Below are 113,312 nucleotides of genomic sequence, written 5' to 3' on the forward strand. Positions count from 1 at the left end.
CGTGGAGGTCCTGCGCGCTGCGGAACTCGTCCACCTCGTCGAGAGCCGCCGCCACCGCGGCTCTTTGCCGTGTGGCCCGGCCTCGCACGGGGGGTCCCGCCGTCGTCACAGATGCCTCCTCAAGCCTCGTCCGCACAGCTGTCACAAGTCGATTCCCGCCCCGCCATTGTGCCAGGTCGGTACTCCACCGTGACCAGAGTGCTCTCGGTCAGTGATCCGGCGCGGTCTGGACCATGCCTCTTCGATCACTGCCCCGACGGAAGCCTCCTCAGACCTTGACCCCGTCCGCCGTGCCTCGCGCGCCCGGCACGTCCGCCGTGCACGCCGCGTCCCCCCTGGCCAGGGACCGCGCCCTGCGGCGGGCGAGCGGCGCGGCCAGGACCGTCAGGGCGATGAACACCCCGATCGTCAGGAGCACGATCGTCGCGCCGGGCGGCACGTCCTGGTAGTACGAGGTGACCGTGCCGCCGATCGTCACGGTGACGCCGATCGCCACCGCGATCGCGAACGTCGCCGCGAAACTGCGGGTGAGCTGCTGCGCCGCCGCCACCGGGACCACCATCAGGGCCGACACGAGCAGCAGGCCCACCACGCGCATGGCGACGGTGACGGTGACCGCCGCGGTGACCGCGGTGAGGAGGTTGAGCGCGCGCACCGGCAGGCCCGTGACCCGCGCGAACTCCTCGTCCTGGCTCACCGCGAACAGCTGGCGGCGCAGCCCGACGGTCACCAGGACCACGAACGCGGCGAGCAGACAGATCGCCGTCACGTCGTCCTGCGAGACGGTGGAGAGCGAGCCGAACAGATACGAGCTGAGGTTCGCGTTCGAACCGCCCGGCGCGAGGTTGATGAACATCACGCCGCCCGCCATGCCGCCGTAGAACAGCATCGCGAGGGCGATGTCGCCGCGCGTGCGGCCGTACCAGCGGATCAGCTCCATGATCACGGCGCCGACGACGGCGACGGCCGTCGCCATCCACACGGGAGACGTGGAGAGCAGGAAGCCCAGGCCGACGCCCGTCATCGCCACATGGCCGATTCCGTCCCCCATCAGGGCCTGGCGGCGCTGCACCAGATAGATGCCGACGGCCGGGGCCGTGATGCCGACGAGGACGGCCGCGAGCAGCGCCCGCTGCATGAACGCGTAGTTCAGGATTTCCATCGCCGGGTCCTCAGGTCAACAGGCCGGTGCGGACGGGGGCCGCGTCGGCTTCGTGCGGATGTACGTGGTCGTGGCCGGGCAGCGCGTGCTGGCCCACGGCCTTCGGGGGCGGCCCGTCGTGCAGCACGCAGCCGTCGCGCAGCACCACCGCGCGGTCGATCAGCGGCTCCAGGGGGCCCAGCTCGTGCAGCACGAGCAGGACCGAGGTGCCGCGCTCCACCTGGCGGCGCAGGGTGGCCGCGAGGACCTCCTGGCTGGCGAGGTCCACGCCCGCCATCGGCTCGTCCATGATCAGCAGGTCGGGCTCGGAGACCAGGGCGCGGGCGATGAGCACCCGCTGGTGCTGCCCGCCCGACAGGGCGTTCACGGAGTCCTTGGCCCGGTCCGCCATGCCGACCTGCTCCAGGGCGTCCCGCACGGCCTCCCGGTCGGCCTTGCGCAGCACGCCGAAGCGGGTGCGCGAGAGGCGGCCGGAGGCCACGACCTCCGTGACGGTCGCGGGCACGCCGCCCGCGGCCGTGGTGCGCTGCGGGACGTAGCCCACGCGCGACCAGGCGCGGAAGCGGCGGCGCGGCGTGCCGAAGAGCTCGATCGTGCCGCCCGTCACCGGCACCTGGCCGATGACCGCGCGCACCGCGGTGGACTTGCCCGAGCCGTTCGCGCCGAGCAGCGCGACGACCTCGCCCGCGCCGACCGTCAGGTCGATGCCGCGCAGGACCGGGCGCGCGCCGAGCTCGGCGGTCACCCGGCGCAGGGATATGACGGGCTCACCCGCGCCGCTCGTGGCACGTGTCGCGTCGCCCATGTCGGGCCCCTTTCCGGAGGGGGTCGGCCCTCGGCCGGTGGTCACTCGGCGCCCAGCGCCGTGCGCAGGGACTTCAGGTTCGACCGCATCACCTGGACGTAGTCGTCACCCCGGGACTTCTCCGTGATGCCCTCGATCGGGTCGAGTACGTCCGTCTTGAGCTCGGTGTCGTCCGCGAGGGTCCGCGCGGTCTTGTCGCTGACGAGCGTCTCGTAGAAGACCGTCGTCACGCCGTCGGCCTTCGCCATCTTCTGGAGCTCCCGCACGCGGTTCGCGCTCGGCTCGCCCTCGGGGTCGAGGCCCGAGATGGCCTCCTCGGTGAGGCCGTAGCGCTCGGCGAGGTAGCCGAAGGCCGCGTGCGTGGTGATGAAGACCTTGGACTTGGTGTCCTTCAGGCCGTTCCTGAACTCCGTGTCGAGGCCCTTGAGCTTCTTCACCAGGGCCTCGGTGTTCTTCTCGTACGTGGCCCTGTGCTTGGGGTCGGCCTTCGCGAAGGCCTTGCCGACGCCCTCGGCGACCTCGCCGAACCTGACCGGATCCAGCCAGATGTGGGGGTCCTTGCCGCCGTGGTCGTGGCCGTGGTCGTGACCCTCGTGGCCGTCTTCGCCTTCCGCGCCTTCGTCGGCGTGTTCCTCGGCGTGGCCGCCCACCTCGGTGCCGTGCTCCTCCAGGCTGGTGAGGGTCGTCGCGTCGATCTTCGTCTTGATGCCGGACTGGCTGATCGCCTCGTCCACGTTCGGCTGGAGGCCCTTCAGATAGAGGGCCGCGTCGGACTCCTCCAGCTGGGCGCGCTGCTTGGCGCTGATCTCCAGGTCGTGCGGCTCCTGGCCGGGCTCGGTGAGGGTGGTGACCTCGACGTGCTTCCCGCCGATCTGCTCCGCGAGGTACTGCATGGGGTAGAACGACGCCACCACGTCGAGCTTGCCCTTGTTGTTCGTGGCCGCGGCGTCGTCGGAGGCGCACGCCGAGAGCGTGGCGAGGCCGAGGGCCGCGGCGGCGGCGAGGGCGGTGCGGGGTATGAGGTGGCGTCGTACGTTCATGACAGTCATTTTCAACAATTATGGAAACGATTGTCAACAAAGGGGCGGCGCCTGTGCGCGGGCTCACGCCCCGCGCCCCGGTACCCGTGCCGCCGCCGGGCCCGGCCGGGCGGCCGCGGGGAATGGGGCGAAGGCGGAGGAGAAGGGCGGGCGGGCGGGAGGGAATCGGCCGGGGGGAGAACCGATTTGATCCGGGGGGTGCGGGCGCCGGTAACCTGAAGCATTCGCTCCTGGAGCCGCCGCCCCGCAGGGCGGCCGCTTCGTCGTCGTCGTAATGAAGAGAGCACCGTGGCCGCCGACAAGATCGACACCATCGTCAGCCTGAGCAAGCGCCGAGGCTTCGTCTTCCCCTGCAGCGAGATCTACGGCGGCCAGCGCGCCGCCTGGGACTACGGACCGCTGGGCGTCGAGCTGAAGGAGAACCTCAAGCGCCAGTGGTGGCGCTACATGGTCACCTCGCGGGAAGACGTCGTCGGCATCGACTCGTCCGTGATCCTGGCCACCGAGGTCTGGCAGGCCTCCGGCCACGTCGCCACCTTCACGGACCCGCTGACCGAGTGCACCTCCTGCCACAAGCGCTACCGCGCCGACCACCTGGAGGAGGCGTACGAGGAGAAGAAGGGCCGCGCCCCCGAGAACGGCCTCGCGGACATCAACTGCCCCAACTGCGGCACCAAGGGCCAGTTCACCGAGCCCAAGCAGTTCTCGGGCCTGCTCTCCACGCACCTCGGCCCGACCCAGGACTCCGGCTCGGTCGCCTATCTGCGCCCCGAGACCGCGCAGGGCATCTTCACCAACTTCTCCCAGGTGCAGACGACGTCGCGGCGCAAGCCGCCGTTCGGCATCGCCCAGATGGGCAAGTCCTTCCGCAACGAGATCACGCCCGGCAACTTCATCTTCCGCACCCGCGAGTTCGAGCAGATGGAGATGGAGTTCTTCGTCAAGCCGGGCGAGGACGAGAAGTGGCAGGAGTACTGGATGGAGCAGCGCTGGAACTGGTACACCGGTCTCGGCCTGAGCGAGGAGAACATGCGGTGGTACGAGCACCCGAAGGAGAAGCTCTCCCACTACTCCAAGCGCACCGCTGACATCGAGTACCGCTTCCAGTTCGGCGGCAACGAGTGGGGCGAGCTGGAAGGCGTCGCCAACCGCACCGACTACGACCTGTCCGCCCACGCCAAGGCCTCCGGCCAGGACCTGTCGTACTTCGACCAGGAAGCCGGCGAGCGCTACACGCCGTACGTCATCGAGCCCGCGGCCGGCGTCGGCCGCACCATGCTCGCCTTCCTGCTCGACTCGTACTTCGAGGACGAGGCGCCCAACGCCAAGGGCAAGCTGGAGAAGCGCACGGTCATGCGCTTCGACCACCGCATCGCCCCGGTGAAGGCCGCGGTCCTGCCGCTGTCCCGCAACCCGGAGCTGTCGCCGAAGGCCAAGGGCCTGGCCGCCGCGCTCCGGCAGAACTGGAACATCGAGTTCGACGACGCGGGCGCCATCGGCCGCCGCTACCGCCGCCAGGACGAGATCGGCACGCCGTACTGCGTCACCGTCGACTTCGACACCCTTGAGGACAACGCGGTGACCGTGCGCGAGCGCGACACCATGAAGCAGGAGCGGGTCTCCCTCGACCAGATCGAGGGCTATCTCGCCACGCGCCTGGTCGGCTGCTGACGCGACCGCACCACTGCGCCACCGAGCCCCCGGTTCCCGGAACGGAACCGGGGGCTCCGGTGCACACTGAGGGCCATGCGGACGACGGCCACGAGCAAGGTCAGCAGATGGGACCAGCACGGGCGCGGACACGTCGTGCGCCTGCACCGCGCGGGCCTGCGGCGGCAGCTGGTCTGTGACACGTGCGGCTGGCGCGCGAGGGCGCGGTTCCTGCCGTGGCTCCAGGCCGAGGAGCATCTGGAGCGCATCCACCAGGCGACGGTGAATCCGGCGGCCCGGCCCTAGGGGCCCGCCTCCGGGCCGGGCCTCAGACCCCGGACCGCACCAGGTCCGCCGCCTTCTCGCCGATCACCAGCGCCGCCGCGTGCGTGTTCACGGACACGATCGACGGCATCACCGACGCGTCCGCCACGCGCAGGCCGCGCAGGCCCCGCACCCGCAGCTGTGGGTCGACCACGGCCTCCGCCCCCGTGCCCATCGCGCAGCTGCCCGCCAGATGGAAGTACGGCCCCGTCGCCGCCGTCAGGAACGCGCGGGCACGCGCCTGGCCGGGCAGCACCTCCCGCGCTCCCCAGCGGGCGAGCGGCCCGGCGGCCGCGATCTCCCGCGCCACCTCGATGCCGTGCAGCATGCGCCGCACGTCGTCCTCGTCGGTCAGATAGCCCGGGTCGATCAGCGGCGGCGTGTCCGGGTCCGCGTCGGCGATCCGCACCGCGCCCCGGGAGCGCGGCACCGTGGCCACGCCGAGCGTGAAGCAGTTCTCCGGCGCCGCGAGCGTCGGCGGGTGGTACGGGACGTGGACGCACAGCAGCTGCATGTCGGGCCCCGGAAGGGACGCCTCGCTGCGCCAGTGCAACGACGCCTCCGACAGGTTCGCCCGGCCCGCGGGGATCGGCGGGTCCGCCTCGAAGACCACCCCGCACAGCGGATGGTCCTGGAGCGCGCGGCCCACGCCCGGCAGCTCGTGGCGCGGGTCGACGCCCGCCGCGCGCAGCTCGTCGGCGGGGCCGACGCCCGAGAGCAGCAGCAGCCGGGGCGAGTCGACGGCCCCCGCGCACACGATCACCTCGGCGCGCGCGTGCGCCGTGACCGGGGCGCCGCCGCGGACGAACTCCACCCCCGTGCACCGGTCGCCGTCGAGGAGGAGCCTGCGCGCGCGGGAGTCGGCGGACACCGTCAGGTTCGGCCGGGCGCCGTCGAGGGGGCGCAGATACGCGTCGGCGGCGCTCTGCCGCGCCCCGTCGGCGATCGTCAGGTCGGGCCAGCCGACGCCCTCCTGGTCCGCGCCGTTGAAGTCGTCGGTGCGCGCGTGGCCCGCCGCGACGGCGGCCTCGACGAAGGCCGCGGACAGCGGGTTGGCGTCCTCGGGCCGCACGGGCGCGACCCGCAGCGGGCCCGCGTCCCCGCGGTATGCCCGGTCGCCGCCGGGCACCGACTCGATCCGCTTGAAGTGGGGGAGCAGGTCGTCGAAGCCCCAGCCCGCGCAGCCCGCCGCCGCCCAGCGGTCGTAGTCCGCGCGGTGCCCGCGCAGGAACACCAGGCCGTTGATGGCGCTCGACCCGCCGAGCGTCCGGCCCCTCGGGCACGGCAGCGAGATCCCGCCGACGCCCGGCTGCGGCACCGTCCGGTAGCCGTGGTCGGCGTCGCCGCCCATCAGCGACGGCCACGCGTACGGCGTCGCGAGGTCCGCCTTGGGGCGCTCGGGGCCCGCTTCGAGGAGCAGTACGGTGCGGTCCCGCTGCTCGCTGAGCCGGGCCGCGACGACACATCCGGCGGACCCGGCCCCCACGACGACGTAGTCGTACTCCGCCGCCAACTCCCTTGCCCCTAAAGCCACTTGGCCTCTCCTGTCTGCCTGGGTGATGGGTGGGGCCAGGCAATCAGGAGGGGCGGCCGGGGCGCAGCGAAACGCCGAAACCGCGGGGAACTCAGGGGCGGAGGGCGGCGAGGGTCAGCTCGACGACCGCCGCGAAGGCCTCGTCGATGCCGGGCGTGAACCACTCGCGGGAGTAGCCCGGGTCGTGGAACCGGCCGGTGGCGTCGAAGACCGCGCGGGCCGTGAGCCCCGCGTCCGCGACGGGGGAGGCCAGCTCGCCCCGGGCGACGCCCTCCTCGACGATCAGGCGCAGCTGGGAGACCAGGTCGGCGATGTGCGCCTCCACCACGCCGCTGTTCTCGCCGAGCAGGACCTCGTAGGTCGCGAACAGCTCCGGGTCGCCGCCCGCCTTCTTGCGCTTGGCCGCGAACAGCACCGTGAACCAGCGGCGCAGCCGCTCGTCCGCGCCCACCGAGCGGTCCTCCACCACGCGCTGGAGCTCGGCCGTCGTCCGGTCCAGCCAGCGCTCGGTGACCGCCTCCCGCAGCGCCGCCTTCGTGCGGAAGTGGCGGTACACGGCGGCGTGGCTGACGCCGAGCGCGCGGGCCACGTCCACCACCGTGGCCTTGGCGGCCCCGTGGCGGCGCAGCACGTCCTCGGTCGTGGCGAGGATGCGCTCGGCGGTCAGGGTCTCGGTCGTAGCCATGGTCAAGACGGTACCCGGCGCCGTCGGCGCCCCCGTCAGCGCTCGCTGTCGAGGTGTGCCATCTGCGCCTCGGGGTAGCGCTCGCCCGCCGCCGCGCCCGCGGGCACGGCCTCCTCGACGGCGGCGAGGTCGGCGGCGTCGAACTGGACGTCCAGGGCGCCGAGGGCCTCGGCGAGGCGGTCCCTGCGGCGGGCACCGACCAGCGGCACGATGCTCGCGCCGAACCGCGGGCCCTGGGCGAGCACCCAGGCGATCGCGGTCTGCGCGACGCTCACGCCCTTCGCCTCCGCGATCTTCCGCAGGGCGTCGACCAGGTCGAGGTTGCGCTGGAGGTTCTCGCCCTGGAAGCGGGGGCTGACCCCGCGGAAGTCGTTCGCGGCGAGCTTGCGGTCGCGCGTGAAGTGCCCGGAGATCAGGCCGCGCGAGAGCACGCCGTACGCGGTGACGCCGATGCCGAGCTCGGCGGCGGTGGGCAGGATCTCGTCCTCGATGCCGCGCGAGATCAGGGAGTACTCGATCTGGAGGTCCGAGATCGGCGCGACGGCGGCGGCCCGGCGCAGCGTGTCCGCGCCCACCTCGGAAAGGCCGATGTGCCGTACGTGGCCCTTCTCGACCAGCTCGGCGATGGCGCCGACGGTCTCCTCGATCGGCACGGTCTCGTCGACGCGGGCGATGCGGTACACGTCGATGTGGTCGACGCCGAGGCGCTGGAGCGAGTACGCGGCGAAGTTCTTCACCGCGGCCGGGCGCCCGTCGTAGCCGGCCCAGCCGCCGTCCGGGTCGCGGAGGGCGCCGAACTTCACGCTGGTGAGCGCCCTCTCGCGGTGCGCGGCGGGCGCGGTGCGCAGGGCTTCGCCGATGAGCAGCTCGTTGTGGCCCATGGCGTAGAAGTCGCCGGTGTCCAGCAGGGTGACGCCCGCGTCGAGCGCGGCGTGCAGGGTGGCGATCGACTCGCCCCGGTCCGCCTCGCCGTACAGCGCGGACATCCCCATGCAGCCGAGGCCGAGAGCGGAGGAGACGGGACCGGTGCTGCCGAGCTTCAGGGTGCGCATGAGGGCTCCTGGGGGTGTGCTGGGTAGGGGACGGCGCCCCGGCCCCCGGGGAGGCCCGGACGAGCGCCGTGCCTCCAGCATGCACCTCGCGGTTACAGATTTCAAGTTCTGTAATTTGTAACTTCGGCTCGGCCGGGCCGCCCGGCGTCAGTCGAGCGCGGTGTCGCCCTGGGCGGTCAGGACCTTGCGCAGGCCGGAAGAGATCTGGTCGCGCTCCTGGGGGGTGAGGGGGGCGAGGATCTCCTCGTAGTCGCGCAGGTGGGCGGTGAGGGCCTCGACGGCGAGGGCGGCGCCGCGCCCGGTGAGGCGGATCTGCACCGAGCGGCGGTCGCTGCTTTCGCGGACGCGTTCGACCAGGCCCTTGTCCTCCAGGCGGTCGATGCGGTTGGTGACGGCGCCGGGGCTCACCAGGGCGGCCTTGGCGAAGGCTCCGGCGGTGAGGGTGTAGGGCGGTCCGGAGCGGCGCAGCGTGAAGATCATGTCCAGTTCGCCCAGGTTCAGGCCGAACGCGTCGGTCAGCTTCTTGAAGTGCAGGTCGTAGACGCGCTGCATCCGCTGGATGCGCCCGAAGACCTCCACCGTGCCCAGGGCGTCGGCCAGTTCGGGGCGCTCCGTGCGCCACTGCTCGGTGATCAGGTCCACCGCGTCGGCCATGCCGGGCTCCTTGCCGTGTCATTTGTTTCAACCTTAAGAGGCTTGCCATCGAAGGATACGGCATGGTTTTATTTCGACATCGAAACATTCGGCGTCGAAGGAGGTGTTCGCCGCCGCCCGCCCGACCACACGACCGCACGACCGCACGAAACCTGACGAAAGGCACCGCCATGTCCTACCCCGCACCCCGCTACCACGGCGACAAGGGCGAAGTGAACGCCTCCTTCCGCACCGCCGACACCCCGCCGGAGTTCGTCTCGCCGCGCGGCGACGCCTACCGCTACCTCGCCACGCAGGAGTCCACCGGCGGCGAGTACGGCCTCTACCAGGTGGATCTCGCGGCCGGTGCCGCCGGTGCCAAGACCCACTTCCACCGGGCGATGTCGGAGGCCTTCTACGTCCTCTCCGGTGAGCTGGAGCTCTTCAACGGCGACAAGTGGGTGACCGGCCGCAGCGGCGACTTCCTGTACGTGCCGCCCGGCGGCCTGCACGCCTTCAAGAACGCGACCGACGAGCCCATGTCGATGCTGATGCTCTTCACCCCGGGCGCCCCGCGCGAGGAGTTCTTCGAAAGGGTCGCGGAGGTGTCCCAGCGCGAGCGCGAGGAACTCAAGGAGTTCCGCGTGCGCCACGACAGCTACTTCGAGGAGGACCTCGGCTGACCCCGTCAGGTGGGCCTGGACACCTCGGGCACCCCGTCCGGCTCCGGTGTCAGGCGGGCCGCCGTGCGGCGGGCCGTGGTGCGGGCCCAGGGGCCGCTGGTCAGGGCGCCCACGACGAGCACCGCGGCGCCGCAGGCCGTGATGATCCACCAGGCCGGGCGGCTCGCCGCCGTGAAGTCCCGGGCGTACGACGACGTGACGCCGGAGGCCAGGACCGCGCCGATCACCGCGACGCCGAGGGTCTGGCCGATCTGGCGGCTGGTGGAGGCCACGGCGGCGGCCACACCGGCCTGGGCGCGGGGCATCCCGGCCACGGCGGTGTTGGTGATGGGCGCGTTCACGACGCCGAAGCCGATGCCGAAGAGGACGTAGGCGACCAGGCGGGTGGCGGGCTCGGCCGCCGCGTCGAAGGCGGCGAAGAGGACACCGGAGGCCGTCATCGCCACCCCCGCGATCAGCAGGGAGAGCCGTGGGCCCCGGCTGCCGACCAGGCGGCCGGAGAGCGGGGCGCACACCAAGGTCATCGCCGCCATGGGCAGCATCCACAGGCCCGCGTGCAGCGCGTCCAGGCCGCGTACGTCCTGGAGGTAGAGGGTGGACAGGAACAGGAAGCCGCCCAGGGCGGCGAACGCGCTGATCGCGATGACCGTGGCCCCGCTGAACGGCGCCGAGCGGAAGAACCGCAGGTCGATGAGGGGCTCCGCGCGGCGCGGCTCGTACAGGAGCAGCCCCGCGAGCGCCGCCGCCGCGGTGCCCGCGCACAGCATGATCAGCGGCGAGGTCCAGCCCGCCGTGGGCGCCTCGATGATCGCGTACGTGAGGGCGCCGAGCAGCAGCATCACCAGGACCTGCCCGACCGGGTCGGCGCGGCGCGGCTTCGGCGCGCGGGACTCCGGGACGTACCGGCTGGTCAGGAACAGCGCGACGAGGCCCACCGGCAGGTTCACCCAGAAGATCGCGCGCCAGCCCACCGCGTCCACGAGCAGGCCGCCCACCAGCGGGCCCGCCGCCATGGAGATGCCGACCACCCCGCCCCACACCCCGATGGCGCGGGCCCGCTCGCGCGGCTCGGTGAAGGTGTTCGTGATGATCGACATGGCCACGGGGTTGAGCATGGAGCCGCCCACCGCCTGGATCATGCGGAAGGCGACGAGCGACTCCAGGTTCGGGGCGAGGGAGCACAGGACCGAGCCGAGGGTGAAGACGGCGAGGCCCGCCTGGAACACCCGGCGGCGCCCGACGCGGTCCCCCGTCGAGCCCGCCAGCATCAGGAGCGAGGCGAGGACGAGGGTGTACGCGTCGACCGTCCACTGCATGCCCGAGATGCTGGTGTCGAACTCCCTGGCCATGGTGGGCAGGGCGACGTTCAGGATGGTGTTGTCCAGGCTCACGATCAGCAGGCTCATGCAGCAGATCGCGAGCACCAGGTGGCGCCGCCGGGGGCTCAGCTCGGACTCGGGCATACAGCCGACGGTATCCCCGGGGCGGGTGCCGCGCCCCGGGCGGCCCGGGGCTCAGCCCCGGTCGCGCGGCAGCCCGAGGCTCAGCGCGGCCAGGCCGAGCAGGCCCGCGAGCTGGGCGCCGAGCACGATCGCGAACGCGGCGCGCAGGCCGAGGCCCGGCTCCAGGGCCAGGAACAGCGAGCCCAGCGTGGCGACGCCGACGGCCAGGCCCGACTGCTGGGCGGTCGCCGCGAGGCCGCTGCCCGCGCCCGCCCGCGCCGCGGGCACGGCGGCCAGCAGCACGCGGTAGTACAGCGGCAGCTGGATGCCCTGGCCGAGGCCGCACAGGAGCAGGCCGGGGGCGAGCGTCAGCGGGCCGAGCGCGGACCACGGGGCCCACAGGAAGGTGGCGGCGAGCACGGCGAGGCCCGCGCCGTGCACCAGGGCGCACAGCGGCAGGGTGCGGCTGCCGAACCGGTCCACCACGCGCGGCAGCAGCAGGGACGCGCCGAACTGCGCGAGCCCCATGGGGATCAGCGTCAGGCCCGCCTTGAGGGCGCCGTAGCCCAGCCCCTTCTGGAGCGTCACGGCGCTGACGAACATGAAGCCGCTGAAGCCGATGAAGATCGGGGCGCCGATCAGCAGCCCCCGGACGACCCCGGGCTCGCGCAGCAGCGACGGCGGCAGGAGCGGGCTGCCACCGGTGCGCTCCGCGCGCCGCTCCACGATGGCGAACGCCCGGATCAGCAGGGGTGCGGCAAGGAGCGTGAGCACCGACCACAGCGGCCAGCCCGCCGCGCGGCCCTCGGTCAGCGGCAGCAGCAGCGCGAGCAGCGCGGCGGCAAGGAGCACGGTGCCGCCGACGTCACTGCGCCCCGGCCGCCCGGCCCGGCTGTCCGGCACCGCACGCAGCGCGAGCGGCCACGCGAGCGCGACGACCGGCACGTTGATCAGGAACGCCATGCGCCAGCCGGTCCCCGCGAGGTCGGCCGACACCAGGACCCCGCCGAGCACCTGCCCGAGCACCATCGCGAGCCCGCTCACCGCCCCGTACAGGGCGACGGCCCGCGCGCGCCGCTCGCCGCGCGTCGTCGCGTGGAGGGTGGCGAGCACCTGCGGAAGCAACAGCGCGGACGCGGCGCCCTGCGCGGCCCTGAACGCCACGAGCGACCAGGCGTCGGGGGCGACACCGCAGGCCAGCGAGGTGATCCCGAACCCGGCGACACCCCACAGGAACAGCCTGCGCCGCCCGTACGCGTCCCCGAGCCTGCCGCCGAGGACCAGCAGCGCGGCGTACGCGACGGCGTATCCGGCGGCGACCATCTCCAGGGCGGAGGGGGAGGCGCCCAGGTCGCGCTCGATGTCGGGCAGGGCCACGTTGACGACGAAGAAGTCGGTGCTCGGCAGGGAGGTGCCGAGCAGGAGGGCGAACAGGCCCAGGGCGCCGAGCGCGGGAGCCGCGGCCGCGGCGGCGGTGCCGGTCGCGGGGGCAGCCGTCGTCGGGGGCGCTGCGGGAGTCGTCGCCTGAGTCGTCGTAGGAGTCGATGTGCGAGTCACGGGTACGACGATGCGCGGCCGCCAAGACGGGTACCAGAGTGTCTTTATCCTGGTAGTAGACGCACCTGGAAACGGGGCGCGGGCTGCGCGAGGCTGGGAGCGTGAGCATGGCCATGACCGCAGAGCCGTCGGCGCCCACGGGGCCCGTCGCGGACGACGCCACCCGCAGGCGGGAGCTCGCCGCCTTCCTGCGCAGCCGCCGCGAGCGGATCACGCCCGAGCAGGCGGGCCTGCCACGCGGCCCCCGGCGGCGCACGCCCGGTCTGCGCCGCGAGGAGGTCGCGCAGCTCTCCGCGGTGGGCGTCACCTGGTACACGTGGCTGGAGCAGGGGCGGCCCATCCGGGTCTCCGCGCAGGTCCTCGACGCCATCGCCCGCGCGCTGCTCATGGACCAGACCGAGCGCGGCCACCTCTTCGCGCTCGCCGGCGTGGTCGACCCGCGCCCCGAGACCGAGTGCCCCCTCGTGACCGGCACCGCCCTGCGCCTGATGCACCGCATGGCGCCCTACCCGGCGACCCTGCAGAACGCCCGCTACGACGTCCTCGCCCACAACGGCCCCTTCGCGCAGGTCTTCGGCGAGCTGACTGAGCTGCCGCCCCGGGAGCGCAACTGCCTGTGGCTGCTCGTCACCAGCAGGCGCTGGCGCGAGACCTTCCTCGACCGGGACGAGATGCTGCGCGACCTGATCGCGAAGTTCCGCGCGGGCATGGCCGAGCACGTGGCCGAGCCCGCCTGGAAGGAGCGGCTCGACGGGCTGCTCCAGGAGTCGGCGGAGTTCCGCGAGCTGTGGCGGCGGCACGAGCTGGGCGCGATGTCGCCGCACGTCAAACGCTATGAGCACCCCGAGGTGGGGCTGCTCAGCCTGGAGCACCGCACCATGTGGCTCGCGCCGGAGTCGCAGGCCTACCGCCTCGTCGCGTACGTGCCCGCCGACGACGCCACCGAGGAGCGCCTGGAGCGGCTCGCGGAGCTGGCGGGCGGCCCGTCCGCCGAGCCCGCCGGGGCCTGAGGCGGGGGCTCGGCGGGCTCGGGGGACGGGCCGGTCGCGGGCTGAGGGACAATGGATGCTTGCCCGCTCCTCATCGTGAGTCCCGTACGTTTCCGGAGAGCCGCCCGATGTCCCAGCAGCAGACCGCACCGTCGACGCTGTCGATCGGTCCCCACCTGGTGCAGCCGCCCGTCGTGCTCGCGCCCATGGCGGGGATCACGAACGCGCCGTTCCGGACCCTGTGCCGGGAGTTCAGCGGCGGCAAGGGCCTCTTCGTCAGCGAGATGATCACGACGCGTGCGCTCGTCGAGCGCAACGAGAAGACCATGCAGCTGATCCACTTCGACGCGAGCGAGAAGCCGCGCTCGATCCAGCTGTACGGCGTCGACCCGGCCACCGTCGGCAAGGCCGTCCGCATGATCGCGGAAGAGGACCTCGCCGACCACATCGACCTGAACTTCGGCTGCCCGGTCCCCAAGGTCACGCGCAAGGGCGGCGGCTCCGCGCTGCCGTACAAGCGCCACCTGCTGCGCGCGATCCTGAAGGAGGCCGTGAGCGGGGCGGGCGACCTGCCGGTCACGATGAAGATGCGCAAGGGCATCGACGACGACCACATCACGTATCTGGACGCCGGGCGCATCGCCGTGGAGGAGGGCGTCACCGCGATCGCCCTGCACGGGCGCACGGCCGCGCAGCACTACGGCGGCACCGCGGACTGGTCCGCGATCGCCCGCCTCAAGGAGCACGTCCCGGAGATCCCCGTCCTCGGCAACGGCGACATCTGGTCGGCGGCGGACGCCGTGCGCATGATGCGCGAGACCGGGTGCGACGGCGTGGTCGTCGGGCGCGGCTGCCTGGGGCGGCCGTGGCTGTTCGGCGACCTGGTGGCCGCCTTCGAAGGTCGTACGCAGGACCTGGCGCGGCCCACGCTGCGGACCGTCGCCGACGTCATGGTCCGGCACGCCGGGCTCCTCGGCGAGTGGATCGGGGACGAGGCGCGGGGCGTCATCGACTTCCGCAAGCACGTGGCCTGGTACCTGAAGGGGTTCTCGGTCGGCTCCGAGATGCGCAAGCGCCTGGCCATCACGTCGTCCCTCGCGGAGCTCCGGGGCGGGCTCGACGAGCTGGACCTGGACCAGGCGTGGCCCGACGGGGCGGACGGGCCGCGCGGGCGGACCTCCGGCAACAACCGGGTGGTCCTGCCGGACGGGTGGCTCCGCGACCCCTACGACTGCGCGGGCGTCTCCGAGGACGCGGAACTCGACACCTCGGGCGGCTGACCGCCTTTCAGCCCCCCCTGTGGGCGGCTGGTCCGCCCAGGGGGCGGAACGGGCGGGCACAGGGCGGACCCCGCGCCGCCGGGTTGCGTGCCTCGTCTGAACACCAGCCCAAGCGGGACGGCCCGGGGCGCCTCGGCGCTGTGCCCACCCGTCCCGCCCAGCGGGACGACTGCCCACAGCGGAGGCGGTTGGTACGGGTCAGCCGCCCGTCACCGCGGTGAGCAGGGCCAAGGGGGCCGCTGCCGAGCGGGAGTCCTGGGTGCAGGCGTGGGGGTAGGGGACCGGCTCGGGGTAGGCGGTGCGTTCGTAGCCCGCCAGGACTTCGGGGAGCCGGCCGCAGGCCGTGGCCGCGGCGTCCACCAGGGCATGGGCCACCACCCGGGCCTCGTCGTGCAGCCCGTACCGCGAGAGCCCCAGCGCGATGAGCGCGTTGTCGTGGGGCCACACCGAGCCGCGGTGGTAGGACAGCGGGTGGTACGCCCCCTGCCCGGCGGCCAGCGTGCGCACGCCCCAGCCGGAGAAGAAGTCGGGTTCGAGGAGGCGGCGCCCCACCGCCTCGCCGTACTCCTTGTCGAGGAGCCCGGACCACAGCAGGTGCCCCGCGTCGGAGGCGAGCGCGTCGACCTGCCGCCCCTCCCCGTCGAGGGCCAGCGCGGGAAAGCCGCGACCGGCCATCCAGAAGTCCCGCTGGAAGCGGTCCCGCAGGTCGGCGGCGGCCTGGGTGAGCAGGTCCGCGTAGACGGGGTCGTCCCAGACGGCCCGGGCGAGCCAGGCCGTGCGCCGCAGCGCGTCGTACGCGTAGCCCTGGGCGCCCGCGGCCATGACGGGGCCGGTCGGCCGGTCCCCGTCGGCGCCGCAGATCGCGCCGGGGGAGTCCTTCCAGTTCTGGTTGGCGAGCCCGCCCTCGTCGGCGCGGTAGACGAGGTAGCCGCGCGCGGTGAGCCCGCCGTGGTCGAGCATCCAGCCGACGGCGGCGCGCGCGTGCGCCTGCAACCGGCGGGCGAGCGCCGTGTCACCGGTCTGCTCGGTGTACGCGCCGAGCAGGACTAGGAAGAGCGGGGTGGCGTCCACGGAGCCGTAGTAGCGCCCGTACGGGACCTGGTCGAAGTGGGCGAGCTCGCCGTGCCGCACCTCGTGCACGATCTTGCCGGGCTGCGCGGCCCGCCCCCGGGTGGCCTCGGTGGCCTGGGTCGCGGCGAGCGCGGGCAGCGTCGCCGCGGCCAGGCGCGGCAGATACGGCAGCGCGAAGAGCGAGGTCAACAGCGCGTCACGGCCGAGCAGGGTGAGGAACCAGGGGACCCCGGCCCCGGGCACCCGCAGCTCCTCGCCGTCGGGCCCGCGCGCGGGCACCTGGAGCGCGGCGAGGTCGAGGAGCCCGCGCGTACACGCCGTGGCCAGCTCGGGCCAGGCCGCGGGCAGCGGCACGTCGGCGGTGAACTCCCGCTGGACGGAGGCAAGTTGGGAGATGGCGGCGCCCGGCGACGCGGGCGCGGGCGGCAGCGGCGGCGCGCCGTGCGGCGCCGCGGCGACGGTCAGGGCGAGCTCGGCGGAGGCGTGCGCGGCCAGTTCGAGCGCCCAGACGAGCCGCCGGGCCCCGGTGCCCGTCTCCTCGACGGCGTCCGGCGCGGGCTCGGCGGTGACCGTGGTGCGGGCCAGCCAGTCCCCGCGGCGGTAGGCGAACTCGATGCCGCCGGGCCCCCGCTCGTCCGCGTCGCCCGGGGCTTCGAGGACCCGCCGGGACCGGACCGCGCCCGGCTTCGCGTACGTACGGTGGTCCGCGCGCAGCTCGAACTGGTCGGTGAAGTCGGCGTCGGCGGTCAGCGCGAGCCGCAGCGTCGTCGGCACCGGGCGGTTGCTGGTGATCCGCACGGCCTCGACCAGCGTGCCGTCGGTGACGGCCTGCTCGCGGAAGAGCGTGTAGGCGGGCGGCTCCTGACGGCCGCCGCGCGGCACGAGCACGCAGCGCGCCACGTCCGCGCCCACGCCCCCGCCGCCGGGCCCGGGGGCGGGCCCGCCGGTCCTGGCGCGGGTGTCCCCGGCGGGGCTCAGGACCTCGGGGACGGCGCCGTCCACGGTCAGCTGCCAGCGGCTCAGGTGCCGCGCGTCGCGCACGAAGAGGCCGTCGGGGGAGCCGCCGCCCGGAACGCCGCGGATGTCGCCGCCCGGGCCGACGGCCGCGAACGTCGTACCGCGTACGAGCAGGTGATGGTGGTGCCGGTCAGTCATGTCGGGCCCTCTCGCTCCTGCCAGCCCCCGCTGTGTGGTGTGCGGACGCGTGGTCCGCGTCCAGATGCAGATCCAGTGCCAGTGCCGCGCTCCAGCTGAAGCCGCGGGTGCCGCAGCCGCGCCCCGTGTACGGATCGACGTACTCGGAGAAGCCGGAGGCCACGGCCACGTCGAGCAGCGCCGCGCGCAGGGCGTCGGCCCGCGCCCGCTCGCCGTGCAGCCTGAGGCCGCGCTCGACCAGCCAGTTGGTGTTGATCCAGGCGGGCCCGCGCCAGTACCTGCGGGCGTCGAAGGCCGGGCTCAGCAGGTCGTGGCTGGGGACGAGCCGGGCCCGGCCGCCGAGGCTGAAGTGCGGGCCGCACACCGTGTCCACCAGGGCGGTGACGACCTCGCCCGGCAGACCCGGCAGCAGCAGCGGGACGAGCCCGGTGACCCCCCGCTCCGCCACCAGCGCGCCCCCGCCGGGCCCGGCGCGCAGGTCGCGGCACCGGAAGATCCCGGAGGCCGGGTCCCACAGACGCTCCACCAGGACCCGGGTGAGCCGCTCCGCGCGCTCGTGCCGGGCCGTCGCGGCGACGCCGAGCTCGCCGGTGATGCGGGCGAGGGCGTGCTCGGAGGCGATCAGAAGGGCGTTGAAGGCCGGGTCCTCGACGGCGAAGTCGCCCTGCCGCTCGGCGGGCCGGGGGTCGGCGGCGCCGTACCCGCGGTCGCGGTAGTCCGCCGCGAGCCGTACGTACCGCCCGTAGTCGAGGTCCGTCGGCCGGTCGCGCGGGCAGCCGTGGTCCAGGTCGGCGCGGCGGAAGGTGCGCGGCCGGGCGGGGGACACGCGGCTCAGCGGGCCGTCCCAGCAGGGGCTGTTGTCCATGCCCTGCTCCCAGGGGTGGACGACGGCGGCGAGCCCCGCGCCGCCGAGGTCGCGCCGGTGCAGCAGGAAGCGGTGCCAGGCCGCGAGGCGGGGGTGGAGGCGCGCGAGGAAGGAGCGGGCCCGGGACAGACCGGGGTCCGCGAGGTGCACCAGCCAGGCGGCGAGGGCGTGCACCGGCGGCTGCACGATGCCGGAGGTCTGCACGCCGCCCGGCGCGCCCGCCGCGCGCCCCGCGGTGGCGGAGCGCCAGAAGTCGGGGCTGGGGAAGTACGCGTCCAGCGGCACGGCGGGGTTGAACACGATGTGCGGGACGCGGCCGTCGCCCCACTGCGCGCCAAGCAGCGTCTCCAGCTCCAGCTGGGCGCGCAGCGGCGACAGATGGCGCAGACCGATCGCGATGAACGCGGAGTCCCAGGACCACTGGTGGGGGTACAGCTCGCGGGACGGGACGGTGGAGGCGCCGGTCCAGTTGCCGTGCAGCACCCGGGCGGCGGCCGCCCGTAAGGGGTCGGGGTCGCCCCGCGCGCCCGCCTCGGCCGTGCTCTTCGGCGCGCTCGCGCCGCTCGTCGCCCCGGCGGCCCGCCCTGCGGCCGCCGGGGAGGACGGCGCCGTCACCGCGGCGCCCGTGGTGGTGCGGTCCACGCGTCTCTCCCTCAGCCCGGCAGCGCGCTTCCCGTGCCGACAGGCTGTCAGTTCGGCTGGTTCCACCCTAGGGTTACGTCTACTTAACACGCAAAACCCAATATGTAACGTCGAGTTGACGCGCGCAAGGGGAGACGTGGGTAGGCAAGGAAGCAGGGGACGAGGAGTGGCCATGAGGAACGGGACCTCGGTGCGCGGGACCGCCCAGGCGAGCGCGGGCGACCTGCTGCACCTCGTGCGCAGCGGCCGCGCCACCACGCGCGGCGCCCTCCAGCAGGTCACGGGCCTCTCCAGGGCCACCGTCGGCCAGCGCCTCGACCGCCTCTTCCGCGCGGGCTGGCTGCGCGAGGGCTCCGGAACGGTGGCGGGTTCCCCGCTCGGCGGGCGCCCCGCGGCGCGTCTGGAGTTCGACGACGGGCACGCCGTGGTCCTCGCCGCGGGCCTGGAGACCCGGCACGCCCGCACGGCTCTGCTCACCCTCACCGGGGACGTCCTCGCCGAGCACACCGGGCCCCTGCGGGTGGACGAGGGCCCGGAGCGGGCCCTGGACGAGCTGGGGGTCCGGTTCGCCGCGCTGCTGCGCGAGGGCGGCAGGACCGCGCGCGCGGTGTGTGGCATCGGGCTCGCCGTGCCGGGCCCGGTCGACAGCGAGACGGGCCGCGTGGTGCAGCCGCCGATCATGCCGGGCTGGGACGGCTACGACATAAGAGCACGGCTGCGCCGCTCCTTCGCCGCGCGGGCGGGCGGCTCCGCCCGGGTGCCGGTCCTCGTCGACAACGACGCCAACCTCATGGCGTACGGCGAACAGCGCGCCGCCTATCCCGACTGCTCGGCCTTCGCCCTGGTCAAGGTCTCCACCGGCATCGGCGCGGGCGTCGTCGTGGACGGCTCCGTGTACCGGGGCGCGGACGGCGGCGCGGGCGACATCGGGCACATACGGGTGCCGTGGGTGCCGGGGAGCGAGTCCGCCCTGTGCCGCTGCGGCTCGTACGGCTGTCTGGCGGCGGTGGCCAGCGGGCGGGCGCTCGCCGGGCGGCTCGCGGCGGCGGGCGTGCCCGCGCCCTCCGGCGCGGAGGTGACCTCCGGCTCCGACGTGGCGGAGCTGCTCGCGGCCGGGCACCCGCAGGCGGTGCGCCTCGCGCGCGAGGCGGGGCAGCGGGTCGGCGAGGTGCTCGCCACGGTCGTGACGCTCCTCAACCCGGGCGTTCTGATGATCGCGGGAGATCTGGCCGGAACGCCCTTCCTGACAGGGGTGCGGGAGCTGCTCTACCAGCGGGCGCTGCCGCGCTCCACCGCTCATCTGGAGATCGTCACCTCGCGGCTCGGCGAGCGGGCGGCCGTGGCCGGGGCGGGGGCCCTGGTGGTCGAGCATCTGTACGCGCCGCAGCGTGCGGAGGAACGGCTCGCCGCCCTCGGCTTCTGAGCCGGGCACCGGGTGCCCCCGGCTTCGCTCCCTCCCCTCGGCCGCCTCTCGGGTGAGCCGAGGGGCGCTCAGATGCCAAAACTTTGGCAAGTCGGGGCGTGATTCTCGCCACCCCTGATAGCCCACACGCTCAGATGAGCGGATCTTGCCCCGCTGCACCTTTCCAAGGGGTGGCACTGAGTGCCACGCGTTGACACTTCAAATGATCGATCACATGGCCACGTTCTGTGGCTGCCCGCAGGTATCAGGTCACGGTGCGCATCCATGTCTTCAAGAGGTGAACTCACTCTCGTCAAGATCATTACTCGCGCGTTACTTTCGATCTGCTGGCACACGGGTGGTTGCGACCGCATGACCCACAAGTGGACGTACCCAGAAGCCTTCGATCTGGGTATGTTCCTCGCCGTCAGGGCAGCCGCGTCCTCGAGGAGTCGAGACCCGTGTCGGAAAACAAAGATCCCCACGTAGCTCAGGGCGTGAAGTTCGTTTACGACTTCACCGAGGGCAACAAGGACCTCAAGGACCTCCTCGGTGGCAAGGGTGCGAACCTCGCCGAGATGACCAACCTGGGCCTTCCCGTCCCTCCGGGCTTCACCATCACCACCGAGGCCTGCAAGGTCTACCTCGACAGCGGCGAGGAGCCCGTGGCGCTGCGCGACGAGGTGAGCGCGCACCTCGACGCCCTCGAACAGAAGATGGGCAAGAAGCTCGGCCAGGCCGACGACCCGCTGCTCGTCTCGGTCCGCTCGGGCGCCAAGTTCTCCATGCCCGGCATGATGGACACCGTCCTGAACATCGGACTCTCCGACAAGTCCGTCCAGGGCCTCGCCAAGCAGGCGGGCGACGAGCGGTTCGCCTGGGACTCCTACCGGCGGCTCATCCAGATGTTCGGCAAGACCGTCCTCGGCGTCGAGGGCGACCTCTTCGAGGACGCCCTGGAGGCGGCCAAGGACGCCAAGAAGGTCTCGGTCGACACCGACCTGGAGGCGGCCGACCTCAAGAAGCTCGTCACCAAGTTCAAGAAGATCGTCAAGGCCGAGGCGGGCCGCGACTTCCCGCAGGACCCGCGCGAGCAGATGGACCTCGCCATCAAGGCGGTCTTCGACTCCTGGAACGGCGACCGGGCCAAGCTCTACCGCCGCCAGGAGCGCATCCCGCACGACCTGGGCACCGCCGTCAACGTCTGCTCGATGGTCTTCGGCAACCTCGGCCCCGACTCGGGCACGGGTGTGGCGTTCACCCGCGACCCCGCGAGCGGCCACCAGGGCGTCTACGGCGACTACCTCCAGAACGCGCAGGGCGAGGACGTCGTCGCGGGCATCCGCAACACCGTCCCGCTCGCCGATCTGGAGCAGATCGACAAGAAGTCGTACGACCAGCTCATGCAGATCATGGAGACCTTGGAGACCCACTACAAGGACCTCTGCGACATCGAGTTCACCATCGAGCGCGGGCAGCTGTGGATGCTCCAGACCCGCGTCGGCAAGCGCACCGCGGGCGCGGCCTTCCGCATCGCGACCCAGCTCGTCGACCAGGGCCTGATCAGCGAGGCCGAGGCGCTCCAGCGCGTCACCGGCGCCCAGCTCGCGCAGCTGATGTTCCCGCGCTTCGACGACGAGGCCAAGGTCGAGCAGCTCGGCCGGGGCATCGCCGCCTCGCCCGGCGCCGCCGTCGGCAAGGCCGTCTTCGACTCCTACACCGCCATCAAGTGGTCGCGCTCCGGCGAGAAGGTCATCCTGATCCGCCGCGAGACCAACCCCGACGACCTGGACGGCATGATCGCCGCCGAGGGCATCCTGACCTCGCGCGGCGGCAAGACCTCGCACGCCGCCGTCGTCGCGCGCGGCATGGGCAAGACCTGTGTCTGCGGCGCCGAGGAGCTGGAGGTCGACACCAAGCGCCGCCGCCTCACGGTCGGCGACACCGTCGTCGAGGAGGGCGACGTCGTCTCCATCGACGGCTCCACGGGCAAGGTCTACCTGGGCGAGGTCCCGGTCGTGCCGTCCCCGGTCGTCGAGTACTTCGAGGGCCGCATGCACGCCGGCGCCGACGACGCCGACGAGCTCGTCCAGGCCGTGCACCGCATCATGGCCTTCGCCGACGGCAAGCGCCGGCTGCGGGTGCGCGCCAACGCCGACAACGCCGAGGACGCGCTGCGCGCCCGCCGCTTCGGCGCGCAGGGCATCGGCCTGTGCCGCACCGAGCACATGTTCCTCGGCGAGCGCCGCGAGATGGTCGAGAAGCTGATCCTCGCCGACACCGACGGGGAGCGCGAGGAGGCCCTGAAGGCCCTGCTCCCGCAGCAGAAGCAGGACTTCGTCGAGCTCTTCGAGGCGATGGACGGGCTGCCGGTCACCGTCCGCCTGCTCGACCCGCCGCTGCACGAGTTCCTGCCCGACATCACCGAGCTGTCGGTCCGCGTCGCGCTCGCCGAGTCCCGCAAGGACGCCAACGAGAACGACCTCCGCCTGCTCCAGGCCGTGCACCGGCTGCACGAGCAGAACCCGATGCTGGGCCTGCGCGGCGTCCGCCTCGGCCTGGTCATCCCCGGCCTGTTCACCATGCAGGTCCGCGCGATCGCGGAGGCCGCCGCCGAGCGCAAGAACGCCAAGGGCGACCCGCGCGCCGAGATCATGATCCCACTGGTCGGCACCGTCCAGGAGCTGGAGATCGTCCGCGAGGAGGCCGACCGGGTCATCGCCGAGGTCCAGGCCGCCACCGGAACCGATCTGAAGCTCTCCATCGGCACCATGATCGAGCTGCCCCGCGCCGCCGTGACGGCCGGTCAGATCGCCGAGGCCGCCGAGTTCTTCTCCTTCGGCACGAACGACCTCACCCAGACGGTGTGGGGCTTCAGCCGCGACGACGTGGAGGCCTCGTTCTTCACGGCGTACCTGGAGAAGGGCATCTTCGGCGTCAGCCCCTTCGAGACCATCGACAAGGACGGCGTCGGCTCCCTGGTGCGCAGCGCCGTCGAGGCGGGCCGCGCCACGCGCCCCGACATCAAGCTCGGCGTCTGCGGCGAGCACGGCGGAGACCCGGAGTCGGTGCACTTCTTCCACGAGGTGGGCCTCGACTACGTGTCCTGTTCGCCCTTCCGCATCCCGGTCGCCCGCCTCGAAGCGGGGCGCGCCGCCTCCCAGGCCCAGGGCAGCGACCACCGGTAGAGACGCGGGCGGCGGCCACCGCCCGAAGAGACCCCGGGTCCGTCGCCGTGTCCCCGACCCTCAACCGATGCGGCGACGGTCCCGGTCCACGAGGAAGGGGCGGCACCTTGTGCGGGGTGCCGCCCCTTCGCTTCCACGTGGGGTGGAAGTGCGAGCGGGGGCTAGCGCGTGCCCGGCGCCGGGCAGGTGCGGGCGTGAAGATAGCTGAACACGAGACCGTTCAGGCCCTGCCAGAGGTGCGGACGCGCAGGTGCGCCGGGCGTGATGGCGGACCGGCAGTTCACACACGGCAGCTCCGGCTTCCCTGCCCGCGCCTGCGCGGATCGATGCGCGGTGGCCAGCGCGCTCGCCTGCTCGCAGGGGCCGAGCGGACACCGCAGGCATCCGATGCCGTGGTCGTACCAGTCGAGGTACGTCGCCAGCGCCCGGTTCTGGTCCGCGCAGCACGGGGCGCAGCCGTGCGGGCGCCCGGGGCCGGGCCCGCCGAGGTCAATCCCCTCGCCCGGGTAGAGCTCGTACTCGCACCACACGCACACGGCTCCGGACCACCGCTGCTCGGTGAGGTCGCCGCCGACGGGCACGGCGAACAGGCGCAGTGCCTCGGTCGCATCAGGCACGGGCGCTGCCCTTCCCCCGGAGGGCGGGTTCGTAGCCCCGTTCCTCACTGGTCCACGAGTGCCGGAGCCGGGCGCCGTCGGGGCAGTCGGCCAGGAGACCGAGGTGTCGGCGCGGGCAGCTGTCGAGATGTTCGCGGTAGGCGGCACAACGGTCCGGGGACGCGTGGCCGTCGAAACCGGGGGCGGTCGTGCTGTACCGGCGCTGCCCGGTCATCGTGCCGCACCGGGGGCCCGGTCGACGGCGAGGATACGCGAGATGCGATCGGCACACGTCCGCTCCGCCCCCTGCGCGCCCACCTCGTGATCGAAGCCGGTGACGTACCGGTCCCCGATGACGAGAATCTCTTCGGACAGGCGGCTGTTCAGGGGATTGGTCACGGTGAGCCGCATCGCGGATTCGTCCACGGTGGTCAGCAGGCCGAGATTCTCCAGGTGGCCGGAGAGCTGCTTCAGATTGTTGGTGTCCACACTCAGACGATCCCAACGAGCAGGGCAGGGGCGGGATATGACAAGCTGCGACACGGAGTTGATCACGCGCGGAGTGGCCGTGACCGGCACCAGGAACACTGACCACCGCGGCCTCGCCGAGTACGCCGACCTGTTCCGCGACTACCTCGGACCGTTCGCCTCCCCCGGCTCGCGCTTCTACATCGGAGGCGCCAAGGGCATTGACTCCATGTCCTTGACCTGGCTGGCGGGCAACACGTCGGCGACGATCACCATCGTCGTTCCCGGCCGCGTCGACCAGCAGCCCGTTGAGGCCCAACAGGCCATCGCCCGCACCCGCGACCGGATCGAAGAGATCGTCGAACTGCGGGCATCGGAACTGAAGGCGCCCGCCTATCACGCACGCAACCGGTGGATGGTCGACCGCGCGAGCATGACGATCGGCTACCCCCACCACGCCGAAGAGTCCTCGGGCACGTGGCAGACCCTCAACTACACACGCGATCAGGGGAAACCACACCTGATCGTGCCCGTGTAGGCCCCACCCGCGCCACCATGAGGACATGGAGGACCGAGCCGCCGGGGCGGCACGACTGAAAGCGCTCCGGTACCGCCGTGGCCTGTCCCTCGCCGATGTCGCCCGGGCGCTTGCCGCCCTCGCCGGGGAGCTGCATCAGCCGGCTCTGCCCTCCGTGGCCAGCGTGCAGCGATCCGTCGCCCGCTGGGAGGCCCCCCGGCCGACCATGCCCGACGAGCGGTACCAACTCCTGCTCGCCCACCTCTACGCCCGCACTCCTGCGGGCGAGGCCTCGCTCGGAAGGGGGTCCGACTTCGCCGAGTTCATGGATGTGCTCGGCCTGTTCGGAGAGAGCGAGCGCCGCACAACCGAACTCCGCAGGCTGGTCCTGCACGCAGTCACCGATTCCGGGGGCGGGCTGCTCGCCCTGCTCGCGCCGGGCACACAGGCCGGGCTGAACGCCGCCCTGGTCGACCCGTCGCGGGTGGACGAGGCGACCGTGGCGGGGCTGGCCGCTGTCGTGGCCGACGTGAACGCCGAAGTGGGCTCGCTGCCCATGGTGCGGCTTCAGCTCCTCCTCGCCCCCGCCGTCGAGGCCGCGAGGCTCCTTCTCGCGGGCCCGGTGCCCGCCCCGCTCGTGCCTCACCTGCGAGACGTCGTGGTCACCGCCCTGGTCTTGGGCGGCCATCTGCGCGGCTTCGAGGGCGTGTGCGAGCTGTACGTCGGTGATCCGGCTGCGGCGCACGACCGGTTCGCCCGGTCCGCGGAGACGCTGTCGGCCCCACGGGAGCAGGTGCAAAGGGCCATCGTGACGACGGACCAGGCACTCGCCCGGATCCGGCTCGGTGAACCGCGGGACGCCGTACGGCTGCTGCACCGCTGTGTTGCCGCGGTGTCGGCCACGGGAGGCCGGGTACCGGCGCTTCGCCTGAGACAGGCCCGCCGGGAACTGCGACCGTGGCGTCGGGAAGGCTGGGTGGCCGAACTCGACGACCACCTGATGGACGTCCTCGGCGCGTGACGGCCCCGCCGCGCCCGGGGCAAACACACGGCCGCAATACGCCTGTCGTAATCCCCCTGCATGGTTGATCGTTGGGCCCGACACGTACCCGTCGATCCACACAGGGGGACACGTCATGACGATCAACCGCAGGACACTGCTCGGCTCGGCCGCCGCGCTCGGGCTGCTCACCGCGTGCGGATCCAACACCGGCCGCGACGGCGGCGGTTCGGGCGGCAAGGGGCCGCGGCTCTCGCACTGGTACCACCAGTACGGCGAGGCGGGCACCGAGCAGGCCGTCAAACGGTACGCGGCCGCGTACCGCGAGGCGGACGTCGCGGTCCAGTGGCGTCCCGGCAACTACGACGAGCAGACCGCCGCGGCCCTGCTCACGAAGTCCGGCCCCGACGTCTTCGAGGTCAACGGCCCCAGCCTGGACCAGATCAGGGGCGGCCAGGTCGTGGACGTCACCGACCTGCTCGACGGGGTGAAGGACGACTTCAACCCGGTGGTGCTCGCGCCCAAGACGTACGACGGCCGGATCTGGGCGATCCCGCAGGTCGTCGACATGCAGCTGCTGTACTACCGCAAGAGCCTCCTGGCCGACGCGGGCGTCGAGCCGCCGCGCACCCTCGACGCGCTCGTCGACGCGGCGAGGAAGCTGACCACCAAGAAGACCAAGGGGCTCTTCCTCGGCAACGACGGCGGCGCGGGCGTCCTCGGCGGCACCCCCCTGTACGCGGCGGGCCTCACCCTCGTCACCGACGACGGCAAGGTCGGCTTCGACGACCCGGCCGCCGCCCGCGCGCTCGCCAAGGTGCGCGAACTGTACCGGGCGAAGGCGCTGCTGCTCGGCGCGCCCTCCGACTGGTCGGACCCGTCGGCGTTCGTGCAGGGCCTCACCGCCATGCAGTGGTCGGGCCTGTGGGCGCTGCCCGCCGTGCAGAAGGCGCTCGGGGACGACTTCGGGGTGCTCGCGTTCCCCGCGGACGGCCCCGACGGCAAACCCGCCGTGCCGGTCGGGGCGTACGGTGCGGCCGTCAGCGCCCGTACGCGGCACAAGGACGCGGCCAAGGACTATCTGAAGTGGCTGTGGGTCGACAAGACCGCCTACCAGCGGGACTTCGCGCTCAGCTACGGCTTCCACATCCCCGCCCGGCTCTCCCTCGCGAAGAAGGCCGACGCGCTCGCCAAGGGCCCCGCGGCCGACGCCGTGCGCTTCTCCACCGAGAACGGCCACGCCGAGCCGCTCCTGTGGACACCCGCGAGCCGCGTCGCCTACCAGGACGCGCTCAGCCGCGTCATCAAGTCCGGCGCGAATCCGGAGAGCGAACTGAGGTCTGTGGTGCGCAAGGTGTCGGCGGAGCTCACCCGCGTGCGGAAGAAGTCCGCGTGAGCGGCGGCCGCCCCGGCCTCGCGCGGCGGCTCGCCGGGCCGCAGAACCGCAACCTGTGGTTCTGGGTGTTCGTCGGCCCCTTCGTGCTCGGCCTGTTCGTCTTCACGTACGTCCCGCTCGGCTGGAGCGTCTACCTCAGCTTCTTCGACGCCCACAACACCGTCTCGCCCACGGAGTTCGTCGGCCTCGACAACTACACGGCGATGCTGAGGAACGACGCGTTCACCGACAGCCTGTGGACGTTCGCCGTGTTCACGGCCTTCATCGTGCCGACGACGTTCGTGCTGTCCCTGTCGCTCGCCCTGATGGTGAACCGGCTGCGCCGCGCGCAGGCGTTCTTCCGGTCGGTGTTCTTCCTTCCGGCGGCGTGCAGCTATGTCGTGGCCGCCCTGATCTGGAAGATGTCGATCTTCAACGGGGTGCGGTTCGGGCTCGCGAACACCGTGCTCGGCTGGTTCGGCGCCGACCAGACCGCCTGGCTTTCGACCACGGACCCGCCCTGGTACTGGCTGGTGATCGTCACCGTACGCCTGTGGCTCCAGGCCGGCTTCTACATGGTCCTCTTCCTCGCGGGGCTCCAGCGGATCCCACCCACCCTGTACGAGGCGGCCGCCGTGGACGGCGCCCGGCCCGGCTGGCAGGTCCTTCGCCACATCACGCTGCCGCAGCTGCGCGCCACGTCCGTCGCCGTGGCGCTGCTCCTGGTCATCAACGCCTTCCAGGCCTTCGACGAGTTCTACAACCTGCTCTCCGACGCCCGCGGCTACCCGCCGTACGCCCGGCCGCCGCTGGTCTACCTCTACTACACGGCGCTCGGCCAGGGGCAGAACCTCGGCCTCGGCAGCGCGGGCGCGGTGCTCCTCGCCCTGATCATCGCGGTGGTGACGGTCGGGCAGGCGCGCTGGTTCGGGCTCGGCCGGAGCGACGAGAAGGGAGCCTGAGCCATGCACGACGCGTGGGTGCGCGTGGGCCGGGCGCTGCGGCTCGCCCTGCTGATCGCCCTTGCCCTGCTCTTCCTGGTCCCGTTCTACCTCCTGGTGCGCAACGGGCTCGCCTCGGAGGAGGACATCACCTCGCCCGACTGGACGTTCTTCCCGTCCACGCTGCACTTCTCGAACGTCACCGAGCTGTTCCGGGACTCGACGGTGCCCATGGCCCGCTCCCTGCTCAACTCGGCGCTCATCGCGGTCCTGACGACCCTCGGCACGCTGCTGCTCGCCTCGCTCGCGGGCTACGGCCTGGCCCGCATCCCCTACCGCTACGCCAACCACGTCTTCTACGCGATCCTCGCCACGCTGATGGTCCCGGCCGCCGTCACCTTCGTGCCGAGCTTCGTGCTCGTGTCCTCGCTCGGCTGGGTCTCCACCCTGCGCGGCCTGATCGTGCCGACGCTGTTCTCGGCCTTCGCCTGCTTCGTCTTCCGCCAGTACTTCCTGGGCTTTCCCCGGGAGCTGGAGGACGCGGCGCGCGTGGACGGGCTCGGCTACTGGCGCACGTACTGGCGCGTGGTCGTGCCGAACACGCGGCCGGTCTTCGCGGCCGTCGGGACCATCGTGTTCATCGGCGCCTGGAACTCCTTCCTGTGGCCGCTGGTGATCGGCCAGGACCGGGAGGCGTGGACGGTCCAGGTGGCGCTCGCCTCGTTCACGACCTCGCAGGTGATCCGGCTGCACGAGCTGTTCGTCGCGGCGGCGGTGTCCATCCTGCCGCTGCTCGTGGTGTTCCTGTTCTTCCAGCGGTGGATCGTGGCGGGGGTGGAGCGGTCGGGCATAGACGACTGACCGTCCCACCCCCGCGGGGCCGCTAGAAGGCGTTCGGCGCGGCTTGGGCGCGGCGCTGGCCGGGCGTGACGCGACACGTCACGTCCTTGGCGGGGAGCTTGCCGGTGGCCAGGTAGCGCATGGACGGGTCCTCCACGCACGGGTAGCGGTGCTCGCCGTTGAAGAGGACGCCGTGGCCCTCACCCCCCTCGACGGTGATCATCCGCGAGCCCTTGAGGGCGCGGTGCATGTTCCGCGCGCCCGGGAGCGGGGTCTGCGAGTCCCACTCGTTCTGCACGAGGAGCAGCGGGACGCCGTTGTCCACCGCGGTGACCGGCTCGGCGCCCTCGGGCCAGTACGCGCACGGCGTGATGCCGGACGTGAAGTCCCCGTACAGCGGGTAGCGCACGGTGTCGCGCACCACGTCGCGGTAGTACGTCTCCGGGTCGCGGGGCCAGGCCGCGTCGGCGCAGACCACGGCGAACTGGGCGGCGAGTTCGTTGTCCTCGACCGGCGCCGCCGAAGGCCCGGACACCGTGGCGCCCGCCGCGGCGCGCTTCAGCTTGCGCACCAGCTCGGCCCCGCTGCGGACGGTGAAGAACTCGGGCCGGACGAGGTCGCGCACCGCGGCGCCGTCGAGCTTCTCGCCGTCGACCACGATGGGCTCGCGGTCGGCCCGCTGAACGAGCTTCCAGAAGGTCCGCTGGACCTTCGCCGGGGAGGTGCCGAGGTGGTAGGTCGCGTCGCGCTCGGCGGTCCACTTCGACCAGCGCTCGAAGGCCGGGCCGACCTCCTGCGCCCAGATGCGGAACATGCCCCGCCACATCAGCCCGGGGTCAACGGCACTGTCGAGGACGACCCGGTCCGCGCGCTTCGGGAACAGCTGCGTGTACACCGAGCCGAGCGCGGTGCCGTAGGAGACGCCGTAGTACGACAGCTTCTTCTCGCCGAGGGCCGCCCGCATGACGTCCATGTCGCGCGCGGTGTTGCGGGTGTTGATGTACGGCAGCACGCCGGGGTTCTTCGTGCGGCACCTGTCCGCGACGGACTTGGACCACTTCGCGTTCCGGTCGAACTCGGCCCGGGACCGGGTCGGCCGCGGGAAGTACTGGTCGGCCTCCGTGAGCCCGCAGCTCAGCGGCGAGCTCCTGCCGATGCCGCGCGGGTCGAAGCCGATCAGGTCGTACCGTTCGAGGACGGCCTTGGGCAGGCCCCGGGACGCGGCCAGGGGCAGGTCGAGCCCGGACGCGCCGGGCCCGCCCGGGTTGAAGGTCAGGATGCCGTGGCGCTTGCCGGACTTGCTGGTCCTCACCCGGGAGATCTCGACCTTGAGGGTCCTGCCCCGCGGCGCGCTGTAGTCGAGCGGCACCTTGAGCGTCGCGCACTGGAACTTCGCGGGCATGTCGGCCGCGCACCGCTTCCAGGTGAGCTGCTGCTGGGTGTACCGCGTGAGGTCGCGCGCCCCGGCGTCGTCGGGCGCGGCCGCCGCCGGGCCCGCGGCCAGGGAAGGCGCGAGGGTCGCCGTCAGGCCGAGCGCGAGCAGTGGCACGACGAGGCGTCTCGCTGCGGAGTGGGCCACGTGGAGCTCCCTTCGGTTGGTATGGACGTACCGCACTGGGGGACGCGAACGCGGGCGCCTCACCTCCGCCCATCGCGCCCGGAACGAGCCAAAGGTGGCGTGAACGCGGCCAACCGGTGCAGAAGGGCGGCCAGCCGGTGCGGAAAGGCGGCCAACCGACGCAGAAAAGCGGCGGCGGGCCCTCCGATAAACTGACCGCTTTCCCCCTGGAAGGTTGCGCACGTGGAGTTCCGGCTGCTCGGAGCGGTGTCCGTCGGCACCGAGGCCGGTGAGCTGCACCTCGGCCCCGCCAAGCGGCGCAGCCTCCTCGCCGCCCTGCTGCTGCGGCCCAACCGCCCCGTTCCGGTGGAGCAGCTCACCGCCACCCTGTGGGAGGACGAGCCGCCGCCGCGCGCCCGCAGCGTCATCCAGGGCCATGTGTCGCGGCTGCGGAGCCTGCTGGCCGACGCGGGCGCCGAGGTGTTCGGGGTCGAGCTGGTCACGCGGGGCACGGCGTACCTCCTGCGGATGCCCGAGTCGCTGCTCGACGCCCACCGCTTCGAGGAGCTGGTGACGCTGGCCCGCGAGCAGCGCGCGCCCGGCGACGCCGTGGCCATGTACGAGGAGGCCCTGTCCCTGTGGCAGGGGCCAGCGCTGACCGGCGCCTATCCGAGCCCGCCGCTGCTCGCCGCCGCGCACGCCCTGGAGGAGCTGCGGCTCGCCTCCGTGGAACTGCTCGCCGCGGCCTACGCGCGCCAGGGCGAACACCACCGGGCGGCGGCCGTCCTTCGCGCGGAGGCCGAGGCCCACCCGCTGCGCGAGTCCCTCGCGGCCGCGCTGATGCGGGCGCTCCAGCGCGCGGGGCGCCGCTCGGAGGCGCTCGACTGGTTCCACCGCACCCGGCGGCTGCTCGCGGACGAGCTGGGCGTGGACCCGGGCCGGGAGCTCGCGGACGCCTACGCGGCGGCGCTGCGCGGCGCCGACGACGAAGCGGACGCCCCGGCACCGGCCCCGGCCGCTCCGGCGGTGCCCGCCCCGGCCCCGCCCGCCGCCCCGCTTCCCTCCCCGCCCGCCGCCCCGCTTCCCTCCCCGCTCGCGCCCCCGCCGCCCCGGCCCCCCGCCACCGTCGACCTGCTGCCCCGGATGCCCCGCGGCTTCCACGGGCGCGCCGCCGAGCTCACCGCGCTGTCCCGCGCCGCCGCGGGCGAGGCGCCCGTGTGCCTGGTGACCGGGCCCGCGGGCGTGGGCAAGACGGCGCTCGCCGTGCACTGGGCGCACCGCGAGCGCGCCGCCTTCCCCGGCGGCCTGCTCTACGCCGATCTGCGCGGCTTCAGCGACACGGGCGAGCCGGACCACCTCGAAGTGCTGCGTGAGTTCCTGCTCGCGCTCGGGGTCGGGCCGCGCCGGATACCGGAGTCGGCGGGCGGCGCCTCCGCCCTGTACCGCTCGCTCGCCGCCGACCGGCAGCTCCTCGTCGTCCTCGACAACGCGCGCGACTCCGCGCAGGTCAGGGAGTTGCTTCCGGGCGGCGCCCGGTGCGTCACGGTGGTCACGAGCCGGTACCGCCTGCGCGGCCTGATCGCCTCGGACGCGGCCCGGCCCGTGCCGGTGGACGTCCTCGAACCGGACGACGGCACGGCCCTGCTCTGCGCGGTCCTCGGCGAGGAGCGGGTGCGCGCGGAGGCGGTGGCCGCCCGGCGCCTCGCCGAGCTGTGCGGCGGGCTCCCGCTCGCGCTGCGGGTGGCCGCGGCGCGGCTCGCGGACCAGCCGGACTGGTCCCTCGGCGCGATGAGCGCCGAACTGTCCGACGAGTCGCGCCGGCTGGGCCTGCTCGACGTGGAGGACACGGGCGTACGGGCGGCGCTGCGGCTCACCGTGCGCCGCCTGCCCGCGGACGTCGCGCACCACTTCGCCCATCTGGGCCGCCACCCGGGCACGCACGTCGACCGGTTCACGGCCGCCGCCCTCGCGGGCACCGACCCGGCGGCGGCCGAGGCCGCCCTGGAGCGGCTCGCCGCGGCCCACCTCGTCACCCGCTCCGCGCCGGGGCGCTGGTCGCTGCACGACCTCGTACGCCTCTACGCGCGCGGCCTGGACGCCGGGCCCGAGGCCGTGCCCCGGGTGCTCGACCACCAGATCGCCACCGCCCTCGCCGCGATCGCCGCGGCCGAGCCGGGCGAGGAGGCCTGCTTCGACCTGCCGGAGGACTTCCACCGGCCGCCCGCCGTACGGGAGTTCGGCGGCCGCGAGGAGGCCATGGCCTGGTACGCGGCCGAGCGCGACGATCTGACCCTGGCGGTCGGCGCGGCCCGCGCCGCCGCCCTGCACGGCAGGACCTGGCGGCTCGTGCTCGCGCTGTGGCCGCACATCGTGTGGCGGCACCGGGACGGCTGGGCCCCGCTGCTTCAGACCGCGCTGGACGCCGCCCGGGCCGACGCGGACGTGCGGGCCGAGGCGCGGGTGCGGGCCCTGCTCGGCTGGGTCCTCGCCGAGGAGGGCCGCACCGGCGAGGCCCTGGCCCATCTGGAGGCCGCGACGGGGCTCGCCGCGCGCGCCGGTGACGTGCCCGGGGAGGCGACGGCGCTGATCAACCTGTCGCTCGTCCAGGCCGCCCTCGGCGACCCCGAGGAGGCCGCGGAGGGCTGTCTGCGGGCCGCCGCCCTCGCGCGCGAGGCGGGCGACCGGCACACCGAGCGGCTCGCCCTGCACCACCTGGCCCGGCACCGCCTCGTCCTCCAGGAGTGGCGGGCGGCCCTCGACACGGCCACCGCCGCGCTCGCCGTCGCCCTTCCCCCGCAGACGTCGGCGGCGTCCCGGGTGCTGCTCCTCACCACGGCCGGGGAGGCCCTGATCGGCCTCGGCGACGAGGCCGAGGGCGTGCGCCGCCTGGAGACGGCGGCCCACGAAGCGGAAGCGTCCGGTTTCGACGAAGGAGCCGTCGGGGCGCTCGGCGCGCTGCTGCGCGTCTCGGCGGACGTGGGCCTGCGGGCCCGCTACGACACGGCGGTGATGCGGCTCAGGGCACAGCCCTGAGAGCCGCCCACGGGGGCGGGGCGGCACGTCAGCGGGACATCAGCCGGGCGTAAGCGGAACGCCAGCGGGGGCGACGAAAGTAGTGCTCACAGCGGGGGCGACCCCGCGGACCGCACCGACCAGCACCACCGCACAGGGGGACCTTCCATGCGTACGTCGCGTATCCACGCCACCGCTCTCGCCGCCGCGGCCACCGCCGCCCTGGCCCTGTCCCTGACCGCCTGCGGCAGCTCGGACGACAACGGCGCCGCGAAGACCCGGGTGAGCACGGTCGGCAAGACCACGGAGTCGTCCGGCAAGTCCGAGGGCACGGACGCGGCGGGCTCGGCGGGCACGGCGGACACGGCCGCGAAGACCGGCGGCGCGGCCGCGGCGGGCGGCGGGCAGGCCGGGCCGTCCCGCTCCGCGTCGGCCTCGGTCGCCAAGGGCTCCGGCGCCGCCGTCGACGCCGCGCGCTCCGCCTCCGTGCGCCAGTGCGACGGCACCGAGATGTCGTACTCCGTCCTCCACCGCTTCGCGAAGCAGCGCGGCGAGCACCTGCTGATCACCGCGGTGAACGCCGACAGCAAGCCGTGCTGGGTCACCTCGTACCCGTCGGTGATGCTCGGGAACACCGTGAACGTCCTCGGCCACTCCGCCAAGGACGCCCCCGGCGGCACCGCCCGCATCACGGTCAAGCCCGGCGGCAAGGTCTACTCCGCCGTGAGCCTCTTCGCCGACGGCCCGCGGTCGCACACCTCGTCGAGCCTGTCCCTGGCGCTGCGCGACCGCACCGGTGACACCGGCCCCGGCACCGACCAGGAGGCCTTCGACGCCAAGGGCGCGCCGTCGAAGTTCACCTGGTCCAGCGCGGACGTCACCAACTGGAACACCACCAAGCCGTACGGCTTCTGAGACCTGCCCGGACACCCCCCAGTCCCGGGCAGCCAGGGGACGGCACCCGCACAGGGTGCCGTCCCCTTCGCGCATGGGCTACTTGCGGGCCGCCAGCCGGAAGCGGAGGCGGCAGATGACCGCGTCCGTGTCGCGGCGCACCGCGTGGGCGAGGACGGCGCCGCGCTGGTTCTGCAGCAGCCGCTGCCACAGGTGCGCGGGCTCGACCTCGGGGATGAGGACGGTGACCCGGGTGCCGGGGTGGTACTGGTACACCCGGCGGACGTACGCGGCGACGGGCCGCCCGACCGTGCGCGCGGCCGAGGGGAGTTCGACCAGGTCGACGCCGGGGTTCCACAGCTCCCAGTCGCGCCGCAGCGCCGCCGTGGCCGCGCGGTCCTCGGGGTCGTCGTGCGTGACGGTGACGGCGCGGACCTCGTCGCCCAGGGACACGGCGGCGTTGAGCGCCTCGCAGGTGAGCCGGGACAGGCCGGACACCGGCACGATCACCAGGGAGTGGTCGCGGTGCGGCGGCTCGGGGACGCGGCCGAGGCCGAGGTCCTCGCCGATGCGCCCGTACGCCCGGTGCACGACCTCGAAGCCGCACACGATCGCGGGCAGCGCGAGCACGATCAGCCAGGCGCCCTCGGTGAACTTGGTGGCGGTCACGACGACCGCGGAGACGCCGGTGAGGACCGCGCCGAAGCCGTTCAGGAACGCCTTCGCGGGCCGGCCCGCCGCGCGCCAGTGGAGCACCATGCCGGTCTGGCAGAGCGTGAAGCCGACGAAGACGCCGATGGCGAAGAGCGGCACGAGGGTGTTGGTGTCGCCGCCGGAGAAGACCAGGAGGGCCGCGCCCGCGACGGCGAGCGCGAGCACGCCGTGGCGGTGGACCTGCCGGTCGGCCTTGAGGGCGAACACGTGCGGCAGGTAGTTGTCCCGGGCCAGCAGGCTCATCAGGACGGGCAGACCGCCGAAGGAGGTGTTCGCGGACAGGGCGAGCAGGATCATGGTGGCGAACTGCACCACGTAGAAGGCCCAGTTGTGCCCGAGGGACGCGTCCGTGAGCTGCGCGAGCACGGTGACGCCCTCGACGGGCTGGAGCCCGAAGCGGGAGATGAGGACGGACAGGCCGATCAGCATCACGCCGAGGAGCGCGCCGAGTGCGACCTCCGCGTGCTGGGCCCGCTTGACGCGCGGGGAGCGGAAGGACGGCACCGCGTTGGCTATCGCCTCGACGCCGGTGAGGGCGGAGCAGCCGGACGCGAAGGCCTTGAGGAGGAGCAGCGCGCCGACCGTGGTGGCGTTGTCGGCGAGGGCGGAGGCGTGGCCTGCGGCGGCCTCGGTGGAGACCGGTCCGTCACGGAACAGGCCGACGGCGACCATGGTGAGGATCGCGCCCACGAACACGGCGGTCGGCACGATGAACACCCGCGCCGAGTCGACGATGCCGCGCAGGTTCACCGCGGTGATCAGGACGAGGACGCCCAGGCACAGCCACAGCCGTTCGCCGTACAGCTCGGGGAAGGCGGAGGTCAGGGCGGCCACACCGGCGGTCACGGCCACGGCCACGTTCAGCACGTAGTCGAGGACGAGGGACGCGGCGGCGACCAGGCCCGCGCGGCGGCCCAGATGCGTCTTCGCGGCCGCGTAGGAGCCGCCGCCGTCGGGGAAGGCGGCGATGACCTGCCGGTAGGAGGCGACGAGGACGGCGAGCAGAGCGGCGATCGCGAGCGTCACGGGCAGCGTGAAGCCGAGGCCGTAGCCGCCGGCGGCGGCGAGGACGAGCACGATGGCCTCGGGCCCGTAGGCCACGGATGCCATGGCGTCCAGGGAGAGGGCGGCGAGGCCCTGCAGCGCGGTGAGGCGGTGACGGTCGCCCGGGTCCGGGACGCCGGAACCGGTATCGGGGGGCTCCTCGATGGCCGGGGCGCCGGGGCGCTCGGAGACGGTCGTCATGGTGGGTGCCTTTCGAACGGGATGGCCAAAAACGCGGCTGACCTCAGCGTCAGCGCGCGGAGCGGGCCCGGCGCCTCTTCTTGGCGGCTCCTTGGCGGGGGTGAGCGGCTTCTTGACGGCTTGTTGAGGAGGGCTGTCAGCTTCGCGTCAAGGTGTGGCATGAATGTGTATGCGGTCCGTCAACAGCGCGTCCGGGCCCGTGGGGCCGCTCTACGGTGCGGCTCATGGGACGTGACTGGAGGACGCGGGCCGCTGCGCACCGCGGCGCCGTCCGCGGGGGGACGCGCGAGCACCGGATGCCGACGCGGGACGAGGTGGTGACCGACCGGCGCTGGGGGGCCGACCTGCGGGCCGCCGTCTTCTGTTCGCTGGCCCTGCTCGTCCTGATCGTCCTCGTCGACCTGGGCGCGGGCACGCTGAGCGCGCTCCGCGTCGCCCTGTGGGCGGTGCTCGCGGTGCTCCTGTACGTGATCCTGCACCCGGCGCGGGTCACGGCGGGCCCCGGCTGGCTCGCGGTGCGCGGCCCGCTGCGGCAGCGGCACGTGTGCACGAACCTGCTGACCAGCGTGCACGTCAGCCGGACCGTCGCCGCGCGGCTCGTCCTGTGCGACTCGCTCGGCCACCGGGTCGAGTTCGACCCGAGGGTCCTGGCCGAGAACCCGCTGCTGCTGCACCGCCTGGACGCGGGGGCCCGCGCCGCCCGGGCCTCGGGCCTGCTGCGCTGCGGGGTGACCGACCTCGCCCGGCTCACGGCACGCCTGGACGGCACCCGCGCGAAGGCCGTCTTCGAGGCGTCGGGCCTGCGCTGACGCGGCGGCGCGGTCAGGCCTTGAGCGCCTCGTACCGCACGCCCGTCAGCTCCTGCGAGGCCGCCCACAGCCGTGCGGCGGCCCGGTCGTCGCGGGTCCAGCTCGCGCGCGGCGACGGCGCGGGGGCGCCGCGCCAGGCGAGCAGGCGCGGCCCGGTGAAGGAGTCGGGGCGCACGCCGGGCGCGGTGGCCGCGTACAGGACGGGGAGCGCGCCCGCCTCCGCGGACTGGGCGACCAGGCGGTTGCCGAGCGTCTGGACGGCCTCCGCGGCCTTGCGGCCCTCCATCCTCGGCGCGGCCGTCTGGAGGTTCGTCGAGGCGTAGCCGGGGTGGGCGGCGGCCGCGACGACGTCCGCGCCCGTGGCCGCGATGCGGCGCGCCAGCTCGTGCGTGAACAGCAGGTTCGCGGTCTTGGAGCGCCCGTACGCGAGCCAGCGGTGGTAGCGGCGCTCGCTGTTGAGGTCGCGCAGGTCCACGTTCGTCAGCAGGTGGAGCATGCTGGACACGGTGACGACCCGGGCGCCCGGGGTGCGCAGCAGCGCCGGCATGAGCAGCCCGGTCAGCGCGAAGTGCCCCAGGTGGTTGACGCCGAACTGGGTCTCGAAGCCGTCGGCGGTGCGGCGGTGGGGCAGGGCCATCACGCCCGCGTTGTTGACGAGCAGGTCGAGCCGCCCGCCGCGCTCGCGTTCGTGGCGCCGCGCGAACTCCCGTACGGAGCCGAGGTCTCCGAGGTCGAGCCGCCACACCCGCGCGTCGGCGGACGGCACCTCGGCGGCGAGCCGGTCAAGCGCGGCGGCGCCGCGCGCCTCGCTGCGGCAGGCGAGCACCACCCGGGCGCCGCGCCGCGCCAGCTCCCGCGCCGTGCAGTAGCCGAGTCCGCTGTTGGCCCCGGTGACCACGGCGTCGCGTCCGCTCAGATCGGGCATGTCGGCGGCGGTCCATCCCATGCGGGCGAGCGTACGCCGGAACGGAAGGCCGGACGAGCGGCAGGTGTGAACGGACGAGCGATTTCAAGCCCGTCCGGCGTTTGAGGACGAGGCCGAAGGCCGATAACCCGCGCAGGACGCCCACGTCAGGAAGAGGCCCACGTCAGGAAGAGGCCCCGCCGTCCACGACGAGATCCGTGCCCACCACCGACGCCGCGTCGTCCGACGCGAGGTACAGCACGGCGGCAGCGATCTCCGCGGTGTCCACGACGCGCCCGAGCGGCGACTCGTTCAGCATGCGCGCAGCGCGCCCCGCCTCGGTCTCGCCGGGCCGCAGCGACATCGTGGTGGCGGACGCGCCGGGGGACACGGCGTTGATGCGCACGCCGTCCTGGATGTGGTCCAGGGCGGCCGCGCGCGTCAGCGCGGACACCGCGGCCTTGGAGGCGACGTACCCGGCGATGCCCGGGCGGCGCTTGTGGGCGCCCAGGTTGGAGGCGATGTTCACGATGGCTCCGCCGCCCGCCTGGGAGCGCATCTGGCGCACCTGGGCCTGGAGGGCGAACAGCACGCCGCTGACGTTGACGTCGAGCAGCGTGCGCCAGTCGTCCTCGGAGAGCTCGGCGACGGGCGCGCCGCCCTTGAAGACGCCCGCGTTGTTCACCGCCACGTCGAGCGAGCCGAAGCGGTCGACGGCGGCCCGCACCAGGGCCTGGACCTCGGCGGCGCGCGTGACGTCGGCGACGTGCGCGAGCCCCGTGCCGCCCGCCTCCTCGATCAGCGCGACCGTCTCCTTGAGCGGGGCCGAGGAGCGCCCGGCGACGACGACGTTCGCGCCCTCGGCGGCGAGGGCGAGGGCGACGGCGCGGCCGAGGCCGGAGCCGCCGCCGGTGACGAGGGCGGTGCGGCCGGTGAAGCGGTTGCGGGGGGAGACGGTCATGGCGGACTCCTACGGCGGGACGCGGACGGGCCCGGCCCAATTCTGGACCGAGCGATCCAATACTAGGTCCCGAGCCGCGCCGCGTACACCCCCACCCGGACGTCGTCGTCGTCCAGGCACTGCCCCGTCGCCAGGTCGAAGCGCTGCTTCAGCAGGGGCGAGGCCACGAACACGCGGCCGTCCGCCGAGCCGAGCAGGCCGCGCGAGAGCACGGCCGCGCCGGAGAACGGGTCGCGGTTGTCGATGGCGTACACGCGCCGGGACCGGTCGAGGAACACCGCCGCCTGCCGCCGCCCGTCGGGCAGCAGGACGGCCACCCCGCGCCCCGGCGTGAGCCGGGACGCGGCGCACAGGGTCAGCCAGCCGCCGTCGAGCCGCAGCTGCACGCTCGCACCGGTCGTCGTCACGCGGAGGTTCCTTCCAGGTCGGCGGCCCGGCGGGGGCCGATGGCCAGCAGGGGCAGGTCCGGCTTGAGCTGCTCGCGCTCCGGGACGAAGGCCACCGTCGGGTCGGGGGTCCCGGGCGCGTTCACGAACGACACGAAGCGCGCGAGGCGTTCGGGGTCGTCGAGGGTCGCCGCCCACTCGTCGCGGTAGTGGCGCACGTGCCCGGCCATCAGCGCCTCCAGGTCCGCGCCGAGGCCCAGCGAGTCGTGCACGACGACGTCCCGTACGTGCTCGACGCCGCCCTCGATCCGCTCCAGCCACGTCGAGGTGCGCTCCAGACGGTCCGCCGTACGGATGTAGAACATCAGGAACCGGTCGATCAGGCGCACCAGTTCACCGTCGTCCAGGTCCTGGGCGAGCAGATCGCCGTGGCGCGGGGTCGCGCCGCCGTTCCCGCCGACGTACAGGTTCCAGCCGCCCGAGGTGGCGATCACGCCGAAGTCCTTCGAGCGGGCCTCCGCGCACTCGCGCGCACAGCCCGACACGGCCGACTTCAGCTTGTGCGGCGCGCGCAGGCCCCGGTAGCGCAGCTCCAGGTCGACGGCCATGCGCACCGAGTCCTGCACGCCGTAGCGGCACCAGGTCCGGCCGACGCAGGACTTCACCGTGCGCAGCGCCTTGCCGTACGCGTGCCCGGACTCGAAGCCCGCGTCCACGAGCCGCGCCCAGATCAGCGGGAGCTGCTCGACGCGCGCCCCGAACAGGTCGATGCGCTGCCCGCCCGTGATCTTCGTGTAGAGGCCGAAGTCCCGGGCCACCTCGCCGATCACGATGAGCTTCTCCGGGCTGATCTCGCCGCCGGGCACGCGCGGCACGACCGAGTAGGAGCCGTTCTTCTGGAGGTTGGCGAGGAAGTGGTCATTGGTGTCCTGGAGCGCCGCCTGCTCGCCGTCCAGGACGTAGCCGTCCGCGCCGATCGCGGGCGCGAGCGAGGCGATGATCGAGCCGACGGCGGGCTTGCACGTCTCGCAGCCCTCGCCACCGCGCGCCCCGTCCCGGCCGTGAGTGTCGAGCAGCTCCGCGTACGAGGTCACGCGGCGGACCCGGACGATCTCGTACAGCTCGGCGCGGGTGTGCGGGAAGCAGCCGCACAGTCCCGCGTCGCCAGGCTCCGGCAGGAGCTGCCCGACGATCTTCACGCAACTGCCGCAGCCCGTACCGGCCTTGGTGCACCTCTTCACCTCGGGCAGCGTCGCGCAGGCCTGGATCGCGGCCTTCGTGACGTTGTGGCAGGTGCAGATCACCGCGTCGCCGGGCAGCGCCTCGGGGCCGAGCGCCTTCGCCACGCCCGCGCCCGCGGGGAGCACCAGCTGCTCGGCGGGGACCGGCGGCACCTGCCCGGTCAGCGCCCGCAGCGTGCCGTACGCCGCCGCGTCGCCGACGAGGACGCCGCCGAGCAGCTCCCCGCCCGCGCCGACGACCAGCTTCTTGTACGTGCCCGAGCGCGAGTCGGAGTAGACGACGTCGAGGCAGCCGTCGGCGCTGCCGTGCGCGTCGCCGAACGACGCGACGTCCACGCCGAGCAGCTTCAGCTTCGTGGACAGGTCGGCGCCGGTGAACGCCTGCCCCGTACCGCAGGCGATGGCCTGCGCGGCCGTGCGCGCCATCTCGTAGCCGGGCGCGACCAGGCCGTACACGCGCCCGTCCGCGGCCTGCGCGCACTCGCCGATCGCGTACACCGCCGGGTCGCCGGTGCGGCACTGGCCGTCGACGGTGATCCCGCCGCGCTCGCCCACCGGCAGGCCGCAGTCGCGGGCCAGCCGGTCGCGGGGGCGGACGCCGGCGGAGAACACCACCATCTCGGTGGCCAGCTCCGAGCCGTCGGACAGGCGCATCGCCGTCACGGCGCCCTCGTCCGACGCGACGATCTCCTGCGTGCCGACGCCCGTGTGCACGCTCAGGCCGCGCCCGGTCAGGGTGCGCAGGAGCGCGGCGCCGCCGCCCTCGTCCACCTGGGCGGGCATGAGGCGGGGCGCGAACTCCACGATGTGCGTGGCGAGTCCGAGGCCCTGGAGCGCGCCCGCCGCCTCCAGGCCGAGCAGGCCGCCGCCGACCACCGCGCCCGTCGTGGCGTGCTTCGTCGCGTACTCCTCGATGGCGAGGACGTCCTCGACGGTGCGGTAGACAAAACAGCCCGTGGCGTCCCTTCCCGGCACCGGCGGCACGAACGGGTACGAGCCGGTGGCCAGCACGAGCGTGTCGTACGCGACCGTGAACCCGGAGCGCGCGGTGACCGTGCGCGCCTGCCGGTCGATGCGCTCCGCCGGATCGGCCACGCGCAGCTCCACGCGGTGCCGGGCGAGGAACTCCGGGTCGGTGAGGGAGAGTTCGTCCGGCGTGCGGCCCTCGAAGTACGAGGTGAGCCGGACGCGGTCGTAGGCGGGGCGCGGCTCCTCGCACAGGACGACCACGCGGTGCGTGGCGGTGACCCCGCGCTCGGCCAGCTCCTCCAGGAAGCGCTGGCCGACCATGCCGTGGCCGACGAGGACAAGGGTGGGCGGCATGTCAGTGACCTCCGTCGTGGGTGAGCAGATGCAGCGGCGGGACGCCGTCGTCCGGCAGGGGCTCGTCCGCCTCCCAGGCGCGGGCGAGCGCGCCGACCGCCGCGAGATCGCCGAGCAGGACGCCGCCGACGAGCCGGTCGCCGCGCACCACGACCTTGCGGTACGTGCCGCGGGTGGCGTCCGCGAGGCGCAGGACGTCGTCGTCGGGGCGGGCCTCGGGCTCCCCGAACGCGGCGACGTCCAGGGGACGTTCGGCGTGCGGGAGCGTGAGGCGGGTCAGCGAGCGGGTGCCCGCGTACGGCCGCGCCGACTCCGGCGCGGTCAGGGCCGCGGCGACCGCGTCGGCCTGGTCGAGCGCGGGCGCGGCCAGGCAGGGGACGCGGCCCGCGTGCTCGGCGCAGTCGCCGATGGCGCGGACGCGGGGGTCGTCGGTGCGCAGCGCGTCGTCGACGACTACGCCCCGGCGCACGGCGAGGCCCGCGGCGCGGGCCAGCCCGACGCGGGGGCGGACGCCGCAGGCGAGGACGGTCAGCTCGGTGTCGAGCACGAACCCGTCCGCGAGCTCGACGGCCGTCACGGCGTCCCCGTCGCGGCGCACGCCCCGCACCCGGCACTGTGTGTGCACCTCCACGCCGAGCCGCGTCAGGTGCTCGCGCACCAGGTCCGAGGCGGCCGGGTCGAGCTGGCGCTCCAGCAGCCGGTCGCCCTGCTGGGCGAGGACGACCCGGGCGCCCCGGCCGGCGAGTGCGCGGGCCGCGCAGACGCCGAGGAGGCCGCCGCCGATGACCACGGCGCGGCAGCCGGGCGTCACGGCGGCCGAGAGCGCCAGGCAGTCGTCGAGGGTGCGGAACGCGTGCACTCCGCCGGGCAGGTCCGTGGCGCCCGGCGGGAACAGGCCGCGCAGCGGGGGCAGGACCGGGTTCGCGCCGGTGGCGAGCACGAGGGTCTCGTACGGCACCCGGGAGCCGTCCGCGCACCGGACCACCCGCTCCGCGCGGTCGATCCGCACCGCCCGGGCGCGCAGGTGCCGGGCCGGGGCGGGCAGCGCGATCACCTCGGGGGCGAGGCGTCCCGCGAGCACGTCCGTGAGCAGGACGCGGTTGTACGGGGCGTACGGTTCCTCCCCGATCAGCAGGGCGTCCGGGCCCAGCCGCGCGGCGAGCCGGGCTCCGGCGAGCCCGGCCCCCACCACGACGGTCCGCGCGCGGTCACTGGTCATGCCCCGCAGCCTGCGGGGCGGGTGTTACCCGACGGCCACCACGGTGTTTCCCCGGGGGAACGGTGACCTCAGGCCCCGGCCCGGGGAGCTGTGAGGTGCGGGGCGGCGGTCGGCTGTGCCCACCCGTTCCGCCCCTGGGCGGACCAGCTGCCCACAGCGGGAGGGGTCGGGGGAGGGCAGGGGCCGACGGCCGTGAACCGCGGGGCGGTCCCACCCACCCGCCCCCACCCGGGCCCGCGAAGCCGGGCAGTTCCGGGCGGGCGGGAGGAACCGCCGCGGAGCGGCAGCGGCAGCGGCAGCGGACGGCGGGGAGGCGCTCTGCGTCGGGGCCGGCCGGGGCGAAGCCGGGAGTCACGGGTGGGCGGGTGGGAGGAACCGCCGCGGAGCGGCGGGGGAGGGCCGCCGGGCGGCGGGGGAGGGCCGCGCGGCTCAGGGCGGGAGGGTCCGCGCGGCTCAGGGCGCCCGCTACTGGCGGGAGCCCGTCAGGTGGGCGAAGACCACCACGTTGCCCTGGTAGCCCGTGCGCTTGGAGTACGCCCCGCCGCAGGTGATCACCCGCAGCTCGGCCCGCGCGGCGGCCCCGTACACCTTCTCGTCCGGGAAGGACTTCGCGTCGTACACCTCCACCGCGTCCACCGCGAAGAGCGCGACCGTGCCGTCGCGCCGCTCCACCTCGATCGCCTGCCCCTTCTTGAGGGCCCCGAGGCGGTAGAAGACCGCGGGCCCGTCGGCGTTGTCGACGTGCCCGGCGACGATCGCCGTGCCGCGTTCGCCGGGCGTGGTGCCCGCCTCGTACCACCCGGCGAGGTTCGTGTGCCGCGGCGGCGGCACGTCGAGGCTGCCCTGGCGGGTCAGGCCGAGCCCCATCAGCGGCGCGTCCACGCCGATGGCGGGGACGCGGACGCGGTCGGGCGGCGAGGGCGGCAGCGGCGCGGCGGCGGGCACGGCGCGCACCTCCGGCGACGCGGCCTGCGCGGCCGAGGGCTGCGGCGGCGGATGCCCGGCCGTACCGCTGTGCAGCAGCCACGCGCCGGAGCACAGGGCGAGCGCGGTGACGGTCCCTATGAGCGCGGTCCCGGCCCTGCCGCGGCCCGCGCGCGAGCGGTCTGCCATGGCGTCCCCTCGGGGGTCGGGGCCCCTCCCCGCCGCCGCGGCCGCGAGGGACTCGGCGGCCCGGCGGGGGGAGGGGACGGTGGTACCTGCGGACTGCGGAGGGTGTCCGTCAGATCCTGTCGCCTCTCGCCCGGCGATGCAGGAGCCAGGTACCGCCCGCGGCGGCGACGGCGAGAGCAGCCACGCCCGCCGCGGTCTGCGCGGGGTCGGGACCGAGCGCGCCGCCGACCCCCGTCCTCACGTGCCCCCTGGGCTGCGCGGGCGCCTGCTCGCGCGCGGCCGCCGTGGAGGTGAGCGTCACCGTCAGATCGCCGGTGACCGTCCGGCCGCGGGCGGCGGACCCGGAGCAGCGGGCCACGATCTCGTACGTGCCGGGCTGCGCGGACGGCGGCACCCGGAACCGCCCGGTCGCCTCGGCCGCGCCCGTGGCGGAGGCCAGGGCGAAGGTGCCCGCCCCCACCGCGCTCGCGTCCCCCGCGGCGGTGCCGTCCGCGCCGCACGCCGCCGTGCGCACGGTGACGGTGGTGCCGGGCGTCACCGGTGACGGCGCGATGCCGAGACCGCCCGTGCCCGCCGCCGACGCGGGGCCTGCCAGCAGGCCCGCCGAGGCGACGGCGAGCGCGGCGGTGGTCGTCAGGTGGCGGGCGGTGCGCATGGGGCGTGCTCCTGTCGGGCCGCGTACGGGACACACCTCCGAGGTAACGTGCCCTCCGCCCCGCACGCCTGCTGAAGCCCCATCAGAAATGCCGCGCCGGTCCGCGCCGCGGCGCTTGTGCGGCCGCGTTCCAGCAGGTCACCGGCGTATGGACGGAAAGACTCCGAAGGCGCGGCGCGGCACCTGTGAATGGGTGACCCGGCCTCAGATCACGTCCCCGGGCACGCCCTCGTACAGGTCGGCGACCGTCGCCATGAGCTTCTCGTCGACGGGGAAGTCCTGGTCGTCGACGCGCCGGACGGGGGAGACGCCCCAGGAGTTGGTGACGAAGGCGGCCCGGTAGGACGGCAGGTCCTGCAGGAACACCGGACCCCGCCGGGTGGGCAGCCCGGCGTCCGCGAGCCGGGGTTCGAGCAGCCCCATGGTGATGCCGCGCAGGTGGGGTGCCTCGGGCCAGACGACCTCGCGCCCGTCGAAGAAGGCCACGTTCGTCACCGCGCCCTCGCTGACCGCGCCGTCCGGGCCGGTGAGCAGCGCCTCGTCGTAGCCGAGCCGCTCCGCCTCGCGCCGGTGGTACGTCTGCCCGAAGCCGCCCAGATGCTTGAGGTGCGCGGCGGGCCGTACGTACGGGACGGACTTCAGGGACTGCGCCCGCTCGGCCATGGTCGCGGGCAGCTCGACGGGCGGGCGGACGGTGACCATCAGGGAGGGCTCGCCGTCCGGGGCGTGCACGTAGACGCGCACGGCCGCGTTCTGGAGCACCCCGGTGCCCGTCCCGCCGCCCGCTCCGCCGTTCGCGGAGCCGTCCCCGGCGAGCGCGTGCCGGATCGCCGCGCGGACCCGGTCGCCGTCCAGGCCCTGGCCGAAGAGCTCGCGGCTCGCCGCGTCGAGCCGCTCGAGGTGGAGGGAGAGGCCGCGCACCGTGCCGCCCCTGACCTGCATCGCGGTGAAGTGCCCGAAGCCGTCGAGGGCACGGGCGCGCAGCTGCTCGGCGGTGGCCGGGGCCCCGTCGATCTCCAGGCGGTCGGGGGCGGCGGGGTTCGATGTCGTCATGGGGACCACCGTACGGACGCGAGCACCGGCGCGGACGGGCGGGCGGCGCCCCGGTGTGGAGGGGCGGACGGCGCCCCGGCCCCCGCGCCCGGCGCGGCCCCCGGTCAGTCCTCGAGCAGACGGCGCGGCCCCGGCCCGTGCGCGGCCAGCTCGTCCCACGGGTTCGACAGGGCGCACTTGTCGAGCGAGAGACAGCCGCAGCCGATGCAGTCCGTGAGGTTGTCGCGCAGCCGCCGCAGGGTGCGGATGCGCCGGTCGAGGTCGTCCCGCCAGCACTCGGATATCCGGGCCCAGTCCTCGCGGGTCGGCGTGCGGTCCTCCGGCAGCAGGGCGAGCACCTCGCGGATCGTGGCCAGCGGGATGCCGAGCCGCTGCGAGGTGCGGATGAAGGCGACGCGGCGCAGCGTGTCCCGGCTGTAGCGGCGCTGGTTGCCGGGGGTGCGGCGGCTGGTGATGAGCCCCTCCCGCTCGTAGAAGCGCAAGGCGGAAGGCGCCACTCCGCTGCGCTCGGCGAGCTCGCCGACGGTGGCTTCCTTGGCGTCCGGTGCGAGGTGCGAGGTCATGCCGACAGATTAGCCACGGAAGCCGCTTGACCTGAACCAAGGTTTAACTAAGAGGCTTGCCGCATGAACACCACCACCGACGTCTCCCCGTCCCCCGCCGCCGCCCTGTCCGCCACGGCCGCGAAGCCCGTGAAGGTCGCCGTCGTCGTCGGCAGCAACCGCGAGGGCCGCTTCGGCCCCGTCGTCGCCGAGTGGCTGCTGCGCCACGTGCGCGCGCACCAGGGCTTCGAGGTCGACGTCGTCGACCTCGCCGAGGTCGACCTGCCGACCTCCCTCTCGCACCGGCCGGACGCCGCGACCCGCGCCGAACTCGCCAAGGTCTCCCCGAAGCTGGCCGCCGCCGACGCCTTCGTCGTCCTCACCCCCGAGTACAACCACTCCTACCCCGCGTCCCTGAAGAGCCTGATCGACTGGCACCACCCCGAGTGGCAGGCCAAGCCCATCGCGTTCGTCTCCTACGGCGGGCTCTCCGGCGGCCTGCGCTCGGTCGAGCACCTGCGCCCGGTCTTCGCCGAGCTGCACGCCGTCACCATCCGCGACACCGTCTCCTTCCACAACGCGGGCGCCCTCTTCGACGACGAGGGCAACCACAAGGAGCCCGCGGCCGCCGACGCCGCCGCGAAGGCGATGCTGGACCAGCTCGCGTGGTGGGCGTGGGCGCTGCGCGCGGCCAAGGAGGTCCGGCCGTACGGGAGCTGACCCCGTGCGCCGCTCACGCCTGAGGCAGCCGGACGACCGCGACCGCGCCGCCGTCCGGCGCGTTGGCCAGCTCCACCGTGGCGCCGACGACCGCGGCCTGGCCGAGCGCGATGGTCAGGCCGAGCCCGGTGCCCTGGCCGCGCTCGCGGGCGCCGGTCTCGAACCGCTGCGGGCCCTCGCGCAGCAGGTGCTCGGGGAAGCCGGGCCCGTGGTCGCGCACGGTCACCACGGCCCCGTCGACGCTGAGGTCGACGGGGTCGCCGCCGTGCCGCCGTGCGTTGCCGACGAGGTTCGCCAGGATCCGCTCCAGGCGGCGCGCGTCGGTCCGCACCAGCTGCTCCCCGGTGCTGGCGAACCGTACGCCGCGGTCCGTGGACTGCCCCGCGAAGAGCCCCCGTTGGGCCATGCCCTCGACGAGCGTGCCGAGCGGGTGCACGTCCAGGTCGGGCCGCTCCACGTCCGCGTCGAGCCGCGCCACCTCCAGGAGGTCCTCCGTCAGCGCGCGCAGCGCGCACACCCGGTCGCGCACCAGCTCCGTGGGGCGGCTCGGCGGAAGCAGCTCGGCGGCGGTGTGCAGCCCGGTCAGCGGGGTGCGCAGCTCGTGCGCCACGTCCGCGGTGAACCGCTGCTCGGCCTCCAGGCGCCGCTGGAGCGTCGCGGCCATGGTGTCGACGGCCGTCGCCAGGTCGGCGACCTCGTTCCTGCCGTGCCGGAAGCCGGGCGGCAGCGGATGGCCGATGCGGGCGTCCAGGTCGCCCTGGCTGATGCGGCGGGCGATGGCGGCCGCGGCCCGCAGATCACGGCTGAGCCTGCTGGCGAGCGCGGCGCCCCCGAGCGCGGCGAGCGCGACGACCACCGCGCCGGACACCAGGAGCTGCTGGTCGAACTCGGCCATCTCGTCCGCCTGTTCGCGCAGCGGCAGCCGCACGGACAGGACCCGGTCGCCGACCGGGCGCGCCGCCCACACCGCCGGGTCGCCCGACTCCATGTCGAGGTACGTGCCGCGCCGCCCGGCGAGCGCCGCCGCGCGCAGCGGCTCCGGCAGGCCCGGCGCGTCGAGGGCGGCGCGCGTGCCGTCCCGGGTGCCGTCCTGGTCGACCTGGCCCGTCAGCTCGTACAGCTGCCGCACCCGCACCAGCTGCGCGGTCGCCCCGGAGCGCGCGCTCGCGCCGACCTGGTCGAGCCGCGCCTGGTGGATGAGGAGCCCGATCGCCACGGCCACGACCGCGCAGCCCGCGGCGAGCAGCGCGGCGATCTTCCACCGCAGGCCGAGCGTGTTGAGCGGAGCGAGCACGCGCCGCGGGGCCCGCACGAGCCACCGCGCGCGAGCACGGCCCTTCGCGGGGGCGCCCCCCTGCTCGGGGACGCCGCCCTGCTCGGCGGCGCGGCTCTCGGCAGCGGCGCCGCCCTTGTCGAAGGCGCGACCGTCCATGCCGTCGACCTGTCCGGGCGTCACGGGCGGGTTCCCGGGCGGGCGGAGGGCGTGGACGACGGCGTGGACGACGGCTCGGACGACGGCCTGGTCGACGGGGAGTCGTCCCCGCCGCGGCCGGGGGAGCGGTCCGGCTTCCGGTAGCTCTTGGTGTCGCTGACCGTCGACATCCGCTTGCCGTCCCAGTGGTAGCGCACGGCCTGCTCGCCGCCGTCGGCGCACGGGCTGCGCACCAGCAGATCGGTGCCGAGCACCTCCACGGCGATCCGCTTGCCCGCGGTGAACAGCACCGGGTAGACCTTGCCGCCGCGCTCGGCGTAGACGACGACCGCGCTGCGCCCGCTCTCCAGGTCGATCGCGAGCAGCAGCTCGGGCCTGCCGTCCCCCGACAGGTCGACGAGCACCGGCGGCCGGATCCCGGAGCGCCCCGGCTTGTCGATCATCGGCCGGTCCGCGAGCGGCCTGAGGCGCGGGTCCGCGCGCAGCAGCTCGTGCACGTCGAGCTTGGCGAGCCCGCCGGGCCCGAGCTCGCCGAGGCCGTCGAGCGGCTCGGGCGGGGGCAGCTTCGTCGCGGTCTCGGCGCCCGGCGCCGACGGCGTCGCACCGGACCAGCCGGGCCACAGCGGCTTCGGGCTCGGCTGCACCGACACCGGCGGCGCGGGCTCGGACGCGTCGAGGCCGCCCGTCGACCCGCAGGCGCAGAGCACGACGACGGCCAGGACGGCCAGGGGCACGCCCAGGAGGAGGCGGAGACGCAGAGTCATGACGGGACCGATGGACGAGGGAGGCTGGGCGGCGGCCGGCCCGGGGAAGCACCGGGAGTGCGGCACGGGACCGGCCACCCGGGGTCGACGCTAGGAAGGACGCATCACAGAAACCGGGAGGTTGTGTAACAGCCATCGCCAAAGCTGGGAAAAACCCCAGCTCGGGACCTTCGGCCAGGCCGGTAGCCTCCCCAGCGCACAGGCCTTCGCCCGCGCCCGGGGCCTTCCCGTACGACGCGCGGGGCCTTCCCGTACGAAAGGAGCACACGCCGTGACGGAACCGAGCACGCCCGCCTTCCTGCTGGTCCTGACCACCACGGACACCGCCGACAAGGCGGACACCCTGGCGCGCGCCGCGGTCGAGGCCCGCCTCGCCGCCTGCGCCCAGATCAACGGCCCCGTCACCTCCGTCTACCGCTGGGACGGCGCCGTGGAGACGGCCCGCGAGTGGCAGGTGTTCCTGAAGACGACGCAGGAGCGGTACGCCGCCCTGGAGTCCTGGCTGCTCCAGGCCCACGACTACGAGACGCCGGAGATCATCGCCACCCCCGTGACCCGGGGCAGCGCGGCCTATCTGGGCTGGGTCGCGGAGGAGACCGCCGAGTGACCGAGCGCCTGCCGTTCTTCGTGTACGGGACGCTGCGCCCGGGCGAGCGCAACCACGCCTTCCTCTCCGGACGCGTCCTGACCCGCGCGCCCGCCCTGCTCCCCGACGCCGTCCTCTACGCCGGACCCGGCTACCCGTACGCGGTCCGGACCCCCGGCGCGGGCCCCGTCCACGGCGACCTCGTGACCGCGCGCCCCGAGACGTACGGGCGGCTGCTCGCCGACCTCGACCACCTGGAGGAGTACGTCCCCGGCGACCCCCGCAGCCTCTACCTCCGCGAGGCGCTCGCCGTCGTCCGTGAGGACGGCAGCACGGCGCGGGCCTGGGTGTACGTGGCGGCCCCGCCCCTGGCCGCACGCCTGCGGGCCACGGCGGAGCCGCTGCGCGGCGGCACCTGGGTCACCCCGGCCCCGCCGGCGCCTCCACCGCCTCCAGGCGGACCGCGCACACCTTGAACTCCGGCATCCGCGACACCGGGTCGAGCGCGGGGTGGGTCAGGACGTTGGCCCGCCCCTCGCCGGGCCAGTGGAACGGCATGAACACCGTGTCGGGCCGGATGCCCGGCGTGACCCGCGCGGGCGCGGTGGCCCGGCCGCGCCGCGACACCACGGCGACCGGCTCCCCGTCGGCCACCCCGACCCGCGCCGCGAGCCGCGGATGGAGCTCCACGAAGGGCCCCGGCGCGGCGGCGTTCAGCTCGGCCACGCGCCGCGTCTGCGCCCCCGACTGGTACTGGGCGAGCACCCGGCCCGTGGTGAGGACCACGGGGTACTCCGCGTCCGGCTCCTCGGCGGCCTCCCGGTGCGACACCGCCACGAACCGGGCCCGCCCGTCCGCGGTGGCGAACCGCTCCAGGAACAGCCGGGGCGTCCCGGGGTGCGCGGCCCCCGCGTCCGCGGTCTCCGGGCAGGGCCAGAACACCCCCTCGCCGTCGCCCTCCGCGAGGCGTGCGTACGTGATGCCCGCGTAGTCCGCGACGCCGCCCGCGCCGGCTCGCCGCAGCTCGTCGAAGACCTCCTCCGGATCGGTGGGGAACCCCTTCCCGTGGCCGAGCAGGGCAGCGAGTCCGTGCAGGACGTCGAGGTCCGTCCGCACCCCGGGCGGGGGGTCCACCGCCTTGCGGCGCAGCAGCACCCGGCCCTCCAGGTTCGTCACCGTGCCCGTCTCCTCGGCCCACTGCGTCACCGGCAGCACGACGTCGGCGAGCGCGGCGGTCTCCGAGAGCACCACGTCCGCGACCGCCAGGAAGTCGAGCGACCTGATCCGCTCCTCCACGTGCGCGGCCCGGGGCGCCGACACCACCGGGTTGGAGCCCATGAGCAGCAGCGCCCGCACGTCCCCGCCGAGCGCGTCGAGCAGTTCGTACGCCGAACGTCCGGGCCCCGGCAGGGAGTCCGGGTCCACGCCCCACACCGCCGCCACGTGCGCCCGCGCCGCGGGGTCCGTCAGCTTGCGGTAGCCCGGCAGCTGGTCGGCCTTCTGACCGTGCTCACGGCCGCCCTGCCCGTTGCCCTGCCCGGTCAGACAGCCGTACCCGGACAGCGGCCGCCCGGGCCTGCCCGTCGCCAGGCACAGATTGATCCACGCGGACACCGTGTCCGTGCCCTTCGCCTGCTGTTCGGGGCCGCGCGCGGTGAGCACCATGGCGTGCTCGGCCCCGCAGAACCGCCGTACGACCTCACGCAGCCGGGGCACCGGCACCCCCGTGATCCGCTCCACGTGCTCCGGCCAGTGCGCCATCGCCGCCGCCCGCGCCCCGGCCCAGCCGCTGGTGCGCGCGGCCACGTACTCCTCGTCGACGTGCCCCTCGGTCACCACCAGGTGCAGCAGACCGAGGGCGAGCGCCAGATCCGTGCCGGGGCGCGGCGCCAGATGCAGATCGGCCTGCTCGGCGGTGCGGGTGCGGCGCGGATCGACGACGACCAGCGTGCCGCCGTTGTTCCTCATCTCCGTCAGGTGGCGCAGCGCGGGCGGCATCGTCTCCGCCAGGTTCGAGCCGACGAGCAGCACGCACCCGGTGCGGGCCACGTCCGCCAGCGGGAACGGCAGCCCCCGGTCGAGGCCGAACGCCCGCTGCCCCGCCGCCGCGGCGGACGACATGCAGAACCGCCCGTTGTAGTCGATCTGCGAGGTCCCGAGCACCACCCGCGCGAACTTGCCGAGCGCGTACGCCTTCTCGTTGGTGAGCCCGCCCCCGCCGAACACCCCGCACGCGTCCGCGCCGTGCGCCGCGCGCGCCCGGGCGAGCCCCTCGGCCACGCGGCCCAGGGCCTCCTCCCAGGTGGCCGGTACGAGCCCGCCCGTGACGCGGGACCGGACGAGGGGCTCGGTCAGACGCACCCGGGAGGAGAGCACCTCGGGCGCCGTACGGCCCTTGCCGCACAGCGCACCCCCGTTGACGGGGAACGCGGGCCGCTCCACCACCTGCACGCCACCGCCTCCGCCGTCCCGCGCGAGCCCCATGCCGCACTGGAGCGCGCAGTACGGACAGTGGGTGGGCGTGACGACACCGGACACGGCGCCCTGAACGGGAGGGGAGGGCTGCATGCCCGCCACCTTCCCCCGCCCGTGTTTCCCGCCCGCCCACGGCGGGTTACGCCTCCGGTACGGGGACCTCCACGAGACGCTGGGGCGTTTGTGAGGAACGCGGAGGGAAAGCGCGGAGCGCCGGGGCCGGGCGGGCGAGGCTGGGGGTGGGCGGGCACGGCGGGGCACCAGCGGCAGCGCGGAGCGTCGGGGCCGGGCGGGCGAAGCTGGGGCGTGACGGGTGGGCGGGTGGGGAGATTCCCGTCGCGGCAGCGGCGGGCACGGCGGGGCACCAGCGGCAGCGCGGAGCGCCGGGGCCGGGCGACCGAAGCCGGGGAGCCACGGGTGGGCGGGTGGGAAGGCCCCGCCCAGGGCGCCCTCGCCCAGGGCGCCCCCGCCAGAAACCGTTCCGCAACAGCAAGGCAACCCGCCCCCGCCACCCTCACCCCATGACACCGCCCCGCCCCACCGAGAGCCAGGCCCCGGCCCTGATAGCCGTGGCGCACGGCAGCCGCGACCCCCGCGCCCTGGCGACCGCCACCGCGCTGCTCGCGGCGGTCCGCGCCCACCGCCCCGGCCTGGACGTCCGCCTCGCCCACATCGAGCTCACCCGCCCCCTGCTGAGCGACACCCTCCGCTCCCCGGGGGCCGGGCCCGCCGTCCTCGTACCGCTCCTCCTCAGTAACGGCCACCACGCCCGGCACGACCTCCCCGCCGCGGCCGCCGCGCACCCGCGCTCGCGCGTGGCCGCCCCGCTGGGCCCGCACCCGCTGCTCACGGCGGTCCTGCACGCCCGGCTCCTGGAGGCGGGCTGGCCCCCGGCCACCGCGGCCACCGCGGCCACCGAGGGTCACGGCGTCGTCCTCGCCGCCGCGGGCTCCCGCGACCCCGCGTACGCCGCCGACACGCGCCGCGCCGCCGCCCTGCTCGCCCGCCGCCTCGGCGTGCCCGTCGTCCCCGGCTACGCCGCGCCCACCTCCGCGACCCCCACCGGCGTGCCCGCCGCCGTGCGCGCCCTCACCGCCGCCGGGGCCGGCCGCGTCGCCGTCGCCTCGTACTTCACCGCGCCCGGCCGCTTCGCCACCGAGGCCGCCGCCGCCACGCCGTGGCTCGCCGCCGCCCCGCTCGGCGCGCACCCGGCCCTCGCCGCGCTCCTGCTGCACCGCTACGACCAGGCGCGTTCCGCCGACCGCGCCCCGGCGCCGCCGCTGTGCCCGGCGCCCGCCTGACGGGGCCGCGGCGCGCCCCGTCGGCGCCTGCGTCTACTGTCGGGGCATGGCAGGCACCGCACCGCACGCCCGGACCGAGCACACGGCGGACCCCTCCGCCTACGACGAAGCCGCCGCCGAGCGCTGGGCCCCCGAGCCCGACAAACGGCCGGGGCGCACCGCCTTCCAGCGGGACCGCGCGCGCGTCCTGCACTCCGCGGCGCTGCGCCGCCTCGCCGGCAAGACCCAGGTCGTCACGCCCGGCACCCTTCCCCAGGTCCGCGGCCTCGCCCGCACGGGGGAGACCCCGTCCCAGGCCTGGGACGCCAGCGCCCGCACCCGCCTGACCCACTCCCTGGAGTGCGCCCAGGTCGGCCGCGAGCTGGGCGCCGCCCTCGGCTGCGACCCGGACCTGGTGGAGACCGCCTGCCTCTCCCACGACCTCGGCCACCCGCCCTTCGGGCACAACGGCGAACAGGCCCTGAACGACCTGGCCCAGGACTGCGGCGGCTTCGAGGGCAACGCCCAGTCCCTGCGCCTGCTCACCCGCATCGAGCCCAAGCGCTTCGTGCTCAGCGCGGACACCGGCGACCTGGTCAGCGTCGGGCTCAACCTGACCCGTGCCGCCCTCGACGCCGCCACCAAGTACCCCTGGCCGCGCGGCGCCCACCCCACCGAGCCGGACTCCGTGAAGTTCGGCGTCTACGAGGACGACCGGCCCGTCTTCGACTGGGTCCGCGCGGACGCCCCCGGCCACCGCACCTGCTTCGAGGCGCAGATCATGGACTGGTCGGACGACGTCGCGTACTCGGTGCACGACGTGGAGGACGGCCTGCACGCGGGCCACATCGATCCGAAGGCGCTGCGCGCCGAGCCCGAGCGCCGGGACGTGTACGCCGTCGCCATCGGCCGCTACGTCCCCGCGGACACCGACCCCGAAGAGCTCGCCGCGGCCCTCGACCGCCTCCAGGACCAGGAGTGGTGGCCGCACGGCTACGACGGCTCCGCCGTCGCCCAGGCCCGTCTCAAGGACGCCACCAGCCAGCTCATCGGCCGCTTCTGCCTCGCCGCCGAGACCGCGACCCGCGCGCGGTACGGCACGGGCCCCCTCACGCGCTACGCCGCCGAGCTGGTCGTCCCGCGCGAGGCGCGCCTGGAGTGCGCCGTCCTCAAGGCCGTCGCGGACCGCTATGTGATGCAGCGCCCCGCCCAGACCCGGCTCCGCGCCGACCAGCGCGTCTGCGTCGCCGAGCTCGCCGAGGCGCTCGCCGCGCGCGCCCCCGAGGGCCTCGACCCCCAGTTCCGCGCCCTGTACGACGCCGCGCCCGACGACCGCGCCGCCAAGCGCGTGGTCATCGACCAGATCGCGTCGCTCACGGACGCCGCCGCCCGTTCCCTGCACGCGCGGCTCACCGGATCGTTCCGGAACGCGCACAGTGGTGAGTGACCGGGGAGGTGACCACAGGATGTGACGGAAAGTGGCCGGATTGGGGTACAGCCCCTTCCGCCCTCACGCTGCGTGCGGGACTCTCCCAGTGGACTTAAAGGTTTCGAGGAGGCATCAAGTGGTCGACGCGGATCAGACGTTCGTCATCGTCGGAGGAGGTCTCGCGGGTGCGAAAGCGGCGGAGACGCTGCGCTCCGAGGGCTTCACCGGCCGGGTGATCCTCATCGGGGACGAGCGCGACCACCCGTACGAACGCCCACCGCTCTCGAAGGGGTACCTCCTCGGCAAGGAGGACCGCGACAGCGTGTTCGTCCACGAGCCCGCGTGGTACGCGCAGGCGGACGTCGAGCTGCACCTCGGCCAGACCGTCGTCGCCATAGACCGTGCCGCGCACACCGTCCGGCTCGGCGACGGCACCGTCATCCGTTACGACAAGCTGCTTCTGGCCACTGGGGCCGAGCCCCGCCGTCTCGACGTGCCGGGCACCGGGCTCGCGGGCGTGCACCACCTGCGCCGCCTCGCCCACGCCGACCGGCTCCGCCACGTCCTGGCCGCCCTCGGCCGCGACAACGGCCACCTGGTGATCGCGGGCGCGGGCTGGATCGGCCTCGAAGTCGCCGCGGCGGCACGGGAGTACGGCGCGGAGGTCACCGTCGTCGAGCCCGAGCCGACCCCGCTGCACTCCGTCCTCGGCCCCGAGGTCGGCCAGATGTTCGCCGACCTGCACGCCGAGCACGGCGTCCGCTTCCACTTCGGGGCCCGCCTCACCGAGATCACCGGGCAGGACGGCATGGTCCTCGCCGCCCGCACGGACGACGGCGAGGAGCACCCGGCGCACGACGTGCTCGCCGCGATCGGCGCCGCCCCGCGCACCGCCCTCGCGGAGTCCGCGGGCCTCGCCCTCGTCGACCGCGCGGACGGCGGCGGCATCGCCGTGGACCTCAGCCTGCGCACCTCCGACCCGGACGTCTACGCCGCCGGGGACGTGGCCGCCGTCCGCCACCCGCTCTTCGGCACCCGCCTGCGCGTCGAGCACTGGGCCAACGCCCTCAACGGCGGCCCGGCCGCCGCCCGCGCCATGCTCGGCAAGGAGGTCACCTACGACCGCGTGCCGTACTTCTTCTCCGACCAGTACGACGTCGGCCTGGAGTACTCGGGCTGGGCGCCCCCGGGCACGTACGACCAGGTGGTGGTCCGCGGTGACGCGGGCAAGCGCGAGTTCATCGCCTTCTGGCTGAGCGAGGGGCAGGTCCTCGCCGGGATGAACGTCAATGTGTGGGACGTCACGGAGACCATCCAGAAGCTCATCAGGTCCGGCACCCGCCCGGACCCCGACGCCCTGGCGGACCCGTCCCGCCCCTTGACGGCCCTGCTCGACTGACGGCCGGACGCCGGAGGGACTGGATCTTCCAGCCCCTCCGGCGTTCGAGGAGCGGGAGCCCCGGAATCGGGAAGGGGTGGGTCCGGGGCGCACCGCGAGGGCAGGAGTGTCGCCGCCGGGCCGTAGAATTTCGGCGTGGCTGGGCGGATCAATGACGAGGATGTGAAGGCGGTTCGGGACGCGGTCCCGATCGACGCCGTGGTGTCCGAGTACCTCCAGCTGCGCAACGCGGGCGGCGGAAACCTCAAGGGCCTGTGCCCCTTCCACGACGAGAAGTCCCCGTCGTTCCAGGTCAGCCCCAGCAAGGGCCTCTTCCACTGCTTCGGCTGCCAGGAGGGCGGCGACACCCTCACCTTCGTGATGAAGGTCGACCACCTCACCTTCTCCGAGGCGGTGGAGCGCCTCGCGGCCAAGGCGGGCATCACCCTGCGCTACGAGGAGGGCGGGTACAACCCCTCCCACCAGCGCGGCGAGCGCATCCGCCTGGTCGAGGCGCACAAGGCGGCCGCCGAGTTCTACACGGCCCAGCTGGAGTCCCCCGAGGCGGAGATCGGCCGCAAGTTCCTCGCCGAGCGCGGCTTCGACCAGGCCGCCGCCGCGCACTTCGGCGTGGGCTACAGCCCGGCGGGCTGGGACCACCTCACCCGCTTCCTGCGCGGCAAGGGCTTCACCGACAAGGAGCTGACCCTCTCCGGCCTCTCCCAGGAAGGCAGGCGCGGCCCCATCGACCGCTTCCGGGGCCGGCTGATGTGGCCGATCCGCGACATCGGCGGCGAGGTCGTCGGCTTCGGCGCCCGCAAGCTCCGCGACGACGACAACGGCCCGAAGTACCTGAACACGCCCGAGACCCCGATCTACAAGAAGTCCCAGGTCCTGTACGGCATCGACCTCGCCAAGAAGGAGATCGCCAAGTCCAGCAGGGCCGTCGTGGTCGAGGGCTACACGGACGTCATGGCCTGCCACCTCGCCGGGGTGACCACGGCCATCGCGACCTGCGGCACCGCCTTCGGCGGCGACCACATCAAGATCCTCCGCAGGCTGCTCATGGACAACGGCTCGGCCCGCGTGATCTTCACGTTCGACGGCGACGCGGCCGGGCAGAAGGCGGCCCTGCGCGCCTTCGAGGACGACCAGAAGTTCGCCGCCGAGACGTACATCGCCATCGCGCCCGACGGCATGGACCCCTGCGACCTGCGCCTGGCCAAGGGCGACTCCGCGGTCACCGACCTGGTCGAACCCCGCACGCCCCTCTTCGAGTTCGCGCTCCGCCAGATCGTCGCGCGCTACGACCTGGAGACCCCCGCGGGCCGCGCCGCCGCCCTGGACGAGGCCGCGCCCGTCGTCGCCCGCATCAAGAACAGCGGCGCGCAGCACGAGGTCGCCGTGCAGCTCGCGGGCATGCTCGGCATCCTCGACACGCAGTTCGTCGTCAAGCGCGTCGCACAGCTCGCCCGCTGGGCGCGGGACCGCGGCGGCAAGGGCCCGGCGCCGGGCCGCGGCCCGGCGGCGGTCGCCCAGGCCGCGCCCGCGGCCCCGTCGGGGCCCGCCCTGAACCTGCGCAACCCCGTCTACGCCACCGAGCGCGAGCTCCTCAAGCTCGCCCTCCAGCGCCCGGACCTGGTCTCCCCGGCCTTCGACGCGTACGGCGTGGACGAGTTCACGGCCGCCCCGTACGCGGCCGTGCGCCAGGCCGTCATGGAGGCGGGGGGCGCCGAGTTCGGCGCCCAGGACCCGCAGGAGTACCTCGTGCGCGTGCGCGACGCCGCCCCCGACGACGCGGTCCGCGCCATGGTCACGGAGCTGGCCGTGGAGGCGATCATGCGCCGCACGGTCGACGAGGCGTACGCGGGGGAGCAGCTGGTCACCGTGCGGCTGCGGGCCGTCGACCGGCGCATCCGCGACGTCCAGGGCACCTTCACCCGCCTCAGCGGCGGCCACGGCGACCCCCAGCAACTCACCAACGTCCAGAACGAGTTGTGGGTCCTCCAGCAGTACGCCCGCGCCCTGCGCGAACGGGGCGCGGCGGCCCTCTGACGGGCGCCTCGCGCCGACGGGGGCGGGGGCCCCGGGGCGGCGGCCCCCGGATCGGGAAGGGGTGGGTCTGGGGCGCCCCGCACGGGGTAACCGACTGGTTACGGACCGGACTCAAAAAGTCACCGCACGCCCCTCGTGGCGGCCGTGTGTCGTACTCCACACTGGGGGGCGGTGCCTGAGTCCTCGGAGCGCGGCCGGACCGCAGACAGTGCCTGTGGGTCCGACGATTCCGCGGTTCCACACATCGTGTTCGGGACGGACAGCGGCGAGGCCGTCGACGCCGGTCCCGTTGTACCGCTGCCACCCGCCTCAGCAGCGATCACCCTGGAGGTCGCCCCCGTGCAGACCCAGACCCTCACCGACACCGACACCGCGCCGAGCGCGGACGTGGAGGCGGAAGCCGACGTCATCACGACCGTGCCGCCGCAGAGCCGTGGCACCCGGCACCCGGAGCTCACGCCGGACGAACGCCTGGCCGACCCGCCCGCGCCCGGGGCGGAAGCCCCCGAGGCCCCCGAGGCCGCCGAGCCCGCCGAGACCATCGTCGAGACGATCGAGCTGCCGAGCCCGCGCGGCCGGGCCGATACCGGCGGCCCCTCCTCCGACCTGTTCCGCCAGTACCTGCGCGAGATCGGCCGCATCCCCCTGCTCACCGCCGCCGAGGAGGTCGAGCTCGCCCGCGCCGTCGAGGCCGGGCTCTTCGCCGAGGAGAAGCTGGCCGGCACCCCCGACCTGGACTCCCAGCTGGCCCTCGACCTGGACAAGCTGGTCGTCGCGGGCCGCATGGCCAAGCGCCGCCTCATCGAGGCGAACCTCCGCCTCGTGGTGTCCGTGGCGAAGCGGTACGTGGGGCGCGGCCTGACGATGCTCGACCTCGTCCAGGAGGGCAACCTGGGCCTCATCCGGGCGGTCGAGAAGTTCGACTACGCGCGCGGCTACAAGTTCTCCACGTACGCGACCTGGTGGATCCGCCAGGCCATGTCCCGGGCGCTCGCCGACCAGGCCCGCACCATCCGCGTGCCGGTGCACGTCGTCGAGCTGATCAACCGGGTGGTGCGGGTGCAGCGCCGCATGCTCCAGGAGCGCGGGTACGAGCCGACGCCCGAGGAGGTCGCCGCCCACCTCGACCTGCCGCACGAGCGCGTCAGCGAGGTGCTCCGGCTCGCGCAGGAGCCGGTGTCGCTGCACGCGCCCGTGGGCGAGGAGGACGACGTGGCGCTCGGCGACCTCATCGAGGACGGCGACGCGGCGAGCCCCGTGGAGTCGGCCGCCTTCCTGCTCCTGCGCGAGCACCTGGAGGCCGTCCTTTCCACGCTCGGCGAGCGCGAGCGCAAGGTCGTCCAGCTGCGCTACGGCCTCGCGGACGGCAGGCCCCGCACCCTGGAGGAGATAGGCCGGATCTTCGGCGTGACGCGCGAACGCATCCGCCAGATCGAGTCCAAGACCCTCAACAAGCTGCGGGACCACGCCTTCGCGGACCAGCTGCGCGGCTATCTGGACTGAGGTCAGCCGACCTCCGCCACGGCCTGGGCGAACTGAGCGGCGTACAGGCGGGAGTACGTCCCGCCCGCGGCGAGCAGCGCGTCGTGCGTGCCCTGCTCCACGATCGCCCCGTCCTCCATCACGAGGATGGTGTCGGCGTCGCGGATGGTGGACAGGCGGTGCGCGATCACGAACGACGTGCGCCCGTGCGCGAGCCGCGCCATGGCCTTCTGGATGAGCACCTCGGTGCGGGTGTCGACCGAGCTGGTCGCCTCGTCGAGGACCAGGATCACCGGGTCGGACAGGAACGCCCGCGCGATGGTGATGAGCTGCTTCTCGCCCGCGCTGACGCCCGTGCCCTCGTCGTCGATGACCGTGTCGTAGCCGTCCGGCAGGGTGCGGATGAACCGGTCGGCGTGCGCGGCCCGCGCGGCCTCCTCGATCTGCTCGCGGGTGACCTCGCCGGCGGCCCCGTACGCGATGTTGTCCGCGATGCTGCCGCCGAACAGCCAGGTGTCCTGGAGGACCATGCCGATGGCGCCGCGCAGCTCGTCCCGCGTCATCTTCGTGATGTCCGTGCCGTCCAGCGCGATGCGGCCGCCCGTGACCTCGTAGAACCGCATGAGCAGGTTCACGAGCGTGGTCTTGCCCGCGCCGGTGGGGCCGACGATGGCGACGGTGTGGCCCGGCTTCACGACGAGCGACAGGTCCTCGATCAGCGGCTTGTCCTCGGCGTAGCGGAACGACACGTGCTCCATCTCCACGCGGCCGCGCAGCTCGGCGGGGCGCTCGCCGGGGACGGGGTCGGGCCCCTGCTCCTCGGCGTCGAGGAGCTCGAAGATCCGCTCGGCGGACGCGACGCCGGACTGCACGAGGTTCGCCATCGACGCGACCTGCGTGAGCGGCATCGAGAACTGCCGCGAGTACTGGATGAAGGCCTGGACGTCACCGATCGACAGGGCGCCGGAGGCGACCCGCAGACCGCCGACCACGGCCACCAGGACGTAGTTCACGTTCGACATGAAGAACAGCAGCGGCTGCATCAGCCCGCTGTTGAACTGCGCCTTGTACGACGCCTCGTACAGCGCGTCGTTGTGCGTGGCGAACGCCTTCGCCGACTCCTCCTGGCGGCCGAACACCTTCACCAGGGTGTGCCCGGTGTACATCTCCTCCACGTGCGCGTTCAGCTGTCCGGTGGACTTCCACTGCTGCACGAACTGCGGCTGCGACCGCTTGCCGACCTTCGTCGCCACGACGAACGACAGCGGCACCGTCACCAGGGCGACGAGCGCGAGCAGCGGCGAGATCCAGAACATCATGATCAGGACGCCGACGATCGTGAGCAGCGAGCTGATGAGCTGCCCCAGCGTCTGCTGGAGCGTCTGGTTGATGTTGTCGATGTCGTTCGTGGCCCGGCTGAGCACCTCGCCGCGCTGGCGCTTGTCGAAGTACGACAGCGGCAGGCGCGACATCTTCGCCTGGACGTCGCCCCGCAGCCGGAACACGGTGCGGTTGATGGCGCGGTTCCCCAGGCGGGTGCCCACGGTCATCATCAGGCCCGCCACCGCGAACACGGCCGTGGCGAGCAGCAGCACCTCGCCGACCGCGCCGAAGTCGATGCCCTGGCCCGGCGTGAAGTCGAGGCCGGTGAGCATGTCGGCCATGCCGCCCTCGCCGTGCTCGCGCAGCCGCTCGATCGCCTCGCCCTTGGACTCGCCCTCGGGCATGGTCCGCCCGACGATGCCCGCGAACACCAGGTCCGTGGCGTGTCCGAGGATCTTCGGCCCGAGCACGGACATCGCGACGCTCAGGACCACCGCGGTGAGCATCCCGTACATCGTGGCCCGCTCCGGCCGGAACTGCCCGAGCAGCCGCTTCCCCGAGCCCTTGAAGTCCATGGACCGGGAGTCGGGTCCCATCATGGGTCCACCCATGCCACCAGGGGGCATTACGCGGCCTCCGCTTCCGTCAGCTGGGAGAGGACGATCTCCCGGTACGTCTCGTTGTCAGCCATCAGCTCGTGGTGGCGGCCGGTGCCGACGACCCGGCCCTCGTCCAGGACGACGATCCGGTCGGCGTCGCGGATCGTCGACACGCGCTGCGCGACGATCACGACCGTCGCCTCGCGGGTCTCGTGCGTGAGCGCGGCCCGCAGCGCCGCGTCGGTGGCGTAGTCGAGCGCGGAGAACGAGTCGTCGAACAGATAGATCTCCGGGCGCTGCACGAGCGTGCGCGCGATGGAGAGCCGCTGCCGCTGCCCGCCGGACACGTTCGTGCCGCCCTGGGCGATGGGGGCGTCGAGCCCCTCCTCCAGGGACTCCACGAAGCTCTTGGCCTGCGCCACCTCCAGGGCGTGCCACAACTCCTCGTCGGTGGCGTCCGGATTGCCGTACCGCAGATTGCCGGCCACGGTCCCGGCGAACAGATACGGCTTCTGCGGGACGAGCCCCACGGTCCGCGCGAGCAGCGCGGGCTCCAGGGCGCTCACCGCGACGCCGTTGACGAGGACCTCGCCCTCGGTGACGTCCATCAGGCGCGGTACGAGGCTCAGGAGCGTCGACTTGCCGCTGCCCGTGGAGCCGATCACGGCGGTCGTCTCGCCGGGCCGCGCGGTCAGCTCGATGCCCTTGAGCACCGGCTCCTCCGCGCCCGGGTAGCGGAACCCGGCGCCGCGCAGCTCCAGGTGGCCGTGGCCGCGCAGCTCGCGGACGGGCTCGGCGGGCGGCACGACGCTGGTCTCGGTGTCCAGGACCTCCTGGATGCGCTCGGCGCACACCTCGGCCCGCGGGATCATCATGAACATGAACGTGGCCATCATCACGGCCATGACGATCTGGAGCAGATACGCGAGGAACGCGGTGAGCGCGCCGATCTCCATGGCACCGCTGTCGATGCGGTGCGCGCCGAACCAGACGACGGCGATCGACGACAGGTTCACCACCGTCATGACGACCGGGAACATCAGCGCGAGCAGCTTGCCGCTGGCGAGCGAGACGTCGGTCAGGTCGCTGTTGGCGCCCCGGAAGCGGTCCTTCTCGTAGGGGTCGCGCACGAAGGCGCGGATCACGCGGTTGCCGGTGATCTGCTCGCGCAGCACGCGGTTCACTGTGTCGAGCCGCACCTGCATGGTGCGGAACAGCGGCCGCAGGCGGCGCACGATCACGCTCACGCTGATGCCGAGCACCGGCACGACGGCGAGCAGCACGCCGGACAGCGGCACGTCCTGGCCGAGCGCCATGACGATGCCGCCGACGCACATGATCGGCGCCGACACCATCAGGGTGAACGCCATCAGGACCAGCGTCTGCACCTGCTGCACGTCGTTGGTGGTCCGCGTGATCAGGGTGGGCGCGCCGAACTGGCCCATCTCGCGCGCGGAGAAGGACTGCACGCGGTCGAAGACGGCGGCCCGTACGTCGCGGCCGAGCTCGGCGGAGGTGCGCGCGCCGTACAGGACCGCGCCGACGTTGCACACCATCTGGACCACGGTGACGGCCAGCATGACGGCACCGAACGTCAGGATGTAGCCGGTGTCCCCCTTCACGACGCCGTTGTCGATGATGTCGGCGTTCAGGGTGGGCAGGTAGAGAGAGGCGCAGGTCTGCAGGAACTGCAGGAGCACCAGCAGGGCGATGGGCTTTTTGTACGGTCCCAGGTGGGTCCGCAGAAGTCGTATGAGCACGCTCGTCTCTCGGCAGAGTCTCGGAGTTGGGACGGAGTCGGGGCGGCGGGCGAAGGGCCGCCCACCATCCTGCGCCACCGACCCCGGGCGTGTGCAACCGATTAACCCATGACCGGGTCAAAAATCAGCCCTGGTCAAGTTCTGGGCACACTGAACGCTTCATTTCCCTCACGGAACGTGGCGGAATGCCATATTCCGGTCTGAGGGGCGGGTGGGGGCGTGCCGGGGCATGCGGAGGTGCGCCGGGGCGTGCGGACGCCCGGGGCGTCCGAGGTGTCCGGGGCGTGGGAGAGGCGTGGGGCGCACGGGGCCGTCTTGGTCGCGGCCCTGGTTCCGGTGCCCCGGGGCTTAGGGCGGCGCGGGGTGCGGGGCACGGGGCGCGGGGCGCGGGGCGCGGGCTTCCCGAGGCGCGAGGGCTGGGCCCGGAGCGCGGGATGCTGGGTGACGGGTGACGGGTGACGGGTGACGGGTGACGGGTGACGGGTGACGGGTGGAGGCGGGGGCGCGGGGTGCTGGGTGACGGGCCGGGGTGGGGCGTGGGGCGCGGGGTTGTGGGGGCGGCTCAGGGCGCGAACGCGCCCGGGTGCGCCTGCTCGCGCACCGTCACGTACTGCTGGCGCACCGCCTGCCCCACCGCGAGCTCCTCGCCCGGCTCGAAGACCTGCGTGACCGCGCCCCGCCACTGCGGCAGCTGCCCGGTCAGCGCCCACGTCGCCTGGCGCGCGGCGCCGATCGCGGCGTAGTCGGCGGGCTGGACCACCACGACCTGCGTACCGAAGAGCATCGGCGCGGCGGCCCGCACGGCGGGCAGCTCGGCGGCCGACCCGAGCAGGAACACCCGCCGCACCTCCACCCCGCGCCCGCGCAGCACGTCGAGCGCGTCGCCGAGCCCGCAGAGCATGCCCTCGAAGGCCGCCCGCGCCAGGTGCTCCGGCTTCATGGACTCGCGCCGCAGTCCGGTCAGGGTGCCCGCCGCGTGCGGCAGGCTCGGCGTCTTCTCGCCCTCCAGATAGGGCAGCAGGACGAGCCCGTGGGCGCCGGGGGTCGACTTCAGGGCCAGGTCGGAGAGCGTCTCCAGATCCGGGACGCCCAGCATCTCGGCGGTGCCGCGCAGCGCGCGCACCGCGTTCGCCGTGTGCACGACGGGCAGGTGCATGCCGGTGGCGTCGGCGAGCGAGGTGATCGTGCCGCTCGGGTCGACCAGGGCCTCGTGGTGGACGGCCATCACGGAACCGGAGGCGCCGAGCGACACCACCGCGTCGCCCTGCATCACGCCGAGGCCGAACGCCGCGGCCATGGTCGCGCCCGTGCCCGCCGATATCAGCAGGCCCTCCGGCGTCGTCCCGGCGGCGTCCGCGGGGCCGATGACCTCGGGCAGCATCGCCTGGTGGCCGAGCGCGAGCTCGACCAGATCCGGCCGGTACCCGCCGGTCGCCGCCGACCAGTAGCCGGTGCCGGACGCGCCGCCCCGGTCCGTCGTGCGCCGCGCGGGCCGCCCCAGGAGCTGCCACACCAGCCAGTCGGGGGCCTGCATGAGCAGGCTCGTGCGCAGCGCCGCCTCCGGCTCGTGCCGGGCCAGCCAGCGCAGCTTCGCGACCGGCTGTGCGGCCTGCGGGACGCAGCCCACGGCCTGCGCCCAGGCCTGGCGGCTGCCGAGCCCGTCGACGAGGTCGGCGGCGGCGACCTGGGCGCGCGGGTTGTTGCCGACGAGCGCGGGCCGCACGGTCGCGCCCTGCGCGTCGAGGGGGACGAGGGCGTGCTCCTGCGCGCAGACGCCGATCGCCTGGACGCCTTCGAGGAGCCCGCCGCCCGCGGCCTCGCCGAGGGAGAGCAGCCAGGCCTGTGGATCGACGTCGCTGGGCCGCGCGCCTTCGGGGCCCTCCAGCGGATGAGGGGCGTACCCCTGCCTGAGTACGGCGCCCGTGTCGGTGTCACAGACCACGATGCGTGTGAAATCGGGCGAGCTGTCCAACCCCGCGACTATCCCCATGCCGAGGATTCTGCCGCACCCGGGGGGATGCCCCGCACAGACGTCCGGTAAGGCGGTGGCTGCGGGACGGGACGAGACGGAACGGGGCGGGGGCGACGACCACGTCACCCCCGCCCCGCCTGACGGCCCAGGTGTCACCTGACGGCCCAGGTGTCATCCGACGGCCCAGGTGTTACCTGTCTGCCCAGGTGCTGCCTGACCCTCTAGGTGTTGCTGGTCCCCCAGTCGTCCTCGGCCTCGCCCTGCCCGCGCTCGCGCAGCGACCGCACCCGCTCGGCCACGGACTCGGGCATGCGGTCGCCCACCTTCTCCGAGACCGTGTGGAAGGCCTTGCCCGCGACCTCGCGTCCCTGGAGGGCGGCGGACTCGACGGTGTTGCGCACGGCGGGGTTCTGGGAGACCTCGCGGAGGGATTTCTTCAGCTGCTCGTAACGCTCGCGCCCGGCGCGCGTGCCGAGCACGTACCCCAGAGCCAGACCTGCCACGAACGTGAGCCGGTAGCGCATGACGGCCACCCTTTCCCTTGCCTCGACTGCCGACGTCGGTCGCCTGGGGATACCGATTGGCGGAGCACCCCCCTGCTTGCGCTAATGTATGTGTCGCAGCGAGCGCACGCCGCCCGGGAATCCCCAGGCAAGTGACATTGTTGCAGTGACTCCGTCACCAAGAGTCATTCCCCTGTAGCTCAATTGGCAGAGCAGCCGGCTGTTAACCGGCAGGTTACTGGTTCGAGTCCAGTCGGGGGAGCTCGGTCTCCTGTAGCTCAATTGGCAGAGCAGCCGGCTGTTAACCGGCAGGTTACTGGTTCGAGTCCAGTCGGGAGAGCTGTACGACGAGGACCCCTGAGGCACCACCACGGCGCCCAGGGGTCCTCGCGCGTGCCGGAGCCGCCCCCCGGACCCCGCCCCCAACGCCCCCTCGCCCGGCCCCTCGAGACCCGCGCACCCGAACTCGTTCCGCCCCTGGTGGAACCGCGCGGGCCGCAGCGGCATCCTCATGGTCGTGCGATGCCGACCAGCCGAAGCAGGAGATCGTATGAGCGGCTATGCTGCGGCAGACGGCGCGCACAAATGTGCGCGACGCGCCGTTAGGGGCGGTAGCTCAGCCGGTTAGAGCAGCGGACTCATAATCCGTCGGCCGTGGGTTCGAGTCCCACCCGCCCCACCTCGCGTCACCCGCGAAGAATCGTTCTGACCAGCAACTTTGCTGGTCGGGGCGATGGTCAAGGGGTCCTGGCGGCTCTTGCCTGATCAAGGGTTCATGATCGGCAGGACAAATTCGGGACGCAGGTCAGGCTGCGGGACGCAGCACCTCGTCCGGTCCCCCATCGCAGGTGACTTGACCTGCCGGAGAGGGGGGAGCCTGGAGGCTTCCGTCCGAGCCCGAAGGCCGGAGCTTCAGGAAGCTGTTCACGGTCTGGCCCGCGGGGCGGGCGATGAAGAACCGCATCAGTGCGAAGTAGGGGCGCTGGTCCTCCGAGTAGCGATCCGAGTGGTTCTCCATGCGCAGCAGTTCGTAACCGTTGCTGGCGCAGTGCTCGCTGATCCACTTGATAGCGGCGTCGCAGGTCTGGTCCGGCCCCTTGCTGATGGCTCGGATCTCTCCCAGGGCGTTGCCGTCATGCCGTAGCTGAGCGCCCACCACCCAGAGCCCCCCGCCGTACCGGGCAGCGTGCACGAAGAGCGCGACGACGTCGTTCCGGAAGGCTCTGCCGGGTATCTCAAGCGGGCGGTGCACTTCGAAGGGCACATCCCGAGGAACGACCGCGACGGTCGCTTCTGCCTCGGCACGCATCAGCTCGGGCAGGACGCTGGTGTACGTGTCCGAGGTGATCTGGCGCGAGGAGTGCCCCAGCCTCTCCTGGACCGTCTTGATGTCGTTCTTGGCGAGCAGCGAGAGGGTGGCAGAGATGTGGCGGAGGTCGTGCAGGCGCACAGGGGGGAGCCCGGACAGCTCCACGAGGCGCTGAAAGCGTCGGCTGATCCAGTCCGGGTGAAGCGGTGCTCCGTTCTCCTGGGTGAAGACGCAGCCGGACTCTTCCCAGGCCTCCACCCCGGACCACTGCTCGCGTTCCTTGTCCTGCTGGATGCGCCAAGCGGTGAGGACTCTGCCGGATTCCTCGGTCAGGGTGTTCGTGCGGACGCTGTCGGCCTTGGGGGCTTCGCCGTACAGCCGGTAGGCCACTTCGACGATCTGCGCGGAGATCCGCAGGGTGAGAGCGGTGACGCTGACCTCTGTCCACGGCAGGGCGGCCACTTCTCCGCGCCGCGGCCCGATAAACGTGAAGGTGTGCCACATCGCGTACAGGCGGTCGTCTCGGACGAAGTCCAGGAAGGCTCCGGTCTGCTCCGCCGTCCAGACCATGACCGGCCCCGGCTTCACGCCCGTGCGCTTCCACTCCTCGACGCGCTCGGGCGTCCACACGAGGGGCTTGGGCCGCTTGATCGGCGGCAGCTCGATGAGCGAGGCCAGGTTGGTTGCGTACTCCTGCCGCTTGATCCCGCTGTTGAGGAACGAGCTGAGCGTTGCGTTGATGCGGTGCATCGTCGCCGCACTGGTGATCTTCCGCTTGCCCATGCGGCCTTCACGGAGGGCCGCGTTGGCCTTCAGGTACGCCTGACGCGCCTCGCGGCGTTCCTGCTGCTTTCCAGCGGCTCGAACCCAGGCTGTGTGGGCGGCGTCGCGCTTCTGCTCCAGCTCGACCACCCTGGCGTGGTGGAGCAGCCGCTCGGCGTTCTCCCGCTCGATGGCGTCGTACATCGCCTCGACGTGCCGGAGCTTGAGGTCGCGTCGCTTGACGTGGCCCAGGTGCGGTTCGAGGTAGAGCCTGATGTGCTCCTCGTAGCCGTGCCGGGTGGTGCGGGCCAGGCTCTTCTTGCGCTTGAGCCAGGCGTGCAGATCCTCGCCGACCGTCGTCTTGCTCATGACGTCGGCGCCGCCGGTGGCCTGGAGGTAGATCTCCTCGGCCTTCCTCTTCGCATCGTCCTTCTTGGCGAAGCCGCCACGGCGCACACGCTGCCGTGTTCCGCCCTCGCCGGCTTCGAGCTCGAAGTAGAAGTACCAGGTGCCGTGGCCCTTCTGTTCGAGCTTGGGGCAGGTGGCGCCGATCTTGCGCTTCTTGGGTCTTCCGTTCGCCAGGAGTACCGGCGAGCCGTCCTCGTTGAGGACGGGTTCCTGGCAGGCGCATTGCCGCGAGTAGCTGGGGTCGAACACGGGTCCCTCTCCGTAGCCGTGACTTGTGGACGTTCTGTGCCGGTCCTTGGCGGGCCGTGCCCTCATCTTGCCCCAACACTCCAGTGTTGTCGTATCCTAAAACTCACGTTGGCGCGGGGGAGGACGCGACAGCGATGACAAACAAGAACGCCTCGACAGTCACAAACTCCAAGGTCACCGACATGACCTTGCAGGAGCTGCTGGCGCTGCCGCCGACGGTGAACGTCGTCACGGCGGCGCGGGCACTGGGCATCGGGACGCACAAGGCTTACGACTTGATCAAGGAAGGCTCATTCCCTGTGCAGCCACTCGTGCTGGGGCGCACAGTGAAGATCCCCACGGCTGCGCTCTGGAAGGTCCTCGGCGTGAGCCCGTAGGCGCAGCGATCAGTTGTGACCTGTGTTCCGGCCTGTCTGGGGCATGGCCCGCTTCGGGGGGTTGTGGCCTAAGATCGGGCGGCTAACGGGGCACGAGAAGAACGGACGACCATGCCACGGCTCTACGGGTTCGACGACCAGTCGCGTCAGCGGCTACGGGATGACGAAGTGGACCCTCTTCGGCAGATGGTCAGCCGTGCGCTGGCCGACGAGGAGCAGTCGAACGGCGACGTCGCCACGTGGGCGAACGGCGAGGGCTACCGAGGCACGATGGGCGGAGAGTGGAAGGATGCCTCCGTCGGCAGGCTCTTCCGCAATCCGGCCATCGCCGGACTGCGCTACGACGACGAGGGGAAGCTCGTCGACGCCAACCACCCTGGCGTGATCACCCGCGAGGAGTTCGAAGCTCTCCAGGAGCGGGACGCGCGCCGGAAGCCTGCCTCGGCAGCCCCTGTGTACCCCTACCTTCTCGTTGACGGCGGGAGTGAATGTGGCATGTGCGCGTTCCCTCTCCAGGGAGCGCGCACGAACGCCGGAACGCCTGGCTACCGGTGTCGCCCCAAGGACAAGCAGGGGCATGGCGGGGGCTGCGGCGAAGTCCGCATCGACGCTGAGCTGCTGGAGACCCACGTTGCCGAGTACGCCGTGGCCGAGCTGCTCAAGCCGGGCGTGCGGGAGCAGATCCTCAAGGCCCAGCAGGCTGTGCGCGAACAGGTCGAGCACATGAAGGCGGAGGTCGAGGACCTGACGGCGCGTCGCGCCGAGGCTGGCGCCCTGTACGGCAAGCGCGAGATCAGCAGCGAAGCGTTCGTTGCCGCCGACCGTGAGATCACCGCCCGCGTCAAGGAGATCGCCGCGCGGATCCGCTTCGCCGAACAGATGGCCAACTTCAAGCTAGGCGGCGCGAAGGACCTTGTCAGGTGGTGGAACAACGCGCCGCACGCCTCCCGGAGAGCAATCCTCAGGCTCCTCCTGGAGAAGGTGGAGGTGTTCCCCGCGAGGGCCCGCGGGGTGCGCACCATCGAGCCAGGCCGCGTCGTGCTGCACTGGAGGAAACTGCCGCCGGAGCTGTCAGGTACCCACTGACACCGCTGTCTTCCGGGAGGCGAGCCGCTTGCCGACCATGGCCATGGTCAGGCCCGTGATCAGTGCGATCACGGCCAGGCCCGCCAGGAGCGGCGAGACGACTTCCTCGTACCGCAGGGGCCAAGGGTGCCCGAGATAGTGCGTGACGAGGTACGAGCCCTTGCTGGCGGCGTAGGCGACGCCGAGGATGGCGGCCGTCGCGGACAGGGTCAGGCCGCGGGCGATCCACGCGTGGCCGCCCTGGCGGGTAGACAGGGCCATTCCGAAGCACAGGAAGGCTATCTCTCCGCACGTCACCGCCACGTAGCAGAGGTAGACCATGAGGTAGACGGTGACACCGGGCACCTTGGCGAACTCAGTGGTGAATTCGACGCTCTCGTCGGTAGCGCCGATGAACAGGGGGAGCATCGCGGCCAGCACGCACACGCCGAAGGCGATACGCGCGTAGAGGCTCGCCTTGAGCACGTCGCGGTTGTATGACCAGTCGACGAGCATGAGCTGGAGGCTGCCGCACCACAGCACCGCGCAGATGTGTGCGCCCAGCTTGGCGGCGTTGTTCATCCCGGTCACGGATTCGAAGAACGACTCCACGGGAGGCACCGCGAACAGGACCCCCACGCCGCAGACACCGAAGGCCACCGTGCGTGCGAAGCGGGCTATGCGGTACTCCGCGCGGGCGCGCTGACGCCAAGCCTCGCGGCCTGAGAGCGCGGTGCCTGCTATGCAGACCAGAGCGCACAGGCCGAAGACGATGCCGTCCATTTTCAGGTTCCTTCCAGATCGGAGACGGCCCGCTCGGCTGCTTCGCTGAAGCTGAGTCGCCTCCGCCGGCCTGGCCGCGGAGGTTCGGCGGCAGGGGGCGGCGGCTCGGGAACCTCGGGGACGCTGAGGTCGCTGCGGCCATGGCGCAGTCGGATCTCACGTGCGGCCTCCAAGAGTTCAGCAGCTCCAGCCTCACCCAGGTCGTGGATGAGTCGCAGTGCTTCGCGGGCGTCTTGTTGGCCTTCATAGACCGACAGCGAGGTCAAACCGTTGTAACCCGGCAGTAGGTACGCTATCGGACAATCGAAAGCCTTTGCGAGGCCAACGAGTTGTGACGTTGTCGGGTTGTCCTTGACGCCGTTGAGTAGATCGTTGACAACTTGATGAGTCATCGCCGGTTTGCCGCCCGCCGTTTGCGCGGTTGCTGCGGCAAGTGCCCGCGTACTGGGCGTTCTGCCGCTTTTGCCGAGCTTGCGCCGCAGGAGGAGGGCGAGCTTGCTGGATAGCGGGATATCCAGGCCGAGCGGCATCGGGGGCTACTCCTTCGGCGGATTCGGCGCGGCGTGTGGACTTCTGGCGAAGAGCGAAGTGCAGGTCAGTGGGCGGGACATGGCTTCGCGAAGTCTAATGTCTAGGCTAGTTGACAATGGGTGACATGCACAGCAAGATCTGTAACGGTAGAAGTAGGTCGCTGCGCCCAGCATGCGGGTCTCCCCCCTCGTTTCCGCCCTCCGAACCGCGAAGGTGAGAACGGCACCCCATGACCCCTTGATGTGTGCCGCGAGCTCTTCTGTGTGGGGATCTAAATTGATGGCCGTCCCAGTCGGCGGGGCGGACCGCCGCGACATGGAGGCGACGGGTGCACATCGAACTCGGGCGCGTACTGGCTCGATTGGAGGAGTCCGGTGGCGTGCCGAACGTTCGCCTGGCGGACGGGGAGGTGGTGGAGCTGCTTGGGGCCCTGGCTGTGGTCGACCCGAAGAAGGTCGAGCCGCGGCAGGGGGTGCCGAGCGCGGCTGGCGTGACCGCGTGAACTGAACATGCGTTGCGCTGTGAGTGCGGGCCCATCGGGGGAGGGCTCGCACTCAGCCGTTTGACCTGCGGAAATCTCAAAATCGATGTGGACTCCTGCACCCAATGCATATAGAATAGAAGCGTGAAGAGGGGGAGGAAAAGCCTCCCCTCGACCTCTTGGAGCCCGAAATGCCGCACAAGTACGCGACCTTGAAGATGGCCCAGATCCACCGCAACCCCGGCCAGCCCCGCGAGACCTTCGGCGAGGAGGCGCTGAAGGAACTCACCGACTCCATCCGGCAGCACGGCCTGCTGCAGCCGGTCGTCGTCCGCAAGGCCGACAAGGGGTACGAGCTCGTCGCCGGAGAACGCCGCTTCCGGGCCAACGACGCGGCAGGCAACATCACCATCGAGGCGAAGATCCTCCTGGGGGACGGGGCGGAGGGCATCGACGACCTCACCTCCTTCAAGAAGGCCATGGCTGAGAACCTGAACCGCGAGGACATGCTCCCGCTCGAGGAAGCCCGCGGCTTCAAGAAGGTCCTCGATGCCGAAGAAGACGCCACCCCCGCCACCGTCGCTGCGACGTTCTCCAAGACGGTCCCGTACGTCACTCAGCGCCTCGCGCTGCTCGCCCTGCGCCCCGAGATCGCCAAGGCGGTCGACCTCGGCCACATCGGCACCCAGGCCGCCGTGCAGATCGCAGCCCTGACCCCGGGCAACCAGAAGGCCGTGTTCGAGACCTGGAAGAAGGGCCAGACCACCGACAACCAGCTCGTCCACATCGCCTACGCCATGCGCAAGCAGGAGAAAGCGCCTGCGCAGGACTCCATGGTCCAGGTCGAGGAGATGACGGACGAGGAGAAGGCCAAGCGCGTGCGCGAGCAGGCCAAGACCCGCAGCGACCTCGATGAGATCGAGCGCATCTGCGGCTTGCTCGACGGCATCCGCAAGGCTGACCCGATGGAACTCGCCCGCCACCTGGAGGGAGAGGTGGGCAAGCGGCTGGAGCAGATGGACCGGGTCTCCGACCTCCTCCAGAAGGCCCGCTTCCAGCTCCGTCAGGCCAAGGCGCACGCAGACGCCACCGCGATCATGGTCAACCCCGACATGACCGCACCCGACCTGGCCGCCGAAGCGGAGGCGGCACAGGCGCAGCTGGCCGCGCTCGTCAACGGCAGTGGCGAGGACGAGCCCGAGACCGCGCAGCCCGCATCCGCAGCCAAGGAGGAGGGCGAGGCCGCCTCTGCCGTCGGCAGTGGCGACGCTGACGGCGAAGCGAGCCAGTCGCACACGACAGTGGATGAAGGCGAAGCCAGCGGCGCGGCCGAGGGGGACCCCGCTGACAGCGGCCCCGCGCTCGCCAGCTGACCCGTTCGCAGACGGCGGGCGGCTAGCGCGCCCGCCCGCCCCAACTCGAAGGCACGCATGATCAACGACTACCGCACCATGCGGAACTGCAACCAGAACCTCTTCGCCGTTGCCCCCGAAGCTGACGCCCTCGACGAATACGATAGCGACGCCGCCCGCCCCATCCGGCTGGCAGCCCGGAACCTCAACAAGGCGCGCAGCACCGGTGATCGGGAGATGCTGGAGCGAGCCGATTCGCTCTCACGGCAGGCCGCGGGGGAACTCCTCATCGGCGCCGGACGGTCCGTCCAGGTGAGGTTTCCCCTCATGCTGACCGCCCGCCTGGTCGAACTCGAAGCCGCCCTGCTGGAGCTCGACGCCCCAGCCGCTCCCGCAGCCGAACAGGAACCGACCCCGTGAAGCGCCCCCGACGCATCAACGGCATGAGGACCTGGCCCGACGATGGAACCCTGCCCCCGCGCATCTGCCGCGTGTGCGACGCCAGCCTCGACGACCCGCAGAACCAGCTCGCTTCCGCAATCTGCGTCGTGTGCGGCTACTGGATCTGTGAACTCCACGACGGCGGCACCGATCCCGCCACCGGGTCAGCCGTCTGCGAAGACCACAAGGACCACCCTCTCGCCGCCGACTGCACGGACTACAGGTGACCCAGACAGAAAGATAGATCCCAACACTCAACAGTGGTACGGTCTATCTTGTTGGCGGGGACGGCCACAGCCGAGGAACCGGCCCGCCAACACGCCGTGGCATCGGCACTCCCAACGGTGCCTGGCGGGTGGCCAATCCCCCGCGCCCTACCCGCCAGGCACCGGCTCCGCGCAGGAAGCGGAACCACCGGGTGTCCACCAGGGCCACGACCGCGACCGGACCCGCCCCACCACTTGGGGCGGGTCCCCGTGCACTCAGGAGAGCCATGAGCGCAGACGACTTCAAAGGGCGCCCGGAAGACCGCGAGCTCTACCTGCGGCTCCTCGCCGAACGGGACGGCCCAGCACTGAAGGCCCTCGCCGAACGAGACCCCGGAACCAAGACCCAGCCAGGCCGGCGGCAGAAGGCAGGCCGACTTCACGCGGAACTGCACAACACCACCGCCCCCAAGTCCCCGAAGAGAGCCGCAGCATGACGCACTTCCAGGTGAACTCGCCTCAGGAACAGCAAGATCCGCCCGTGCCGGGAGCCATGTGGTGCAAGGCCTGCGACTCCTGGTGCCTACCCTCTGGCCTCTGCCGGTGCAACAACCGCTAGCGTCCAAGGCATGACCACCTCGCGCCCCAGCCGTGAGCGGGTCGACATCGACCGGCTCACCGCCAGCACCATCACCGACGACCACCTCGACGCCATACGTGCGGAACTGCACCGCTACCGGAACACGGAGCCCACCGCGCCCCCGGACGCTACGCACGGCGCGATCGCTCCACCGCAGCGGGCGACGGGATCCGTACAGCCTCAGCCCGCGGAGCACCCCACCACCGCGGACAGACCCCAGTGATCGTCTAGTGTTGGCGTGCGTAGGGCGCGGGGAACGGCCTACACAAGGGACTCCCCGTGACCGCGACGCACGCCAACATCCCCGAGCAGCTCCAGCCACTCGCCGTACCCACCGCGGACCTCACGCCGTACCACCGCAACCCGCGCAACGGCGACATCGACTCGATCACCGAATCCCTGACCGTCAACGGCCAGTACCGGCCCATCGTCGTCAACAAGGGCAGCCACACCGGCCGCGCCAACGAAATCCTGGCGGGCAACCACACCTTCGCCGCCGCCCAGCAGCTCGGCTGGCAGCAGATCGCCGTCACCTGGATCGACGTTGACGACGACGCAGCAGCCCGCATCGTCATCGTCGACAACCGCACCAACGACCTCGCCGGATACGACACCCAGCTCCTGGCCGAAGTCCTCTCCGAGATCCCCGACCTCGCCGGAACCGGCTACGACCGCGAGAGCGTCGACCAGCTCCTCGACGACACATCCCTCCCTGAAACCCTCGAACTCACCAGTGACGGAGCGGGAACTGGCGCCGCCGCGACCGTCGACTACCTCCAGTGGGGCTACCTCCAGTGGGAGTCCAAGCGCGTCCGGATCACCTCCGAAGAGGTCGAGGCCCTCAACGCGATCTACACCCGGTTCGTCGACGACACGAACAGCGACCTCGGCTTCGGCTGGCACGTCCTTCAGCAGGCCCACGAGGAAGGCCAGCCCGCATGAGCGCCCCCACCACGACCTTCCACGAGTCCTACCCGCTCGATCAGCTCCGCCCCGCCGACTACAACCCGCGCCGCCTCAGCGAGCACGCCTTCACTCGACTCCAGGCATCCCTCCGCCGTCACGGCGTCGTCAAGCCGGTCATCCTTAACGCCGACGGCACCCTCGTTGCAGGCCACCAGCGCACCAAAGGGCTCAAGGCCATCGGCCTCACCCATACTCCCGCGGTCATGCTCGGCACCAAGGTCCGGCTGCAGGACGAGATCCAGTTCAACCTCCTGCACAACCGCGTCGAGACCGAAGCCAGCGTCGTCTACGCTGAACCCGGCGAGATCGGCTCCTGGTCGTGGATCCCCTGGCAGACCATCCGCGTCGCCGAGCAGCGAAACCTCTCCTTCGTCAACGCCATCGCCCACATGACCGCCGGCCACGGCCCGTGGGGGAGCATCGTCATCGACGACCAGGGCCGCGTCGTCCTCAACGCCGAGTACGCCGTCGTCGCTTCCCTCTCCCGCTTCGACGTCCTCGCCTGGACCGTGCCCTCCTCTGAGGCCGCCCAGCTCCACGCCGATCTCACCGGTGAGTACGGCGTCTACGACTGGACTGCCATCGAGAACAAGGCACCCGTGTGGAACCAGCACATCGTCCAGCCCAAACGGCTCCGGAAGTTCTCCTCCAAGGCCAAGGCCGGAAAGCTCGCCTACGGCTCCGAAACCTGGGACCAACTCGTCACCCCCTGGCTCAAGCCCAGCCACCGCGTCGTGGACTTCGGAGCCGGATATGGCGACTACGCCAAACACCTACGCGCCAAGGGCTTCAACATCCACGACTACGAGCCCTACCGCTGCCGCGACGGCTCGTACGCGGTCGACGTCCGCGCCGTTGTCGGCATGATCCGCGACATCGACAAGGACATCCAGACTCACGGTCTGTTCGACGTCGTCGTCCTCGACTCCGTCATCAACGCCACCACATCCCTCGACTACCAGCACTGGGTGATGACCACCGTCAACGCCCTCTGTGCAGCCGACGGAGTCGTATGCCTCGGCACTCGCAACCTCGCCCGCGAGCTCCGCGACGAGCAGGCCAAGCGCGTCACATCATCGACCGCCACCACGAAGATGAGCTTCCTCGACGAAGACAACGTGGAGATGAACTTCGTCAAGGGAAAGTGGCAAAAGCTCCGATTCCACACCCCGGAAACCCTGGAACCCCTACTCCGCAGGTACTTCAAAGAAGTCGAGGTCAGCGACCTTAGCGGGTCCAACCTCAAAGCCACCTGCCGCCGACCCGTAGCTCTCCCCAGGGAGGAATACGAAAGGGCGCTGGATGAGGAATTCAACATGCCTTACCCGAATGGCTTCCGGCATGACAGGCATCTGGAATTGGTGGGAAATTTGATAAAATTGACAATGAAAAGGAATGAATCTCTCGGCTGATTTGCAGGAAATGGGGAGTGCGTGTCACAGCGAATACAGATCTACATCGACTCACGAGACCGCTATCAGATCATGTGGCTAGCGGGCATCCGGCACGTGGCCCTCGACCAGCACTGCCTCCGCAGCTTCGGCCAGCCCGACAGGCCGCGCATCAACCCAGCCCGCCGACACCAACTCCTCGAACTCCCCACCCAAAACGCTCCGCTCGCCTGGTACCTCTGCGCTCTGCCTCACCCATGGGACTGGTCCAAGAACGCCCACCTGGCCTTCGAAGGCGCCCCCGGAGAGCAGTGGGACGGACCCGCGCTCGTCCCTGGCCTCTTCGTGCGGCTCAATAACGCTCGCCCCATCGCCGGATGGGGCGAGCACAGTATCCCCCGGGGAGAACCGCTCCGGCGCTCAGTCCGCTATCGGACATGCCGCAATTATCAATTCGCATGGTGGCTCCGGGTTCACCGCAACGCACCTGATGCGCCGCCCAATCCCGGGCTGTGTAAGCGAAAGGATCAGGGCGAGCAGATATCACTGCTGTGAGGCTGGCGGAGCCGGGCGATCGCCGTTCGGCTCCGTTCCTTCCTCTTCGGCTGGTTGGCAGGCTTCGCTCTCCTCGGGTTCTTCCTCGCCGCGCGCAGTGCGGCGGAGTGCGTGCCAAGCCATGACCAGGTGCCGCAACTTGCCCAATAGGACTCTGAGTTGGTCAACAGCAATGGAGGTCGCCCCGGCCCAGGCGAGAACCCAGAGGATGACGGTCGAGTCCACTGTTCGAATTCCTTACGCCAGGGGCCGGACCGAGCGCATCGATGGCACACTCGGTCCGACCACGTGTGTGGTCAGTCCGAGTTCCATCCGACGCTGAAACTGCGTTACCCCTCAGTGGGGTGGTCACCTGGTCGTTGAAGGTTTCGAGTTAGAGCGGGCTGCCATCCCGGCTGCAGCTGCTACCGCAGGCAGTCGTCGGATTGCCCAGGAGCAAGAAGCAGCTGACGCCCACGCGTTGCCCTGCATCGGCGCCACTCCGAGGGCACCGTATCGGACACGGAGGCATCGTGTGGGCCAACCCTGGGAAGTCCCACGTTGTTGACGGCTGCGTGCGTGTACGAGCACTACCGAGGCGAGTGCGGTCGTGGTGGTGGGCGTGGGTGGGGGCGCCCCCGAGCTGTGGGGGACCCGCCTGTGGGGCGCTCTGGCAGAAACTGCTCTGGCCCGAGAGGCGCAGCGAGGGCGAGCAGATGTTATTGCTGTGGGGCTGGCGGAGCCGGGCGATCGCCGTTCGGCTCCGTTCTCTCTTCTTCGGCTGGTTGGCAGGCTTCGCTCTCCTCGGGTTCTTCCTCGCCGCGCGCTGTGCGGCGGAGTGCATGCCAAGCCGTGATCAAGCGCCGCAAACTCCGGAGAAGACCGCAGAGTTGGTCAACGGCAATCGAGGCCACCCCCGCCCAGGCGAGAACCCAGAGGATGACGGTCGAGTCCACTGCTCGATCCCTTCGTGATAGGGCCGAACAGTCGCGGGCACGCCAGTTCGGCCACAGCGGGTGGCTGAACTGAATTTCGTGCCGGCGGTTGAAACTCAGGTGGTGCGGATCAGGCGGTGCGTTGAGGCTCTTCGGTATGTGGCGAAGCAGGTCGCTACGACCATGCGACATCGCTGGCGGGCCGAGCAGATCGCCGGATCCGCTCGGTCTATGTACGTCGTCGCCGGACCATGATGCCCTGATGATTCCCGTCATCAAGACGATCCGTCTTCGAGTGGCAGCGTAATCCTCACGGCCGGATCCCACAGGGACTTTGTGAAGTTCGGTGAGAGGACAGGAGTTGCACTGGATGCGATCATGGAGTCGGCGCGGGGGCGCCCCCCCCCAGCTGTGGAGGACCCCGACGTGGGACGCCCGGACAAAGCCGCGCGTGCGGCTATCGCGCGCCGCCGCTCGGATGCCATCGACCTGCGCCTGGCGGGCGTGGACTGGCTGACGATCGCCCGCAAGTTGGCCGCCGACCCGGCCGCCAACTCCGCCAACCTCGCTTACCCGCAGGGCTACGGCATCGAGCGGTACCGCAAGAAGCAGGACCCGCCGTCCGACGAAGCCCTCATCCACGCCGCCTGCCGAGACGTCCGCACCGCACTGGCCGACCGCCGCGCTGAGCTGAACGACGACGTTGACGAACTCCGGGCCCTCGAAGCCGACCGGCTCGACCGCCTGTTCTTCGTCGCGTACAAGAGGGCCGTCCGCGACCAGGACCTCGCCGCGGTCGACCGGACGCTGCGCATCATGGAGCGCCGCGCCCGCCTCCTCGGACTCGACATGCCGACCAAGACCGAGGTCTCCGGCCCTCAGGGCGGCCCTGTTCAGGTAGAGGACGTCACCACGGACGAACTCGACGCGCTGATCGACCTCACCGACCCCGACACCGCATGACCCCACGCAATCACGCGAGCGTCGTCGCCCGGTACAGGACCCTGCCCCCAGCCCGTAGACGTGCCATCGTGCGGCAGGCAACGCCCGCGCTACGGGCCGACCTCGCTCGTGCCGAGCGCCAACTCGCCATGGATCGCTCCCCAGGCGCCCTGGCTGCCGTCCTCACCGGCGGCCGGGAGATGCAGGCCCCACACCTGGACCTGATCGACCGAGCCTTCATCGACATGGCCGAAGGGCGCTGCGACCGCGTCATGCTCACCATGCCCCCGCGGCACGGCAAGAGCCGACGCGCCTCACGCTGGGCACCGCTCTGGTACCTGCGGCGCAACCCCGGGCACCGCATGATGATCGCCAGCTACTCCGCCGACCTCGCCGACGACCACGGCCGGTGGATCAGGGACGCCATCTACACCTGGGGCGACGACCTCGGCATCCAGCTCGCGCCCGGCAGCAAGGCCGCCAACCGGTTCGACATCGTCGGCGGCGAAGGCGGCCTCCTCGCCGCAGGCATCGGCGGCGGCCTCACCGGCCGCGGCGCCCACATCGCCATCGTCGACGACCCCGTCAAGGACATGGCCGACGCCGACAGCCCCACCATGCGCAAGCGTGCCTGGGACTGGTGGACCTCCGTACTCCAGACCCGACTCGAACCCACCGGCGCCATCTGCCTCATCCAAACCCGATGGCACGAAGACGACCTCGCCGGACGCATCCTCGCCACCGAACGCGACGCCTGGCGCGTCATCGACCTCCCCGCCCTCGCCGACAACCCCCACGACCCCTTGGGCCGCAAGCCCGGCGAACCGCTATGGCCCGACCGCTTCGACGCCGCCCACCACGCCAAAACCCGCAAGCGCGTCGGGGAACGCGTCTGGGGCGCCCTCTACATGCAAAAGCCCCGCCCGCCCGAGGGAGGCGTGTGGAAGCGCGAGTGGATCGACACCGCCCGCCTCAACGCCGTCCAGTTCTCCGGCCTCGATATGGCCCGCATCGTCGTCGCCGTCGACCCCGCCGGCGGAGAGTCCACCGTCGGAGACGAGACCGGCGTCATCGGCGTCGGCCGCGACTTCGACCGCCACCTCTACCTCCTGGCTGACCGCTCCGGCTCGATGGGCGCCAACGACTGGGGCCTCGCCGCCTGCCGCCTGGCCCTGGAACTCAAGGCAGACGCGATCGTGGTCGAGAAGAACTACGGCGGCGACATGGCGCGACAGATCGTCACCCAAGCATGGGAGCAGCTCCGCCGCGAAGGCGCCACCAAGGGCTTGCTCATGCCGATGATCCTCGAAGTCACCGCCAAGGTCGGCAAACGCCTCCGCGCGGCGCCGGTGGCCCAGCTCTACGAACAGCAGCTCGTGCACCACGTGGGTGAGTACACCGACCTCGAAGACCAGATGGTCACCTGGGTCGAGGGCATGGACAGCCCCGACCGGATGGACGCTGCCGTACACGGTCTGACCGAACTGGCCGACCCTGACCAGCTCGACACGCTACCGGGAAGCACACACGACGGGCGCTTCGACGGACGGCGCTGACCCGGTTCAGAGTTGTAGGCCAACTTGTAGTTGTGCTCCTGTTCCGAACGACGCAAATAACTTGCCTTCCTGCCCTAGGGTCTTAAGAGTCATAAGCGTCACCTGACGCAGACGGCGGGCCGCTGCTTGAGCAGCAGCCCGCCGCAGTGAGCGCACAGGACCATGGATTCCTAGGCCCAGTCCTGCGCTTCTGAGGGGAACGGTCGGTTGGCTAGCGGTTGATCAGCCCGAGTAGAAGCTGGATCAGCACCGTTAACACCAACCGGCCGTTTCGCCCATCTCGGGCCGGTTCGGAACAACGACACTTGTCCGATCCGTGCGACATCGATCTCTCCCTACTCGCCTGGCACCCAGGTGTGTTGGCGCGACATGTTGCGCCAGGCTGCTGAACATGCCGACCGAGCAGGCGAGTTCGATGACGTGCGACTCACACTATGAGAGAAGCCTGATCCCTGCGTGGTAGTTGTGGATATCCAGAGGCCTGTGGATGACCCGGTCGAAACGGCCCGATCAGGAAACAGCCCGCCAGGCCTGCTGCTAGCCTCCCGATCATGGGGAGCAGGGGGAGTTGGGCCAGCGTTCTGTGCTGTGCCGTGGTCGTGGTTGCCTCTATCGCAGGCTGCGCGGACAAGGCCGATGAGCCGAACGAGGAAGAGCGGCGGGCCGCGCATCTGGAGCGAGTGCGCGAGACGTACAAGCTGGGGCGCAGCGAGGGCCTGGCGATGCAGCAGCAGAAGATCAGTAGCGGTGTGGCGCCGTCCAAGGCGAGCCCGAGTGAGCGCGAGTGCGAGGCGCAGTGGAAGAGGCTGGGGGGGCGGGAGCGGACTGCGGGGGACCGAGCGGGGTTCGTTGCGGCCTGCTCGTCCGTCCCGGTGCCGGGTGCGCCTGGCTATGACGAGGCTGTGGCTGAGGCTGGCCAGGCTGGGCGTTAGCCGTTGAGCATCAAGTGGGCAGGGAAGTAGCAGTCACCTGTCTCGTTCGCGTGCCTCTTCTTGTGCGCTAGAAGGTCGTCGAGCCGCACGCGGTCGTCGAGAACGCAGAACAGGTCAGTGCCGTCCATGGTCAGGAAGGACGTGCCCTCTCGAAAGGCGGCCCGCGCACCAGCACTGAACCCGTTGACACTAATGAAGAGCCCGAGTGCGTTCTTACCCTTGCGGCGTACCTTATCGTTGAAGAGCATGAGCGGACCGGCTTCCACCGCGTCCGCCAGCCACTTCGCCTCAAGTACGTAGTCGTCGGTATCGAAGGTTATTGAGCCGTCGATCTGTTGATACTCAAGCACGTAGCCAAGGCGAGGCTGCATGTCGAAGAGGTTGAAGAGGGAGTTCAGGAAGGGCTCGAACTCCCTTCCTGCACGCTGCCGATTGCTCTCCACCTGTAGTTGGAGGAACTGCTCCTTCAGTTCCGCGAGTCGTTGCGAGATTCCACGGCGGCACTTCTCCCGTTCTTGCTGCTCAGCGACTTGCGCCTGGACGTGCGCTCGTTCCTGTAGAAGCCCTCGGTGGTGTTCAGTCCATTTCTTCAGCTCGGCAACAGCAGCGTTGGCCTGTGCCAGTAGCTTCTCTGCATCCGGTTGGCGCTTGAGGCTCGCGAAGGATCCCGAGTCCATCTGTGAAATCTCCAGCATGACGGAGAGAGTCAGATCCTGGTACCGATCTTCGTTTGCCATGAGTCGGTCGACAAACGTCTCGGCGAACACAATCTTGTAGTCGTCGAAGTCCAGGCCCGCGATGAGTTCGGGGTGCTCTGACGCGCGGGTCCTGAGGAACTTGATGAGGTCCTTCTTGTACCAGTAGATCCGGGCCAGGGCCTCGTGTAGGGCGGCGTAGGCCGCCAAGTGAATCCGTTGCGCTCGCATCGACGTCACGTTGCCCCCGCCCTGGACATCAGCGGTCAGCGACGGTGCTGACCCGGTCAAGCGATGTTACCCAGCGGAAGCGATCCGGTGCCCTGTGTTGAAGTGAAAGCAATAGGTTGAAGGCGCCGTAACCTGATCATGCGGCGCGGGGCCGAATGCCTGGAGGGGCACCGTGCGCCTGCGCGACCTGATCACCGACGTGTGGAGCTGGCTCGACTACAAGCCAGCCATGGCCGACCCACGCCGTGCCGGTCGCCGCAACGAGTGGGCGAAGCTGACCGGCTCGTGGGTACCGGACGAGGACCTGCGCCGTCTTGCCGCGTACCGGATGCTGGCCGCCTACGACTCCAACCAGGCTGGGCAACTGGCCGCCGTCGCGGGTGACGACGAGACGGGCCTGGAACGCCGTGAACTCGGGGACGCCTCCAAGCTTGTCGACACCGCTCTCGGCTACCTCCTCGGCTCTGAGCAGACCATCGGCGTCGCCGGGGCAGAGCGCGCCGACGACGAACCGAGCGCCGAGGCCGCCGCGGCGCTCGCCGTGCAGGACCGGCTCCGGGACTGGGCGGAGAAGGAACTGCTGCCGCTCCGAGTGCAGCAGGCCGAGCGCACCGCGATCCTTCTCGGCGACGCCGTGTACTCCCTGGCCTGGGACCCGGGCAAGCAGCGCGTGCTGCTGCGCACTTGGGACCCAGGCCTGTACTTCCCTGAGTGGCCGGAAGACGGAGAACACGACGGTGCCGAGTTCCCCGCCCGCGTGCACCTCGCGTGGGAGCTGCCGGAGGAGGAGCGGCGCGGCCTGAAGGCGCGGCTGCGCCGGATCACCTACGAGCTGGCACCCATCGCCCCAGCCAGCCGCCGCGGTACTACGAAGGACGGCAGCCCGGTACGCGAGTACCTGACCGCAGAGGACGGCGGACCCGCCCTGATCGCGGGCGACACCCTCACCCCAGACACCGGGGCGATCACCCGCACCTACCCGTGGGCGCCGAACCGGCCATCGCCGTGGACGTGCTTCCTCACCGACGCCGAATGGGACCTGGACGACCTCAAGCACTCCGACGTGCTGTACGACCTGCCGATGCACAAGGCCCGCTACCGGGTGCGCTCTGACGGCGAAGTCCTCGACCGCCTCGACCTCATGGTCGACTTCATCCCCCTCGTCCACGTCACCAACTCGATCCCCGCGAGCGGCGAGCACTGGGGCAAGCCCACCGTGGCCACCGTCCTCCAGGCCCTCGACGAGCTGTCCGCCACCGACACCGACAGCTCCGGAGCCTCGGCCACCACCGGCACCCCGATCATCGGCCTCGCCGGAGCCCGCCTCCCCATCGACCGCACCACCGGCCAGCCCCTGCCCGTGAAGGTCCGCGCCGGAACCGTGTGGCAGCTCAACGACAACGGCCGCATGGACGTCCTCGACACCTCCGCCCAGCTTGCCGAGCTTCGCGCCCGCGTCGACCACGTCCTCGACCGCATCGCCGCGAACTCACGCCTCACCGCCGCCGGCCTCGGCACCCTCGACCCCACCGCCCTGCCCTCCGGCTACGCCCTGCAACTCGCCCTCGGGCCGCTCGACTCCCTCGTGGCCGCGATGCGGCTGGCCCGCACCCATAAGTACGTCGTGCTGCTGCGCATGGTGCAGCGCCTCCACCAAGCAGGGCAGGCTGACGGCTGGCCCGCGGGGGAGTCGCTGCCCGCACGCCTGGTGTGGGGGCCGCACACCCCGACCGACCGAGCTGCTGTCCTTGATGAAGTTGTGAAGGGCGTAGGCGCGGGGGTCCTGTCCGTGGAGACAGGCGTGCGCATGCTCATGGATGCCGGGTACCCGATCGACGATGCACAGCATGAGATCGAGCGCATCCAGTCCCGCGCCTTCGATGCAGCCGCACGCCTTGCTGACGCCACCGGCGACAACGTCGCAGTTCGCACCTATCTTGGGCTGCCTGCGGCGGATCCAGAGGTGCCCGACGTTCGAAAAGTACTTTCTGGCGGGGCCGCAAGGAGCGACCATGAGGTATGAGCTCTTACGGGGTATGGATCGGTCCTGACGTCGAACTGCCAGGAAGCGATGTGCGCTTCCCTCCTGTCGAGAACGGGCTTGACTACCTGCACAGCGTGGTCGATCACCTCGTGAAGGACACTGGCGAGAAGGTCAGTGCGAAGGACCTCAAGTACACAGTTCTGCATCTTCAGGCGGCAGTTGAGGTTTTACTCAAGGCGCGTCTGCAGCAGGAGCATTGGAGTCTGGTTTTCAAGAATCCTGGCACCGCAGTGCGAAGTAGGTTCGAGTCCGGCGACTTTGAAAGCTGCGGTACTTCCGAAGCGATAGACCGGTTGCGGGATATCGTGGGGGTTCAGCTGAGTGACAAGGATGTTAAGGCGCTCAATAGCCTCGCTAAGGCCCGTAATGCTCTGCAGCACTATGGCTTGACGGCTAGTGGGCCCGCAACTGAGGCGCGGGCTGCGGCGGTGCTCGACTTCTTGAAGGTGTTCCTCGATGAACAGCTGCTGCGCACTTTTAGCGAAGATGAGTTGGCCCGAGTTGAGACGCAGTACATGAGGCGCATTCGAGCTGGCCTTGCTGAGGTCAACTCCTTCGTCGCGAAGCGCATGAAGCGGCTGCGCAGCGAGCTCGAAAAGGATTCGCCCAGGGTGATTGAGTGCCCTAGCTGTTGGCAGTTCGCATTGCTCGTGGATGGAAATGTGAACAGGTGCCACTTCTGCGGAATCGACTGGTTCGAGGATGCTGTTGAGAAGATCGCCTCTGTTATGGGCGGTTTCTCTAAGGCTCGTACTTGTCCTGGGTGTGAATATGAAGCCCTCCTGCGTGACGTCCGGACCGCCTACGACCCGGCTTCCCCTGTTGACCTTTGCTTCAACTGTAATGAAGCGTTCGAGTTTCTTGTCGAGTGTCGACGTTGCCCCAAGCTTTTTCATCCGAATAATCGAGGGGAGGAAATTTGTGATGAGTGCTTGGGGCAGGACGACGACCATGAGGTAAAGAGTTACTACGCGAGGCTGGTTGCTGAAGAGTGACCTTCCTCCTGCGTGTGCTGCTGTCAGGCACCGTTCCGCCAGTCGGTAGACTGATCAACGGCGCGGGGGCGCTGGAGACTTGTGGATGGTTCACGCATGACGCGCCCCTCGCTTCCCTCCCCACTTGCGCCGGTTGGGTCCCGCCGTGACGGTCGGCCGATCTACCCGATCCTCGGTGCCGCACCCGACGACGACTCCAACAAGCCCAGCGGGGACGATGACCCGTCGGCGGGCAGTGGCACGTTCACGCAGGACGACCTGTCGCGGCTCCTGGCCCGGGAGAAGACCCAGGGTGGCCGGGCGGCGGTGAAGAAGCTGCTCGGCGACCTCGGGTTCGAGAACTCCGAGGCGCTGTCGGAGTTCGTCACGCAGAAGCGGGACGCGGACCGTGCCGCCCTGTCGGACATTGAGCGCCGGGAGCAGGAGGCCGAGGAGAAGCTGAAGGCCGCCCAGGCCCGTGAGGCGCAGGCGATCGTCAGGGAGCGGGCGGCTGCCCGGCGGGCGGTGCTCGCGGGGCTTGGCGCTAGTGGCGAGGACTTGGACGATGCCGCTCTCCTGATCGACCGGGCCCTGGTCGAGCAGGCCGACGTCGACGAGGAGACGGTGGCCGCGGCCGCCGAGCAGTTGAAGGAGCGGCGGCCCGAGCTGTTCGGCAGCGTCCGTGAGACTGCGCCGCCCGCGCCGGGCGGCTCTCCTGCCGGCGGGCCGCCGTCGCGCACCGGTACCCCGGTCAAGCCGGGGTCCGCGGGCCTGGAGATGGCCCGGCGACGCGGCTTCCTCACCACCTGATCCACACCCACCGGCGGGCAGGCCGGACCGAAGGGGACCACGCCTCTGCTTCCTCCCGTGGACGCCACCACCACCGGTGAGTGCGCGGACTCCGTTCGCTTCACGTCCACGGGAGGACGGCTGTGACACTCCAGCCCATCACCACGTCGACGTCGTACACCGCTGACCGGGCCTGGCTCGCGTCGCTGCACGGCACCGACTCCACCGAGACCATCACGCTCGACATCTCCAAGCTGACCGCCGGAACCCACCACGTCGCCTCGACGGACACCACCCAGCCCTACAGCCGGGTCCTGTCCGGGGTGCCTGTCGGCAAGATCACCGCCTCGGGTCTGTATGGCGCGTTCGACCCGGCGGCGACCGATGGCCGTCAGGCGCTGGCCGGGTTCGTGTTCGCCGAGACGCTGTTCGCCCCGGGCGCGGCGAAGGTGCCCGCCGCGCTGCTGTGGCACGGCGTGGTCGCCGCGGCGAAGGTGCCCGGCGGCATCGATCCCAGCAAGGTCACCGTGTCGGTGACCGGCCCGCAGATCCGGTTCGTGTGAAGAGGGGCAGCCCATGACCATCCAGGACCTGATCAAGAACGTCTCCGCCCACGACCTCACGGCATTCGCGCGCGCCATCCCATCGCAGAAGGACCACCTGCTCACCCAGAACGGCGGGATCATCCCGTCCCTGGAGATGGACGAGGTGAAGTGGCGGATCAAGGACAACGGCCGGTACGTCAACGTCGCCAAGTACCGGGCCTTCGACGCGTCGGTGCCGTTCGCGACCCGTGAGGCGTGGCAGACCACCCGCGAGGGCATGCTGCCTCCGCTCGGCCAGAAGCTCCTGGTCGGGGAGCAGGAGCAGATCCTGCTGGAGACCTCCCGTGGCGCGGACGAGGACCGGCTCATCGAGCTGCTCTACGACGACACCGAACGGCACGTCGAGGCGATCCGCTCGCGTATCGAGCTGGCCTGGGGTGACGTGCTGGTGGACGGGAAGTTCTCCCTGAGCGCGGAGAACGGCCTGACCGTCGAGGTCGACTGGGGTGTGCCCGCGGGCAACCTGCCCACCGCGGCGAAGCTGTGGTCCGATCCGACGTCGGACCCGATCAAGGACGAGCTGGCGTGGATCCAGTACCTCGACGACCGGGGCGCCCCGTTCCCGGACATGGTCCTCACCAGCCGCAAGGCGTTCTCCTTCCTCTCGGCGAACAACGCCTACCGGGCTGCCTACTACGGCAGCGTCAACCCCTCCAACACGCCCACGGCCTCGCTCACGCCGCAGCAGATCAACGTGGTGCGCGGCAACTACGGGCTGCCGCCGGTCACCTTCTACAAGGGGCAGGTGCGCGTGGACGGCGTGCAGACGAAGGTGCTGCCCGAGGACCGGTGGATCATGCTGCCCCCGGACCGCACGAAGTGGGGGCAGACCATCTTCGGCGTCACGGCCGAGGGCCTGGCGCTGTCGCGCGGCACGAACCCGGAGATCACCAAGGAGGACCGGCCCGGCGTCATCATCACCCGCGGGGTCCAGGACGACCCGGTGCAGATCTGGACCAAGGGCGCCGCCGTCGGCATGCCCGTGCTGCACACCCCGGACGCCCACATCGTGGCGAAGGTGATCTGATGGCCCGCCTCACCGCCGCGGTGCACGTCCAGCACCCCGCCACCATGGAGTGGATCGTCCTCGCCCCTGGCGATGAGCCCGACCCCGCGCTCGCGGCGGAGATCACCAACCCGCACGCCTGGGAGGACGGCAAGGTGCCCGACAGCTCGCCGGGGCCGGAGCAGGGGCCGCCGCCGTTCGGCTTCACCGGACCTGACACTGCCCCGGAGCCGGAGCCGGAGCCGGAGCCGGAGCCGGAGCCGGAGCCGGAGCCGGAGCCGGAGCCGGAGCCGGAGCCGGAGCCGACGCCGACGAAGCGCCGTGCGAAGACGCCCCGTACCAACGACTAGCCCCGCCATCCCGTCCGCCCCGCCAACCTCGCGCGGGGCGGACGGGGCACATGCCCCCTGGGAGCCTGATGAACACCGCACTGCTGGCCTGGCTGCGCGCCCAGCTCGGGCCCGCCACCGACGAGCAGGACCTCACCACGCGCTACGCCCGGCTCGGCCGCGCCCGCGCGGTCGTCGCAGAGGTCCTGTCCGAACGCCGTGCCACGCTCCTCGCTGAGCCGCTGCGGATGAACGTGGACGGCGTGGTCACCATCGACCAGACCAACAACCTCGCCGGACTGGAACGCCAGATCGCCGCCCTGGACGACCTGATCGCCCCCGACGACCCCGCCCCCGGCGAAGCCGGGCCGGACCTGGTCACCGCCCCGCTCCAGCCCGTGCGCCGCACCCGGTAGCCGCGCGATGCCGCACGAGTGGCCGCCCCTGGTCCCCGGAGACCCCGACGAGGTCGCGCGGCGGGTCGCCGCCGTCCTCGACGACGCCTGGGCACGGCTCGACGCCCAGCAGCGCGCCGTCCTCCACCAGCTCGCCCGCAACCCCCGCCGAGCCCATGTCGCCGCGACCCTGGAGGAGTTCAAGCAGGCGATCCACGTGTTCCGGCGCCGGGTGGACGACGAGGCACGCCAGTTCGTACGCCGCCAGCTCCCGCACCTGTATGAGGAAGGCGCCCGCACGGCCGCCGAAACTCTGGGAGTCACGTTCGCGTGGACCACCTTCCATCGCGATGCGCTTCAGTCGCTCGCTGCCGACTCCTACGCCGACTTCCTGCGCCGCTCCCAGGAAGCCGAGCGCATGACCCTCCAGGTCTACCGGGCCGTCCGCAAGGCCGCCCGGGAGGAAGTGCCGCTGCTCGCCGCGGGCAACATGACCGGCAAGCAGGCCGCGAAGAACCTCGCGGACAAGCTCCCCGAGCAGTACGCCCTGACCCACGTCGTCTACCGCAACGGCGCCCGCGTCCCGGTCCGGGTGTGGGCGGAGGCCGCGACGCTGACGAAGTCCGCCGTCGCCTACAACGCCGGAACCCTCAACCGCGCGCGCCAGGCCGGCGTGCGCCAGGTCGAGGTCTTCGACGGCGGCGACTGTGGCTGGACCTCACACCAGGACCCCGACAAGGCGACCGGCACCCTGCGCAGCGTCGAGGAAGCCGCCGAGTGGCCGATCAGCCATCCACGCTGCCGACGATCCTTCGGTCCTCGGCCAGATGCGTAGCTGTCGCCAACTGTCCGGCTGACACGCGAGTGCCCCTTCGCCGCTGCACGGCGAAGGGGCACTCGTACGCAGTGGGTCAGCTGTGGAGACGGTTGTGCTTGAGCGCGTCGACGAACGTGGTCCAAGGGGTGGCGGTGGCGACGAAAGCGGGCCCGCAGGGGTTCTTGGAGTCGCGGACGGCTATGGAGCCGTCGCGCGTCCTGCCCGCTTCGACGCACTCGCCGCCCTGATCGTTGCTGTAGCTCGATGTGAACCAGTCGACGCACAGGTCATCGGCTCGGAAATGCATCAGAACTCCTTGCTTGCGGTGTGAATCATGCTCAGGGACTCCTCATAGCCCGGAGCAAGTGCTTGGAGGTCGCTGAAGGCTGCGTCGTACCGCTTCACGTCGTCCTCGCGACGCGAGACGCCAGCGCCGACAAGGTTCTCCAGGTAGACGATCGGCTTGATCCCGAGCCGCTGACCGAACTTCAAGACGGTGAAGGGCCCGTTCATACCGGGGTGGGCGCCGAGCTCGAACGGAACGACCTGGATCTTGACGTGCGGGCTGGAGGCCGCGAGGTCCGCCATGTGCCGAAGCTGCTCTCTCATCAGCTTCGCGCTGCCGATCTTCCGCCGGAGCACGGCCTCGTTGATGATGGCGGTGAACTCCAGTGGGCTGGCCTCGCGGCGAAGTGCTTCCTGCCGTGTCATGCGTACTTCGACGCTGCGCTCGACCAGTTCGGAGGGATGACCGCGGCGCTCGTGGATAGAGCGCACGTACGCCTCCGTCTGCAGCAGGCCGGGCACGTACTCGCTGGCGTAGTTCTCCACCTTCTCCGCAGTGGCTTCGAGCCCCAGGTACGCCCTGAAGCCAGGGGAGATCACATCGCGAATGTCGGGTGACTGCCACCAGTCCTTCTTGGTCTTGGTGACGGTCGCGTAGCCAGTGAGGACGTGCTGCATCTCGGGTGTCGCACAGTAGATCTGGCAGAGCGCGATCACGTCCGCAGGTTCGACGACCCCGTTGTCGGCTGTCTCCAGCCGCGTCAGCTTCGAGCCGGACCAGGAGAGTATGCGGCACACTTCAGCGGCCTTCATGTCCGCGGCGGTGCGCAGTTGGCGCAGCTCGCTGCCCAGTTGAAGCCGACACAGTGCTGGTGTCGCCGCCTCGAACGTCGGTGTGGCCGACTCCGATGCTTCGCTCATCCCGGTGCCCCTCCCATGCATCGATGACAGTGTGACGGCGAACGTTCGCCCTCCGCAACGCATCTTGCGCCATGACGCGCAACGTTCGCAGGCTTTCGTCAACTCGCTTGCGTGGAACGTGAGTTCGTCAAGCAAGTCGTCTCACAGAATTCTGTGAGACGGCTTTCACCGTAGCCGTTCTACTGGCATGCTGGCTCGGGCCCGAACGCATCTGTCCGGGCGGCAACCCTCTGTGATCTTGGTCGGTGCTGCTGTGCGCCGCCGACCCGCTCGTGTGCTGGAGGAGCCATGGCCGTCATGACGAGGGCAGGAACGCGCTATCAGCAGCAACTGACCGCCGATCCAGAGCAGATCGGGCGGGCGCGCCGCATTGTCGCGGCGCTGCTCCGCTACTGGGGCTGGGGCGAGGTCATAGATCCGGCACTGCTGTGCATGACGGAGCTGCTGGCGAACGTCCACCGGCATACGTGCTCGCGTGAGTGCAACCTGATGCTGGAGTCTTCGCCGCTGGCCGTACGGATCGTGGTGAGCGATGACTGCAAAGGCATGCCCGTCGTGCGGGAGGCGGACCCGCTCGCCGAGAGTGGCCGCGGGATGCTCCTGATCGCCGCGACCGCCGATGGCTGGGGGGTGATTCCGACGGTCACCGGCAAGAGCGTCTGGGTCGAACTTCGGCTGCGCCCGTTACTCAAGGGGACATCCACGTGATGCCCGTGCCCGAACCACCCGCACACTCCCGAACAGCTCTGTTCCACAGGCATGTTGAAACTGCCCAACGCGTCCCGGCCGAGCTCATCCAGAGAGCTAGGTCGGCACTGTGGGCGTCCCAGCTCACCGAGGATGTCCCCGAGTTCCTTGACCGGATCCTCGATCAGGATGCCGCTCCGCTGATGCCGCAGGAGGCCGAGCTCGCGGTGCGCCTGCTCCGCCAGTGCGCGTGGGGCCTGGTGAGTGATGAACTCCAGCACGCGGCCCGGCATCCGGACGACGACCTGGTTTCACAGATCCGCTTCGCCTCCAACCTCCACTTCGAGCGCGCCGCTGGCGGGCGCACTCCCGATACCGGGTTCGTGCGCCGTCTGGCCGTGCTCGTGCTGCATCTCCTCGATCGCCGCGCTACCCGGGGCGAAGTCCCGAGCCCTGCCGGGACCGGTGCTAGCGGGAGGCCGACATGAGCTTGGCGCTGTCGCGCGCCTACTGGTGCCACCTCGATGTCGTCCCGCCCAAGCGTCCCCGGCAGGGGCCACCGCGTGCGCCCAGCGATCCTCTGCTCTACGGGATCACCGCGCCTTACCCGGAAGTGGCGATGATCTGGATGCGCGCCGGGGTCAGCGACATCGCCGCTGGCCTGGGCGCCGCAGAGCAGGAGGAGGCTCTGGCCCGGCTGGAGGACCTCTCGCGTGCCGAGGCCGTCCGGAGCGACCTGCTTCGGCGCCGCCCGCTGCGCTTCGAGCTGCACACCACTACTACGGCCTGGACCTGGACCATCCACCCCGTCCTGCGGCTTCCGCTCCTCGCCAACAGCCCCCAGGTCGCCCGCCCGGCCGGGCTGCCTCCCATCGTCTTCTGGACCCAACGCCCCTGACCACACCGCCACTTCAACCATGCATCACTGCTCTGGAGAACGCGTGAACGCCACCACCATCACCTCGCTCACCGACCGCTTAGGCTCCCGTGCGCTGCCTGAGGACCACCTGGCCGCGGCGACGGCTTCCCTCGATCTGCACCAGGCCTGCGCGGCTGCGGGCCTGAACCTTTCGGCGCTGCCGGGCGTGGAGCAGCCCGGCCAGGTTGACATCGGCTCGGTCAGCCCGGAGACGGCCGTCGCGCTGACCCGGATGATCCGCCGCACCATCAGGGAGGCCCTGCGGGTCAGCGAGCGGCTGCGCGCGGCCATCTGCGCCCACGAGCTCGACATGCCCGAGCCGTACGTGCACCGCGGTCAGATCGTGCTCGGGGAGATCCCCCTGACCACCGCCGACCGCCTGGTGGGCCTGCTGGGTGGGCCGCAGCCGGACCCGGACGTGGAGCTGTCCTACTGGCCCGAGGCGCAGCTGCTCATCAAGCGGCTCTGCCAGGCCTTCAAACAGGCCACCCGCGGCGGGTTCCTGGACCCGCAGTTCTATCCGGACTGCCTGCGCTGCCACTCCGACGCTGTGCTCGCGTGTGGCTCGATCCCCGTGGTGACCGCCCGGCGCCTGGCCCGCGCCCTGGAGCGACAGTTGCGCACGGCGGCATGACCCCGCTACCGGCCCGCCCCGCGGCCACGCCGGCCGCCAGCCACGCCCTGACCGCCACACCAGCACCCCGCGCCCCGGCCCGTGCCCGCCATGGTCTTCCCGGGTCCGGGATGCGCACGCGGGAGTCATTCCTGCCGCCACCGTCACCAGAGAAATCGAGAAAGGACCCGATGACCATCACCGTCGCGCAATGGAACCTCGAACACGATGGCGGCCCGGACGGCGCGCGGTGGGAACAGGCTCACGAGATCCTGCGGGCCTACCAGCCCGACATCGTCATGCGCCAGGAGATGACCTACAGCCACCAGCGCGGTCAGCAGCGCCTGCACGCCACCGAGCACATCCTGGGCTTACGGGGCTTTCTGGCCCCGCCCACCCCCGAAAGCCCCAACTCGACCGCCCTGTTCGTGAACCCCAAGCTCTTCCAGGTTGACGCCGTCTACCCCCACCACACCCTGTGGTGGCACCCCATGAGCAACGTGGTGGCCTACTTCCAGGACTGCCCGCGCCCGCTCTCCCTCGGCTCCTTCCACCTGTGCAGTCACGACGCCGACACCCGCCTGACCGAGGCCCGCCGTATGACCACTCTGGCCAGGCCCGGCATGGTCAGCCTGATCGCGGGTGACTGCAACAGCTACCCCAGCAACCCCGAACCCGGTATTCCGCTGCCCGACTGGGACAAGGTCACCGACCGCGCCCACATGGTCCACCGCACCTACCTCAGCAGCACCGGCGAGCGCCACAGCGACATCCGCCCGGACATCGTCCTGACCGACGCCCGCTTCGAGGACGCGGCCCGCTACGCCGCCGACCACCTCGGCCAGCCCCATGCCCTTGCCCCCACCGCGGGGCAGTGCAAGCCCCACCAGGGCGGGCCGCAGCGCATCGACCGCGCGTACGCCTGCGGCGGACTAGCCGCCGCCCTCGAAAGCGTCGAGTTCATCGACACCAAGGAGACCCGCGAGGTCGGGGACCACTCCCTCGGGATCTTCCGGCTCAACCGCGGACGGCTGCGACGCCTCTTGCGTGAGGCGCCCCCCGCAGCCTGACCAGCCCTCCCGGGCCCTCACGGAAAGGCCCCGGCGGCCGGGTCGGACCCGGCCGCCGGGGGTCACACCATTCCACCAGCCAGCAGGAGCTGACAGCGCAATGCGTCACCCTCTCCGCCGCCTCGCCCGCCGTTTGAAGGCCCGACTCGCCCCGCTCGCGCCCGGCCGCCACACCGCCGCCCACCCCAACTGCCCGCCCCATCCGCCGCGCGTGCTCCCTCAGCATGTGCAGGCCCGCGCCCGCCCGCTTGTCGGCGAGGACATCGCTCTCGTCCGGCCCTACCTGCTCGCCCACGAAGCCCACCACGAACAGCGGGCTCGCCAGCATGGCTACCGGGCCGCCCTCGCCGTGGACGACCACCCCACCGTGCGGCTGGTCGCCATATGACGACCTGCTGCGACTGCCGACGCCTCACCGCCGCGCCCGTCGCCCTTCGCGACATCGTCAGCAACAGCGGCTTCGCCCACACCCTGTTCGCGTGCCCGGACTGCGCGCCCCGCCTCGGCGCGGGCCCCCTCTTCAGCGACGCTCCGACGGTCCATGGCCACCGTGCCCAGTCGCCAAGGCGATACCGGCCTCGAATTCGATGGTGATCGCCTTTCGGACAAGGGCGATGCTCAGGGTCGAGGATGAAGGGGGCGCTGACTAGCCTCCGGTCTCATTGCGTCTTCAACGCCCCGTCAGGCCACAGAAGGTGGTGATCCACTGGGTGGTGTTCGGCACTGATGCTGGCCTCAACTCGGGCCGGTGCACGGGCCACGCAGTGCTTGCGCAGTTGGTTGCGCCCGGTCGGCAGCCTTCTGCGGGGGCCCTGGGTTCCCTCGTCCGCGTAACGCGTGGGCGGTTCCGACTGATAGTTCGGAGGTGCTGGGATGGATGCCACGGTCATAGCGGCCTTGCCGCTCACCGAGGACGAATGGGCGCTCGACATCACGGTGACGGACGCTCCTCGTGTGGTGGCCAGCGAAGAGTGCGACACCAACGACGGCTGCAAGTCGACCTGCGACTCCGCCTGTGCGAGCTGAGCCCACCTGGTAGTCCTGCGCGGGGCCGGAAGTCCTCCGGCCCCGCGCAGGCCGAGCGGAATGGGGAACGACGATGACGCGAGCTCGACTCCTTCAGCGAGGCGACACCCTGCTCCTGCGTGCCGCCGTGCTGCCGTTCGGGAGCGAGCCCACCTGGTGGCCGTCGTTGGAGGCTCCCGACGACTGCCGCCGCTGGCTGAAGCTGGTCATGGACCACCCCGCCTTCGCGGACGGTCTTCGCGCTGCCTCGCCACGACTGGCCCGCGCAGTGGAGCGGGTTCTCTCAGACGATGAGGTGCCGCCCCGGCGGATGCGCAAGTCGGTGGTGGCGACGGCGCGCTACTGGCTGCGGGCCACTGGCCGCCCGACGCCCTTCGGGCTGTTCGCTGGCGTGGCTGCCGCGCGGTGCGGTCCCGCGACGGCACGTATCGGCTCCGGCCACCGGTCGGTGGCCCGCGTCGACACCCTCTGGTTCGATCACGTCCGCCGAGACCTCCAGCAGCGCGGTGACGTCCTGCCGCACCTGACCCTTCAGGTCAACGACCTGACGGTGCGGCGCGGGGCGTCACTGGAACGCCCCCTGCCCGGCGGCCGTCGGGCATGTGCCCGCCTCACCCGGCCCCTTTGCGCAGTCCTGGACAAGGCCGCACACCCGTTCCCGTGCCGAGACCTGATCGACCATCTCGTCACGCTGGGCGGCACCCCGCAGCAGGCCCTGCGCCTGCTCCGTGAGGCGCTGGAGGCGGGATTCCTCACCAGCCAGCTCTCCGCCCCCATGACCGACCCCGACCCGCTGGGGCACATCCTGGACACCTTGCAGCCCTTAGCCCCGCTCCTGGAGTCGGAGACCGTCACGCTGCTCGATGACCTGGGCAGGGTCCGCAGCCTTCTGGCCGATCACGCCCATGTCCGGCGCCTGGCCGAATCGGCCGGGCTGCGCCATACCGCCGAGCAGCGCATGAGCGCCATTGCTGATCAGGGCCGGGCCCGGCTGAGCGTTGACCTGTGTCTCGACGCCATGGTCCAGATTCCCGCCGCGGTCTTGGAGGAGGCGGAGCGCGCGGCCGACGCGCTCCTGCGCCTGACCCGGCATGCTGGGGAGAAGCCGGTGTGGGCGGCGTACCACGCTCAGTTCTGGGAGCGTTACGGTGCCGGGAGCCTGGTCCCGATCCGCGACGCCGTCGACCTCGCCGCGGGCGCGGGGTTTCCCGCCGACTTCCCGGGATCCCTGTGGCCGGAGCCGGTCGCCGCCGTTCTGCCACGCGATCGCATGCTCATGGCCAAGGCGTGGCACGCGGCTGTGCGTGGCGAGCGGGAGGTCCGCATCACGGACGAGGACCTCGACGCGCTGTGCACGAGCCAGGAAGACGCGGTGATGGCGCCGCATGTGGAGATGGGCATCCGGGTTCACGCGCCCAGCAGAGTGGCCCTGGACCGGGGGGAGTTCACCGTGGCCGTGCGGCCGGCCTGGAGCACCGGAACCCTCACCGGCCGCTTCGCGGCCACCCTCACGGGCAGCGGCCTCGGCGGCGCGTACGCCAAGCTCCCGACGCTCGTCGAGGGCGCGCTGCCCGCCCAGCTCTCCTTCGCACCGGCCCATGCCCATGCCGAAAACGTGGCACGTACCCCGGCCTTCCTGCCCCACGTCATCCCGATCGGCGAGCACCGCACCCCGGCCGCCCATCTGATACCCGTCGATGACCTCGCCGTGCTGTCCACCAGCAAGCGCCTGCACTTGATCAGCCTCTCGCGGCGCCGCGTCATCGAACCGGTCGTGCTGCACCCGCTCGCCCTGGAGAAGCAGGCGCCGCCGCTGGCCCGCTTCATCGCGCTGCTCGGGCGCGGATTCGCCACGGCGTGGACGCAGTTCGACTGGGGACCGCTCGCCACCGCCGTGCCGTACCTGCCGCGGGTGCGCTACCGCAAGGCCATCCTGGCCCCGGCACGCTGGCACCTGACCGCGGCCGAGCTGCCCACCGGCCCCTTCCAGCACTCCTGGCACCAAGCCCTGTCCGCCTGGGCCAGCACCTGGAGGTGCCCGCAGTACCTCGATCTGCGCGACGATGACCGCACCCTGCGCCTGGACTGGAACGAACCACTGCACGCCCGCCTGCTGCATGCGCACCTCCAGCGGCACGGCCACGCCGAGCTCGCCGAGGCCCCCGACGAGCAGGGGCTCGGATGGATCGGGCACGCGCACGAAATCGCCCTCTCGCTGACCTCCACCCAGCCGCCCCTGCCACACCCCCACGTCGCCAACGCCCCCGTGGTCACCAACCAAGCACTGCCTGGCCCCGGCGACCCGCGACAGCCATGGGTGCAGGCCAAGATCTTCACGCACCCGTCCGCCATGGACCAGATCCTCACCCGCCAGCTGTCCGTCCTCCTGGAGGAACTCGACGGCCCGCACTGCTGGTTCGTGCGCTACCGCACCGCCCAGGAAGAAGACCACCTGCGGTTCCGCATCGCCGCCGCGGGCGCCGACGAGCACACGAAGACCACCCGCGCCCTCACGCGCTGGGCCGCCCGCCTCCAAGGGGATGCACTCGCCTCACGGCTCGTCTTCGACGGCTACCGGCCCGAGCCCGGCCGCTACGGCACCGGGCCCGCACTCCACGCCGCCGAGCGGGTGTTCACCAGCGACAGTGACACCGTCCGCCATGCCCTGACCGATCTCGCCAGCCTGGACAAGGCCGTGCTGTGCGCGCTCGGCATGATCGACATCGCGCGGGGCCTCCTCGGCGGCACCGAGGGCACCCAGTGGATGGCGACCACCGCCGCCCGCCGCACGGGAGTGCCCACCGTGACCCGCCAGACCATCGCGTACGCCGCCCCCGAAGCCCTGGCCCAGCATCCCGGCTGGACGCCCCGCCTGGACGACGCGTGGCACCGGCGCCGCACCGCCCTGTCCGCCTACCGGTCGCACCTGGCAGACGAACAGGTGGACGGCGTACTGGAGTCGCTGCTCCACATGCACCACAACCGGGTCATGGGCCCGGACCGGGAGGCGGAGGCGGCATGCCGCCACGCGGCCCGCCAGGCCTGCCGCAGCCTGCTCGCGCGAGCGGCCACGCAGTGAGCGTCCACGTGCACGACCTCGGCCGCGGGCTGCCCGCTACGCTCATCCGCCAGGCCGCCCTCGCCCGCCAGGACGGCAGATGGGAGCAGGCCCACCGCACCGCGAAGCTCATCGCCCAGCACCCCGCCGACGTGCACCCGGACACGGCCAGCCTCTTCCGCGGCGCTCCCGCGGTGGCCTACGCCCTGCACACCGCCGACCACCGCGCCTACCGGCCCGCGCTGGCCAGACTGGATGACGAGATCGCCACCCTGGTGAAGACCCGGCTGGGGTCGGCGCACCGCCGCATGGGCACCGGCCAGCGGCCGCGCATGCGGGAGTACGACCTCATCAGCGGCCTCACCGGCCTGGGCGCCTACCTCCTGCACCGCGACACCCGCCCCGACCTGCTGCACGAGGTCCTGCGCTACCTGATCAGGCTCCTCCAGCAGCCCGTCCTCGCAGACGGCCGCCACCTGCCGGGGTGGTGGACCTCGGACAGCCCAGCGGGCAAGAGCGAGGTCAACTGGCCCCTGGGGCACGGCAACTTCGGCATGGCCCACGGCATCGCTGGACCCACCGCGCTGCTGGCCCTGAGCGCCCGCGCCGGGCACAACGTGCCCGGACAGCACCAGGCACTGAACGCCGCCTGCGACCTGCTGGACACATGGGCGCGCCCCCTGCCCACAGGCGGCGCCGCCTGGCCGCAGACCCTCACCGCGCAAGCATGGACCAGCGGAGCGCCGCTTCACGCCCAGCCCGCCCGGCCCTCATGGTGCTACGGCGCTCCCGGGATCGCCCGCAGCCTGCACCTGGCCGCCCGCACCTGCCACCGGGAGCACACCCGGCTGCGCGCCGAGCACATCCTCACCTCGTGCGCCACGGCCGCCGGACAACTCGCGCACCTCCACGACGCGACGGTCTGCCACGGCTGGGCTGGCCTGTGCCTGGCGGTCGCGGCCACCGCCGCCGACGCCCCGGCCAGCGGCCTGCCGCACCTGTTGCCGTCCCTTCAGGCCCGCCTCGATTCCGCCGCCGCACAGCATCCGGGCCCTGATGCGGCCGGACTCCTCACCGGCGCGGACGGCATCCTCCTCACACGCCACACCCTCCACCCCGCGCGCTCCGTTGCATCAGGGTGGGAGACCTGCCTCCTCCTCAACTGAAAGAGAACCGCGCAGTGAACGCACCGACCACCGACGAACTCCGCAACCGGCTCGTGGACGACATCGCCGCCCAGTCGAAACTGCCGCCCGCGGTAGAACGCGCCCTTCGCACTGTCCGCCGGGAACAGCACCTGCCGGGCCTGGACCCCGCTGAGGCCTACGCCGACAAGGCCGTAGTGATCAAGGAAAACCCCGCAGGAGGACCGCTTGCTCTCTCCTGCGCCTCCGTGCCCTCCGTCGTCGCGATGATGCTCGCCCAGCTCGACGTGCGCCCCGGCAACCGCGTCCTGGAAATCGGCGCGGGCACCGGCTACAACGCCGCGCTCCTGGCCGAACTGACCGGACCGGGCGGTCAGGTCACCACCATCGACATCGACTCCGACGTGACCGTGCACGCCCGTACCGCCCTGGACCGCTCCGGCTACCCGCACGTACAGGTCATGCAGCGCGACGGGCTGAAAGGCGCCCCCGAACACGCCCCCTACGACCGGCTGATCGCCACCGTCGGCATGTGGGACATCCCCGCCCCCTGGTGGCAGCAACTCGCCGACGGCGGCCGCCTCGTGCTCCCCTTCCGCTGGCGCGGACAGACCCGCTCCGTGGCCCTGACCCGCCACGGTGACACCCTCATCTCCGACGGGATGGAGCTGTGCGGCTTCGTGCCCGTCATCGGCCAGACCGGCGAGCGCACCGCGGAACTCGCCGACGGCACCATCCGGCTGCACCACGACCAGGACCAGCAGGTCGCCGCCGACCGCTTGAGCGATGTGTTCTCGACATCCGCCGCGGAGGTATGGACCGACACCAGGGTCGGCAGGCAGGAACCCTTCGACGGAATCTGGCTCCGGGCCACCGCCTGCGACGACACCGTGTGCCGCATCGAAGTCACCCGGCAAGCCCTGGACCAAGGCGTACGCCGCCCGGTGATCCCGGTACGCAGCCCCGCCCTCGTCGCAGGCGGCTCCCTCGCCTACCTCATCGCCGAGCGCGACGACCTGGACCCCGAGCGCCCGGTGCGGCTCGGGGCTGCCGGATACGGCGCCGAGGGCCCCGAACTCGCCGCCAGGCTCAACGCCCACATCACGGCCTGGAGCGCGGACCGCACCGCAGTGCCACACCTCAGCGTGCGCCCCGCCACGACGCCGGAACCCGCCCGCACCGGGGGCCACACCATCAACAAGCAGGACAGCCGAATCGTCCTCGCCTACGAGTAGCCAGCCGGCGGATGATCCTTGGGAGGCGTTCTTGTGTCAGCGTCCGCAGTGCGGACAGCGACCGCTGGGACGCCCCCTTGTCTCCACGATGACGCCCTGCTCCCGCAGCCGTTGCACCTGATAGTGGGCCGAGGAGGCGGAAGTCAGCCCGGCGGCAGCGGCAAGCTCACGCAGCGAGGGCGCCTCGCCATGCTCGGCGATCCACTCCCGTGCGCCGCGCATGATGCGCTGCTGGCGATCGGTGAGGGTCATGACCGAGCCCTGCGTCGTGCCGTCTCCTTGAGCGCCACGCGAGCCGCCGGTGTGCCAGCTGGCGTCCGCCAGTAGGGATGGTTGGCGATCAGCCGGGACAGATGGAGGAGCCGTCGGCGGTACGCGGCGCCACCGTCGGGTGGCGAGGCCGCGAGGCGCCTGTAAGTGGCGTGCCAGTCCGTCTGGGCCTCCAAGAGGTCCGAGGGGAAGAGGGTGCTGTCCATGGCCAGAAGTAGATCGCATGTTCGATTTTTGATGCAACGCGGCGATCTCCGGTGTTTCCGGCCGAAGCCTCTCGGCGGGAAGCACCGCAGCTCATGCCTGTTTCCTTCCGCATAATGTTTCCAATCCTGAGAAACACCTGGTCAGCGCCGTCAGCGTGGGCATCATGGCGTGCCATGGAATCCATTCGAGTAGCCCCTGGTCTCGTCCTCGGCGAGGCGCAGTACGTCACCGCGGCGGCCGGTGTCGCCGCCCACGCCCCCGCCCTGGCCCCCCTCACCTGGGAGGCGTTCGTCCGCCCGCTGGGCTGGTGGCTGGTGCCAGACAAGGACGGTGAGCTCAGCAAGGCCGAACTCACGCTCCGGGAGAACCGTGACCGCACCATCAAGATCAATCTGTGGTTCCTGCCCGACCTGCGCAGTGCCCGTCCTTTCCCGCACTCCCACCCCTGGACTTTCTCGTCGCAGATCCTCGCCGGCGGATACAGCGAAACCCGATACTCCGTCGATGGCGGCCACGTGGACGTGACGGAGATGGAGCACGTGCAGGGCGCGACCAGCACAGTCGACCGAAGGCTGTATCACGAGGTGACCGCTCTCCACGCGCCCCCGGGGAGCACGATGACCATCATGGCCTGCGGCCCCGGTGAACGCGGCGCCTGGGGCTACCTCGACCTTGGCACGGGCCGTCACGTGTCGCCCGAGGCGGATGTCGCCTTCCCCGCACGGCTCAAGGCCCTCAATCCCCATCAGCTGTAGGGAACCGCGGCTGTTCGCCATTGAGGCTGGTCTGGTGGCCATCATCAGCGACCCACCGGACACCCCATAGCACTGAGTGATCAGGTAGATGCGCGGGGGAGTTGAAGGCGTCACCGATACCTTCGAGTGCGTGAGCGACAATGCCGTGGGGCTGACGCTGAAGGCCGTCGGCGCGATCGTCGAGAAGAAGATCCTCACCGACACGGTCAAGATCTTCAGGGCGGGGGAACCCGTCTTCAACCCGGACACCGGTCAATACGAACCGGGGCCGCCAGTCACTGTCTACGAGGGTCCCGGAGCGATCTTCCCGGCCGGCGGACCGTCCGTGGTGCTCCACCTGGCGGGGCAGCCGTACGTGAACGACACCCCGTCCCGGTACCGGCTCCTCACACCGCTATCGGCGCCCGTGGCCTCGCGCGAGGACAAGGTCACCGTCCTTGCCTCAAGGGACGCGCCTGCGGCAGGGCGGACATGGCGCGTGCTCGACATCGGGGAAACCTCCACCCTCCCCGTCGTCCGCACCACGTGGGTGGACCAGAACACTCAAACGACCAGCGGGAACCCAAAGTGACCACAGTGATCGACCCGGAGGAGATCCGGAAACAACTGGAGGCCAAGCTCCTCCTGGACACGGTGCGCATCACCCGGCCGATCGGCACACCAAAACTCGACCCGGCCACCGGACTGCTGGGCGACACTCCTGCGGAAACGATCTACGAAGGACCAGGCGCTCTGTTGTCGGGCCACGGCCAGGTCACTGCCGAGGGCATCGTCGGCAAGCAGTGGCTCGACGACACAGTCTCCTGGTACCGCCTTCTGACGCCACTCGGCGCGCCGGTTCCGGCACGGTACGACCGGGTGGAGGTGACAGTCGCCCACTCGGGCAGCGCCGCCACCGGCGGCCGCACATGGCAGGTCCTCGACCCGGCGGAAGCCTCGACCGTGGAGCTGGTGCGCGTGACCCGCCTGGACGAGATCACACCGCCTTCGTGAGGCGAGTCGGGGCTCTCGGGAAGCGCCCTACGCTCGATGCATGAAGATCACTGATGGTGTGGCCGATGAAGCCCATCAGGTCCGCATAGCCATGAACGGCAGGAAGACCTTCGAGATCGACGGCATCGACTATTCGCGGGTGGTCGCCGCCTACACGCTCCATCAACAGGCCGGAAGCCCGGCCGAGTTGGTGATCCAGTGCGCCTCGGGGCGAACGGTCCCCGCCTTCGACGGGTACGCGCGCGTTGCCGTCGGCGTCCCCCACGAGCCAGGTGAAGCCGCAGCCCACTTCCTGAACGCCATCGACGCGGGGCTGCTGGAGAAGGCGGCCCTGGCGCGGGCCGATCTCGACGGCGGACAGCACGGGTTCACCAAGGCGGTCCTGGCGCAACTGAAGCAGTGGGCGCGAGGAGAGTTCGCCGAAGAGGAGACGAGCTGATGGCCGGAGGTTCGCGCCGTCGGGTGGGCGCCTCCTCGAACGCCCCGCAGATCGCCGCCCGGCTCAACGCCCGTGCCGCAGCGGCCCTGCCCGCGGTCGCCGGTGTGGTCCAGCACCACGCCATGCTGCTGGAGACCAGGATCAAGGCCAATGCCAGCGGCCGGCCCGGCCCGAACGCGCCGACGGGCGACTACCGGCGCTCCTGGACCCACGAGATCAGCAGCAACGGCGCGACCGTCCAAGCGGTCGTCGGCACGAACAAGCCGCAGGGACGGCGACTGGAGTACGGGTTCGTCGGCGCAGACAGCCTGGGCCGGATCTACAACCAGCCCCCATTCCCACACGTGGGACCCGCTGTTGAAGAGATCCGCCCGGCCTTCCTAGCGGCCCTCCAAGCGGCGGTGGGCGACTGATGGCCGTATCGGGTCGGATCATCAGCCTCGCCGTTCAGGCGATGCTCAGCAGCGCGACGGGCCGCTCCTGCGGGTACGGGTCGGCGCCCACGGCCAGTAGCACCCCGACCGGGGCGGCCGTGCCGTACAGCGTCCTGTACCCCGTCGGTTCGACCAGTGACGGACCCCCGTTCGGAGACGCCAGCGCCGACGCTCGGATCGTGTACCAGGTGACGTCGGTGGCCACCACGGCCGAGCAGGTGGAGTGGATGGCGGACAAGGTGCGCACCGGGATGCTCGCCCAGACCCCGCGCGGCTACGCCCATGCGATCACGGCGCCCGGCTACGTGGTGATGTCCCGGGAGCTGGACAAGGAGGAAGGCGTGACCGCTGCGAGCGGCGTATACAGTTACATCCAGCGGTTCGCGATCGAGGTCACCACGCTCGTCGCCTGACCGCTTCACCTCACCGCGGAGGCTTCTCGCGGACGCCCGGCCACTCGGCACGGGCCGACTCCCAGCTTGATCGTTGGGGACGGGCCTGCCGCGCACCCGGTGGACTGCGTCTCCGGAGAGTGAGAGTCGCGTGTCCACCACGCAGCAACGCTTCATGCGCCGAGGGACCACCCTCTTCTACTTCCTCCAGAAGATCGAGGCCGCCAACAACGTGCCCACCCGGGCGGAACTGGCGGCCGCCAACGCCACCGATCTGTCGAGCACCATCTCCGACGTCGAGGGCTGGTCGCTGGAGAACACCCCGATCGACACTCCCGACATGGGCTCGACGTTCGCCACGACGATCCCCGGCGAGGACAAGGCGGACAACAGCAGCCTCACGTTCTACGAGGACAAGGTCAGCGACACCGTCGAGACGCTGCTGTCCAAGGGCACCGTCGGCTTCATCGTCATCCTCCGCAAGGGTGACGTCCCCGGCTCCAAGTCGCTCGACGTGTTCCCCATCCGGGTCGGCAGCCGCAGCGCCTCGTACAGTACGGGGTCCGAGCCCGCGAAGTTCAAGGTCACCTTCGGCATCACCGAGGAACCGACCCTGGACGCCCCTGTCCCGGCCAAGAGCGCCTGACCGGGGGCGCCGCATGACAACGACTCCTGAACCGCCCACGGCCGCTGTCGCCCGGGATGCCCACTGGTCGGCGAAGATGGCCCGGCTCAAGGCACGCAAGCTCCCCGAGCGCACCTTGCGCGTGTGCGACGACGACGAGGCGAAGAAGCACGCCACCGACGCCGCGCTTGAGGTGGCCAAGGCCCGCACCGCGGCCCGCGCGGAGTCCATCGAGCAGGGCGTTGCCGAGGCTGACCGCGAGCCGTGGATCGCCGGCCAGCCCGCGGTCGTCGCCGCACAGCTGCGGCTGGATGCTGCCGAGCAGGCCCTGGAGGACGTCACCGTCGTCCTGACCTTCCGGGCTCTGCCGAGGCCGGCCTGGGAGCAGTTGCTGCGTGACCATCCGCCCACAGAGGCCCAGGCCGACCAGGGCATGGAGTACAACATCGAGACCTACCCGGCCGCGCTGATCGCCGCCTGCCACATCGAGCGGGACGACACAGGCGCCGAAGTCGCCGGTATGACCGAGCAGGATGCTCAGGAACTCCTCGACGCCTGGCCGGACTCGGAGGCGAAGGCCCTGTTCACCAGCGCGCTGGTGGTCAACCAGACCCTCAGGGCCGACCTGGGAAAAGGCTGATCTCCGATGCCGGATTTCGCGCGGAGATGGAGGTCTGCTCCACCTACGGCATCCCCCACTCGCAGTTCACCGGTGCGGGGGACGGCCGGTGGACGGCGCTCGACCGTGCCAAGGCCGTCGCGTACCTCGCCTACGCGAGGTCGGTGTGCGAGGCGTGCGGAACGCGCGCGCAGGAGTGGGACGAAACGGCAGGAGGTGATCGGTTCGCGTACGTCACCGACACCCACCGGTGCGTGGGCTGCGAGCTGATCGCGATGGAGCAGGACCAGGTTCCGGACGGTCCGGAAGGCCGCGGGGTGAAGGTCGGGCTTCGGCCCAGGAAGGCGTAGCCGGTGGCCGGGGCCTACACCCTCTACGTTCAGATCCAGGCCGGAGTCGCTGGCCTGGTCGGCGGCCTGCGCACGGCCGCGGGCCAGGTCAACGCGTTCGGCGGACAGATACGCCGACTCGACGGCGACCTCAACCAGCTCGCCGCCCGCTCGGACCAGACCCGCCGCGCCATGGTCACCGGCTTCACCGTGGCGGGAGCCGCCCTCGGCGGCGCGTTCCTCATCGGGGTACACAACGCCATCGAGCTCGAAAAGCGGATGGCGAACGTCATGACGATCTCCAAGGAGATCAACAACACCAACATCCAGGGGTTCACTGACCAGATCATCGAGCTGAGCACCCAGCTCCCGCAGACAGCTGATCAGCTCGCCGAGGGCCTGTACCAGGTCGTGTCGACCGGCTTCGACGGCTCGGACGCCATGACCATCCTGAAGGTCGCAGCGCGCGGTGCCGCCGCCGGCCTGACCACGACCGAGACGTCCGCGCGCGCCCTGCTGGGCGTGCTCAAGGCGTACGGCATGGACGCCTCGCAGGCCAGCGACGTCATGGACGTCATGTTCCAGACTGTCAACTACGGCGTCGTTTCGTTCGACGAGCTGGCCCAGCAGCTCGGCGACGTCATCCCCATGGCGTCGGCCGCCGGTGTCGAGTTCGACGACATCAGCTCTGCCCTCGCCGCCGTCACCCTGACCGGCATCCCCGCGGCCGAAGCGGTGACGGCGCTCAACATGCTGATGACGCGGATGATGAAGCCGACCCGCGAACTCCAGGACATGATCAAGGGCTTCGGATACGAGTCCGCAGCAGCCGCCCTTGAACAGGACGGCCTGTACGTCGTCATGCAGAAGGTCCGCAACGCCACCGGTGGCAGCGCCGACCAGCTCGTGCCCCTGCTGAAGGACATCCGTGCCGTCCGGGCGGCCCTGGCGCTTTCGGCGGCCGACGGACAGAACTACGCCGACACCTACAAGGGCATCAGCGTCGAAGTCGAGCGGGCGGGGGCCACGCAACGGGCCTACGCGATCCAGATGGACACCACTGCCGGGCAGTGGAGCCTCTTCCGCAACCAGGCGGCAGCCCTCGGTATCGACATGGCCCGCGTTCTGCTTCCGGCCCTTCAGGCCGTCGGAGAGTACGCGAACGTCCTGGCGGGCGCGATCAACGACCTGCCCGGCCCGGTGAAGTCCCTCATAGGGGTCCTGACCGTCCTGGCCGCGGTCGCGCTCCTGGGCAAGGCCGCGTTCCTGCGGTTCTCGGTTCAGCTGGCCGCGTTCCGTACGCAGGTTGCGGCGGCACGTGCGGGCGGATCGATGCTGCCCGCTGTGCTCAGCGGTACGGGAATCGCCGTGGCAGGCCTCACTGCTCTGCTGGCCATCGGCGTGGGCGCCTACGCCATGTACTCGGCCAGCAAGCAGAAGGCGAAGGCCGCCACCGAGGAACTGGTCAGCGCGCTGCGCAAGGAACGTGAGGAGGGCGAGCAGGGAGCGGGCCTGCGCACCTTCACGGAGCAGCTGACCAACAGCGACGACGTCGACCAGCTCAAGGAGGCTGGTGTCGACGTCAACCGCGCCATCGACGCGATCACCTCGGGCGGCAAGAAGCTCCAGCGCCTTCGGGATGAGCTGGATCTGAAGAAGGCCGAGTCGTGGGAGAAGGTTCCGGGCGGCCTCGGGACGTACGACGTCGACTTCGACAAAGCCAAGAAGGTGCTGAACAAGCAGCACAAGATCTGGTCGGACGCGGTCAAGAAGGAGAACGAGCTCGCGGCCAACATGGCCATCGTCAACAACAAGATCAAGGCCAACCGCAGGGAGGCAGCCGGATCCTGGGACATCACCCAGGGCCTGCCGACGGACAAGAACGGCGCCCCCCAGTACACCGAGCAGATGGAGGCGATGGCCAAGACCCTCGAATCCATCGTCGACCCGGCGAAGGCCTGGAAGGCCGCCCAGGACAACGTCGCCGCGGCCAACCGCAAGGCGGGACGGTCTGCTGACGCCTCCAAGGCATCGCTCGCCGACTACGTGAGGGAGCTGCGCAAGCAGCTCAAGGCGCAGCGGGACTTCCAGAAGAACCTGGGCCTGCTGGCTTCCGAGGGTCGCCTGGACCTGGCGGATCACTTCTCCAAGCTCGGCCCCGACTCGGCGCCGATCCTCGGCGAGCTCGTCAAGCAACTCCAGAAGGGCAAAGGGAGGGTCGCTGACGAGCTTGAGTCGATCATCCTGGAGTCTGCGGCACGATCCACTCCGGCGTTCCGCGCCGGGCTGGAGCAGCTCCCGGCGATCTCCGCGAGGTACGGGAAGAAGGTGGCGAAGGCCTGGGCTGACGCCGCAGCGACCAACGACCCGGGCAAGCTGTCCCGCGTCATGCGGGACATCGCCGTCGCGGACTTGTCCAAGGCGGCCCGACGGCTCCCCAAGGCCGCCTCCGCCCAGCTCGAAAAGGGCATGAAGCTCCTGTCCGACGTGTCTGCCCGCTACGGCAAGGAAGCATCCACCTCGCTCGCCCAGTCCTTCCTGAAGGGCGACATCGAAGAGATCCGCTCCCAGCTCGGATACCTGTACGGGGCGGACATGCCCATCAGCGCCCCTGACCTGTCCGCGGTGGTGGCCGCCTTCAAGACAGCAGGCTCCACGTCCCACGCCGAGTGGTCCGGCATGCTCAGCCTCATCGTCGCCGTCGCGCAGAAGAAGGGCAGCGCCGCGGCCGCCGCCCTGACGAGCGCCCTGCTGTCGGGCGACATGGCCGCTGTGCAGACCCAGCTCAACGGCATCGGCGCTTCCGTGGAGCGGATCCCCGGCTCGAAGACCATCACGATCAGCGTCAACCGGCCCGCCGCCATCCACATCCCGATCATCGGCAGGGCCACGCCCACGTCGTGGGACCGGGACGCCAACTTCGTACCCGACTCCATCCAGGCCCGAAAGCACGCCAACGGCGCCGTGGTCGACTACTACGCCAACGGCGGGGTCCGCCGCCGCGAGAACCACGTCGCGCAAATCGCCCGCGCAGGGACGTGGAGGGTGTGGGCGGAGGAATCCACCGGCGGCGAAGCGTACATCCCGTTGGCCCACAGCAAGCGTCCTCGCTCCCGTGCCATCACCGAGGAGACCGTCCGGCGCCTGGGCGGAAAGGGGGTTCAGTGGTACGCCGACGGCGGCTTGTCCGGGTGGTCGTACTCGCCCTCCGGCCGCGCCGAGCTGTCCGATGTGTCCTCGATCCATTCGGACTCCATGAGGAAGGTGAAGCGAGGCAAGGGGAAGAAGCGGAAGGAGGTCGAGATCTTCGACCTCCGGCTCTTCGAGAAGAATCTCGACCGCGCCGCAAGCCGGGCGGCGCGCTGGCGCAGGGACCTGGCCACCGTTGCCCGGCGTGCGGGCCAGGACGTCGCCGATGCCCTGGAGGCCATGGGAGAAGACGGAGTGCAGCTCACCCGGAAGATGGCCACGGGGTCGAGCAAGTACATCCGCGAGATGGCCAAGGACCTGGAAAAGCTCGGAGTGATCGCGAAGGCCAGCATCGGCGACTACACCCGTCAGCTCCGCTCGGCCGTCAAGGACCAGACTGCCTTCGAGAAGAACCTCTCGAAGCTCACCGCCATGGGCTTCGGGGATCTGGCGGGGATGCTCGCCGACCAGGCCGACGAAGACGCCGAGGACATCGCGGCCCAGGCCGTGAAGTCCAAGTCGAAGGCGAGGAAAGCCAACAAGGCGGCGAAGGCCGCGAAGAAGGTCATCCCTGACGACGACCTCCCCGACCTGGTCGCCATCATCCGTGCGATCAAGAGCAGCAAGACCGGACTCCACGCCGTGGCCGAGTCCACCGAGCTGGACGAAGATCGCATCATCGAAGTCGCAACCCTCGGCCGGTCGCGCATCAAGGGCGTGCTCGGCTCCAAGGCGAAACGATTCCTCAAGGACCTCGGCAGGGCAACGAAGGGCCTGTCCTACCTCAACGGCGGCATCCTCACGCCCGGCATCTACGCCACCAGCAACGGCCTGGTCCGCTTCGCCGAACCCCAGACCCAGGGCGAGGCATTCATCCCGCTCGGGGGAGCGCAGCGGAACTCGGCGACCGCCGTGCTCAGGGATGTCGCCACACGCTTTGGCTACGAGCTGACCCGTTCCGGGGTCAGCGGGCCGATGCGCCTCGTCGACGCCCGGCCGCGCGGCGCTACGCAGGTCGTCGTCGTGCGGGAGCAGCCCGCCGCACTCGTCGGCTCCATGCCCGTCACCGTCCACGGAAGCGCCGACCCCACCGCGGCCGACCGCGTCGGCCTGGAAGTGATGCGACGCCTCCGCAACGCTCAGAGAGGAGGCCGCGTCTGATGACCGCGATCACCCTCAACCTCGCCGGCGTCGCTATGGGCCCCGGCACCCCCTACCTCATCTCGGAGATCAGCGGCCTGGGGACACCGGAGCTGCGCACCCAGGACGTCGAACTGGCCGCCGACGACGGGGCCTTCCCCGGCGCCGACTACTACCAGCCGCGCGTGGTCACGATCGAGGCGGGCATCAGAACACCCGGAGACCCGGCTGCGGCGACCGACGCCCTGGCCGACCTGCACCGGGCCGCATCCACCCCGTCGATCCGCCGCGACGCCGGAGACCTGGCCGTGCTCCGCGTGCGCTGGCCAGGACGGGACAGCACCCGCCGCTTGTACGGCCGCGTGCGCCGGGTCGAGACCGCCACCATGAGCAAGGTCAACTTTGGTTGGATACCGGTCACCTGCGAGTTCGTTGCCACCGATCCGCGCTGGCACGGAGAGCCGGAGAAGACCCTCTCCCTGCCGCTGACGATCTCGACCAGCCGCGTCGGCTTCAAGGCACCGCTCGAAGCCCCCATCACCACCGGGGTCGTCGAGCCCGAGCGGCGCAACGGCTGGGCCGTCAACGACGGCGACCTTCCCGCATGGCCCTCCCTGACGATCCAAGGACCCGTCAGCAACCCGCGCATCGACTGTCAGGCCACCGGCCGCACCATCGCCCTGGACTACTCGATCAAGCGGGAGGAGACCTTGCGTATCGAGACCCGGCCAGGCACCCGATGGGTCCTGCACGACGGAGCGAACGCGAGCTTCGCCCTCACCCGCACCTCACGCCTTGACCGCTTCACGCTCCCCGACGGCTGGTCCCACATCTCGTGGACTGGCAGCGACTACACCAACGCCACCCGCCTGACCGTCGCCTGGCGCGACGCCTACACCGCCCTTTAGGAGAAGCACGCAATGGCTCTCATCCAGCCGCCTCTCATGGTGAACGGGGCCACCCACTCGGCACGCGTGATGCGCATGATGGCTCGCAACCTGGCCCGAGCCTCCCAAGGTGTCGTCGAAGGCGACGACCTACGAGTCCGGCAACTGGTCACACCCGGAGACGGCGTCCGCGTCGGCGACGGCGCGGCGATCATCACCGGGGCCACCTCCCGCTCCCAGGGCTCCTACACCCTGTTCAACGTCGGAGACACCGCAGTTCCCATCGCGGCCACCGGCAGCACACCGCGAAACGACCTGGTCATCCTGCGGGTAGAGGACCCCGAGTACGAGGGCACCCTTGACCCGACCGTGGACGCCATCGGCCACTACGAGGTGATCTCCGGCGTCTCCGCCACCCAGACCACAGCACCCTCGGGGTATACGGCCATCCCCTTGGCGCGCGTCAACATCCCCTCGAACACCGCCACCATCACCGACAGCATGATCACCGACCTGCGGCGCATCGCGAACCCGCGGCGGGACCGGCGGCTTCATACGTCCTTTCCCTCGTCGCTGTCCAAGCTGACGTACCAGGACGGCAAGTGGCACAAGTGGCCCACGGCCGCCTCCTGGCAGATCGCGATCCCTCCGTGGGCCACGTCAGCCAAGGCGATCGTCACGATCGCCGGACTGCGCATGTACGACAACGACATCTGGGCCAAGATGCAGATCGCCCTTGGCGGTGACCTTGGCCAGGACACGATCATCGACGACAACCAGGGCACGCCCGTCCGGCGGCAGACCGTCGTCATCGCGGACAACATCAGCATCTCGTCCGGCCAGCGGGGGACCACGCAGCCTCTGGTCCTGCAGACGTACATGTACAAGCAGGAGACTGGGAACCTGTCCGTCGACGCCGGCACGTCGATCATCCTGGACATCGAGTTCAGCGAAGGCCTGCGCTGATGGCCTACCGGTACATCACCACCCGCGCGCTCACCGGCGACGTGCTCGCCTGGGACCTGCCCATGAGCAACGTGGAGTTCGGCCCCGCCCTCTCCGCCGCGGGCAGCTTCTCGGGGGCCGTCGCCCCGCGCCTGGCCACCCTCGTACGCACCCAGGTCGACGCCGGAGACACCTGGCTGTACGTCGAGCGTGACGGACGCCTGATGTGGGGCGGTCTCGTGTGGCGGGCCACCCCAGAAGGCTCCGAACTCCAGGTGGAGGCCGCCGGGCCCGGGTCCTACCCGCACCGCCGCCATGACCTTCACGGCAACCTCGGCGGCCGAGGACCGTACGTGTACGCAGATCCATGCCGCGTCATCCGGGACGTGTGGACGTACCTCCAGGACCAGCCCGACGGCGACCTGGGAGTGGTCGTCGACAACACCACATCCAAGGCCAAGGTCGGCACTCCTGGCGACCGGTACAGCATCGACTGGTGGGAAGCACCGGTGCTCGGCGACGTCATCGAGGACATGGTCCAGGTCGAGGGCGGACCGGAATGGACCGAGACCGTGTCCTGGGCGGGGGAGAAGCCCCGGCACCGCATCCGCCTCGGCTGGCCCCGCCTGGGCACCCGCCGTACGGACCTCGCGTTCACCACCGGCGTGAACATCATCGAGTCCGTCTCCGTCGAGTACGACGCCGACGAGACCGCCCAAGTCGTGATCGGCCTCGGAGCGGGCGAGGGCCGTAACCGACGACGGGAGATCAACGCGATTCGTAACGGACGCCTGCGCCTGGAGAACGTCCTCGAGTTGCCCTCCGAGAAGGGCAAGGACCGTCTCGCCGCGCGAGCACGTACCGAGCGCATCGCACGCCAGGTGACAGGCGAGGTCACCGAGATCACCGTTCGCGACCACCCGGCCGCACCGATCGGCTCCTGGCAGATCGGCGACGACGTGCGTGTGCGAGTGCACGACGACTGGGCCGACTACGACATGTGGTCGCGCATCGTCTCCTACCAGATCCGCCCCGGAGCGGAAGACAGCGAACGGGCCGTGATCCAACTCCAGCGCGCCGACCGGTTCACCTACGGGGGCG

106 protein-coding genes and 3 tRNA genes (2 of these 109 running past the window's edge) are annotated in these 113,312 nt (G+C 71.6%); 69 read left to right on the forward strand and 40 right to left on the reverse strand.

Annotated elements, in window-relative coordinates; translation table 11 throughout:
• The 4 genes from AC5WAM_RS27670 to AC5WAM_RS27685 form a co-directional block, all read right to left on the reverse strand.
• Positions 1-109: the start of a Fur family transcriptional regulator gene (locus tag AC5WAM_RS27670; protein WP_495519160.1), read on the reverse strand. The gene continues 305 nt to the left of window position 1, outside the view; 109 of the gene's 414 nt are visible here — the first part of the coding sequence; it begins with the start codon at positions 107-109; the stop codon falls past the left edge of the window.
• A gap of 159 nt (positions 110-268) precedes the next feature.
• Positions 269-1,162, reverse strand: coding sequence for a metal ABC transporter permease (locus AC5WAM_RS27675; protein WP_366793507.1), 894 nt, complete (start codon positions 1,160-1,162; stop codon positions 269-271).
• A 10-nt stretch (positions 1,163-1,172) separates the two neighbouring features.
• Positions 1,173-1,967, reverse strand: coding sequence for a metal ABC transporter ATP-binding protein (locus AC5WAM_RS27680; RefSeq protein ID WP_366793508.1), 795 nt, complete (start codon positions 1,965-1,967; stop codon positions 1,173-1,175).
• Positions 1,968-2,008: 41 nt separating this feature from the next.
• The gene (locus AC5WAM_RS27685; RefSeq protein ID WP_366793509.1) at positions 2,009-3,007 is read right to left on the reverse strand and encodes a metal ABC transporter substrate-binding protein; all 999 of its coding nucleotides are present in this window, start codon (positions 3,005-3,007) and stop codon (positions 2,009-2,011) included.
• A 288-nt stretch (positions 3,008-3,295) separates the two neighbouring features.
• Between AC5WAM_RS27685 and AC5WAM_RS27690 the strand changes: the two genes are divergently transcribed.
• Positions 3,296-4,678 carry a glycine--tRNA ligase gene (locus tag AC5WAM_RS27690; protein WP_138959628.1) on the forward strand — a complete coding sequence of 461 codons (1,383 nt, stop codon included), beginning with the start codon at positions 3,296-3,298 and terminating at the stop codon, positions 4,676-4,678.
• A 75-nt stretch (positions 4,679-4,753) separates the two neighbouring features.
• On the forward strand, positions 4,754-4,963 hold the full coding sequence (locus AC5WAM_RS27695) for a hypothetical protein (RefSeq protein ID WP_366793510.1): 210 nt from the start codon (positions 4,754-4,756) through the stop codon (positions 4,961-4,963).
• Between the two features lie 22 nt (positions 4,964-4,985).
• Here the strand turns inward: AC5WAM_RS27695 and AC5WAM_RS27700 are convergent, their stop codons facing one another.
• The 4 genes from AC5WAM_RS27700 to AC5WAM_RS27715 form a co-directional block, all read right to left on the reverse strand.
• Complete coding sequence (locus AC5WAM_RS27700) at positions 4,986-6,515, reverse strand: GMC family oxidoreductase (protein ID WP_495519161.1); 1,530 nt, start codon at positions 6,513-6,515, stop codon at positions 4,986-4,988.
• A 91-nt stretch (positions 6,516-6,606) separates the two neighbouring features.
• Positions 6,607-7,200 carry a TetR/AcrR family transcriptional regulator gene (locus AC5WAM_RS27705; protein ID WP_495519162.1) on the reverse strand — a complete coding sequence of 198 codons (594 nt, stop codon included), beginning with the start codon at positions 7,198-7,200 and terminating at the stop codon, positions 6,607-6,609.
• Between the two features lie 35 nt (positions 7,201-7,235).
• Complete coding sequence (locus AC5WAM_RS27710) at positions 7,236-8,252, reverse strand: aldo/keto reductase (protein WP_495519163.1); 1,017 nt, start codon at positions 8,250-8,252, stop codon at positions 7,236-7,238.
• 147 nt (positions 8,253-8,399) lie between these two features.
• Positions 8,400-8,906 carry a MarR family winged helix-turn-helix transcriptional regulator gene (locus AC5WAM_RS27715; RefSeq protein WP_495519164.1) on the reverse strand — a complete coding sequence of 169 codons (507 nt, stop codon included), beginning with the start codon at positions 8,904-8,906 and terminating at the stop codon, positions 8,400-8,402.
• Positions 8,907-9,076: 170 nt separating this feature from the next.
• Here AC5WAM_RS27715 and AC5WAM_RS27720 point away from each other — a divergent pair, with 170 nt between their 5' ends.
• Complete coding sequence (locus AC5WAM_RS27720; RefSeq protein WP_172386912.1) at positions 9,077-9,568, forward strand: cupin domain-containing protein; 492 nt, start codon at positions 9,077-9,079, stop codon at positions 9,566-9,568.
• A gap of 5 nt (positions 9,569-9,573) precedes the next feature.
• Here AC5WAM_RS27720 and AC5WAM_RS27725 read toward each other — a convergent pair whose 3' ends face one another.
• On the reverse strand, positions 9,574-11,031 hold the full coding sequence (locus tag AC5WAM_RS27725) for an MFS transporter (protein ID WP_495519165.1): 1,458 nt from the start codon (positions 11,029-11,031) through the stop codon (positions 9,574-9,576).
• Positions 11,032-11,082: 51 nt separating this feature from the next.
• A complete protein-coding gene (locus tag AC5WAM_RS27730) occupies positions 11,083-12,567 on the reverse strand; it encodes an MFS transporter (RefSeq protein ID WP_495519166.1) in 1,485 nt (494 codons plus the stop codon).
• A gap of 107 nt (positions 12,568-12,674) precedes the next feature.
• On the opposite strand from AC5WAM_RS27730, the gene AC5WAM_RS27735 reads away from it, so the two are divergent.
• The gene (locus AC5WAM_RS27735; RefSeq protein WP_495519167.1) at positions 12,675-13,577 is read left to right on the forward strand and encodes a helix-turn-helix transcriptional regulator; all 903 of its coding nucleotides are present in this window, start codon (positions 12,675-12,677) and stop codon (positions 13,575-13,577) included.
• A 107-nt stretch (positions 13,578-13,684) separates the two neighbouring features.
• Positions 13,685-14,836 carry a tRNA dihydrouridine synthase DusB gene (gene dusB / locus AC5WAM_RS27740; RefSeq protein ID WP_366793518.1) on the forward strand — a complete coding sequence of 384 codons (1,152 nt, stop codon included), beginning with the start codon at positions 13,685-13,687 and terminating at the stop codon, positions 14,834-14,836.
• 198 nt (positions 14,837-15,034) lie between these two features.
• On the opposite strand, the gene AC5WAM_RS27745 is transcribed toward dusB, so the two are convergent.
• On the reverse strand, positions 15,035-17,062 hold the full coding sequence (locus tag AC5WAM_RS27745; RefSeq protein WP_495519168.1) for an amylo-alpha-1,6-glucosidase: 2,028 nt from the start codon (positions 17,060-17,062) through the stop codon (positions 15,035-15,037).
• On the reverse strand, positions 17,055-18,569 hold the full coding sequence (locus tag AC5WAM_RS27750; protein WP_495519169.1) for an MGH1-like glycoside hydrolase domain-containing protein: 1,515 nt from the start codon (positions 18,567-18,569) through the stop codon (positions 17,055-17,057). The genes AC5WAM_RS27745 and AC5WAM_RS27750 overlap by 8 nt, the downstream gene beginning before the upstream one ends.
• Positions 18,570-18,741: 172 nt before the next feature.
• On the opposite strand from AC5WAM_RS27750, the gene AC5WAM_RS27755 reads away from it, so the two are divergent.
• Both AC5WAM_RS27755 and ppdK read left to right on the forward strand, forming a co-directional pair.
• The gene (locus AC5WAM_RS27755) at positions 18,742-19,992 is read left to right on the forward strand and encodes an ROK family transcriptional regulator (RefSeq protein ID WP_366793522.1); all 1,251 of its coding nucleotides are present in this window, start codon (positions 18,742-18,744) and stop codon (positions 19,990-19,992) included.
• Positions 19,993-20,432: 440 nt separating this feature from the next.
• Entirely contained in the window at positions 20,433-23,159 is a 2,727-nt protein-coding gene (ppdK, locus tag AC5WAM_RS27760) for a pyruvate, phosphate dikinase (RefSeq protein WP_366793523.1), read from the forward strand.
• A gap of 161 nt (positions 23,160-23,320) precedes the next feature.
• On the opposite strand, the gene AC5WAM_RS27765 is transcribed toward ppdK, so the two are convergent.
• Together AC5WAM_RS27765 and AC5WAM_RS27770 are read right to left on the reverse strand one after the other, a co-directional pair.
• Complete coding sequence (locus AC5WAM_RS27765; protein WP_495519170.1) at positions 23,321-23,776, reverse strand: hypothetical protein; 456 nt, start codon at positions 23,774-23,776, stop codon at positions 23,321-23,323.
• 210 nt (positions 23,777-23,986) lie between these two features.
• Complete coding sequence (locus tag AC5WAM_RS27770; RefSeq protein WP_495519171.1) at positions 23,987-24,244, reverse strand: hypothetical protein; 258 nt, start codon at positions 24,242-24,244, stop codon at positions 23,987-23,989.
• A gap of 37 nt (positions 24,245-24,281) precedes the next feature.
• On the opposite strand from AC5WAM_RS27770, the gene AC5WAM_RS27775 reads away from it, so the two are divergent.
• From AC5WAM_RS27775 to AC5WAM_RS27795, 5 genes are all read left to right on the forward strand, one after another.
• Positions 24,282-24,761 carry a DNA-processing protein DprA gene (locus AC5WAM_RS27775; protein WP_495519172.1) on the forward strand — a complete coding sequence of 160 codons (480 nt, stop codon included), beginning with the start codon at positions 24,282-24,284 and terminating at the stop codon, positions 24,759-24,761.
• Positions 24,762-24,786: 25 nt separating this feature from the next.
• Positions 24,787-25,761 (forward strand): hypothetical protein, encoded by a 975-nt coding sequence (locus AC5WAM_RS27780; protein WP_495519173.1) that lies wholly within the window; start codon positions 24,787-24,789, stop codon positions 25,759-25,761.
• Positions 25,762-25,876: 115 nt separating this feature from the next.
• Positions 25,877-27,136, forward strand: a complete 1,260-nt coding sequence (locus tag AC5WAM_RS27785; RefSeq protein ID WP_495519174.1) for an ABC transporter substrate-binding protein — start codon at positions 25,877-25,879, stop codon at positions 27,134-27,136.
• Positions 27,133-28,077, forward strand: coding sequence for a carbohydrate ABC transporter permease (locus AC5WAM_RS27790; RefSeq protein WP_495519175.1), 945 nt, complete (start codon positions 27,133-27,135; stop codon positions 28,075-28,077). The genes AC5WAM_RS27785 and AC5WAM_RS27790 overlap by 4 nt, the downstream gene beginning before the upstream one ends.
• A 3-nt stretch (positions 28,078-28,080) precedes the next feature.
• A complete protein-coding gene (locus AC5WAM_RS27795; protein ID WP_495519176.1) occupies positions 28,081-28,917 on the forward strand; it encodes a carbohydrate ABC transporter permease in 837 nt (278 codons plus the stop codon).
• Positions 28,918-28,939: 22 nt separating this feature from the next.
• Here AC5WAM_RS27795 and AC5WAM_RS27800 read toward each other — a convergent pair whose 3' ends face one another.
• Entirely contained in the window at positions 28,940-30,475 is a 1,536-nt protein-coding gene (locus tag AC5WAM_RS27800; protein ID WP_495519177.1) for an alpha/beta hydrolase, read from the reverse strand.
• Between the two features lie 222 nt (positions 30,476-30,697).
• Here AC5WAM_RS27800 and AC5WAM_RS27805 point away from each other — a divergent pair, with 222 nt between their 5' ends.
• Positions 30,698-33,487, forward strand: coding sequence for an AfsR/SARP family transcriptional regulator (locus AC5WAM_RS27805; protein WP_495519178.1), 2,790 nt, complete (start codon positions 30,698-30,700; stop codon positions 33,485-33,487).
• Between the two features lie 147 nt (positions 33,488-33,634).
• Positions 33,635-34,381, forward strand: a complete 747-nt coding sequence (locus AC5WAM_RS27810) for a DUF4232 domain-containing protein (RefSeq protein ID WP_495519179.1) — start codon at positions 33,635-33,637, stop codon at positions 34,379-34,381.
• A 78-nt stretch (positions 34,382-34,459) separates the two neighbouring features.
• Here the strand turns inward: AC5WAM_RS27810 and AC5WAM_RS27815 are convergent, their stop codons facing one another.
• The gene (locus AC5WAM_RS27815; protein WP_366793535.1) at positions 34,460-36,319 is read right to left on the reverse strand and encodes an APC family permease; all 1,860 of its coding nucleotides are present in this window, start codon (positions 36,317-36,319) and stop codon (positions 34,460-34,462) included.
• Positions 36,320-36,543: 224 nt separating this feature from the next.
• On the opposite strand from AC5WAM_RS27815, the gene AC5WAM_RS27820 reads away from it, so the two are divergent.
• On the forward strand, positions 36,544-37,128 hold the full coding sequence (locus AC5WAM_RS27820; protein WP_366793536.1) for a hypothetical protein: 585 nt from the start codon (positions 36,544-36,546) through the stop codon (positions 37,126-37,128).
• Between the two features lie 13 nt (positions 37,129-37,141).
• On the opposite strand, the gene AC5WAM_RS27825 is transcribed toward AC5WAM_RS27820, so the two are convergent.
• The 9 genes from AC5WAM_RS27825 to soxR all read right to left on the reverse strand — a co-directional run bounded on the left by AC5WAM_RS27825 (position 37,142) and on the right by soxR (position 46,546).
• Complete coding sequence (locus AC5WAM_RS27825) at positions 37,142-38,074, reverse strand: oxidoreductase (RefSeq protein WP_495519180.1); 933 nt, start codon at positions 38,072-38,074, stop codon at positions 37,142-37,144.
• Between the two features lie 142 nt (positions 38,075-38,216).
• Positions 38,217-38,993: an SDR family NAD(P)-dependent oxidoreductase gene (locus AC5WAM_RS27830; protein WP_366793538.1), complete on the reverse strand. Its 777-nt coding sequence runs from the start codon at positions 38,991-38,993 to the stop codon at positions 38,217-38,219.
• 62 nt (positions 38,994-39,055) lie between these two features.
• Positions 39,056-39,400 (reverse strand): nitrite reductase small subunit NirD, encoded by a 345-nt coding sequence (gene nirD / locus AC5WAM_RS27835; RefSeq protein WP_172386895.1) that lies wholly within the window; start codon positions 39,398-39,400, stop codon positions 39,056-39,058.
• On the reverse strand, positions 39,397-41,943 hold the full coding sequence (gene nirB / locus AC5WAM_RS27840) for a nitrite reductase large subunit NirB (protein ID WP_495519181.1): 2,547 nt from the start codon (positions 41,941-41,943) through the stop codon (positions 39,397-39,399). The genes nirD and nirB overlap by 4 nt, the downstream gene beginning before the upstream one ends.
• Before the next feature lies 1 nt (position 41,944).
• Positions 41,945-43,162, reverse strand: a complete 1,218-nt coding sequence (locus tag AC5WAM_RS27845) for an NAD(P)/FAD-dependent oxidoreductase (RefSeq protein ID WP_495519182.1) — start codon at positions 43,160-43,162, stop codon at positions 41,945-41,947.
• 465 nt (positions 43,163-43,627) lie between these two features.
• Complete coding sequence (locus AC5WAM_RS27850) at positions 43,628-44,275, reverse strand: class F sortase (RefSeq protein ID WP_495519183.1); 648 nt, start codon at positions 44,273-44,275, stop codon at positions 43,628-43,630.
• Positions 44,276-44,384: 109 nt separating this feature from the next.
• Positions 44,385-44,930 carry a GVDTG sorting domain-containing protein gene (locus AC5WAM_RS27855; RefSeq protein ID WP_366793543.1) on the reverse strand — a complete coding sequence of 182 codons (546 nt, stop codon included), beginning with the start codon at positions 44,928-44,930 and terminating at the stop codon, positions 44,385-44,387.
• Positions 44,931-45,134: 204 nt separating this feature from the next.
• Positions 45,135-45,983 carry an aminotransferase class IV gene (locus AC5WAM_RS27860; protein ID WP_495519184.1) on the reverse strand — a complete coding sequence of 283 codons (849 nt, stop codon included), beginning with the start codon at positions 45,981-45,983 and terminating at the stop codon, positions 45,135-45,137.
• 104 nt (positions 45,984-46,087) lie between these two features.
• A complete protein-coding gene (gene soxR, locus AC5WAM_RS27865) occupies positions 46,088-46,546 on the reverse strand; it encodes a redox-sensitive transcriptional activator SoxR (RefSeq protein WP_366793545.1) in 459 nt (152 codons plus the stop codon).
• Between the two features lie 63 nt (positions 46,547-46,609).
• Here soxR and AC5WAM_RS27870 point away from each other — a divergent pair, with 63 nt between their 5' ends.
• On the forward strand, positions 46,610-47,245 hold the full coding sequence (locus AC5WAM_RS27870) for an NADPH-dependent FMN reductase (RefSeq protein ID WP_138959603.1): 636 nt from the start codon (positions 46,610-46,612) through the stop codon (positions 47,243-47,245).
• A 13-nt stretch (positions 47,246-47,258) separates the two neighbouring features.
• Here the strand turns inward: AC5WAM_RS27870 and AC5WAM_RS27875 are convergent, their stop codons facing one another.
• Together AC5WAM_RS27875 and AC5WAM_RS27880 are read right to left on the reverse strand one after the other, a co-directional pair.
• A complete protein-coding gene (locus AC5WAM_RS27875) occupies positions 47,259-48,701 on the reverse strand; it encodes a sensor histidine kinase (protein WP_495519185.1) in 1,443 nt (480 codons plus the stop codon).
• Positions 48,698-49,441 carry a hypothetical protein gene (locus tag AC5WAM_RS27880; protein WP_495519186.1) on the reverse strand — a complete coding sequence of 248 codons (744 nt, stop codon included), beginning with the start codon at positions 49,439-49,441 and terminating at the stop codon, positions 48,698-48,700. Before AC5WAM_RS27880 ends, AC5WAM_RS27875 begins: the two co-directional genes overlap by 4 nt.
• A 271-nt stretch (positions 49,442-49,712) precedes the next feature.
• On the opposite strand from AC5WAM_RS27880, the gene cutA reads away from it, so the two are divergent.
• Together cutA and AC5WAM_RS27890 are read left to right on the forward strand one after the other, a co-directional pair.
• Complete coding sequence (cutA, locus tag AC5WAM_RS27885) at positions 49,713-50,048, forward strand: divalent-cation tolerance protein CutA (protein WP_495519187.1); 336 nt, start codon at positions 49,713-49,715, stop codon at positions 50,046-50,048.
• Entirely contained in the window at positions 50,045-50,503 is a 459-nt protein-coding gene (locus tag AC5WAM_RS27890) for a gamma-glutamylcyclotransferase family protein (protein ID WP_495519188.1), read from the forward strand. The genes cutA and AC5WAM_RS27890 overlap by 4 nt, the downstream gene beginning before the upstream one ends.
• Here AC5WAM_RS27890 and AC5WAM_RS27895 read toward each other — a convergent pair.
• A complete protein-coding gene (locus AC5WAM_RS27895) occupies positions 50,448-52,595 on the reverse strand; it encodes a molybdopterin oxidoreductase family protein (protein ID WP_495519189.1) in 2,148 nt (715 codons plus the stop codon). The two genes, AC5WAM_RS27890 and AC5WAM_RS27895, sit on opposite strands and share 56 nt — an antisense overlap.
• 428 nt (positions 52,596-53,023) lie before the next feature.
• Between AC5WAM_RS27895 and AC5WAM_RS27900 the strand changes: the two genes are divergently transcribed.
• From AC5WAM_RS27900 to AC5WAM_RS27920, 5 genes are all read left to right on the forward strand, one after another.
• Positions 53,024-53,803 (forward strand): sirohydrochlorin chelatase, encoded by a 780-nt coding sequence (locus AC5WAM_RS27900; RefSeq protein WP_495519190.1) that lies wholly within the window; start codon positions 53,024-53,026, stop codon positions 53,801-53,803.
• 46 nt (positions 53,804-53,849) lie between these two features.
• Positions 53,850-55,229, forward strand: coding sequence for a deoxyguanosinetriphosphate triphosphohydrolase (locus AC5WAM_RS27905; RefSeq protein WP_366793552.1), 1,380 nt, complete (start codon positions 53,850-53,852; stop codon positions 55,227-55,229).
• 118 nt (positions 55,230-55,347) lie between these two features.
• Complete coding sequence (locus AC5WAM_RS27910) at positions 55,348-56,610, forward strand: NAD(P)/FAD-dependent oxidoreductase (RefSeq protein WP_495519191.1); 1,263 nt, start codon at positions 55,348-55,350, stop codon at positions 56,608-56,610.
• A 135-nt stretch (positions 56,611-56,745) separates the two neighbouring features.
• The gene (gene dnaG / locus AC5WAM_RS27915; RefSeq protein WP_366793554.1) at positions 56,746-58,644 is read left to right on the forward strand and encodes a DNA primase; all 1,899 of its coding nucleotides are present in this window, start codon (positions 56,746-56,748) and stop codon (positions 58,642-58,644) included.
• Between the two features lie 171 nt (positions 58,645-58,815).
• Positions 58,816-60,147 carry an RNA polymerase sigma factor gene (locus AC5WAM_RS27920; RefSeq protein WP_495519192.1) on the forward strand — a complete coding sequence of 444 codons (1,332 nt, stop codon included), beginning with the start codon at positions 58,816-58,818 and terminating at the stop codon, positions 60,145-60,147.
• Positions 60,148-60,149: 2 nt separating this feature from the next.
• Here AC5WAM_RS27920 and AC5WAM_RS27925 read toward each other — a convergent pair whose 3' ends face one another.
• The 4 genes from AC5WAM_RS27925 to AC5WAM_RS27940 form a co-directional block, all read right to left on the reverse strand.
• A complete protein-coding gene (locus tag AC5WAM_RS27925; RefSeq protein WP_366793556.1) occupies positions 60,150-62,048 on the reverse strand; it encodes an ABC transporter ATP-binding protein in 1,899 nt (632 codons plus the stop codon).
• Positions 62,049-62,074: 26 nt separating this feature from the next.
• Complete coding sequence (locus AC5WAM_RS27930) at positions 62,075-63,808, reverse strand: ABC transporter ATP-binding protein (RefSeq protein ID WP_495519193.1); 1,734 nt, start codon at positions 63,806-63,808, stop codon at positions 62,075-62,077.
• 562 nt (positions 63,809-64,370) lie between these two features.
• Positions 64,371-65,798 carry an FGGY family carbohydrate kinase gene (locus tag AC5WAM_RS27935; protein ID WP_366793558.1) on the reverse strand — a complete coding sequence of 476 codons (1,428 nt, stop codon included), beginning with the start codon at positions 65,796-65,798 and terminating at the stop codon, positions 64,371-64,373.
• A gap of 203 nt (positions 65,799-66,001) precedes the next feature.
• The gene (locus AC5WAM_RS27940) at positions 66,002-66,313 is read right to left on the reverse strand and encodes a YtxH domain-containing protein (protein ID WP_366793559.1); all 312 of its coding nucleotides are present in this window, start codon (positions 66,311-66,313) and stop codon (positions 66,002-66,004) included.
• Positions 66,314-66,472: 159 nt separating this feature from the next.
• Between AC5WAM_RS27940 and AC5WAM_RS27945 the strand changes: the two genes are divergently transcribed.
• The 3 genes from AC5WAM_RS27945 (at position 66,473) to AC5WAM_RS27955 (ending at position 66,962) form a co-directional block, all read left to right on the forward strand.
• Positions 66,473-66,545, forward strand: a tRNA-Asn gene (locus tag AC5WAM_RS27945).
• A gap of 5 nt (positions 66,546-66,550) precedes the next feature.
• A tRNA-Asn gene (locus tag AC5WAM_RS27950) sits at positions 66,551-66,623 on the forward strand.
• Between the two features lie 265 nt (positions 66,624-66,888).
• Positions 66,889-66,962 (forward strand) — tRNA-Ile (locus AC5WAM_RS27955).
• 126 nt (positions 66,963-67,088) lie between these two features.
• Here the strand turns inward: AC5WAM_RS27955 and AC5WAM_RS27960 are convergent.
• Positions 67,089-69,011 (reverse strand): site-specific integrase, encoded by a 1,923-nt coding sequence (locus AC5WAM_RS27960; protein WP_495519194.1) that lies wholly within the window; start codon positions 69,009-69,011, stop codon positions 67,089-67,091.
• A gap of 134 nt (positions 69,012-69,145) precedes the next feature.
• Between AC5WAM_RS27960 and AC5WAM_RS27965 the strand changes: the two genes are divergently transcribed.
• Both AC5WAM_RS27965 and AC5WAM_RS27970 read left to right on the forward strand, forming a co-directional pair.
• Complete coding sequence (locus AC5WAM_RS27965) at positions 69,146-69,388, forward strand: DNA-binding protein (RefSeq protein ID WP_253917176.1); 243 nt, start codon at positions 69,146-69,148, stop codon at positions 69,386-69,388.
• A 111-nt stretch (positions 69,389-69,499) separates the two neighbouring features.
• Complete coding sequence (locus AC5WAM_RS27970; RefSeq protein ID WP_495519195.1) at positions 69,500-70,474, forward strand: recombinase family protein; 975 nt, start codon at positions 69,500-69,502, stop codon at positions 70,472-70,474.
• Here AC5WAM_RS27970 and AC5WAM_RS27975 read toward each other — a convergent pair.
• Entirely contained in the window at positions 70,460-71,236 is a 777-nt protein-coding gene (locus AC5WAM_RS27975) for a hypothetical protein (protein WP_172387312.1), read from the reverse strand. The two genes, AC5WAM_RS27970 and AC5WAM_RS27975, sit on opposite strands and share 15 nt — an antisense overlap.
• A gap of 2 nt (positions 71,237-71,238) precedes the next feature.
• Complete coding sequence (locus tag AC5WAM_RS27980) at positions 71,239-71,766, reverse strand: hypothetical protein (RefSeq protein ID WP_495519196.1); 528 nt, start codon at positions 71,764-71,766, stop codon at positions 71,239-71,241.
• A 329-nt stretch (positions 71,767-72,095) separates the two neighbouring features.
• On the opposite strand from AC5WAM_RS27980, the gene AC5WAM_RS27985 reads away from it, so the two are divergent.
• From AC5WAM_RS27985 to AC5WAM_RS28030, 10 genes are all read left to right on the forward strand, one after another.
• Entirely contained in the window at positions 72,096-72,269 is a 174-nt protein-coding gene (locus AC5WAM_RS27985) for a hypothetical protein (protein WP_172387314.1), read from the forward strand.
• Between the two features lie 170 nt (positions 72,270-72,439).
• A complete protein-coding gene (locus tag AC5WAM_RS27990) occupies positions 72,440-73,621 on the forward strand; it encodes a ParB/RepB/Spo0J family partition protein (RefSeq protein WP_495519197.1) in 1,182 nt (393 codons plus the stop codon).
• A 57-nt stretch (positions 73,622-73,678) separates the two neighbouring features.
• Positions 73,679-74,020, forward strand: coding sequence for a hypothetical protein (locus tag AC5WAM_RS27995; RefSeq protein WP_495519198.1), 342 nt, complete (start codon positions 73,679-73,681; stop codon positions 74,018-74,020).
• A complete protein-coding gene (locus AC5WAM_RS28000; protein ID WP_495519199.1) occupies positions 74,017-74,268 on the forward strand; it encodes a hypothetical protein in 252 nt (83 codons plus the stop codon). Before AC5WAM_RS27995 ends, AC5WAM_RS28000 begins: the two co-directional genes overlap by 4 nt.
• A gap of 266 nt (positions 74,269-74,534) precedes the next feature.
• On the forward strand, positions 74,535-74,744 hold the full coding sequence (locus AC5WAM_RS28005; RefSeq protein WP_495519200.1) for a hypothetical protein: 210 nt from the start codon (positions 74,535-74,537) through the stop codon (positions 74,742-74,744).
• Positions 74,745-74,876: 132 nt separating this feature from the next.
• Positions 74,877-75,110 carry a hypothetical protein gene (locus tag AC5WAM_RS28010; protein WP_495519201.1) on the forward strand — a complete coding sequence of 78 codons (234 nt, stop codon included), beginning with the start codon at positions 74,877-74,879 and terminating at the stop codon, positions 75,108-75,110.
• Positions 75,111-75,166: 56 nt separating this feature from the next.
• The gene (locus tag AC5WAM_RS28015) at positions 75,167-75,829 is read left to right on the forward strand and encodes a ParB/RepB/Spo0J family partition protein (RefSeq protein ID WP_495519202.1); all 663 of its coding nucleotides are present in this window, start codon (positions 75,167-75,169) and stop codon (positions 75,827-75,829) included.
• Positions 75,826-77,265 carry a methyltransferase domain-containing protein gene (locus AC5WAM_RS28020; protein WP_495519203.1) on the forward strand — a complete coding sequence of 480 codons (1,440 nt, stop codon included), beginning with the start codon at positions 75,826-75,828 and terminating at the stop codon, positions 77,263-77,265. Before AC5WAM_RS28015 ends, AC5WAM_RS28020 begins: the two co-directional genes overlap by 4 nt.
• A 1,874-nt stretch (positions 77,266-79,139) precedes the next feature.
• Complete coding sequence (locus AC5WAM_RS28025) at positions 79,140-79,676, forward strand: hypothetical protein (protein WP_495519204.1); 537 nt, start codon at positions 79,140-79,142, stop codon at positions 79,674-79,676.
• 68 nt (positions 79,677-79,744) lie between these two features.
• The gene (locus AC5WAM_RS28030) at positions 79,745-81,211 is read left to right on the forward strand and encodes a terminase large subunit domain-containing protein (protein ID WP_495519205.1); all 1,467 of its coding nucleotides are present in this window, start codon (positions 79,745-79,747) and stop codon (positions 81,209-81,211) included.
• Positions 81,212-82,139: 928 nt separating this feature from the next.
• Here the strand turns inward: AC5WAM_RS28030 and AC5WAM_RS28035 are convergent.
• Positions 82,140-83,069 (reverse strand): restriction endonuclease, encoded by a 930-nt coding sequence (locus AC5WAM_RS28035; protein ID WP_495523662.1) that lies wholly within the window; start codon positions 83,067-83,069, stop codon positions 82,140-82,142.
• Between the two features lie 172 nt (positions 83,070-83,241).
• Here AC5WAM_RS28035 and AC5WAM_RS28040 point away from each other — a divergent pair, with 172 nt between their 5' ends.
• The 8 genes from AC5WAM_RS28040 (at position 83,242) to AC5WAM_RS28075 (ending at position 90,046) form a co-directional block, all read left to right on the forward strand.
• A complete protein-coding gene (locus tag AC5WAM_RS28040) occupies positions 83,242-85,092 on the forward strand; it encodes a hypothetical protein (RefSeq protein ID WP_495519206.1) in 1,851 nt (616 codons plus the stop codon).
• On the forward strand, positions 85,089-86,108 hold the full coding sequence (locus AC5WAM_RS28045; RefSeq protein WP_495519207.1) for a hypothetical protein: 1,020 nt from the start codon (positions 85,089-85,091) through the stop codon (positions 86,106-86,108). Before AC5WAM_RS28040 ends, AC5WAM_RS28045 begins: the two co-directional genes overlap by 4 nt.
• Before the next feature lie 96 nt (positions 86,109-86,204).
• Positions 86,205-86,897 carry a hypothetical protein gene (locus AC5WAM_RS28050; RefSeq protein WP_495519208.1) on the forward strand — a complete coding sequence of 231 codons (693 nt, stop codon included), beginning with the start codon at positions 86,205-86,207 and terminating at the stop codon, positions 86,895-86,897.
• A gap of 122 nt (positions 86,898-87,019) precedes the next feature.
• The gene (locus AC5WAM_RS28055) at positions 87,020-87,439 is read left to right on the forward strand and encodes a head decoration protein (RefSeq protein ID WP_495519209.1); all 420 of its coding nucleotides are present in this window, start codon (positions 87,020-87,022) and stop codon (positions 87,437-87,439) included.
• Between the two features lie 13 nt (positions 87,440-87,452).
• Positions 87,453-88,508, forward strand: coding sequence for a major capsid protein (locus AC5WAM_RS28060; RefSeq protein WP_495519210.1), 1,056 nt, complete (start codon positions 87,453-87,455; stop codon positions 88,506-88,508).
• Entirely contained in the window at positions 88,508-88,837 is a 330-nt protein-coding gene (locus AC5WAM_RS28065) for a hypothetical protein (RefSeq protein WP_495519211.1), read from the forward strand. Before AC5WAM_RS28060 ends, AC5WAM_RS28065 begins: the two co-directional genes overlap by 1 nt.
• Before the next feature lie 68 nt (positions 88,838-88,905).
• The gene (locus AC5WAM_RS28070) at positions 88,906-89,232 is read left to right on the forward strand and encodes a hypothetical protein (RefSeq protein WP_495519212.1); all 327 of its coding nucleotides are present in this window, start codon (positions 88,906-88,908) and stop codon (positions 89,230-89,232) included.
• A gap of 7 nt (positions 89,233-89,239) precedes the next feature.
• A complete protein-coding gene (locus tag AC5WAM_RS28075; protein ID WP_495519213.1) occupies positions 89,240-90,046 on the forward strand; it encodes a hypothetical protein in 807 nt (268 codons plus the stop codon).
• A gap of 76 nt (positions 90,047-90,122) precedes the next feature.
• On the opposite strand, the gene AC5WAM_RS28080 is transcribed toward AC5WAM_RS28075, so the two are convergent.
• Both AC5WAM_RS28080 and AC5WAM_RS28085 read right to left on the reverse strand, forming a co-directional pair.
• Positions 90,123-90,335: a DUF397 domain-containing protein gene (locus AC5WAM_RS28080; RefSeq protein ID WP_495519214.1), complete on the reverse strand. Its 213-nt coding sequence runs from the start codon at positions 90,333-90,335 to the stop codon at positions 90,123-90,125.
• Positions 90,335-91,234: a helix-turn-helix domain-containing protein gene (locus tag AC5WAM_RS28085; protein WP_495519215.1), complete on the reverse strand. Its 900-nt coding sequence runs from the start codon at positions 91,232-91,234 to the stop codon at positions 90,335-90,337. The genes AC5WAM_RS28080 and AC5WAM_RS28085 overlap by 1 nt, the downstream gene beginning before the upstream one ends.
• 288 nt (positions 91,235-91,522) lie before the next feature.
• Here AC5WAM_RS28085 and AC5WAM_RS28090 point away from each other — a divergent pair, with 288 nt between their 5' ends.
• The 10 genes from AC5WAM_RS28090 to fxlM all read left to right on the forward strand — a co-directional run bounded on the left by AC5WAM_RS28090 (position 91,523) and on the right by fxlM (position 100,987).
• Entirely contained in the window at positions 91,523-91,942 is a 420-nt protein-coding gene (locus tag AC5WAM_RS28090; protein ID WP_495519216.1) for an ATP-binding protein, read from the forward strand.
• Positions 91,942-92,409: a hypothetical protein gene (locus tag AC5WAM_RS28095; protein WP_495519217.1), complete on the forward strand. Its 468-nt coding sequence runs from the start codon at positions 91,942-91,944 to the stop codon at positions 92,407-92,409. The genes AC5WAM_RS28090 and AC5WAM_RS28095 overlap by 1 nt, the downstream gene beginning before the upstream one ends.
• Positions 92,406-92,819 (forward strand): hypothetical protein, encoded by a 414-nt coding sequence (locus tag AC5WAM_RS28100; protein ID WP_495519218.1) that lies wholly within the window; start codon positions 92,406-92,408, stop codon positions 92,817-92,819. The genes AC5WAM_RS28095 and AC5WAM_RS28100 overlap by 4 nt, the downstream gene beginning before the upstream one ends.
• Before the next feature lie 43 nt (positions 92,820-92,862).
• On the forward strand, positions 92,863-93,474 hold the full coding sequence (locus AC5WAM_RS28105) for a hypothetical protein (protein ID WP_495519219.1): 612 nt from the start codon (positions 92,863-92,865) through the stop codon (positions 93,472-93,474).
• A gap of 170 nt (positions 93,475-93,644) precedes the next feature.
• Positions 93,645-94,523 carry an endonuclease/exonuclease/phosphatase family protein gene (locus AC5WAM_RS28110; RefSeq protein ID WP_495519220.1) on the forward strand — a complete coding sequence of 293 codons (879 nt, stop codon included), beginning with the start codon at positions 93,645-93,647 and terminating at the stop codon, positions 94,521-94,523.
• A gap of 100 nt (positions 94,524-94,623) precedes the next feature.
• Positions 94,624-94,911, forward strand: a complete 288-nt coding sequence (locus tag AC5WAM_RS28115; protein ID WP_172387338.1) for a hypothetical protein — start codon at positions 94,624-94,626, stop codon at positions 94,909-94,911.
• Between the two features lie 485 nt (positions 94,912-95,396).
• Positions 95,397-95,549 (forward strand): FxLD family lanthipeptide, encoded by a 153-nt coding sequence (locus AC5WAM_RS28120; protein ID WP_495519221.1) that lies wholly within the window; start codon positions 95,397-95,399, stop codon positions 95,547-95,549.
• A gap of 73 nt (positions 95,550-95,622) precedes the next feature.
• Positions 95,623-98,628, forward strand: a complete 3,006-nt coding sequence (locus AC5WAM_RS28125) for a lantibiotic dehydratase (RefSeq protein WP_495519222.1) — start codon at positions 95,623-95,625, stop codon at positions 98,626-98,628.
• A gap of 8 nt (positions 98,629-98,636) precedes the next feature.
• Positions 98,637-99,773, forward strand: a complete 1,137-nt coding sequence (locus AC5WAM_RS28130; protein ID WP_495519223.1) for a lanthionine synthetase C family protein — start codon at positions 98,637-98,639, stop codon at positions 99,771-99,773.
• A gap of 14 nt (positions 99,774-99,787) precedes the next feature.
• Complete coding sequence (gene fxlM, locus AC5WAM_RS28135) at positions 99,788-100,987, forward strand: methyltransferase, FxLD system (protein WP_495519224.1); 1,200 nt, start codon at positions 99,788-99,790, stop codon at positions 100,985-100,987.
• Between the two features lie 36 nt (positions 100,988-101,023).
• On the opposite strand, the gene AC5WAM_RS28140 is transcribed toward fxlM, so the two are convergent.
• Positions 101,024-101,239: a LexA family protein gene (locus tag AC5WAM_RS28140; protein ID WP_172387343.1), complete on the reverse strand. Its 216-nt coding sequence runs from the start codon at positions 101,237-101,239 to the stop codon at positions 101,024-101,026.
• On the reverse strand, positions 101,236-101,463 hold the full coding sequence (locus AC5WAM_RS28145; RefSeq protein WP_253917182.1) for a DUF8825 domain-containing protein: 228 nt from the start codon (positions 101,461-101,463) through the stop codon (positions 101,236-101,238). Before AC5WAM_RS28145 ends, AC5WAM_RS28140 begins: the two co-directional genes overlap by 4 nt.
• Positions 101,464-101,637: 174 nt before the next feature.
• On the opposite strand from AC5WAM_RS28145, the gene AC5WAM_RS28150 reads away from it, so the two are divergent.
• The 13 genes from AC5WAM_RS28150 to AC5WAM_RS28210 form a co-directional block, all read left to right on the forward strand.
• Positions 101,638-102,219 carry a hypothetical protein gene (locus tag AC5WAM_RS28150; RefSeq protein ID WP_495519225.1) on the forward strand — a complete coding sequence of 194 codons (582 nt, stop codon included), beginning with the start codon at positions 101,638-101,640 and terminating at the stop codon, positions 102,217-102,219.
• Between the two features lie 130 nt (positions 102,220-102,349).
• Complete coding sequence (locus AC5WAM_RS28155; protein ID WP_495519226.1) at positions 102,350-102,790, forward strand: DUF6093 family protein; 441 nt, start codon at positions 102,350-102,352, stop codon at positions 102,788-102,790.
• Between the two features lie 5 nt (positions 102,791-102,795).
• Positions 102,796-103,212: a DUF6093 family protein gene (locus AC5WAM_RS28160; protein WP_495519227.1), complete on the forward strand. Its 417-nt coding sequence runs from the start codon at positions 102,796-102,798 to the stop codon at positions 103,210-103,212.
• 40 nt (positions 103,213-103,252) lie between these two features.
• Complete coding sequence (locus AC5WAM_RS28165; RefSeq protein WP_495519228.1) at positions 103,253-103,651, forward strand: hypothetical protein; 399 nt, start codon at positions 103,253-103,255, stop codon at positions 103,649-103,651.
• The gene (locus AC5WAM_RS28170; protein ID WP_172387349.1) at positions 103,651-104,064 is read left to right on the forward strand and encodes an HK97 gp10 family phage protein; all 414 of its coding nucleotides are present in this window, start codon (positions 103,651-103,653) and stop codon (positions 104,062-104,064) included. Before AC5WAM_RS28165 ends, AC5WAM_RS28170 begins: the two co-directional genes overlap by 1 nt.
• Positions 104,064-104,498: a hypothetical protein gene (locus AC5WAM_RS28175; protein ID WP_172387350.1), complete on the forward strand. Its 435-nt coding sequence runs from the start codon at positions 104,064-104,066 to the stop codon at positions 104,496-104,498. Before AC5WAM_RS28170 ends, AC5WAM_RS28175 begins: the two co-directional genes overlap by 1 nt.
• Before the next feature lie 130 nt (positions 104,499-104,628).
• Positions 104,629-105,123: a phage tail tube protein gene (locus tag AC5WAM_RS28180; RefSeq protein WP_172387351.1), complete on the forward strand. Its 495-nt coding sequence runs from the start codon at positions 104,629-104,631 to the stop codon at positions 105,121-105,123.
• Between the two features lie 13 nt (positions 105,124-105,136).
• Entirely contained in the window at positions 105,137-105,742 is a 606-nt protein-coding gene (locus AC5WAM_RS28185; RefSeq protein ID WP_495519229.1) for a hypothetical protein, read from the forward strand.
• A 26-nt stretch (positions 105,743-105,768) separates the two neighbouring features.
• Positions 105,769-106,071, forward strand: a complete 303-nt coding sequence (locus AC5WAM_RS28190; RefSeq protein ID WP_495519230.1) for a hypothetical protein — start codon at positions 105,769-105,771, stop codon at positions 106,069-106,071.
• A gap of 3 nt (positions 106,072-106,074) precedes the next feature.
• A complete protein-coding gene (locus tag AC5WAM_RS28195; RefSeq protein ID WP_495519231.1) occupies positions 106,075-110,400 on the forward strand; it encodes a phage tail tape measure protein in 4,326 nt (1,441 codons plus the stop codon).
• Positions 110,400-111,287: a phage distal tail protein gene (locus tag AC5WAM_RS28200; RefSeq protein ID WP_172387354.1), complete on the forward strand. Its 888-nt coding sequence runs from the start codon at positions 110,400-110,402 to the stop codon at positions 111,285-111,287. The genes AC5WAM_RS28195 and AC5WAM_RS28200 overlap by 1 nt, the downstream gene beginning before the upstream one ends.
• Before the next feature lie 12 nt (positions 111,288-111,299).
• Positions 111,300-112,232: a hypothetical protein gene (locus tag AC5WAM_RS28205; protein WP_495519232.1), complete on the forward strand. Its 933-nt coding sequence runs from the start codon at positions 111,300-111,302 to the stop codon at positions 112,230-112,232.
• Positions 112,232-113,312: the 5' portion of a hypothetical protein gene (locus AC5WAM_RS28210; protein WP_172388178.1), read on the forward strand. Its footprint extends 8 nt past the window's final position; only the first 1,081 of its 1,089 coding nucleotides appear in the window; it begins with the start codon at positions 112,232-112,234; the stop codon falls past the right edge of the window. The genes AC5WAM_RS28205 and AC5WAM_RS28210 overlap by 1 nt, the downstream gene beginning before the upstream one ends.

The sequence above is a fragment of the Streptomyces sp. JLYT201 genome, from assembly GCF_059448825.1.

Coding starts and splice junctions, on each gene's coding strand:
- AC5WAM_RS27925 (WP_366793556.1), bottom strand. CDS start 62,048: ATGATGGGACCCGACTCCCGGTCCATGGACTTCAAGGGCTCGGGGAAG.
- AC5WAM_RS27725 (WP_495519165.1), bottom strand. CDS start 11,031: ATGCCCGAGTCCGAGCTGAGCCCCCGGCGGCGCCACCTGGTGCTCGCG.
- AC5WAM_RS27795 (WP_495519176.1), top strand. CDS start 28,081: ATGCACGACGCGTGGGTGCGCGTGGGCCGGGCGCTGCGGCTCGCCCTG.
- AC5WAM_RS28115 (WP_172387338.1), top strand. CDS start 94,624: ATGCGTCACCCTCTCCGCCGCCTCGCCCGCCGTTTGAAGGCCCGACTC.
- AC5WAM_RS28060 (WP_495519210.1), top strand. CDS start 87,453: ATGACCATCCAGGACCTGATCAAGAACGTCTCCGCCCACGACCTCACG.
- AC5WAM_RS28045 (WP_495519207.1), top strand. CDS start 85,089: ATGAGCTCTTACGGGGTATGGATCGGTCCTGACGTCGAACTGCCAGGA.
- AC5WAM_RS28190 (WP_495519230.1), top strand. CDS start 105,769: ATGGAGGTCTGCTCCACCTACGGCATCCCCCACTCGCAGTTCACCGGT.
- AC5WAM_RS28035 (WP_495523662.1), bottom strand. CDS start 83,069: ATGCGAGCGCAACGGATTCACTTGGCGGCCTACGCCGCCCTACACGAG.
- AC5WAM_RS27990 (WP_495519197.1), top strand. CDS start 72,440: ATGCCGCACAAGTACGCGACCTTGAAGATGGCCCAGATCCACCGCAAC.
- AC5WAM_RS27935 (WP_366793558.1), bottom strand. CDS start 65,798: ATGGGGATAGTCGCGGGGTTGGACAGCTCGCCCGATTTCACACGCATC.
- AC5WAM_RS28050 (WP_495519208.1), top strand. CDS start 86,205: ATGACGCGCCCCTCGCTTCCCTCCCCACTTGCGCCGGTTGGGTCCCGC.
- AC5WAM_RS28100 (WP_495519218.1), top strand. CDS start 92,406: ATGAGCTTGGCGCTGTCGCGCGCCTACTGGTGCCACCTCGATGTCGTC.
- AC5WAM_RS28175 (WP_172387350.1), top strand. CDS start 104,064: ATGGCCGTATCGGGTCGGATCATCAGCCTCGCCGTTCAGGCGATGCTC.
- AC5WAM_RS27815 (WP_366793535.1), bottom strand. CDS start 36,319: ATGACGACCGTCTCCGAGCGCCCCGGCGCCCCGGCCATCGAGGAGCCC.
- AC5WAM_RS28165 (WP_495519228.1), top strand. CDS start 103,253: ATGAAGATCACTGATGGTGTGGCCGATGAAGCCCATCAGGTCCGCATA.
- AC5WAM_RS27850 (WP_495519183.1), bottom strand. CDS start 44,275: ATGGCAGACCGCTCGCGCGCGGGCCGCGGCAGGGCCGGGACCGCGCTC.
- AC5WAM_RS28080 (WP_495519214.1), bottom strand. CDS start 90,335: ATGCATTTCCGAGCCGATGACCTGTGCGTCGACTGGTTCACATCGAGC.
- AC5WAM_RS28095 (WP_495519217.1), top strand. CDS start 91,942: ATGCCCGTGCCCGAACCACCCGCACACTCCCGAACAGCTCTGTTCCAC.
- AC5WAM_RS27745 (WP_495519168.1), bottom strand. CDS start 17,062: ATGACTGACCGGCACCACCATCACCTGCTCGTACGCGGTACGACGTTC.
- AC5WAM_RS27870 (WP_138959603.1), top strand. CDS start 46,610: ATGAACACCACCACCGACGTCTCCCCGTCCCCCGCCGCCGCCCTGTCC.
- AC5WAM_RS27895 (WP_495519189.1), bottom strand. CDS start 52,595: ATGCAGCCCTCCCCTCCCGTTCAGGGCGCCGTGTCCGGTGTCGTCACG.
- AC5WAM_RS28110 (WP_495519220.1), top strand. CDS start 93,645: ATGACCATCACCGTCGCGCAATGGAACCTCGAACACGATGGCGGCCCG.
- AC5WAM_RS27830 (WP_366793538.1), bottom strand. CDS start 38,993: ATGACCGTCTCCCCCCGCAACCGCTTCACCGGCCGCACCGCCCTCGTC.
- AC5WAM_RS28005 (WP_495519200.1), top strand. CDS start 74,535: ATGAGCGCAGACGACTTCAAAGGGCGCCCGGAAGACCGCGAGCTCTAC.
- AC5WAM_RS27720 (WP_172386912.1), top strand. CDS start 9,077: ATGTCCTACCCCGCACCCCGCTACCACGGCGACAAGGGCGAAGTGAAC.
- AC5WAM_RS28185 (WP_495519229.1), top strand. CDS start 105,137: ATGACAACGACTCCTGAACCGCCCACGGCCGCTGTCGCCCGGGATGCC.
- AC5WAM_RS27685 (WP_366793509.1), bottom strand. CDS start 3,007: ATGAACGTACGACGCCACCTCATACCCCGCACCGCCCTCGCCGCCGCC.
- AC5WAM_RS28170 (WP_172387349.1), top strand. CDS start 103,651: ATGGCCGGAGGTTCGCGCCGTCGGGTGGGCGCCTCCTCGAACGCCCCG.
- AC5WAM_RS27695 (WP_366793510.1), top strand. CDS start 4,754: ATGCGGACGACGGCCACGAGCAAGGTCAGCAGATGGGACCAGCACGGG.
- AC5WAM_RS28070 (WP_495519212.1), top strand. CDS start 88,906: ATGAACACCGCACTGCTGGCCTGGCTGCGCGCCCAGCTCGGGCCCGCC.
- AC5WAM_RS27820 (WP_366793536.1), top strand. CDS start 36,544: ATGGGACGTGACTGGAGGACGCGGGCCGCTGCGCACCGCGGCGCCGTC.
- dusB (WP_366793518.1), top strand. CDS start 13,685: ATGTCCCAGCAGCAGACCGCACCGTCGACGCTGTCGATCGGTCCCCAC.
- AC5WAM_RS28090 (WP_495519216.1), top strand. CDS start 91,523: ATGGCCGTCATGACGAGGGCAGGAACGCGCTATCAGCAGCAACTGACC.
- AC5WAM_RS27675 (WP_366793507.1), bottom strand. CDS start 1,162: ATGGAAATCCTGAACTACGCGTTCATGCAGCGGGCGCTGCTCGCGGCC.
- AC5WAM_RS27880 (WP_495519186.1), bottom strand. CDS start 49,441: ATGACTCTGCGTCTCCGCCTCCTCCTGGGCGTGCCCCTGGCCGTCCTG.
- nirB (WP_495519181.1), bottom strand. CDS start 41,943: ATGCCGCCCACCCTTGTCCTCGTCGGCCACGGCATGGTCGGCCAGCGC.
- AC5WAM_RS28065 (WP_495519211.1), top strand. CDS start 88,508: ATGGCCCGCCTCACCGCCGCGGTGCACGTCCAGCACCCCGCCACCATG.
- AC5WAM_RS28075 (WP_495519213.1), top strand. CDS start 89,240: ATGCCGCACGAGTGGCCGCCCCTGGTCCCCGGAGACCCCGACGAGGTC.
- AC5WAM_RS27705 (WP_495519162.1), bottom strand. CDS start 7,200: ATGGCTACGACCGAGACCCTGACCGCCGAGCGCATCCTCGCCACGACC.
- AC5WAM_RS27825 (WP_495519180.1), bottom strand. CDS start 38,074: ATGGGATGGACCGCCGCCGACATGCCCGATCTGAGCGGACGCGACGCC.
- AC5WAM_RS27735 (WP_495519167.1), top strand. CDS start 12,675: ATGGCCATGACCGCAGAGCCGTCGGCGCCCACGGGGCCCGTCGCGGAC.
- AC5WAM_RS27810 (WP_495519179.1), top strand. CDS start 33,635: ATGCGTACGTCGCGTATCCACGCCACCGCTCTCGCCGCCGCGGCCACC.
- AC5WAM_RS27845 (WP_495519182.1), bottom strand. CDS start 43,162: ATGACCAGTGACCGCGCGCGGACCGTCGTGGTGGGGGCCGGGCTCGCC.
- AC5WAM_RS27855 (WP_366793543.1), bottom strand. CDS start 44,930: ATGCGCACCGCCCGCCACCTGACGACCACCGCCGCGCTCGCCGTCGCC.
- AC5WAM_RS28145 (WP_253917182.1), bottom strand. CDS start 101,463: ATGGACAGCACCCTCTTCCCCTCGGACCTCTTGGAGGCCCAGACGGAC.
- AC5WAM_RS27780 (WP_495519173.1), top strand. CDS start 24,787: ATGGAGGACCGAGCCGCCGGGGCGGCACGACTGAAAGCGCTCCGGTAC.
- AC5WAM_RS28085 (WP_495519215.1), bottom strand. CDS start 91,234: ATGAGCGAAGCATCGGAGTCGGCCACACCGACGTTCGAGGCGGCGACA.
- soxR (WP_366793545.1), bottom strand. CDS start 46,546: ATGACCTCGCACCTCGCACCGGACGCCAAGGAAGCCACCGTCGGCGAG.
- AC5WAM_RS27905 (WP_366793552.1), top strand. CDS start 53,850: ATGGCAGGCACCGCACCGCACGCCCGGACCGAGCACACGGCGGACCCC.
- AC5WAM_RS28125 (WP_495519222.1), top strand. CDS start 95,623: ATGACGCGAGCTCGACTCCTTCAGCGAGGCGACACCCTGCTCCTGCGT.
- AC5WAM_RS27680 (WP_366793508.1), bottom strand. CDS start 1,967: ATGGGCGACGCGACACGTGCCACGAGCGGCGCGGGTGAGCCCGTCATA.
- AC5WAM_RS28140 (WP_172387343.1), bottom strand. CDS start 101,239: ATGACCCTCACCGATCGCCAGCAGCGCATCATGCGCGGCGCACGGGAG.
- AC5WAM_RS28200 (WP_172387354.1), top strand. CDS start 110,400: ATGACCGCGATCACCCTCAACCTCGCCGGCGTCGCTATGGGCCCCGGC.
- AC5WAM_RS27980 (WP_495519196.1), bottom strand. CDS start 71,766: ATGCCGCTCGGCCTGGATATCCCGCTATCCAGCAAGCTCGCCCTCCTC.
- AC5WAM_RS28020 (WP_495519203.1), top strand. CDS start 75,826: ATGAGCGCCCCCACCACGACCTTCCACGAGTCCTACCCGCTCGATCAG.
- AC5WAM_RS27965 (WP_253917176.1), top strand. CDS start 69,146: ATGACAAACAAGAACGCCTCGACAGTCACAAACTCCAAGGTCACCGAC.
- AC5WAM_RS28010 (WP_495519201.1), top strand. CDS start 74,877: ATGACCACCTCGCGCCCCAGCCGTGAGCGGGTCGACATCGACCGGCTC.
- AC5WAM_RS27785 (WP_495519174.1), top strand. CDS start 25,877: ATGACGATCAACCGCAGGACACTGCTCGGCTCGGCCGCCGCGCTCGGG.
- AC5WAM_RS27970 (WP_495519195.1), top strand. CDS start 69,500: ATGCCACGGCTCTACGGGTTCGACGACCAGTCGCGTCAGCGGCTACGG.
- AC5WAM_RS27995 (WP_495519198.1), top strand. CDS start 73,679: ATGATCAACGACTACCGCACCATGCGGAACTGCAACCAGAACCTCTTC.
- AC5WAM_RS27710 (WP_495519163.1), bottom strand. CDS start 8,252: ATGCGCACCCTGAAGCTCGGCAGCACCGGTCCCGTCTCCTCCGCTCTC.
- AC5WAM_RS27715 (WP_495519164.1), bottom strand. CDS start 8,906: ATGGCCGACGCGGTGGACCTGATCACCGAGCAGTGGCGCACGGAGCGC.
- AC5WAM_RS27975 (WP_172387312.1), bottom strand. CDS start 71,236: ATGGACGGCATCGTCTTCGGCCTGTGCGCTCTGGTCTGCATAGCAGGC.
- AC5WAM_RS28150 (WP_495519225.1), top strand. CDS start 101,638: ATGGAATCCATTCGAGTAGCCCCTGGTCTCGTCCTCGGCGAGGCGCAG.
- AC5WAM_RS27775 (WP_495519172.1), top strand. CDS start 24,282: ATGACAAGCTGCGACACGGAGTTGATCACGCGCGGAGTGGCCGTGACC.
- AC5WAM_RS27860 (WP_495519184.1), bottom strand. CDS start 45,983: ATGACGACATCGAACCCCGCCGCCCCCGACCGCCTGGAGATCGACGGG.
- AC5WAM_RS27755 (WP_366793522.1), top strand. CDS start 18,742: ATGAGGAACGGGACCTCGGTGCGCGGGACCGCCCAGGCGAGCGCGGGC.
- AC5WAM_RS28205 (WP_495519232.1), top strand. CDS start 111,300: ATGGCTCTCATCCAGCCGCCTCTCATGGTGAACGGGGCCACCCACTCG.
- AC5WAM_RS28120 (WP_495519221.1), top strand. CDS start 95,397: ATGGATGCCACGGTCATAGCGGCCTTGCCGCTCACCGAGGACGAATGG.
- AC5WAM_RS27900 (WP_495519190.1), top strand. CDS start 53,024: ATGACACCGCCCCGCCCCACCGAGAGCCAGGCCCCGGCCCTGATAGCC.